Below are 113,863 nucleotides of genomic sequence, written 5' to 3'. Positions count from 1 at the left end.
GCCACGAATGCTGATGGACGACGCCCCCGCAGCGGCGATCTCACCCGGCGCATCCCCCATGCCGCGAACCGGGTGGTCGAGCTGGTGCACACCATCCAGTTGCCGGTGGTGTGCACGGTGCGCGGCTGGGCAGCCGGCCTCGGCTGCAACCTCGCTCTGGCAGCCGACTTCGCCGTCGCAGCGGAGGATGCGGTGTTCTGGGAGCCGTTCATCGGCCGCGGCTTCAGCCCCGACTCGGGTTCGACCTGGCTGCTGCCGCGGCTCGTCGGATTGGCGCGGGCACGACGAATGCTGCTGCTCGGCGAGAAGGTCAGCGGCACCGAGGCATTCGAGTGGGGGCTGATCCACCGCGCGGTCGCAGAGACGGAAGTCGATGCCGCGAGCGACGAACTCCTCGACCGGCTGGCGTCCGGCCCGACCGTGGCCATCGGGCTGGCCAAGCAGGCAATCCAGTACGGCCAGCACGCCACATTGCCGCAGGCCATGAACCAGGAGCTGTACGGATTGGAGCTGTCCTGCCGCACCGCGGATTTCAAAGAAGGCCTGGCGGCGTTCCGTGACAAGCGCCCGCCGGAATTCCAAGGGCGCTGACGATAGGAACCGCAATTGTCCACCAATTTCGCTGACATCACCTACGAGGTCGACGGGCACAAGGCCACGATCACGTTGAACCGGCCCAACGCGCTGAACGCGCTGAGCCCCCACATGATCACCGAACTACGCACCGCCTACGAAGACGCCGAGAACGACGACGACGTCTGGATCGTCATCGTTACGGGCACCGGCAGGGCGTTCTGCACGGGCGCCGACGTCGGCGAGATCCCCGAGGACGGCCGGGTGATCTACGAACGCCCCTATCTGTCCACTTACGACCAATGGGAGGCGCCGCAGGAGGGCACGCCGCCGTTCCGGCGGATGGCCAAGCCGGTCATCACCGCGGTCAACGGATTGTGCTGCGGCGCAGGGCTGGACTGGATCACCACCGGAGACATCGCGATCGCTTCGGACCGGGCGACGTTCTTCGACCCGCACGTGAGCATTGGGCTGGTGGCCGCCCGCGAGATGGTCCGGCTGGCCCGGGTGTTGCCCCGCAACATCGCGCTGAGAATGGCGCTGATGGGCAAACACGAACGGATGAGCGCGCAGCGGGCCTACGAGCTTGGCATGATCAGCGAAGTGGTAGAGCACGAGCGGCTGCTCGAACGCGCACACGAGATCGCCGACATCGTGAACTCGAATGCCCCGCTGGCCGTTCGTGGCACCCGCCTGACGATCCACAAGACACTGGATCTGCCGCTGCACGAGGCCGAAATCCTCGCCGAGACGTTTCGCGAGCGCGTTGTGCGCACCGAGGACGCTCTCGAGGGACCGAAGGCCTTCATGGAGAAGCGTCTCCCGAACTGGCAGTGCCGATGACGAAGCCGATGACGACGTTCGAAACGCTCCTGCTCCACGTCGACGCCACCGACCGGGTCGCGACCATCACGCTGAACCGCCCCGACTCACTCAACGCGTTCAATCGCACGATGTGCGAGGAGATGTCGCGTGCATGGGGCCTGGTCAAGGCCGACGAATCCGTCAACGCGGTGGTGCTTCGCGCCGCTGGCGAGCGGGCGTTCAGCGTCGGGCTGGACATCAAGACGCCGTACGGCCAGCCCGACAACGTCTGGAACCACGAGGATCCCGGCGAGCACCTCAGCCCGAAATGGCAGAAGATGTGGAAGCCGGTGGTGTGCGCGGTGCAGGGCATGTGCACGGCCGGTGCGTTCTACTTCGTCAACGAGGCAGACGTGGTGATCTGCTCCGAGGACGCCACGTTCTTCGACTCCCACGTCAGCGCCGGCCTGGTCTGCGCGCTGGAGCCGATCGGGCTGATGCGTCGGGTCGGTCTGGCCGAGACACTGCGGATCGCGCTGATGGGCAACGAGGAGCGCGTGAGCGCGCACACCGCGCAGCAGATCGGGTTGGTGACCGAAGTGGTGCCCGGCGACCGGCTGTGGGCGCGCGCGCACGAGATCGCCGCGACCATTGCCGCCAAACCGCCTTCTGCGACGCAGGGCACGGTCAAGGCGATCTGGGAGTCGCTGGACAAGCCCTACCGCGCCGCGATGGAGCAGAACTTGATCTACACCAGGCTGGGAAACCCGTTGGGGCAAGCCGAACTGGCCGCCCAACCAGCGCCACCTCGACCCTCTCCGAGAATCCGCTGATGAGCGAACACCGGCTCAGCGAGCGTATCCGCGACGTCATCGGCATCCGCCCGCAGGCATCGGCGATCGAATACGACGGCGAGTGGATCACCTGGGGCCAGGTGGGCAGCCTCGCCGGTCAGATCGAAGCGGTCGGCGTGCGCGGCGGTCGGATCGGGATGCTGTTGCGCAACAGCCCGGCCCATGTCGCGAGCTTCCTTGGCGTGTTACTGGCCGGCGGAACCGTCGTCGTCGTCAACCCGTCGCGCGGTGACGACCGCATCACGGCCGACATCGCGGAGTTGAAGCTTCCACTGGTGATCGGCGAGCGCGACGACCTGACCCGGTTTGTGCCCGCCGGCACCGGCACCGTGGCGATCTCCTCGGTCGCCGAACCTATCGAGACGTCGGATGCCGTCGCCCTTCCGCCGGGCCAATCCGACGTCGCAGTCCAAATGCTCACCAGCGGCACCACCGGGCCTCCGAAGCGGGTCGACCTCACCTATGACATGTTGGCGCACAGCGTGTTCGCCGATTCACCGACGCCGACCGAACTGCGACGCGGCGTGGCGATCGTCAATGCGCCGCTGGTGCACATCGGCGGCGTGTTCCGCGTCCTCCAGTGTGTCTGTGAAGGCCGGCCGTTCGCGCTACTCGACCGCTTCGAACTGGACCGCTGGGCCGATGCGGTGCGCCGGCACCGGCCGCGGACGGTGTCCCTGGTGCCTGCGGCGCTGCGCACCGTACTGCACTCGGAGCTGACCCGCGACGACCTCGCCAGCATCCGCGCGGTCACATCGGGAACCGCGCCGCTGTCCGCCGAGGACGCCGACGCGTTCACCGAAAAGTTCGGCATACCGGTCCTGACATCGTACGCCGCAACCGAATTCGGTGGCGGCGTCGCCGGCTGGACGTTGCCGGACTACCAGCGGTACTGGCAGGCCAAGCGGGGCAGCGTCGGCCGGGCCAGCCTGGGCGCGCAACTGCGGGTCGTCGACGAACGCGGTGATCCGCTCGGTCCGGATGAGCCGGGCCTGCTGGAGGTCAAACCCGGGCAGTTGGGGCCGGACGCGAACTGGATGCGCACCACGGACATGGCGCGCATCGATGCCGACGGCTTCCTGTGGATTCTGGGGCGTGCCGACCAGGCGATCATCCGGGGCGGCTTCAAGATCATGCCCGACGACGTGCGCACCGCGTTGGAGAGCCATCCCGCGGTGCACAGCGCCGCCGTGGTGGGCAGGCCCGATGATCGTCTCGGTGAAACACCGGTGGCGATGGTGGAACTGCGAGAGCCGGTCGACGCCACGATGCTCGAGGAGTTCCTGCGAACACGGCTGGCGCGCTACGAGATTCCCACCGATATAGCAATCGTCGAGCAGATGCCCCGTACACCGTCGGGCAAGCCCGACCTCAGCGAGGTGCGCCGGTACTTCGCCGATTCCGTCGACCATGCGTGAGCACACCGTCGGCGCGGTGCTGAGCGCCCAGACGGATGCGCGCGGCGACCATCCCTTGTTGATCTGTGACGCAGAGCGGTTGAGCTACGCCGACGCCGAACGGCGCTCGGCCCGACTGGCCCGCGGCTTGATCGCGCTCGGCGCAGGCAAGGGCACACACATCGGCGTGCTGTATCCGAACGGCCCGGCGTTCGTCGTCGCGATGCTGGCCGCCGCGCGCATCGGCGCCGTGGTGATCCCCGTCTCGACGTTCGCGACCGCGACCGAGATGCGACAGCAGCTCGACCACGCCGACGTCGAACTTCTGTTGGCCGCTTCGTCTTACCGCTCACACGACTACCGCCGGCGGCTGGCCGGTATACGGCTTCCGCTGCTGCGTCACGTGCTCATCGACTGGGAACCGACGGCGTTGGCCGACGCCGAACTCCTGACCGCTCTCGAGGGCGACGTCGAACCCTCCGACGTGCTTGCGATCGTGTACACGTCGGGATCGACCAGCACGCCGAAGGGTGCGGTGCACACGCACGCCGGCCTACTCGCCCACCAGGTGGTCCTCAACGACATCCGCGGACTGACCTCTGAAGAGAAGTTGTTCAGCAACTCGCCGTTCTTCTGGATCGGCGGCTTCGCGTTCTCGGTGCTCGCCACGTTGCTGGCCGGTGCAACGCTGTTGTGTTCCAACGCCGTCGACGCGGGCGAGACACTCGATCTGCTGGAGGCCGAGAAGCCGACGATGACCAACGGCTTCGTTGCGGGCATCGCCCACCTGGCCCGGCATCCGAGCCTGCCGAGCCGCGACCTGTCGTCGATGCGGCGTGGCAACCTGTACCCGATCATGGCCCCCTACGTGCGTCCCGCCGACCCCGAGTTGCGTCACACGATGCTCGGCATGACGGAAGCCGGCAGTGTCATCCTGGCCAGCGCCGACGAAGCCGACCAGCCCGAGCATCGCCGCGGGTCCTTTGGCCGGCCGGTGGCCGGATTCGACGTCAAGGTCATCGATCCCGACACGGTGCAGCCCGTCGGCGTCGGCGAGGTCGGCGAACTATGCGCCCGCGGACCGTTCATGATGCAGCGGTACTACAAGCGCAGCCGCGAGGAGTGTTTCGACGTCGACGGGTGGTTTCACACCGGCGACCTTGTCCGCACGGACATCGACGGCTTCTTCTACTTCGTCGGGCGGCGCGGCACGATGATCAAGACGGCGGGCGCCAATGTCGCGCCCGCGGAGGTGGAGCGGGCGATCGCGAAGGTCACCGGCGGCACCGTCGCACACGTGGTCGGTCTGCCCGACGCGGAACGCGGCCAACTCGTCGCCGCCGTCATCGCGCTGGAAGACGGCGACACATTCGACGAGACAACTTGTCGCGAGCGCCTGAAGAGCGAGCTGTCGGCCTACAAGATTCCCCGGCGGTTCGCCGCCGTGCCGGCCTCCCGTATTCCCGTGCTGTCCAGCGGAAAGATCAACCTGTCGAAGCTGATCGAGGTGCTCGATGCGTGAAACCGTCGACGCGTTGGTGCGATTACGCGCCGCCGAGGACAGCGCAAAGCCGATGGTGATCGATCCCTCGACGCGCATCACCTACTCCGAATTGGAGTCCAGTAGCAGGCAATTAGCGGCCGCGTTCGTGGCCGCCGGTGTCGGCAAGGGCACCCGGGTCGGCTTGATCATGCCCAACTGTGCCGAGTGGGTGCGGAACGCGGTCGCGCTGACCCGTATCGGCGCTGTTCTCGTGCCGCTGAGCACACTGCTGCAAGCCCCGGAACTGGTCGCTCAGCTTCGTATGGCGTCGGTGCAGTTCCTCGTGACGGTCGAGGAGTTCCGCGGCCACCGCTACCTCGACGACCTTTCCGCCGAACGGGGCAACCTTCCTGCGCTGCGCGAAGTTTGGCGCGCCGGCCGACTCCCGGCAGGCGGCTCGGCACCGGTCGACGAGATTGCCGCTGCCGTCACCCCCAGCGACACGCTGGCGATCATGTTCACCTCGGGCAGCAGCGGCCCACCCAAGGGCGTGATCCATTCACACGGAAACGCTTTGGGCGCGGTGCGGGCGGGGCTGACGGCGCGGTGCATTGACGCCGACACCCGGCTGTATCTGCCGATGCCGTTCTTCTGGGTCGGCGGATTCGGCAGCGGAATCCTCTCGGCGTTGCTGGCGGGCGCCACACTGGTCACCGAGGAGATTCCCCGGCCGGAGACCACGCTGCGCCTCGTCGAACGCGAACGCGTCACGTTGTTTCGCGGCTGGCCCGACCAGGCGGAGGCACTGGCACGCCAATCCGCCTCTGTCGGAGCCGATCTGTCCTCGCTGCGGCCCGGAAGCCTGCCGGCGCTGCTACCGCCAGAGCAGCGTGGCGAACCGGGCGCACGGGCGAACCTGTTCGGCATGACCGAGTCATTCGGCCCGCATTGCGGCTATCCGGCCGACACCGACATGCCCAGGTCGGCTTGGGGCAGTTGCGGAAAACCGTTCGACGGCATGGAGATTCGGATCGTCGACCCCGACACCGGTGAACCGGTCCCGGGCGGCTCGATCGGCATGATCCAGATCCGGGGACCGCACCTCATGCGCGGAATCTGCCGGCGCAGCAGAGAAGAGGTCTTCACTCCCGACGGCTACTACCCCACCGGCGACCTCGGCCACCTGGACGACGACGGCTTCCTGTTCTACCACGGCCGGTGCGACGACATGTTCAAGGTCAGCGGCGCCACCGTGTACCCCAGCGAGGTCGAACAGGCGCTGCGCAGCGTCGACGGCGTGCAGCAGGCATTCGTCACCGACGTGGACGGCGCCGTCGGCGCCGTTGTGATCTCCGGGCGTCCCGTCGACGAGTTGCGGGCGGAGGCCCGAAAGCGGTTGAGCGCCTTCAAGGTCCCGACGGTGTGGCATGTCACCGACTCGGACGACGCCATCCCACGCAAGGCTACGGGCAAGGTCGATGTACGCGCGCTGCGGGCGTTACTGGACGAGCTTGGTGAGACGCGAAGCTAGCTGACCACGCCCCGCTCGGTGAGGTGGTCGATCAACGGCTTCGCGCCGGCGGCCAGGTGTTCCGACATCGCCGCGCGGGCAAGGTCTTCGTCGTGGCAGGCGAGTGCCTTGAGCAGCCGCCGGTGATGCTCGTTCGACTTCTCCGGCCAACCGGTTATCACGGGAAACACCGATTCGGGTGCGTACCGGGTGATCTGGGACATCAGCTGCGCGAGCTTCGGTGAGTCGGCCGCGACGTTGATCGCGCGGTGGAACTCGTGGTTGAGCCGGACGGCCTGCTCGTCGTCGCCGGCGGCGTACGCCCCCTCGAGATCGGATTGAATTCGCTCGAGCTCCCGCAACTGCTCGTCGGTGATGTTGACCGCGGCCCGCGCGGCGAGTTCACCACCGATGTGCGCCTGCACATTCGACACGTCGGTGAGATCGCGGCCCGTCACCGGCAGCACGACGAACCCGCGGCGCGGCTGCTGCGCGAGCAGACCCTCGGCCTTCAGCTCGAACAGCGCCTCGCGCACCGGGGTGACGCTGATGCCCAGTTCCGCCGCCAGCTGATCGAGTCGCACATACTCACCGGCAGCATAGGTGCCATCAAAGATGCGCTTTCGCACGAACCGCGCGACATCCTCGGCCAGTTGCGGCCGAAACGTGAAATCCGAGGCCGACACCGTCACACCTGGTAGTCCGCGAGCAGCCGCTTGCTGATGATGTTCTTCTGGATCTCGCTGGTGCCCTCGCCGATCAACAGGAACGGCGCATCGCGCATCAACCGCTCGATCTCGTACTCCTTGGAGTAGCCGTAGCCGCCGTGAATGCGAAAGCTCTGCTGGGTGACCTCCGTACAGAACTCGCTCGCAAGGTACTTCGCCATTCCGGCCGCGACGTCGTTGCGTTCACCGGAGTCCTTCAGCCGCGCGGCATTGACCATCATCAGGTGGGCAGCCTCGACTTTGGTTGCCATCTCCGCCAATTGGAACGCGATGGCCTGATGCTCGGCGATCGGCTTGCCGAATGTCTGCCGCTGCTGGGCGTAGCGCACGGCGAGCTCGAAGGCGCGGATACCCACGCCGCAAGCCCGCGCCGACACGTTGACCCGGCCCACCTCGATACCGTCCATCATCTGGAAGAACCCCTGGCCGGGCGCCTCACCGAGCACGTCGTCGCCTTGGGCCACATAGCCGTCGAAGAGCAACTCGGTGGTGTCGATGCCCTTGTACCCGAGCTTGTCGAGCTTGCCGGGGATCGTCAACCCGGGCACGACTTCCCCGTAGCCGACCGGCTTTTCGACGAGGAAAGCGGTCAGGTTCCGATGCGGCTTGTCGGCGCCCTCGTCGGTGCGCACCAGCACCGCGATCAACGTCGACGTGCCGCCGTTGGTCAGCCACATCTTCTGCCCGTCGATGCGGTAGGTGCCGTCGGCGTTGCGGATCGCTCGGGTGCGGATCGCGGCGACATCGGAACCCAGTTCGGGTTCCGACATCGAGAACGCCCCACGGGTCTCGCCGGTCGCCATCCGCGGCAGGTAGCGCTGCTTCTGCGCCTCGGTGCCGTGCTGGCGCAGCATGTAGGCGACGATGAAATGGGTGTTGAGCACCCCGGAGATGCTCATCCAGCCGCGGGCAAGCTCTTCCACACACAGCGCATAGGTCAACAGCGATTCCCCGAGCCCGCCGTACTCCTCGGGAATCATCAAGCCGAACAGACCCATCTCCCGCATCTGGTCGACGATCGCCTGCGGATAGGTGTCGGTCTTCTCGAACTCCGGCGCGTTCGGGATGATCTCCTTCTCGACGAACTGGCGCACCGTAGCGAGGATTTCTGTCTGCACTTCGGTGAGCCCCACGGTCTGAGCGAGTTTCGTCATGCGCCGACCCTTTCGAACACCGCGGCCAACCCCTGACCCCCGCCGATGCACATGGTTTCCAATCCGTAGCGGGCGCCGCGCCTGGTCAACTCGCGCGCCAGCGTCGCCAGCATTCGCCCGCCCGTCGCGCCGACCGGGTGCCCGAGCGAGATGCCCGAGCCGTGGACGTTCGTGCGGTCCCGGTCGGCCGCGCCGAAGTTCCACTCCCGCATCACAGCGAGCGCCTGCGCGGCGAACGCCTCGTTCAACTCGATCAGATCCATGTCGGCGAGCGTCAGTCCGGCCTTGGACAGCGCCACCTCCGTGGCGGGCACCGGTCCGATGCCCATCACGTTCGGGGCCACCCCGGCCGACGCCCATGACACCAGGCGGACCAGCGGGGTCAGCCCCAGCTGGTCGGCTTTCTCCGGGGAGGTCACCACGCACATCGACGCGGCGTCGTTTTGGCCGCTCGCATTGCCTGCGGTGACGGTCGCCTCCGGATCCTCACGGCCCAGAACGGGTTTCAGCTTCGCCAGCGACTCGACCGAGGTGTCCGGACGCGGATGCTCGTCGGTGTCGATCAGCTCCTCCCCCTGGCGGCTGCGCACGGCGACCGGCACGATCTCCTCGGCCAGGATGCCGTCCATCTGGGCGGCCACCGCGCGCTGATGAGACGTCACTGCGAGCTCGTCCTGCTCCTGTCGCGAGATGCCGTACTGACGGCGCAGGTTCTCCGCGGTCTCGAGCATGCCGCCGGGCACCGGATAGTGCCGGCCGCCGGCGGTGGTGCGTCCGCGTGCCAGCGAGTCGTGCAGCATGACGCCGCCGCGTGCCGGACCCCAGCGGATGTCGGTCGAGTAAAACGTCACATTGCTCATGCTCTCCGCGCCGCCGGCGACCACAACGTCGTTGTCGCCGAACGCAACCTGCAAGCAGGCCTGGATGACGGCCTGCAGGCCCGAGCCGCACCGCCGGTCGACCTGCATGCCGGGAACGGTCACCGGCAGGCCCGCGTCCAGGGCCACCACACGCCCGATCGCGGGCGCCTCGCTGCTCGGATAGCAATGCCCGAGAATGACGTCTTCGACTGCGGCAGGATCGATTCCGGTCCGGTCGAGCAGACCCTTGAGCGCCGCGACGCCGAGTTCGACGGCCGTCAGCGACTTGAACATGCCGCCGTAGCGGCCGATCGGGGTGCGTACCGGCTCGCAGATGACCGCGTCGCGCATCAGATGTGCCTTCCGCCGGTGACCTCGAGGACGGTGCCGGTCATGTACGACGACAAGTCGCTGGCCAAGAACAGCGCGACCTTCGCCACCTCGTCCGGTTCGCCCGCGCGGCCCATCGGCACCTCCGCGAGCTTCTGATCCCAGATGTGTTGCGGCATGGCCTCAGTCATCGCCGACCGGATCAGTCCGGGCTGGATCGCGTTGACCCGCACGCCGAGATGCGCCAGTTCCTTGGCGGCCGCTTTCGTCATGCCGACGATGCCGGCCTTGGCCGCCGAGTAGTTGGTCTGCCCGACGAGACCGACCTTGCCCGAGATCGACGACATGTTGACGATCGCGCCACGCTTGTTCTCGCGCATGATCGCCGCGGCCGCCTTCAACCCATTCCATGTGCCCTTCAAGTGCACGGCGATGACCTGATCGAACTGGTCCTCGGTCATCTTGCGAAGTGTCGCGTCGCGGGTGATTCCGGCGTTGTTCACCATGATGTCGAGACCACCGAACCGCTCCACCGCCGCGGCGACGAGTGCCGAGACGTCGTCGGCCTTGGTCACATCGCTGCGCACCGCCAGCGCCACCTGATCGCCCCCGAGTCGCTTGGCCGCCTCCTCCGTCGCACCCAGGTCGAGGTCGCCCAGCACCACGCGGGCGCCCTCGGCGATGAACCGCTCCGCGATGGCATAGCCGAGGCCCTGCGCACCGCCGGTGACGACGGCCGTCTGTCCCGTCAACAACGACACCTAGCTCACCCTTCTTGTCACTCGGAGCCCATCGAGGGCGCCATCGGTCCAACATCATATTTCATATATGATCGCGCCGATCCGGGGTACCGAACGTTGAAGAAGTAGAAGGAGCACCAGGCGATGACGACGTCCGAGGTCAGCGACGAGGACTTCCAGGAGATCCTGGCGCAGACTCGTCACTTCATCCGGACCGCGGTGATCCCGCGGGAACAGGAGATCCTGACCAGCGACCGGGTGCCCGACGACCTGCGCGAGCAGGTCAAGAAGATGGGACTGTTCGGCTACGCGATCCCTCAGGAGTGGGGCGGTCTGGGGCTGAACCTGTCGCAGGACGTCGAACTGGCGATGGAACTCGGTTACACCTCACTGGCCCTGCGGTCGATGTTCGGCACCAACAACGGCATCGCCGGGCAGGTCCTCGTCGGGTTCGGCACCGATGAACAGAAAGCGCGATGGCTCGAGTCGATGGCGACCGGCGACGTCGTCGCGTCGTTCGCGCTGACCGAACCCGGCGCCGGCTCCAACCCGGCCGGTCTGCGCACCAAAGCCGTTCAGCACGAAGCTGATTGGGTGATCACCGGGCAGAAGCGGTTCATCACCAACGCGCCGATGGCCGACCTGTTCGTCGTGTTCGCGCGCACGCGCCCGGCCGACGCGGACGGCGCCGGAATCGCGGTGTTCCTGGTGCCCGCCGACAGCGCGGGGGTCCACGTCGGTGTCAAGGACGCGAAGATGGGTCAGGAAGGGGCGTGGACGGCCGACGTCAGCTTCGACGACGTGCGCGTGCCGGCCGAGGCCCTCGTCGGCGGCAGCGAGGACATCGGCTACCGCGCCGCGATGATCTCGTTGGCACGCGGGCGGGTGCACATCGCCGCGCTGGCCGTCGGGGCCGCACAGCGTGCGCTCGACGAGTCGGTGGCCTACGCCGCCACCGCGACACAGGGCGGTATCCCGATCGGCGACTTCCAACTGGTACAGGCGATGCTCGCCGACCAGCAGACCGGCGTACTGGCCGGCCGCGCACTTGTCCGCGACACCGCACGGAAGTGGGTCACCGGCGAGGACCGCCGATTGGCCCCGTCGGCGGCGAAGCTGTTCTGCACCGAAATGGTCGGCGAGGTAGCCGATCTCGCCGTCCAGATCCACGGTGGCAGCGGCTACATGCGCGAGGTTCCCGTCGAGCGCATATATCGCGACGTCCGACTGCTGCGGCTCTACGAGGGCACCAGTGAGATCCAACGGCTCATCATCGGGTCGAACCTCGTCAAGTCCGCACAGCGGGAGAACACATGACCGCCCAAAGGCTCTCCGGCAGAGTGGCTTTCATCACCGGCGCGGCCCGGGGCCAGGGGCGCGCACACGCCGTGCGGATGGCCAGTGAGGGCGCCGACGTCATCGCGGTCGACATCGCCGGGAAGCTGCCCGCCTGCGTGCCTTACGACCCTGCGACGCCGGAGGACCTCGCCGAGACCGTCCGACTGGTCGAGGCCACCGGGCGCCAAATCCTGACCTCCGTCGTCGACGTCCGCGACATCGATGGCCTGCGCGACGCGGTCGACGAGGGCGTCGCAAGGTTCGGGCGACTCGACGTCATCGTCGCCAATGCCGGGGTGTCGGCCCCGCAGACGTGGGATGCCATCTCACCCGAAGATTTTCGAGATGTCATGGACATCAACGTGACCGGCACGTGGAACACCGTGATGGCCGGAGCGCAGAAGATCATCGACGGCGGCAGGGGCGGCTCGATCATCCTGATCAGTTCGGCCGCCGGCATCAAGATGCAGCCGTTCATGGTGCACTACACCGCCAGCAAGCACGCCGTCACCGGGATGGCGCGGGCGTTCGCAGCCGAGCTGGGCCGTTACTCGGTGCGGGTCAACAGCGTCCACCCGGGAGCGGTCAACACGCTGATGGGCAGTGGCGACATGATCGGGTCGCTGGGTCGCGCGATCGAAACCTATCCGCAACTGGCGCAGATGATCACGCCCTTCTTACCCACATGGGCGGCCGAGCCAGAAGACATCGCCGACGCGGTCTGCTGGCTGGCCAGCGACGAGTCGAAAAACGTGACCGCTGCGGCGATCTCGATCGATCAGGGCATGACGCAGTACTGATCGCCTGCGTTGATCAGCGGATGAAGCGGACGATCGATTCCGCGACGGCGGCGGGCTTCTCCGACCCGTCGATCTCCACCGTGGTGGTCATGGTCGACTGCACCGCGCCGTCGAGCTGGTCGATCTTCGTCAGCTCCGCCCGGGCGCGGATCTTGGCGCCGACCTTCACCGGCGTGATGAAGCGAACCTTGTTGTAGCCGTAGTTGATCGCCATCGCGACGTTGCCGACCGTGTACAGCTGGTGCGAGAAGTGCGGCAGCAGCGACAACGTCAGCAAGCCGTGTGCAATCGTCCCGCCGAACGGACCGTTCGCGGCCTTCTCCGGGTCGACGTGGATCCACTGGTGGTCCTCGGTCGCATCGGCGAACAGGTTGACGCGATCCTGGGTGACTTCGAGCCACTCCGTTGGGCCGAGCTGGCTGCCCTCGGCCGCGATGAACTCGTCGAGGTCGCTGAACTTCTTCACTGGTTCTCCTTCGTACGGGCTAGAAGGTCCGGATTAAAATACGACGGTCTGGTTGCCGAATCGGATGATCCGGTCCTCACAGTGCCACAGCACCGCTCGGGACAGCACGACGCGTTCCACATCCGAGCCCAGGCGCACCAGATCGTCGACGCCGTGCCGGTGGTCCACCCGCACCACGTCCTGTTCGATGATCGGTCCCTCGTCGAGATCCTCGGTCACGTAGTGCGCCGTCGCGCCGACGAGCTTCACCCCGCGCTCCTTGGCCCGCCGATAGGGAGCAGCGCCGATGAATGCCGGCAGAAACGAGTGGTGGATGTTGATCAGCGGGCACCCGACTTCTGCGATGAACCGCGGGGTGAGGATCTGCATGTAACGCGCCAGCACCACGAGATCGACGTTGCCGCGCAACAAGTCGAGTTGGCGGTTCTCGGCCTCCTCGCGGATGTGCTTGGTCGCGGGCACATGAATGAACGGCACCGAGAACGGCCGCACCTGCTCGGCGAGGTCCGGATGGTTCGCGATCACCATCGCCACGGACATATCGAGCTCACCGCGACGGTTGCGCCACAGCAGATCCAACAGGCAGTGGTCTTCCTTCGAGGCCATGATCGCCACCCGTTTCGGTTTGGCCGCCTCGGTGAGCCGAAAGTCCATTCCGAACGGTTCGGCCACCTGCGCGGTGAAGTCACGTTCGAGATCGTCGCGGGCGGCGGTCAGGCCGGGCAGGTGAAAGATCGTGCGCTGCATGAAGGTTCCGCCCGACTGCTCGGTCGCGTGCTGGTCGAGCGAGACGATGTTGGCCCCCGCGTCGGCGAGGAACGCGCTGACGGCCGCAACGAGACCGGGTCGGTCCGCGCAGCGCAGCAGCAGCCGCCCCACATCCTTGACCGATACCGCGCCCGCCCCCGGACTCGGATACTCTCCCGCCACCCGTAACAGGGTGTCATCTGAGGACAGCGCGCGTGGTGAAACACCACGTCGGCACTACCGCGACGTCCGCGTGCAAGGCCGGACGCTCAGCAGAACCGTCATTCACTTGAGTCACCCCCACATCGGACAACTTAGTCAACTAGGTTTACTGTGTAGAGCGTCAGACAGACAGGGGACGACGATGGATCTCAAGTGGTCGGCGGCCGATACGGCGTTTCGTGACGAGGTGCGCAGCTTCCTCGACGAGAAGTTGACGCCGGAGCTGCGCCGCGCCGGTCGCCTCATGACCAGCGTGTACGCCGACCACGACGCGAGCATGCAGTGGCAACAGATCCTGCACGAACGCGGATGGGCCGCACCGGCCTGGCCGGTCGAGTACGGCGGCTGCGACTGGAGCCTGACCCAGCACTACATCTTCAGCCGGGAGTCCACCCTCGCGGGTGCGCCCTCGCTGTCGCCGATGGGCATCCGGATGGTGGCCCACGCCCTGATCAAGTTCGGGACGGACGCCCAGAAAGACTTCTTCCTGCCCCGCATCCTCACCGGTGAGGTGTTCTTCTGCCAGGGCTATTCCGAACCGGAGGCGGGCTCCGATCTGGCGGCGCTGTCGATGGCGGCGGTCATCGACGAATCGGCTGGTGACCTCATTTGCACCGGCAGCAAGATCTGGACGACGCACGCCCGCGAAGCGAACTGGATGTTCGCGCTGGTGCGGACGTCGAGAACGCAGAAGAAACAGCAGGGCATCACGTTCGTGCTCATCGACATGGCCACCCCGGGCATCGAGATCCGCCCCCTGGTGATGACATCCGGCGAGGAAGTGCAGAACCAGGTCTTCTTCGACGAGGTGCGCGTGCCCAAGGCCAACGTGCTCGGCGAGATCGACGACGGGTGGACCGTCGCGAAATACCTTTTGGAGTTCGAGCGTGGCGGTGGTGCGTCCTCACCGGCACTGCAGGTGATGGCCCAGGAGATCGCCACGGTGGCGTCCGGCGAGCCCGGACCGGGCGGCGGCCGACTGATCGACGACCCCGCCTTCACCCGCAAGCTGGCCGACGCGCGGATACGCACCGAGGTTCTCGAAATCCTCGAGTACCGCGTGCTCGCGGCGGTGGCGCAGGGCAAGAATCCCGGCGCGGCCTCGTCGATGCTCAAGGTGCTGGCGACCGAGTTGAGCCAGGCGATCACCGAGCTCGCCATGGAGGCCGCGGGCCCTCGCGGCCGGGTATACCAGCCACATGCCACCTGCCCCGGCGGGCCGATCGCCGAGTTCGAGCCGCCGTCGGACGGTTATCTGAGCGGCGAGCCCTGGCAGGCCGTCGCGCCGTTACGTTATTTCAACGATCGCGCGGGCTCGATCTACGCCGGCAGCAACGAGATTCAGCGCAACATTCTGGCCAAGTCCGCTCTCGGACTGTGATGGGGCATGAGATGGACTTCAACCTGAGCAAGGAACAGGAACTGCTGCGCGACGGCTTGAGCAAGTTCCTCGCGAGCCGATACGACCTCGAGAGCAGCCGTGCGGCGGCCAAGTCGGGTGCCGGTTGGCAGCCCGAGATCTGGGCCGGCTTCGCCACGGAGCTCGGCATCCTCGGCGCGGCGCTGCCCGAGGACGTCGGCGGAATCGGGGGCGGCCCGGTCGAGGTGATGGTCATCGCCGAAGCCCTCGGGCATGCGTTGGTGGTCGAGCCGTACGTCGACACGGCGGTGGTGGCCGGCGGTCTGCTGCATCGCGCCGGCGGTGAGCTGGCCTCGACGCTGCTGGAGCGGATCGTCGACGGAACGGCCATCGTTGCGCTCGCGGCGACCGAGGAGGCCTCCGGGCACAACTGGGCGGAGGTGGCAACCAGAGCGGAACGGGACGGCGACGAGTGGGTGCTGCGGGGGTCGAAGATCGTCGCCGCCAGCGCGCCCCTGGCCACCCATCTGTTGATCACCGCGCGCACCGCCAACGGAATCTCGCTGTTCGCAGTGGATCTCGAATCGGCGGGAGACGCGATCGAGCCTCACCATTACCGGACGATCGACGATCGCCGGGCGTCGGACCTCACCTTCGACGGCCTGCGGCTTCCGGGCAACGCGCTGCTCGGCGCGGAAGGACGGGCGTGGCCGTCGCTGGAGCAGGCACGTGACGAGGGCGCCGCCGCGGTGTGCTCAGAAGCGGTCGGATGTATGCGGAAAGTGCTGGCCGACACCGTCGAGTACGCCAAGCAACGCCAGCAGTTCGGCCAGCCGATCGGCAGCTTCCAGGCGCTGCAGCATCGCATGGTCGACATGTACATGGAGCTCGAGCAGGCAGTGTCGGCCGCTTACCTGGCCGTACTCAACCTCGAGGCCGAGCCCGATGTTCGGGCACGCGCGGTGTCGGCGGCCAAGGCGACCGTCGGGCGGGCCGCACGGTTCATCGGGCAGCAGTCCGTTCAGCTGCACGGCGGGATGGGCATGACCGAAGAACTCGCGATCGGTCATTACTTCAAACGGCTCACCGCGCTCCAGTACGAATTCGGCACCACCGACTATCACCTCACGCGTTACGCGCAACTGACCCGCTCATAGCGTTCGCGGGAGTTGATGCGGCTAGGCGCGCGCAACGGCTTCAGCGGCGCGCCGTAATCAAAGACCGGGACCAAAGCCCCTGTTGACGGGGGCGGCTCGCGACGTAACGTCGAACCAGTACCGCGGGGTCGCGAAGGAGGCCACCATGACTGACGGTCCGACCGGAATTCTCGTTGGTGTCGACGGCTCGCCCGATTCGGAAGCCGCGATCCGATGGGCCACCCACGAAGCCCTCATGCGCGACCAGCCGATCCGGCTGTTACACGCGATCACCCCGGTCGTGGTGACGTGGCCCGTGGCATATCTGGAAACGAGCTACGTCGATGCGATGGAAGCGAACGGACGCGACGTTCTCGACCAGGCGCAGAAGGTCGTGCAGGCGGCGGCTGGTGACAACGCGCCGCCGACCATCGAAACGCAAGTGGTGCACGCCGCGGCGCCACCGGCACTTGTCGACGCCTCGCGCGACGCATACATGACCGTGTCGGGCAGCCGGGGCCTCGGCGCCATCGGCCGGGTCTTTCTCGGATCGGTCAGCAGTGGCCTGTTGCATCACGGACATGGTCCGGTGGTGATCCTGGGTGGCTCAACCGCCCGGACCGGCGATCACACCTCTCCCGTGTTGCTCGGGGTCGACGGGTCGCCGTCCTCGGAGGAAGCCACAGCGCTGGCCTTCGACGCGGCATCAAGGCGCGGTGTCGGGCTCGTCGCCCTGCACGCGTGGAGCGATGCCGGCTTCCCCGCCATCGAAAGCGACTGGGAACGCTACGAGGGCGAAGGCCATCGCATCCTCGCCGAACGCCTTGCGGGCTGGCAGGAACGGTATCCGGACGTGCAGGTGCAGCGCCGGATCGTCGGCGACGACCCCGCACGCCGGCTCGTCGAGTCGTCAGAGCAGGCGCAACTCGTCGTCATCGGCAGCCGCGGCCGCGGCGGATTCGCGAGCCTTGTGCTCGGCTCCGTGGCAGCCAAGGTGGCACAGGCCGCCAAGGCGCCGGTGATCGTCGTCCGGCCGCGGTGACGCCCTGGTTCACAGCCTCGCGTCAAGCGTTGAGCTGGAGTTCGACATAGGCGGTGACGACGTCGGTCAGCGCCCTTAACTCCCGGCCGACGTCGACCGGTTCCTCGACCGCCATCTTGGCCACCATCGCACCCATCAACGTGGTCCAGATGAGATTGCCCACCGCGTCGGCGTGCCTCTTGTCGAGGCCCTCGCCGACGAAGCGGCCGAGCCGGGTCAGCGTGGAGAACAACTCGACCAGATGACGCTGGTCCACGTCGGCGCGACCGGTCCGGGTCGCGATCAGGATCTCCAGCGCCGCAATCGATGTCGGGCTCAGGAACGCGTCGGCGACGGCGTTGATCACCAGTTCGGTGCGCGCACGCCCGGAGTGCTCGCCGAGTTTCGCTTGGACGTCATGCAGACAAGACGTCAGTTGGCCGAAACCCTCGTCGACGACGGCCATCAACAAGCCGTCGCGATCACCGAAGTGGTACTGGATCACGCCCCACGTCACACCTGCGCGTTCGGTGATGTGTTTGGCGCTCGCCGCGCCGAAGCCCTCTTCGAGGATGCAGCGGACCGTCTCGTCGATGACCATTGCGCGCGTTCGTTCCGCGCGTACCTGCTTGCCGTTCGCCGGACGGCGCGGCGCGACGTTGGCGCCCTGGGGCATGCGCTATCTCTTGAATCGTCCGGCGAACCCGCGCAGCGGCAGGTCGGCGCTGGTGATCAGCCCCGGCGGTGCTGCGACCACCGACCGGATCGCATGCAGCGCAGGCATTCCCGTGACCGTCATGCCGATGGAGGCGAAGGCCTCGGGGTTGGACAGGTCCACACCGGGCTTCGGGAAGATCATGTGCTTGTTGTACACGCACGGATCGCCCTTGATCTGGGTGATGTAGCAACCCTTGATGTCCCAGTGCGGATCGGTGTGCGGTGTCATCTGCCATTCGAGATGGGTCTCCACCCTCGGCACGCCGTCGACCATGCCCTGGTACTTGATGTAGTTGCCGCCCAACGACCCCTTCGGCAGCTGGTACCAGCCGAGGTCGACATCCTTTGTGCAGGCGCCTAATTCGTAGCTGAACTTGACCTCGTCGAGGCGCAGGTCGAAGCAGTCGGCCATCATCAGCACGCTGTCGGCGAAGACGCGGGTGTACTTCTCCAGCTTCGCGGGGATCTCGGGGTCGTCCACGGGTTGGCCGTAGCCGACCTCGATCCAGGTGTCCTTCGAATGGTGACACGACACGTCGACCGACTCGATGGTTGTGACGTTCTCGATCTCGGCCACGTCGGCCGAACACACCACGCCGAGAATCTGGTTCAGCCCAGGATTCATGCCGGTGCCGTAGAACGTCGAACCGCCTCTGCGGCAGGCCTCGTCGAGTAACTGGGACACGGGTTTGCCCGACGGATGCGGATGGTTGGTGTCGCGGTGCCAACCGGTGATCCAGTCCGCCGTCGTGACGATGTTGATCCCCGCCTCGAGAACCCTGACGTAGAGGTCTTCGTCCGGAAAGACGCCGTGAAACGTCAGCACATCGGGTTTGGCGGCGATGATCTCCTCGACGGTCCCGGTGGCGGTCACGCCGACCGGGCCGATGCCCACGATGTCGCCGGCGTCACGACCGATTTTCTCGTGCGTGTAGCAGTGCAGCCCGACGAGCTCGAGATCCGGATGCTCGCCGATCCGCTTGATCATCTCGGTCCCGAGGTTTCCTGTCGCGACCTGAAATACACGTATCGGTCGTGCGGGCGGTGTGGTCATTCGGCTCGGCCTTTCTCGGACTTCGTTGTCGGACGGGAGAATTCGAGGTCCGCATCTTTCTCGCTCCTCGCGTGCGCAGCGCCGTTACCGCCGCGGCCGTCGGGATAGAACTGTGCCGCCCACTTGCGCAGCGCGGTGAAGCCCTCGTACTCGGCAGTCGCGAGTGCGGGCGGGTCGGAGTAGCGCTGGTGCGACCAGATGTGCACGTCCTGGGTGAACTGGCGAATGACTTCAGCACCGAAGTCGGCGGCCTTGGCCTCGGCCCGTTGATCGTCGCGACCGGGGGTACGGCCGATGTACACCATGAAGCGGACGTCGGACGTGCGGTCGTCGACGGGCGTGATCGCCGAGATCGTGCGGTTGTCCACCATCCCCCAGCTTTTCGTCACGGCGATGCCGAGCCCACCGTTGATGGCCTCCACGCCGCTTCTCACGTCCTCGATCGACTGGGTGTCGTCACCTTCGAAGGTGATCGTGAAATCGACATACGACCAGGGGTCGGCGAAATCGTGGCGGGTGAACACCGGGATGATCGGCGTCTTGTGCACGAACTTGAAGTGCGCGAAATCGACGCCGTTCTCGAGCACGTACTGCGGGTGCAGTTCGAGTCGCTCACGGTGCAGGGTCATCGGAGGGTAGTAGTCAGCGGCACTGCTGCCGTCGTTGAAACCGGCGAAGACGTCCGGCGCGTCGAAGTAGGGCTCGCGGCCGTCGACGTCGTGCCAGATATAGATCGAGTCGTTGCGTTCGGCGACGGGATAGCTGCGGATACGACGGCCGCGGTTCGGGCGGTCCTGATACGGGATGCAGACGTTGCGGCCGTCCTTGTTCCACTGCCAGCCGTGGAACGGGCATTCGATGACTTCGCCCTCCACGTGTCCGCCGTAACCCAGGTGGGCGCCGAGATGTTCGCAGTACGCGTCCATGACGACCGCTTCGCCGGATGTCGTCCGCCAGCCGACCATCTCGCGGTCGAAATAGGTCATCCGTCGGACGTCGCCGGGCTTGATATCGGCCGACCACGCCACTTGGAACCATCCGGTCGGCTTCATCGACAGGGGTGGCTTGGCCATCGATGTCCTTTCCCGGCTGCGCCGACGTTCGGGTGCGATCGGGACAAATCATAGAGCACTCAATGTAAATATCGCCAGGGCGATTTCGTCCGGGCGTCGGCGTGACCCCAGAATGACTTCGTGGCCAACCGAATCCAGGCGCTCCTCGGCGTCGACTTTCCCGTCGTGCAGGCGCCGATGACCTACATCGCACGCGCCGAACTCGCTGCGGCGGTCTCGGAGGCCGGCGGCCTCGGCATGGTCGAGACGCTGACCGACGGAGGGCGCGCGGATCTGGTCAAGGTGCGCGACCTCACCGACAAGCCCGTGGCCGCCAACCTGATGATCCAGGGCTGGAAGGCCGATCCGTCGATCGTCGACACGCTTGCCGCGGCCGGGGTGAGGCATGTCTTCACCTCGGCGGGCGATCCGGCGTTGTTCACCGAACGCCTGCACGACGCCGGGATGACGGTCGTCCATGTCGTCGGTTCACTCAAGGGCGCTCGGAAGGCCGCCGATGCCGGCGTCGACGCGTTGGTGGTCGAGGGCGTCGAAGGCGGCGGATTCAAATCGTTGCTCGGTGCATCGACCATGGTGTTGCTTCCCCTGGTCGCCGAGAACGTCGACCTGCCGATCATCGCGGCGGGCGGAATGTGCGACGCGCGATCGGCCGCGGCCGCGCTGGTGCTCGGCGCCGAGGGCGTCCAGATGGGGACGAGGATGCTGGCCAGTATCGAATCCGCCGTGCACGCGAACTTCAAGGATGCGATCGTCACCGCCGACGACGCCGGGACGGTGCTGCTCGACCTTCCGGGCAACCCGACGATGCGGGTGTTGCGCACGGGGCTGGCCGCGCGGGTCGCGGCCCACGACCCGAACGCCCGACTGTTGAACAAGATCACCGAGTTGTACTTCGACGGCGATATGGACGCCAGCGTTGCCAACACCGGTCAGGTCTCATCGCGAATCCGCGACCTGTTGCCGGTCGAGGAGATAGTGCGGCGGACGTGGACCGAGATCGAAGCCGCGTTGGCGGCCGCAGGTTCGCGGGCCTAGGCGACGGGTTCGAGCGGGCGCTTCGACCGCGACGCGTCCGGACACACGGCGCGCTTGGTTCGCGGTCCCCGGGCGCGCTGGCGCAGAGCGACAAGTGTCCCCGAGCGGACGACGCCGAGCGGACCGGGCCCGGCGAACCGCGCGATACCCGAGGCGCGCAGCGCCAGACCTGCTTTGGCTTGCCGGTAGCCCACGCGTACGCCCGCCGCGGCGATCACGAGCAAGGCGCCGACGCCCGGCAACGCGACCGCCGCCAGCGCCGTCAGTGACGCCGGAACGAGGACCGCTTCGATGACGTGCTCGAAGATCGACTGCGCACCCGATGGGGCGCCGGTCGTCAGCGGCACAGTGCCCGAAACCGACAGCGGTTCGCTGAGACCGGTGGCGGCCACCGTCCCCAGCGCCGGTTGCGGGGCCATGGTGCCGAACAGCGAGGTGCTCGGTGCGGGAGCCACCGCTTGCGGTACCTGCCCCGGACGCGGTCCGAACAGCGGCGCGTCGGCCGGGGTGTGCGCGCGGACCGGGTTGAGCGCGCCGCTGCTCCCGATCAGCGGTCGGTCCGGAAGATTTCCGGAGGGCATCCCCAACATGGCCACGAAATCACTGGGCACCCGGGTGATCGCACCGGCCACCGTCGTCAGCATCTCCTGCACAGATGCGATGGCATCCGTGATCGGCGTCTTCGACGTCTGTAGCGCGCTGAGCGTTCCGGGTACCGAGTTCAGCACGTCGGCAAACGTGTTGACCATGTTGGTGACCGGGCCGAACGGCTGGGAAAGGGGCGCCGACTGCCCGACCGGCGGGGCCGGGGGTGCCGTCGGGGCCACGGACGGATTCGCGGCCGGTGTCGTCGCCGCGGCTGGGACCGATGACGAGTCATCCGCCGCGTCGTCCGCGGCCACTGTCGGCACCGGAGCCTCGGTGCTCGGCGCCGCCGCAGTGGTCTCCTCCACGTCGACTGACGTGGTGGGCTCCGGATCGGTCGAGAGTGGCTCGAGGTTTTCGTCGGTCTCGGTGCCTTCTTGCTCATCGTCGACGCCGGCGGAGGTGGTGGTCTGATCCTCAGACGATCCGCTCTGCCCGGTCGTGGAGAGCCGCGTGGTGGAGTTTGTGGTCTTTGTGGTCGAGTTGGAGTTGCTCAGCGTTCCGCCCGGATCGGACTTCGACTCGGCGTTCGTCGCGCTTGCGGCGCCTCCGGCAGTTCCACTGGATGCGCCGGCAGTTCCACTGGACGCGCCGGCGCCCTGGCTGGATCCCGCGCCACCGCCGCCCGCGCCGTCACCCGAATCGGAGTCCGCAGCGGCGATCGCGCCGCCGACGCTGAAAAACAGCCCGGCAGCGAGTACGCAGACACCCGCCGTAATGCGCAAAGGTGACGTAGGAATGGCCGCCTCCGTCCAAAAAGAGCCCTCGTACGGAGGGTCTCGAAGGAGATTGTCGCATAAAAGCGGCTCAGCAATACAGAGTTAACAATGAGCTAGGCGAACGGCTCGGTGATCAAGTTTGCCCGCTGCGCGAACCGCACGGAACTGTCGTCGTTCTAAGCGGACAGTACAAACAGCCCGACCGCTGTCGCGCGCTGACAGACTGTCGAGGAATCGATGACGCCGTGTCGTCGTCGCTGTGTCAGGTCCAGGCGTTCAGCAGCCCGGTTATGCGGGCCGCATACTCGCGTGAAGATGAAGGAGCCGAGCATGCCAGATTACGACTACGAAGAAATGAAGCGGGAAGCCGAACAGCACATTCGGTTCGAGAAAGATCGCAAGAACCGGATCGCGTACATCACCTTCAATCGCCCGGAGGCTCAGAACTCGACCACGATGGGCATGCGCCAGCTCTACGCCGACATGATCCACAAATGCAATGTCGACGACGATGTCAAGGTCGTGGTAATTCGCGGCGAAGGCGAGGATTTCGGCAGCGGCGGAGACCTCCCCGAGCAACGCGACATGTTGGAAAACCCCGGCATGCCCCTGCTGCACGAACTCGCGATCAACGACGACGATGTCAAGTACCCGCCAGGCGGCTCCTACCGATACCTGTCGACGGTGACCGACTTCTACGCCAAGGCACGCGCGGGCAACCGACCGCTACAGGAGCTCCGCAAGATCAGCATCATCGAGGCGAAGGGGTACTGCTACGGCTGGCACTTCTATCAGGCGGGCGACGCTGATCTGGTGATCTCTTCCGACGACGCGCTGTTCGGCCATCCGGCCTTCCGCTACGTCGGCTGGGGACCGCGGCTGTGGTGGTGGGCCGAGACGATGGGCCTGCGCAAGTTCTCCGAGATGCTGTTCACGGGTCGGCCGTTCAGCGCGCAGGAGATGTATGACTGCGGCTTTCTCAACAGCGTCGTGCCCAGGGACAGGCTCGAAGCCGAAACCGAGAAGTACGCGTTGGCCTGCTCGAAGTCCCGCCCGACCGACACCGTCGCGGTGCAGAAGACCTTCCTGGAGCTCTACAAGCAGCACAAGGGCGAGTACTTCGGCAGCCTGCTGACCGGCATGGTCGAGGGCATGTTGCCGCTCATCCAGAACGATCAGCAAAACGACGTCGACCTCACCGAGGGCACCTTCGAAAAGGGGCTCAACAACGTGGTCAAGGACAACGACCAGAACTACCCGCCCGAGTGGCGGCTGAGCCGGTCCGGACGCAACAAGCCCTGAACACGGCCATCGGTTCTCCCGGCCGCCGATTGTCGGGTTGACGCCCGGTCCTGTCGCTCGGAGCGTCGGACAACCCAACACTCGCCACTTGTTCAGGGCACCGCGGGGCGTGACGATGGTGCGATGCCCGGCGCCCGCGTCCTCGTCCTGGGTTCGGGCTTCGCGGGCCTGTGGGCGGCGCTGGCAGCGGCGCGGCGACTCGACGAACTCGGAGCCACTGGGGTCGACGTCACCGTCGTCAGCCCGCAGCCGTATCACGACATCCGGGTACGCAACTACGAGGCGGACCTGAGCGAGTGCCGGCTCCCGCTGTCCGATTTGTTGGATCCCGTGGGAGTCGGTCACATCGCGGCCGAGGTGGTCGGAATTGATGCGTCGACCGCGACGGTGAGCACCGCCGACGGTGCTGCCCTCGGTTATGACCGCGTGGTGTTGGCGACCGGCAGCCGCGTCGTCAAGCCCGACATTCCCGGGTTGGCCCGGTTCGGGTTCGACGTCGACACTTACGACGCGGCAGCACGGCTGCAGAGCCATATCCGCGGTCTCCGACCGGAGGATGCCGCATCGGCGACCGCCGTCGTCGTCGGCGCCGGCCTCACCGGCATCGAAACCGCCAGCGAGTTGCCCGCGATGCTGACCGCTGCCATCGGCTCCGGGGTGAGGCCGCGGGTGCTCCTCGTCGATCACAACCCGCGCGTCGGGTCGGATATGGGCGACTCGGCCCGGCCGGTGATCGAAAAGGCGTTAGCGGACAACGAGATTGAAGCGCTAACCGGGGTTCGCGTCTTCGAGGTCGGACCGCGAAGCGTCACGCTGTCGACGGGTGAAGTGGTCGAAGCGGCCACGGTGATCTGGTGCGCCGGGATGCGGGCCAATCCGCTGACCGGACAATTGGGCGTGGCGCGCGACCGGTTCGGACGGCTGCCGGTAGACGACTATCTGGGGGTCGTGGGCGTCGGCGGTGTGTTCGCTGCAGGCGACGTCGCCGCAGCGCGCATGGATGACGAGCACATGTCGGTGATGTCGTGTCAGCACGGCAGGCCGATGGGTCGCTATGCGGGGTACAACGTGATCAGCGACCTGTTGGGCGAACCGATGTTGGCGCTTCGGATTCCCTGGTATGTCACGGTTCTCGATCTTGGGCCGGCGGGCGCGGTGTACACGGAGGGCTGGGACCGCCGGGTGGTCAGCACCGGCGCCGCGGCGAAGGCGACCAAGCGAATCATCAACGGCGAGCGCATCTATCCCCCGCTGAGCGGTGACCGTGACGCGCTGCTTGCTGCAGCGGCGCCGGAGTTGCAGTCGGCGCCGGCCTATGAGCAGTGACTATTTGCCGGTGCGCTCGCGGTGTTTGCAGCCCGGCCAACAGCATGGGCGGCGCTTGCCTTCTTCGAGTTCTTCCTGGGTGCGACGGATGCGCCGCTCGCGCGTCTTGTCTTGCTTGGCGTCCTCGACCCAGCAGATGAACTCGTTGCGCGCCAGCGGCGTGATGTCGTTCCACGCGGCGAGCGCGGTGTCGTTGCCGAGCAATGCCTTACGCAGATCCGCCGGCAGTTCGTGCACCACGCCGCCGGAAACTCGCGAGCTACCCATGGGGGCAGGATAACGAGCCACGAGGGCACCCTTGCGCGGCGCCCGGCTATGAGCGCTTCGCACCCGCCTCGTCAACGCTGGTGGAGGCGTTACGCACTCTCATGTCGAGCGCCCAGGAGCGATCCCACTGGTCCACCACAACGACTTCTTCAACCGGCTTTCGCCGTACTTTGTGATGGCTCCCGCGCGGCCACCCAGCTGTGACCAGCGTGGCGATTCGCCACTCTTCGGGAATGCCGACCAGCGCGCGTAGTTCCGACTCACAGGACTCGTGCCACAGGGTGACTGCCGCACCGAGGCCGACCGCTCGGGCGGCAAGTAAGAAATTCTGCACCGCGGGAAAGATGGAGGCGCCCTGCTGAAGGTCGCCCGTCCCCTGTTGTGGCTTGATGCAGAACAGGATGCACACCGGAGCGTCGCCGCCGACACGGGTGTGTTCCCATACAGCTCGCAAGCCCCGCGATTTGGGGTCCGCAGCATCTTCCGACGGGACTTCGAGCTTGTAGAAGGCAACCATCGCCTCCCATGCCCGGCGTGCGCCTTCGGATACTGCCGCGCGTGTTTCGGGTGATCTCAGGACGACGAACCGCCAGGGTTGCTGATTCGCGCCAGAAGGCGCCCACGTCGCCGCGGTCAAGCAGCGCTGCAGCACCGCGTCGTCCACTGGGTCCTGCCGGTATCTGCGTACAGACGACGCGCTCGCCATCACTGTCCAGAGGTCGGATGCCGTCATACGGGCGCTACTTTGTCGGCGGTTCGCCGAAGCACGCCTTGCCACGTTCCGCCGCGCACCGGTCCGGTGACCAACGGCAGGTCGAGTGTTGACAGCGCCCCCGGAGGTGCGGCAAGCACGGCGGGGATGGCATTGAGTTCGCGCATCACCGTCGCATAAGTCAAGCCGCGCATGTTGTTTCCGCGACCGTGCATCTCAATGTCGATCGTGTAGGTGGGCAGACCGTCGACGATGACGCGGTATCCCCCATGTGGGGACGGATGTCGCGGCCAGTCCGGCGCCGAACCTTCGCCCATCCGGGTGATGTGCTCGAGTACCACGCGTTCTTCGCTCTCCACCATGCCCGCCAGTTTGAACCGCATCCCGCCCATCGTGCCGGGCTCGATCCATCCCGAGGCGACCTCGTAACGCTCCGTGGCCAGCCACTTCTCGATGGTCGTCTCGACGCGATCGAGCGGCAGGCCGACGCCGTCGGCCACCAGATGCACGGTCGGCGCCCACAACGCCGCGAGCCGCTCGGTGTCGAAAAGCGGGGCGCTATGGTTCGGCGGATGGCCGAAACCCATGAAGTCGAACATGATGTCCGGCTGATTGATCGGACCGTAGTCGAGGATCTCGAGCATGGTGATCGTGTCGACGCGGCTGCTGAATCCGGTCATGGTCAGCGCGATGACGTCGTTCGCCCACCCGGGGTCGACGCCGCTGTTGAAGAAGCTGGTGCGGCCTTCCTCGCACGCTGACGCAATGAGGTCGGCCGTCTCCTTGTCGGCCGCGGGCGGATAGCACATCGGCACCAGCGACGTGGTGACCACGTTCTTCCCGGCTCGTAGGCACCGTGCGATGTCGTGCGCCGCTTCGCGATAGCGGTAGTCCCCCGAAGCAAAATAGGCCACGACGTCCGCGTCGAGCGCCAATGCAGCCTCGATGTCCCGGCTCGCCACGACGCCGGTATCGGGCATCCCGCAGAGTGCGCCGGCGTCCTTGCCGTCCTTGGCCTCGGCGTGCACGACGACGCCCACCAAGTCGAGTCCGGGATGCGCGATCAGCGCCCGTAGCGCGCCTACACCGACTTGACCGGGACCCCAAAGGATGACCCTCGGGTTACGTTGGCTGTCTGTCATGCACACCCTTCCCAGGCTGAGCCTCGAAGTGTGAGAACATACCTTCTCACCTACCGATAACACCATTACCACAGAGCGCGACGATGGAGGAGCCGATGACCGATTACCAGTTCTTGAAGTGGGAGACGTTCGACGACGGCCAGATCGTGCGGATCTCGCTGAACCGTCCGGAACAGCGCAACGCCCAGAACCGCGGCATGCTGGTCGAACTCGACGAGGCCTTCGCCAGAGCCGAAGCCGACGACACCGTCCGCGTCGTCATCCTCGCCGGCGAAGGGCCGATGTTCTCCTCCGGCCACGACATCGGCTCCAAACAGGCCCGCGCGGAGTTCACCCCCGGCCCAGGCCAGCACCCGACCGCGGCCATCAACGGTGGCACCCGGGAGGGTGCGGAGAAGATCATGCTGCAGGAATGGCATTACTTCTTCCAGAACAACCTGCGCTGGCGCAACCTGCGCAAGATCACGATCGCGCAGGTGCATGGCGACGTGTTCTCGGCGGGCCTGATGCTGATCTGGGCGTGCGACCTGATCGTCGGAAGTGAGGAGGTGCGCTTCGCCGACGTGGTCGGGACCCGGCTGGGGATGTGCGGCATGGAGTATTTCGGCCATCCGTGGGAGTTCGGTCCGCGTCGCACCAAGGAGCTGATGCTCACCGGCGACGCGATCGACATCGAGGAGGCCTACCGGCTTGGAATGGTGAGCAAGATCTTCAAGCGCGAAGAGTTGGCCGACCGCACACTCGAGATGGCTCGGCGCATCGCCACGGTCCCGACCATGGCGGCCCTACTCATCAAGGAATCGGTGAACCAGTCCGTGGACAACATGGGCTTCTACAACGCGCTGCAGTCCTGCTTCACACTGCACCAGCTGAACCATTCGCACTGGGTCGGGGTGCGCGACGACAAGCGCGCCACCGCCGGCGAGGAGCAGGGCGTGCCGAACTGGCGAACCGCTCCCCCGATCGCGCTGTCGGTCAAAGACCAGGTGCGCGCCGACGCGTGACAACCAGCCCGCCGTCGATCGCGGGTTACCGTCACACATTCGGGCGCGCAGGCGTGCATCACCCCCACAGTCACCGAAGGAAGGTCGGTTCAGCCGGCGACCGCTCCGTAGCGGGCATCCGCGACGCGGTCCAGCGCGACCGCCGGCTCGCCGTACACCATGGCCCAGCCTCGGACCCGGCGGTAGTACAGCTGGATGTCGCCTTCCATTCCGAAGCCGTAGCCACCGTGGATGTGCAGGCTGCGATGCGTGGCATCGCGCGCGGTCTCATAGGCGAATGCGAATGCCATTGCGGCCAATTCGGTCACGCGGTGCGGTTCGTCCGCGAAGGCGCATGCCGCCTTGAAGGCCAGCAGCCGCGCACCGTCGACCGCCGTGGCGGTGTCCGCCAGTGGATGTGACACAGCCTGGAAGGCGCCGATCGGAGTGCCGAACGCGTGCCGCTGTTTTGCATAGTCGACGCCCATTTCGACGGCCTTGCCGGCGGCACCCACCAGCGCCACGGCGGTCAGGGTGAGCCACAGGTCGATGGCGCCGGAGAACACGCGGCGGGCGGCCTCACCCTCGGCGAGGACCGTGGCGTCGTTGTGAATCGCCACGTCCGCCAGCGGTAACGACCCGAAGTTCTCGACACGATTGCGGTGCCGGGTCGCAACGGTGACGAGACGGCCGCCGACCAGCGCCACCACCGCATCGGCCACAGCCCCACCAGGTGCCAGGCCCAACACCCCGCCGTCGTAAACCCGTGGGGCGAAGCTGACGAGCTTGTCGCCCGACATCGCCTCCCGCACCAGCTCGCCAGCACCGCAGGCAGCCAGCACCCTAGCGGCGACTTGGGTCTCGATGACGGGAGCCGATGCGACCGCCCGACCGTATTGCTCGGCGATCAAAGCGAGCTCCAGCTCGGAAGCTCCCCAGCCGCCATCGCTTTCGGCCACGGCCATCTCGATGGCACCGGCCTCCACCAGCGCCTCCCACAACTTCGGGTCAAATCCCAGGGGCTCGGCGGCCCGCACCCGCTCAGATGTCGACTCGCGGGAGTACATCGCCGCGAAGGAATCGACCAGCTGCCGCTGCTCGCCCAACAGGCTCAGGTCCACCGCAGGTCCCCTCACATGCGAATATGGCTACTCTCAGTTTTGAGAGTAGCATTACCGCTCACGCCGACCGGCCGGCCCGTTCAGACAGATTGGTTCCTGCTCATGCACTTTCAGTCCGACACCGCGACCGAGGCCTTCCGCGAGAGCGTGCGCAGGCATCTCGACGAGGTACTGACTGCCGACTTCGAGGAGCGGATCTACCGCAGCGGCGTCGCGCACGACGACGACTTCGCCAAAGGTCTCGTCGAAAAGGGCTACTTCGCACCGAGTTGGCCCGCCGAGTTCGGCGGGCAGGACCGAAACGTGTGGGAAGAACAGGCACTGAACGAGGAACTTATGCGCTCGGATGCGCCCGTATACCTGTCCGAGACCACTCGCATGGTGGCGTCGATCATCCGGGAGATCGGCACACCTGCGATGAAGGAGCGCATCCTGCCGGGCGCCCTGGCCGGCGACATCACGATCGCGCTCGGCTTCACCGAACCGGAATGCGGATCGGACGTCGCCGCGGCCGCCACCAGGGCGGTGCGTGAGGGTGACGGTTGGGTCATCAACGGCTCCAAGATGTTCACCACGAACGGCCACATCGCCGACTATGTCTTCCTGCTCGCCCGTACGAGTCCCGACAAGCCGAAACACAAGGGGCTCACGATGTTTCTCGTACCGACCCGCTCCGAAGGCTTCGAAGCGCAAGCGGTGCGGACATTGTCCGGCGAACGCACGAACATCACGTTCTACAGCGATGTGCGCGTCGGCGACGAGTGGCGGATAGGCGATGTCGATGGCGGTTGGCAGGTGCTGGGGCTGTCGCTGCAAGACGAGCATGCGTCTGGATGGGGACCCCATATCGCCCGGCTTCTTGAACACGCCGAGGCATGGGCGTCGACGGCCGGGTCAGCCGACGGATCGCTCCCGATCACGAAATCCGATGTGCGACGGCGGATCGCACGTGTCGCGATGGAGCTGGAGGTGTCGATGCTGCTACAGCGGCGTTGCGTGTGGATGACCGACAATGGCCAAGCTCCAGTCGCCGAGGGGCCGATGTCGAAGGTGTTCTCCACCGAGTCGCTCGTGCGCGCCAGCCAGGACATCGTCGAACTCGTCGGCCCCGATGCGATGCGGTCTTACTTGGAGCCGACGGCGCCGGAGCGCGGCCGCTTCGAACACCTGCTGCGCTTCTCACTGGGCACCACGATCTATGCGGGCACCAGCGAGGTGCAACGCACCATCATCGCGCAGCGCGGCCTCGGCCTACCCCGTTAGATCCTTGGGCTTACGCGCGGCCCGCTTGCGCGGTGCGGCCTTGGCGGCGATGGCCTTCCTGGGGCTGCTTGCGGGCGGGGTCAGAGCTTGCAGGCACCATGCCCACAGCTGGTCCTCCGACAATTGGGCACCCTTGACGCCCAGGTGGAACACGCCGATCTGCGCGAGCGCGATGAGCGTCGAGTTCAACAGCGTGGTCAACTGCGCGGGAGTCATGTCCTTGCGGACCAGGCCGGCGCGAGAACACGATGTCAAAATCTTGGTCAACAGCTTCTGGTGCGGCTCCCAGATCTTCGCGAAGTCGGCGGGCCGTTCGATTTCCAAGCTGAGGTTGTAGATCGTCATGACGCGGCCACCGACCTTTTCCGAGGACTCGGCGCGAGACAGGAACCCCCGGCAGAACGCTTCGAGCTGTGCCATCGGTCCGTCGGCGGCGGCCGCTGAGACCTCGTGCCGGATGCCCTCGATGAACTGGCTGGTCGCGTTCTCGTAAAGCGCCAACAACAGTTCTTCCTTCCCCGCGAAATGCTGGTAGAAGGCACGCAGGCTCAGATTCGAGCGATCGATGAGCGTCTGGATCGTGAAGTCGGCGCGACCGGATTCCTCGACCAGTTCGAGCGCCGTGGCCAAAAACCTCGAGCTGCGAGCGAGCGCACGCGCCCGTGCTTGGCTGAGTCGCCGCTCGATGGTTCGTTCTTGCCAGCTGCTCGGCATCTCGAAGTCGGTATCGACGTCGACGAGTTCCAGCTCGGCGTCTGAGTCGCGGGCGGTGCGCTTCTTAGCAGTCATGATGTCTTGAGAATACTCGTTCCCAGCTTGATCTCCGTCATCTACCGACACGTGCATGTTGCCGTGGGCCCGCGGCGGCGCCGTCAGCACCAACCCGACCGGCGATGCAATCGCATCCCAACCCGCCGGCAGGACTCCATGCGGTACTGTGAAAACACTGATTCTCGATTGCGGAAACGTTTGTTTCGCGATTGGGTCGCAAGCCGTTCCCGAAGGAGTGCAGTGTTGAGCACAGACATCCTGATCGTCTCCCCGGACGACCACCTGGTCGAGCCCGCCGACCTGTGGACCAGCCGGTTACCCGAGCGCTACAGGGACACCGGACCGCGGATCGTCCGACACCGTGGACGGATGGATCCGACGGTCACCTCCGACGTCGCGTTCATCGAGGACGAGGAGGGCCGCGACGCCGACATCTGGCACTACGAGGATTCGATCATCCCGATCCCACTCATCAGCGCCGCTGCCGGATACGACCTCGACGAGCTCACCACCGATCCGATCACCTACGACGAGATGCGGCCGGGCTGCTACCGCCCTGCGGACCGGCTCGCGGACATGGACATCGCCGGTATCGGGGCGTCGGCCTGCTTCCCAAACACCCTGGTCCGGTTCTGCGGCCAGCGCTTCCTGTACGCCAGGGACAAGGACCTCGCCCTGCTCTGTGTGCAGGCCTACAACGACTTCCAGATCGACGAGTGGGGCGGCAGCTCGGACGGCCGGCTCATTCCGCTCGGCATCATTCCGCTCTGGGATGTCGAACTGGCCGTCAAGGAGGTCGAACGGGTTGCCGCCAAGGGCATGCCCGCCGTGTGCTTCTCGGAACTGCCGGCCCGGCTGGACCTGCCGTCCATCCACAGCGGCTATTGGGACCCGTTCTTCGCCGCCTGCGAGCGCAACGACGTCGGCATCATGCTGCACATCGGGTCGAGTTCGTCGCTGACGAAGTCCTCACCCGACTCCCCGCACGTCGTCACCAGCGCCCTGATGGCGGTCAACTGCACAATCGCCCTTGTCGACTGGCTGTTCTCGGCGAAGCTCAAGCAGTTCCCCAAGCTCAAGATCGCATTCGCCGAGGCGCAGGCGGGTTGGATCCCCTACTACCTGCAGCGCGTTGACGAGGTGTGGGAGGACCGGAGGGCGTGGGGCGGCATCCACCCGTTGCTGACCGAACCGCCGAGCACCCAAGTGCCCGGTCGGGTGTGGTTCTCGACGTTCGGTGACCCGGTCGCATTCCGCATCCTCGATCTCGTCGGCGAGGACCAGCTCATGTTCGAGACCGACTACCCGCACAACGACACCAACTGGCCGCACAGCATGGACGTCGCCAACAAGGCCACCGAGGGGCTGGACGAAGAGACCAAGCGGAAGGTGTTGTCCACCAACGCGAAGAACTTCTTCGGGCTCGCCTAATTTTTCCGCGAGCAGACGCAAATTTCCCATTTCTGCGGCGTGTCTGAGCCACTTTGCGTCTGCTCGCGCAGTTATCGCGCCTTCCAGTCGGGCTTGCGCTTCTCCAGGAATGCGCGCGGGCCCTCGATGGCGTCCTTGGTGAGCGCCACCTTCATTCGGTAGTTCTCGGCGAGAAGTTCGGCCTCGTAGATCGGTAGCGTCAGGCCCTTGCGCACAGCCATTCGCGAACCCCGCACCGCAAGGGGCGCATTGGAGTTCACGGTCTCGGCGATCTGCCAGGCTCGGTCCATCAGCGTGTCATGGGGCACCACTTCGGTGAACACGCCGAGGTCGTATGCGCGCTGCGCGTCGAGCTTTTCGTGCTTACCCATCAGAATCAACCGCATCGCCACGGGCAGCGGCAGGATGCGGGCGAGCCTGACCCCTTCACGCCCGGAGGTGACGCCGATGCTGACATGCGGGTCCATCAGCGTCGCGCGTTCGGACGCGATGGTGATGTCGGCGGTCGTGACCAAATCCATACCCGCCCCGCACGCGATGCCGTTGACCGCACAGATGATCGGCTTGGTCATCTGCAGCCAGGGTGGCGTCGCCTCCTGAGGTGCGTCCCATTGCCGCATCGAGCTGAGGACCGGCTCGCCCTGGTTGTCGATTCCAGGCGCGTTCTCCATATCGTGGTCGGCCGCCTTGTTGACGTCCGCCCCGACGCACAGTGCACGGCCGGAACCCGTCACGATGACGGTCCAGATGTCCTCTGAGCGTTCGATTTCGGCGTATACCTCGGCCAACTCGGCGATCATCTCGTCGTTGATCGCGTTGAGCACCTCGGGCCGGTTCAGGGTCACACAGGCGGTGTGCCCGGCTACCTCGAAGGTGATGGTGTCGTAGTTCGTCATCTCACTCCACTGCTGCGGCGTCGCGGGCGGTCGGGCGGATGCCCAGGATCTCGTGGAAGCGGTCGCAGTAGCGCGGCCACACTTCCGGATTGAGCAGCCGGGGCGGCATCCGCCCGGCGAAGATGTCTTGCCACTGCGTGGCGGTGGCAACCGCGATATCGCGAGCCGCTTCGACGGTGATGCCCGCGACATGCGGCGTGGCGACCACGTTGTCGAGCCGTAACAGCGGGTTGTCCTGCCGCGGCGGCTCCTCGTGGAACACGTCGAGTCCCGCTCCGCCGATCTCGCCGCTTACCAGGGCGTCGTAGAGTGCCGCTTCGTCGTGCACTGGGCCGCGTGCGGTCGTGATGAAGTATGCCGACGGCTTCATCGCGGAGAACTGCTTGGCCCCGAACAGGCCTCGCGTCTCGGCGGTCAACGGACAGGTGACCTGTACGAAGTCCGACCGTTCGACCAGTTCGGCAAGTCCGACCAGGGCCGCTCCCCTTCCGCGGGCCGTCGCTTCGTCGACATACGGATCGAAGGCCAGCACCTCCAAGCCGAACGGGGTGCACAACTGGATGAGCCGACCACCGATGGCGCCCAGCCCGACGACACCGAGCGTCTTGCCCAGCAGTTGGCTGCCGCGCAGCGCCAACCGGTCACCGAGCTGACCGTTGCGCAGCGCCCGGTCGGCCGCGGTGATCTTCTTGGCCAGGTCGAGCATCAAGCCCAGCGCGTGTTCGGCCACCGCCTCGGCACCGGGGCCGGAGTTGTTGCACACCGCGATCCCGGCGCGCGTGCACGCCTCGACGTCGATCACGTCGTAGCCGGCACCCGCCGAGCACACAGCGAGTAGCTGTCGGCAACGGTCCACCAGCGCCCGTCCGACCAGCCACCGCGCACCGTCCGCGATTGCGGCGACGTCGGTTCGGGTGGCGACCTGATACCCGTGGGCGGATTCCAGTGCCGCCCAACTTTGTTCATCGGGCGCGTCGAGATCGAGTTTGACGACCTCGACGTCACCGCCCGCCAAGATGTCCCCGGCGACCGGATCGGTCCATCTCTCGTAGACCAGCCGCGGCCGGGTCGTCATCGGTTGATTTTGGGTTTCGCCTGAGCCGCTTTGAACATGTCGGCCAGCGCGGGGTCCACGTTCTTGTAGTCGTTACGTGCGATCGTGCCGTCGCGCCCTGGTACGGGGTCGTAGCCCAGCCGCAGGTCCTTGTTCTCCATGTGGAAGTACTCCCGCCCGATGGGCAGGCGGCGGTCCTCGCGCGGCACTTCCATCCACGCCCGCAGGAAGCAACGTGCCTTCTTCGGATCGGTGCTGCTGACGAAGTCCGACCGCGAGTGGCACATCGCGAAGTTGTTGGCGACGGCCGCTTCACCGGATTCCAGCCTGAACTCGACCTGCTGTTCGACGAGGATGTTGCGCAGCAACTCGATGGCCTCGTTCTGTTCCGGGGTGAACTCGCGACCGAGTGTGTGCATCGCGGGCAGGACGCTGCTGTACGTGAAGTTGATGCAGATCCGACCGTCGATCTGGGAGAACACCGGTACGTCGTACGGGGTCACGTCCGGTTGATCGTCGGGTTGCTCGCTGCGCCGGTGATGCGGAAAGCCCTGATAGAGCACCGGGAGCAAATCGGGCCGCTCGTTGAGAAGCCGGTTGTGCGCGGCAGGCCCACTAGCGAACTGGCTCTCGCCACCGTCGGCGGCGGGGTACACGCAGAGCAGCGACAGGATGTCCGCCGCGTCGTTGTGCATCGCGAGCTCGGCCCTCGACTTCGTGCCGCGGGCGGGCTGGACTCCGTTGGGTAGCACCTCCTCCTGGACGCGCACCATGCGATGGCCGAAGGAGTTGTTCGACACGAGGTAGCCGAGGTGGGTGCAGAACGCCCAGTAGATGCGCTCGAGCTCCTCGATGGAGTGCTGCTCGACCGGGAATCCGCGCACGCACGCCAGGCCCTTACCGAACATCAGGTCCCTATACAGCCGGGCGAGGTCGCCGTCCAGGTCCGGATGCCGGGCATCTTCTGGCGTGATGTCGTCACGGTCTTTGTGCGCGGTCTTGGCCAGGATGGATTCCAGCGCGGCCACATTGCGCGACGACAGGTCGAAGGCAAAGTCCTCCTTGCTCGTGAAGTCGGCGCCGGTCCATGCCATCGGGTCGGTGACTTGCTCGGTGTAGATCGCAGTGGGCATCCGTCCTCCTGTTGTCGTGACGAGGCTTTCGGTTATCGGCGCGCCGTGCGACTTTCGAGCCCACGCAAAGCGTGTGCGCGGGCAGTGGCGGCCTCGGTCATCATCCCGACGTCGGTTCCCGCCGAGATGAATCTCAGACCCAGCCCTGCAAAGCGTTCCAGCAGGTCAAGGGACTTGATTCCAGCCACTCCCAGCGCCACACCATGTGCACGACAGGCCGCTGCGACCGAGTGTACTGCACGGTGGAAATGCTCATTCTCATATTGCCCGTGGATACCCATTTCCGCGGTGAGGTCGCTGGGCCCCAACAGGATCATGTCCACACCGTCGACGGCCGCGATCTGGTCGCACACCTCGACCGCGGCGGGGGTCTCGATCATCACCGCCACCACCGTGTGGCGCTCGACTTCGGCGATGAGTTCGGCGGCCGGGCGCGGCGCATATCCGCTCACCGCGTTGGGCCCGGAGATCGACCGGTGGCCGACGGGCGGGAACCGCGCGGCATCGACAACGGCCGCCGCCTCTTCAGCCGAGTTCACGTGTGGCACAAACACTCCCACCGCACCCGCGTCGAGGACGCGGGCGATGACGCTGCGGTCGTGCGACGGCACCCGCACGAGGCCGGGGATGCCTGCGCCGAGCGCGGCTACACACAACATTTCCGCCGTCTCGAGTGAGCATGAGGTGTGCTCCAGGTCGACATAGACGGCGTCGTATCCACAGGCCGCCGCGACCGCCGGGACGTCGGGCGTGCGCGCATTCTGCAGTGCGAGACACAACACCAGGCGCTCGCCACGCAATGCATCTCGTAGCGGTCCCGGCACCCACCCACGGTAACCGACTGAGAACGAGGATTCCACCATGTCGTTAACGCCGTTATCGTTGTGGTAACCATTACGTATGTCCGAAAACCGGGTCGCGGTCGTCGGTGCCGCGCTGTCCGATTGCGGGCGGGTGCCCGACAAGACGGCGATGGCGCTGATGGCACAGGCCGCACGACGCGCCGTGGCAGACGCCGGCCTGACGAAGGACGACATCGACGGCTTCGGCGGTCACGGGACGTTGTTGCCGCCCATCGAGGTCAGCGAGTACCTGGGCTTGCGACCGACCTGGGTCGACGCCACCAACGTCGGCGGATCGTCATGGGAGGTGATGGCGCGGCACGCCGCGGCGGCGATCGCGGCGGGCGAGATCGACGTGGCACTGCTCACGTACGGGTCGACCGCACGCTCCGATGTCAAGCGCCGGGTGCGGGCCTCGGCGGCGGCGCTGAGCACGGGCGGTGCCATGCAGTTCGAAGCGCCTTACGGCGCCACGCTGATCGCCAAGTACGCCATGGCGGCCAGGCGCCACATGATCGAGTACGGAACGACCGAAGATCAACTGGCCGAGGTCGCGGTTGCGGCGCACGAGTGGGCGGCCATGAACGAGTACGCCTTTGAGCGCGAGCGGATCACTACCGCCGACGTCGCGGCGGCGCCGATGCTCGCCGACCCGTTCACGTCGAAGCACGTGTGTCTGCGTACCGACGGGGGCGGCGCGGTGGTGCTCGCCAGTGAGCGGGTGGCGAAGGACTGCGCCGAGGAACCGGTCTGGATCCTCGGCGCTGCCGACGCGGCGTCGCACGTGAGCATGAGCGAGTGGCCCGACTTCACGACATCGCCGGCGGCACAGTCTGGTCCACGCGCGTTCGGACAAGCAGGGGTCACCCCGGCCGACATCGACGTGTGTCAGCTCTACGATTCGTTCACCTCGACGGTGCTGCTCGCGGTGGAGGACCTCGGGTTCTGCGTCAAAGGCGAGGGCGGTCCCTTCATCGGCTCCGGCGCGTTGCGCCCGGGTGGTGCACTGCCCACCAACACCGACGGCGGTGGCCTGGCCTCGTGTCACCCGGGTATGCGCGGAATGTTCTTGATGGTCGAGGCCGTTCGGCAACTGCGCGGTGAATGCGGCGAAAGACAGGTCGACGGTGCCCGCCTGGCGTGTGTGCACGCGATGGGCGGCTTCTTCAGCCACAGCGCGACAATGATTCTCGGGAGGCAGTGATGGTATCGCCCAGCGGTCCGGACCGACCGACCATCGACACCGACAGCGAAACATGGTGGGCGGCGGTCCAGGACCGCGCGCTGATGATCAACCGGTGCGGCGCCTGCGGCCGAAACTCCCTGTACGTCCGCCCATTCTGTCCGCATTGCTGGAGTGAGGACGTACGGCTTGTGCCCGCGAGCGGCCGGTCGCGCCTCTACACGTGGAGCGTGATCCACCAGAACGCGGCGCCCTTCGATGCGCGGCTGCCCTACACCGTCGCCATGGTCGACCTCGAGGAAGGCCCGCGGCTGATGACGCAGCTCGCCGACTGTCCGGTCGACCGCCTGTGCGCCGGAATGGAACTCGAGATCGACTTCCGCGAGAGCGACGACGGTTTCGTCGTACCGGTCTTCCGGCCGATCACCTGACTCGATCTTCCGCGAGGCGGTCGGCAAGGATTCGCGGTCGTCCCTCTGATAGCGCCTCGAGCGTGTTGCGTTGCACCTTGCCGTTGGCGTTGAGCGGCAGGGGCTCGTCCCAGAACACCAATTCCTCGGGCAGCTTGTATTTCGGCAGCCCCACCCCGACCAGCGCGCCGGCCACATCGGCGAGCGACAACTCGACGCCGTCGTGCAGAACCATGGCCACCGCGAGCCGTTCGCCGGTGGTCGCGTCGGCGACGGAGTATGCCGCGCATTCACGCACACCGGGTATTGCGGCCACCGCCTCCTCGACCTCCGCCGTCGGAATCTTCATGCCGTTGCGGATGACGATGTCTTTGAGCCGTCCGACGATGCGGACCCGATTCTCGCTGACCTCGGCCACGTCGCCGGTTCGGAACCAGTCCCCGTCGAACGCGGTGGCGTCGTCCTCGGTGTCCGTGTAGCCGAGAAACGCGTGCGGGCCCTTGATGCAGCATTCGGACGGGTCGCCCACGGACCCGACGCGGACGTCGACATCGTCCAGTGCCACACCGTCATCGGCGTGCCGGACCGCCCGGCTCTCGGTGCGCAGACCCGACGTGCTGACCGGTACCTCCGACGATCCGTACGCGCGCATCACGATGATGCCGAAGTCGTCCTCCACCCGTTCCACGACGCGACGGTCGAGCATCGTGCCGCCGAGGTACACCGCCTTCAACGGCACCGGCTCTTCCTGTGCGAGCGCCTCATCGAGCAGCCGGTCGAGCAGCCGGTCCGGCCCGCCGTACCACGTCGCCCCGGCGGACAGCAGCAGCTCGCATGTGGCCGCGGGGTCCCAGCGGTCCTCGAGCACCACGGGTGCGGCGAGCATCGGCCCGATGAACAACGCCTGCAGCACACCGGTCACCGAGGCGAGGGGACTGATGAGGAGGATCCGGTCGTCGGCGCCGAGGCCGGCCGCGGTGATGTAGTTGGCCGAGGCTTTGGCCAGGGTGCTCAGCGAGTGGATGACACCTTTGGGCCGCGACGTGGTGCCTGAGGTGTAGAGGACGAAGGACGGCTCGTCGGCGGGCCGCGTCGGCCGACTGGGCGCCGGCGGGCCCGAGGCACGGGCGATGTCGATCCATCGGCATGCGCCACGCAGCGCCGGTTCGCCTGCGGGAGCCCAGCCGGGGGCCACCCCGTACTCGGCGCCGGCCCGCGCGATGATGTCGGCGACCTGCGCCGGCCCGGCGCTGCGCGGCACGAGCAGAACCACCGCGTCGACCCGGGTGGCGGCGTGTACCGCAACGACCGAGCCGATGTCGTTGCCGACCACGACGACTACCGGCGTCGCCGCGCCGACCCCCGCGTCCAGGAGTGCCCGCGACGCGCGGTCGACCCGTTCATCGAGGTCTGCGTAGGTCAGCTCGCCGGCGCGGGTGACGAGGGCCTGCCGCGTCGGATACCGCTCGGCGGTGGGGCGTACGACGTCGAGCGGCTGGTCCGACCAGAAACCGGCGGCCCGGTACCCCGACCGCAGTCCGTCCGCTCGCTGCCGCGCGTTGTGCAGCAGCGCGGGAGCGCCACTCATGGTGTCCTCCGATGCAAATACTGATTCTCGATCACGTAAATGTAACCTCTCAGCCATGGTGCGAATGACTTTCGATGATCAGGTAGCCGTCGTCACGGGTGCGGGCGGAGGTCTTGGCCGCTGTCACGCACTCGAACTCGCCCGCCGGGGCGCCCGCGTTGTGGTCAACGACCTCGGCAGCGCGGTGGACGGAAGTGGTGCTTCGATCTCGGCCGCACAGGCCGTGGTGGACGAGATCACCGCCGCCGGTGGTACGGCCATCGCCAACGGTGACTCCGTCGCGAGCGAGGAGGGCGGCGCCGCGATCGTCTCCGCGGCGATGGATGCCTTCGGCCGACTCGACATCCTCGTCAACAACGCAGGCATTCTGCGCGACGCGGCGTTCAAGAACATGACCGCCGAGCAGGTCGACGCGGTGTTATCGGTCCACCTGGCAGGGGCCTTCAACGTGACTCGTGCCGCGTGGCCCATCATGCGCGAGCAGAACTACGGACGCATCGTCCAAACCACCTCTGGCACAGGCCTGTTCGGCAACTTCGGGCAGGCCAACTACGGCGCCGCCAAGATGGGTCTGGTCGGTATGATGCACGTCCTGGCCATCGAGGGGGCACGAAACGGCATTGCCATCAACGCCGTCGCACCGATCGCACGCACCCGGATGACCGAGGACATCATGGGCGAAGCGGGCAAGGCGATGGACCCGGAGCTGGTCACACCGGTGGTCGTCTACTTGTCCCACCGTGACTGCGACCGCACCGCGCACATCTACTCGGTGGGCGCGGGCAAGGTGTCGCGGGTGTTCATCGGCGTCACCAAGGGGATTGAGAACCGCTCACTCACAGCGGAATCCGTCGCCGAGGCGATCGACGAGATCGATGACAGCTCGACGTTCACGATTCGCGGCGGACCTGTCAACGGCTGACGGTCAGCGGCCGTGGAAGTTCGGTGGGCGACGCTCGGCGAACGACTTCAGGCCCTCCTGCAGATCGGCGGTCCGCGATATCACCTCCTGCGCCCAGGCCTCCTGCTCGAAGGCGCGGTCGCGGCCGGATTCCGACGACACGGACAGCAGTCGCTTGGTCAGCGCCAGCATGACGGTGGGGCCCGCCGCCAGACGCCCGGCCAGTTCTTCGGCGGCGGCGTCGGTTTCGTCCGGCGCCACAACGCGGTTGACGAGGCTGAGTCGCTCACAGGTCGCGGCGTCGACGGGTTCGCCGAGCATCAGCAGTTCGGTGGCCTTACGCAGTCCCACGATCCTGGTCAGCAGGTGTATCGCACCCGAATCAGGCAGGATGCCGCGATGCACGAACGCCTCCACCAGCTTCGCCTCCGTGGACATGACGACGAGATCGCAGGCCAGCACCAGGCTGGCGCCGGCACCCGCGGCCGCACCCTTGACCGCCGCGACGACCGGCTTGTCGCAATCGAGCACCGCGCAAACCAGTCGTTGCCAGCCCTTCTGCAGCATCCTCGCGATGTCACCGGGCCTCTTGTCGGAGGCAGGCTGCGCCGAATGCGGTCCCAATCCGGCACCCGAGCAAAAGTGCCGATCCCCGGTCGCTCGCAACAACACGGCCCGCACGGACGGATCGTCGCTCGAGGTCTCGAACGCATCCGTCAGCGCGTCACGCGCTAACGGAGACAACGAGTTTCCGACATCGGGCCGGTCGATCGTGATCCGGCAGACACCATCTGTTCCGACGTCGACCCGGATCCCTGGCTGCTCATCGACCAACTCGCTCACCCCTGCGTTAACGACGTTTCCGTTTTTCGGGTATCTTAATTTCCGCCGACGTCCCCAGCCACGATATGGCCGAACTGAGGAGGCGATGCGTGACAAAGTCCTCGGCGACGGGCCAGATCACCGATGAAGGCCTAGCCAGGTTGCGCGCCAGCATCGGCATCGCCATCCCGCATACCCAACCCCCGCATTACCGACGGCCCAACGAGGACACCTTCCGTCATGTCGCGGAGAGCTACGGTGACGCCAACCCGCTGTGGTCGGATCCCGAGTACGCGACGAAATCGGTGTGGGGTGAGCCGATCGCTCCGCCCGCGCTGGTCGGCGGCGACACCCTGATCGGTGAGGACGAGGTCACCGGGCTTTCCGAGGAGGACCGCGCCGCGACAAAGGGCGATCCGCTACGCGGTGTTCACGCCTTCTACGCCTCGTCGTCGCGGGAGTGGTGGGCGCCGCTGCGCGCCAACCGTCGGGTCTTCCGGCGCAATGCCCTTGTCGCCGCGTTGGACAAGAGCAGCGACTTCGCCGGCCGCGCCGTGCACGAATGGTCGGCGCAGGTATTCCGTGACGACGAGGGCACCATCCTCGGCGGCCAGTACCGGAACATGATCCGCACCGAACGCAGCAAGGCCAGGGGTCGCAAGAAGTACGAGTCGGTGGACCTCAAGACGTGGACGGCTGACGAGATCGCCGAGATCGACGAGCGGTACGCCCGCGAGGCGCCCCGGGGCGCCGAGCCGCGCTGGTGGGAGGGAGTGGCCGAGGGCGACGAGATGGGCTCGCTCACCAAGGGTCCGCTGACCGTCACCGACATGGTGTGCTGGCATGTGGGCATGGGCACCGGCATGTACGGTGTGCGGCCGCTGAGGTTGGCGTGGCGCAATCGTCAACGTATCCCGCGGTTCTACACGCCCAACGAGCACGGGGTTCCGGACGTACAGCAGCGTGTGCACTGGGAGCCGAGCGCGGCGCGAAATGCCGGCAACCCGACGACGTTCGACTACGGCCGCATGCGGGAAACGTGGCTCATCCACCTGTGCACCGACTGGATGGGCGACGACGCCTGGCTGTGGAAGCTCGACTGCGAGTTCCGGTTGTTCAACTACGTCGGCGACCTGCACACGATCACGGGCGTCCTCACCCGCAAGTACCTGGCCGAGGGAGACCGGCCGGCGGTCGACGTGGACCTCGCGGCGACCAATCACCGCGGCGAGGTCACCGCGCCGGGCCACGCCACGATCCTGCTGCCCAGCAGGGAGCACGGTCCCGTCCGCCTGCCCGATCCGCCGGGCGGCGCGACGAACCTGACCGATCTGCTGGCGGCCGTGTCGGCCCAGTTCGGGGAGCGATGAGCTACCGAAGGCGAGCGCGAGTGAGGATCGCAGCGCAGCGAGGACCGGAGCGAGCGGGAGCCGAGGCATGAGCTACGAGAGCGTTTCCGGGCTACGGGCCGAGCAGCAGGGCCCGGTCCTGTGCCTCACGCTGGACCGCGCCAACCGACGCAACGCCGTCAACGACACCATGCTCGACGCGATGGTCGGACATCTCGCTGCCGCCGGCACCGACGAATCGGTTCGGGTCATCCGCATCGATGCCGAAGGACCTGACTTCTGCGCGGGTTCCGATCTGATCGCCAACAACGCGCGCTCGGAACGCAAACCGCGCGTGGGCAGCACCCAGCGTCGGCTGCCCAACAAGGCCAACAGGCTGATTCCACTGCTGCTCGAGACCCAGGTTCCCGTTGTCGCGGTGGTCCGCGGCTGGGCGGCCGGCCTGGGTTTCCACGTCGCGATGGCGTCGGACTTCTGCATCGCGGCAGAGGACGCCCGGTTCTGGGAACCGTTCATGGCGCGCGGCTTCACACCCGACAGCGGCGCGGCCTGGCTGCTGCCGCGGCTCGTCGGCATGGTCCGCGCCCGCCGACTGCTGATGTTGGGCGAAGAGCTGTCCGGAACCACGGCCGCCGAGTGGGACATCATCCATGGCGCCCATCCCGACATTGAACTCGACGCTGCCGCAGAAGAACTCGTCGACCGGCTGGCCGCTGCACCGACGGTGGCCCTCGGCCTCACCAAGTGGCTGCTACAGAGCGGCAACGGCCTGGATCTCGACCGTCATCTGCAGAACGAGGCGATGGCGCTCGAACTGTCCAGCCGCAGCGAGGATTTCAAGGAAGGCTTGGCGGCCTTTCGAGACAAGCGTGACGCAGAATTCCAAGGCCGCTGAAGACGACGATGACCCAGCTTCCGATCAATTCAGAGACCGCCGCCGCCGACGCCGTCAACATGGTCCGGGACTGGGTAGAGACCGAGGTACCTGCCAGTTGGCGGGCGGCCGCGGCCGAGGGGCCCGCCGCGTTGAGGTCCGTGCGCACGCCACAGGACTACCGCGACTGGTATCCGACCTTCGCCCGCTCGGGCCTGGTGGCGCCGACCTGGCTCCCCGAACACGGCGGCCTCGGCATCGGAAACGACGTCGCGCGCGCGATCGAGGGCGTGCTCGCACCGCTGCGGTTCACCCGGCTCAATCCGCTGGGGCTCAACAACGCCGCCGCAGCGTTGTTCAGCCACGGAACCGAAGACCAGCGGCGACGCTTCCTGCCGCCCATCGTCAGCAACGAGGAGAAGTGGTGTCAGCTCTTCAGCGAGCCCGGCGCGGGGTCCGACCTCGCGTCGCTGGCGACCCAGGCGGTGCGCGACGGGGACCAATGGGTGGTGTCCGGGCAAAAGGTGTGGACCACCTGGGCCGACGAGGCGGATTTCGCGATCCTGCTCGCCCGTACCGATCCCGATCAACCGAAACACAAGGGCATCACGTACTTCCTGCTCGACATGCACCAACCCGGCGTCGAAGTGCGGCCGCTGCGTCAGATCACCGGTGAGGCGGAGTTCAACGAGGTGTTCCTCGACGGCGCCCGGGTGCTCGATGCACACCGGGTCGGGGACATCAACGACGGCTGGCGGGTCAGCGCGTCGACGCTGTCGAGTGAACGCCAGATGGTGTCGGGATCGGGCTCCGGCGGCATGGGCCGCCTCGGCGGCTCCAGCGCGGAACGTTTGATCACACTCGCTCGGGAGACCGGGCGGTGGGACGACCCCGTCGTGCGCAACAAGATCATGCGGCTCTGGGCGCAGGAGCAAATCCGCGGCTGGACCAACGCGCGTGTGCGCGCGGCCCTTTCGGCAGGTCAATCACCCGGTGCGGCGTCCTCGATCGGCAAGGTCCATCAGGCCACCCTCAACCAGCAGATCCAGGACCTCATGGTGGACCTGCTGGGTACCGCCGCGCTGGCCTGGCCGGCCTCCGACGATCCGGACGCCCTGCCCCGCGAGGTACAGGGAATGATGCGCAGTCTGGCCAACGGCACCGAGGGCGGCACCACCGACATCAACAAGAACATCCTGGGCGAACGAGTGCTCGGGCTGCCGAAAGAGCCGGACCCGTGGAAGGGCAAGCCCTGGAAGGAGATTCCGCACTCTTGAGCGGCTACGAGCGACTGATCGTCGAGAAATCCGACGGCGTCGGGTGGCTCATCCTGAATCGCGCCGATGCCGGCAATGCATTCGATGCCCTCATGCTCGATGAGCTCGAGACCGCGTGGGCCCAGTTGGACGCCGACCCCGACGTGCACGTCATCGTCAACACCGCCAACGGCAAGGCGTTCTGCACCGGCATGGACGTGGTGCAGGTCGCCAGGGACAAACAGGCCATGCGCAAACATTCGCGCCGCACCCGGGACGCCGAACTGAAGATCTCGTCCTGGCACTGCGACGTGTGGAAGCCGGTGATCGCGGCCGTGAACGGGGTGTGCGCGGGCGGCGGTCTGCATCTGATCGCGGACGCCGACATCGTCATCGCGGCCCAGGAGGCGTCGTTCGTCGACCCGCACGTGTCGGTGGGACAGGCGGTCGCGTATGAGGCGATCACCCTGTTGCGCAGATCGCCGATGGAGACCATCACCCGAATGACGCTGAGCGGCAGAAGTGAACGGATTTCCGCCGAGCGCGCATACGAGTTGGGCATCGTCTCGGAGGTGGTGGCGGCCGACGAGCTGCGGGCGACGGCCGGGCGGCTCGCCGCTGCGATCGCGACCAACTCGCCCACCGCGATGCGGGCCACCAAGAAGGCGTTGTGGCATTCCCTGGAGGTCGGCCTGTCCGATGCCAGAACCGCGGCCACCGCGGAGATCTGGCGATTGCGTGATCACCCCGACCATGCCGAAGGAGTGCGGGCATGGCGTGAGAAGCGTCCAGCACGCTGGCAACCGCTTGACCCGGTGGAGGTTTCGTGACCTATCAGCGGTTGATTGTCGAGCGGCGCGGTCCGGTCGGCTGGATCATCAACAACCGGCCCGACCGGCTCAACGCGTACGACCAGATGATGCGCGAAGAGTTTCCCAAGGCATGGGCGGAACTGGACGCCGACCCCGATGTGCGCGTGATCGTGCACACCGGCAACGGCAGGGCGTTTCAGGTGGGCGCCGACGTCGAGGATCTCGACGGCGAAGGCGTGCAGCAGTTTCAGGAAACCATGCGCACGCTGGATCTCAAGTTGACGGGTTGGCACTGCAATGTCGGTAAGCCCGTCATCACCGCGGTCAACGGGGTGTGCGCGGGCGGTGGGCTGCACTGGGTCGCCGACGCCGACATCGTCATCGCGTCGTCCGACGCCACGTTCGTTGACCCGCACGTCTCCATCGGTCAGGTGAGCGCATTGGAGACGATCGCGCTGATGCGAAAGATGTCCGCCGAGGCGGTGTTACGAATGGCGCTCGTCGGCAGCCACGAACGCCTCAGCGCCCAACGGGCGTACCAGCTGGGCATGATCAGCCAAATCGTCGACCCGCCCGACAAGCTGCGCGACGTCGCACAGGAACTGGCCGAGAAGATCGCCAGGAACTCGCCGGCCGCGATGCGAGCCACCAAACGCGCACTGTGGGGCGCGCTGGAGCACGGCCTGACCGACGCGTGCCGCGAGGGTGCCAAACACCTGACATCGATGTGGGGCCATCCTGACCAGAACGAGGGCCCGCAGGCGTTCGCCGACAAGCGGACTCCCGATTGGCAACCGCTGGAGGCGGACTCGTGAGTCTTGCCGAGCTACTGGCCGACCTTCCCGACACCGCCGTGCACACGCTGGCGATCGACGTGTCACGTGAGGACCTGGCCGCGAGTGCGGACCGCCTTGCCGCGGTACTGGCCGACGCCGGCCTCGCGACCGGCCAAGTGGTCGCGGCGATGCTGCCCAACGACGCCACCACCGTCGCGGCGCTGTTCGGGACCTGGCGTGCCGGTGGTGTCTACACACCGCTCAACCCGAGGGCGGCCGATGCTGAGGTTGCCTCCCAGCTCGAAACCCTCAAACCGGTCGCTTTGATCACGACGCCCGAACTCGCCCACCGGTTCTCGGGATTCGACCTGCCCGTCGTCTCCGGATCGGAACTGGGGTGGACGCTTGCTCCGGCGACCGGCAGGACCGGCGAGCCCCGGCAGTACGACTCGGACGTCGCGCTGCTGCAGTTCACCTCGGGAACCACCGGACCCCCGAAGCCGGTGCCGCTGCGGCACACCACCGTGCTCGACCTGATCGACCGGCTGTTGGCCAAACTGCGAGGGCGGAAGACTGGCGCAGCGCAGAAGAAAATGGCGCCTATGCCCAACCTGGTGCCACTGTCGCTGTCCCTGTGGGCGGGCATCTACCAGGTGCTGTTCGCCTTCCGCGCGGGCTCGGGCGTCGTACTGATGGACCGGTTCTCGCCGGCGGACTTCGCGGCGCTGGTCAAGCGCCACCAGCTGCGCTCCACGGTGTTGCCGCCTGCGGCGTTGACGATGGTCCTGCACGACGAGTCGGTCATGGACTTGTCGCCGCTGAAGATCGTCCGCTCCATCACCGCTCCCCTGTCCCCCGTACAGGCCGCCCGGTTCCGCGACAAGTTCGGTGTGCTCGTGCTGAATTCGTACGGCCAAACGGAACTCGGCGGTGAGGTGGTCGGCTGGTCGGCGGCCGATGCCCGCGCATGGGGCGAGACGAAACTCGGCTCGGTCGGACGTCCGCTGCCGGGCATCGACGTCATGATCGCCGACGACGAGGTGATGGTCCGCACACCGACGACCGCGGCCCGCAAGATCGACCCCGCGTTCGTCGACAGGCTGACCGACGACGGCTGGTTCCACACCGGCGACCTCGGCTGGTTCGACGAGGATGGGTTTCTGTGGCTCGACGGCCGCGTGTCGGACATGATCAACCGGGGCGGGCTCAAGGTGTTCCCCGGCACCGTCGAGGAGGTGCTGCTGGCGGCCGACGGGGTACGAGAAGCCGCGGTGGTGGGCGTCCCGGACGAGCGCCTCGGCGAAGTGCCGTGGGCCTTCGTCGTACGTGTCGACGATGCGCGCAGCGAGGACGACCTGATCGCCTGGTGCCGGGAACGGCTGACGCCCTATCGCGTTCCGGTGCGTGTGGTGTTCGTCGAGCGGCTCCCGCGCAACGACGTCGGCAAGGTTCTCAAACGCGAACTCGCTGCGCTGGCCGACGCATAGGCACCGGCTCTCCGGCGAGCAGCCACGAGCGCTCAGTTGTGTACGCCGGCATCGGCGTGTCGCGTACAAGCTTGCGCGCTCGCCGCGGTCGTGGCGATCCATGGCCCCTGGAACCTTCGCGCGGATGCACAATCGGAAATGCTGCTTCTCACTTCATGAGGTCACTGCAGATGAGCCCCGACCCAGCAGTTCCAATGCGAGAATGTATCCTCTCGTTTTAGGATAGCGTCGTTGCCATCCCGTCGTGGCACGTCCTTGCCGGAGAGGAATTGACGATGACCGAGCCCAAGGCGTTCGAGGTGTGGGATGCCGACAACCACATGTACGAGACCATCGACGCCTACACCCGCTATCTGCCTGAGAAGTACTCGGAGGCGTTGAAGTTCGTCGATGTCAAGGGACGAAAGAAGCTACAGATCCTCGGTGTCATCACCGAGACGATTCCGAACCCGACCTACGAGGTGATCCCCACTCCCGGCGCGTGGGCCGACTACTTCCGTGGCATAAACCCAGAAGGTAAGACGCTGCGGGAGCTGGCCGAGCCCATCCGCTGTCCCGACGAGTTCCGCCGCCCCGACCTGCGTCTGGCGTTGATGGACCGGCAGGGCGTCGACGGCGCCGTGATGTTCCCGACCACTGCCGGCATGCTCGAGGAGCGCACGAAGTCCGACACCGAACTCACCCACGCGGTCACCCACGCATTCAACCGGTGGCTGCTCGAGGACTGGACGTTCAACTACCAGAACCGGATCTTTCCCGTGCCCGCCATCTCGCTCAACGATCCCGCACTGGGTGTCAAGGAGCTCGAATGGTGCCTGGAGAACGGCGCCAGGACGGTCCTGATCCGTCCCGCACCAGTTCCGCGCGAAGACGGCACGTCGCGTTCGGCGGCACTGCCGGAATTCGACGACTTCTGGCGGCTGGTCGAGTCTTCGGGCATCTCGGTGCAGATGCACAATTCGGACTCCGGCTATGAGCGCTACGTCGACGATTGGGAGGACGCAGCGGAGTTCAACGGATTCGCGCTGAGCAAACTGCGGGGTTTCATCTACGAGGAGAGCCGCAATATCTTCGATACCCTCGCTGCGTTCATCGCTCACGGAGTGTTCGAGCGCTTTCCCGGGGTGCGCATCGGCGTGATCGAAAACGGCGGCTCGTGGGCGCACCGTTTGTTGGACGTCTTCGACCGTGTGTACCACAAGCGGCCGTACGACTTCAGCGAACATCCCAGCGATGTCTTCCGCAGGCACGTCTGGGTCAACCCGTTCCATGAGGAAGACATGTCGCACCTCATCGACATCCTTGGCGCCGACCGTGTGATGTTCGGTTCGGACTACCCGCACCCAGAGGGCCTCGCCGAGCCGGCGGATTTCGTCAAGGAGCTCCAGAACCTGCCCGAGGACACCACCGCGCGAATTATGGGTGGAAATCTCAAGGAGCTCATCGGCGTTTGAGTCGCGAGCGCACGGTTGTTCGCATCCTGTCTCGCAGTTTGCGTACAACAAGCGTGCGCCCGCGGTCAAGAAAACCGGGCACGCAACTCGTTCTTCAGAACCTTGCCGGTGAGGTTGCGCGGCAGCGCCTCCACCAGTTGCAGGCTCTCCGGCGACTTGTGTCTACTCAACCCCCAGGCTAGGCAGTGCTCGGCGAGCATGGGCAGCGTCACCGCGGTGCCGGGTTCGGCCACCACGACCGCGCACACCCGTTCGCCGGTGCGTGGATCCGGCACCCCGATGACCGCGACGTCGGCCACCGCGGGATGGGTGGCCAACACTCCCTCGATCTCCAGCGCCGAGATGTTCTCCGCGTTGCGGATGATTGCGTCTTTGATTCGCCCGGTCACGACGACGTTGCCGCGGGCGTCGACGCGGCCCCGGTCACCGCTTCGGAACCAGCCGTCGGCGTCGAATGCGTCGGCGTTCAAGGCCTCGTCGACGTAGCCGAGGAAACACTGCGGCCCCTTGAGTCGCAACTCGCCCTCCTCGCCCGCGCCGACCTCCCGCTCAGACTCGTCGACAACCCGCACCGACACCCCCGGCACCGGGCGGCCGACCGTGTGATCGAGCACCTCCGGCGCCTCGTCCGGGCGTGGCGAGGTGGCCACCGGGAACTCGGTGAGCCCCCAGGAGTTCGCGATACCGGCAACCGAAAGCGTCTCGCGGACTTGACGTCCCAGCTCGGCAGTGATTGGTGCTCCGCCTCCGACGCAGCCACGCAGGTTCGGGAAGAGCGGCTCACTGCCGTGTTCGCGTTGCGCGGCCATGTAGGCGACGAAGAATGGCGTGGCTGTGCCGAGCAGCGTGGGCCGGTGCGCGGCGATGGCCAGCGGCCCCGACACCGGATCGAACGCGTCGAACAACACCAGTCGCATACCGGTCAACAGGCTGGCCGCCAGCATTGCGGCCCCGCCGATGTGCGACACCGGGAACGGAATCGGGTTGACATCGCTACTGGAGGCGCCCACCATGCCGACCACGCCCGCCGATCCGGCGATCACGGATCGGTCGCAGTGCCGCACGCCTTTCGGCGCTGCGGTGGTACCCGACGAGTAGTAGACCCAACGCGGCAGAGTTCCCGACGTCGGCGACGCTGGCAGTGTCGCCGGGTCCCCTGCGGGAAGGCGTAACCCGTCGGTGAGCGGTGCTTCGTGGTTGACGACCACCACCGTCATCGGCTGCTTGTCCGCAAGATCGTTGGCCAGCGCGACATGGTCGAAACCACGCCACCTGCCCGGTACGACGATGACGTCCGTGCCGAGTTGCGCTGTGGCGAAACCGACTTCATGCTCGCGCCAGATCGGCAGGATCGGATTCTGGACCGCGCCGAGGCGGGCCAGCGCGACCATCACCACCATCGTCTCCAAAGTGGTCGGCAGTTGCCACGACACCACCACCCCGTCGGCGACACCGCGTTCGGCCAGCGCGGCGGCCGTGCGCTCCGCCGCGTCCCGCAACTGAGCGCACGTAAGATGGCGCCCGAAGTCGTCGACGAGCACGACGCGATCGGGGTGGTCCTGGGCCGCCGTGTCGACCAGACCCCAATAGGTTTTGGACATCAACTGCTCGGCAGCATCATCCGCCGCTTGGCGAGGATGTTGCGCATCATCTCAGAGCTTCCACCGGAGATGGTGTACGCGCGGGACCACAACCAGCATTCGCGTAATCGCTCCTCGGCCTGCTCAACCGTCGGGTCTACCGACCCGTCCGTGCACACCGTAGCCGCAAGCTGGGCACCGTAGGCGGAAACCCGGTGATAGGTCTCGGCGAAACTCAGTTTGGCGATCGAGCCGTCGCCGGGCTGCTCCGCGCCGGCCATCAGCCGTTCGACGTGGTCGTCGATGAACGCCTTCGCCACCTCAACCTCGACCGCGAGTTCGGCGATGCTCTGCCGGATGTCGTTGTGCGTCAGCGCGGGTGCGCCGTCCACCAGCCCATGACGGGCGAGCACGACGAGGTCGTCGATCAGCAGCTCCAGCAGGATGACGTTGCCGCCGATGCCGAAGCGTTCGAAGTCCAGGCCCGTCATGATGATCGACCAGCCCTGGCCGACCTCACCGATGAGGTTGTCGGCGTCGACCTGCACCCCGGTCATGAACACCTCGTTGACCTCGATGGCGTCGCCGACGGTCCGGATCGGGCGGACTTCGACGCCGGGCGCGGACAGCGGAATGCCAAAGACCGAGAGGCCGTGATGCCGCGACGACGCCGGATCGGTGCGGATCAGCGCCAAACCCATGTCCGCCCAGTGCCCGTCGGTGATCCAGGTCTTCTGGCCGTCGATGACCCACGTACCGTCGTCCTGCTGCATCCCGCGGCTGCGTATGCCGGCGATGTCGCTGCCAGCGTCGGGTTCGCTGAGCAGCTGGCACCACACGTGCTCGCTGCGCCGGATCGGTGGCAGCAGCCGGCGCTTCTGCTCGTCGGACCCGAAGTGCAGCAACACGTGTGCGGCCAGGTTGACCTGGTCGACCGGGCGTGGTGCACGGGCCCTAAGGATCTCCTCGCTGACGATCCGGTCATGGAGCGGATGGTGATCGGCGCGTCCGCCGTATTCGACGGGCCAGTCCGCTCCCACGAATCCGGCGTCGAACAGCCCGGCGAACCATGCCCGCAACTGAGCTTCCTGCTCGGCGTTCTCGGGTGCGCGATGTCCTTCCCGCGCCTCGATGGGTGGCGCATGCTCGGCGATATGCGTGCGCACCCGGCTCCTGAAGTCGACCAGCGCCGAATCGCTCGGTCGGTTCCCGTACCCACTCACCAGCCGGACACCTCCGCGAACAGCGCCCGACTCGACCGGACGGTGCCGATCAGATGGCCGTTGGTGAAGACCCGGCGCAATTCGTAGTGCAGTGGATACTCCCAGGTGAAACCGATACCGCCGGACAGCTGCATGCATTCGTCCACCGCCGCAGTGGCTTTCGCCGCGACGAAGGCGTGTGCGGCCGTCGTGAGTGCGGTCGCACCGTCGTCGGCGGCGGCGATCGCGCGGGCCGCCTTCATCACGATGGCGCGGGCCTTGGCCTCGAGGACGAGGAGGTCGACGAGGCGATGTTGGATCGCTTGAAATCCAGCGACCGGCCGGCCGAACGCGATGCGCTCCTTCAGATAGGCCGTCAGCCGCTCGAGCGTCATGGACACCGCGCCGACTGAATCGGCGGCGATGAGCAGCCGGGCCACCCCGAGCAACTGGTCACTCCGTTCCGCTGATCCGATCAGCGTGCTCGGCGCCCCGGCGAGGGCGACGCGCCACACCGGCCTGGTGACGTCAAGGAGATCGTCGTCCAACCGGGTCCGTCGGCCATCGAGGTCCGCTATAATGTGGATTCCGTTGCGCCCCACGGTGACTAATACATCGACCTCGTCGCCGCGGATGACGCGCGCGGAGTCGTCGGCGATGGTAAAGCCAGCGGTCGCCGTGCCGGCCATCAGACGGGGCAGCCAGCCGTCCCGCACCTCGTCGGGGGCGGCGGCGATCGCCGCGGCGGCCAATGTGGTGCCGAACCATGCGGACCTGTCCTGCGCGCGCCCGAGTTCCTCTGCCACGACGCATGTTTCGACCGGCCGCCACCCGACGCCGCCCATCGACTCGTCGACCAGCAGTGCGGTCCAGTCCATCGCCGCGAGGTCTTCGACGGATTCCTTGTCTCCGCGTTCGGAGAGGAAGTCCCGCGCGGACGCCCGCAGCAGGTCGAGGTCGACGTCCTCATCCGACATCAGACGGTTAGCTCCGGGATAGCAGCTGATCGGCGTTGTCGCGCATGATCCGCTTCTTGGCCGCGTCGTCGAGCGGGTCGAGCAGCTTGAGGAAATCGGCGGGTTCGGCCAGTCCCTCGGCGTGCGGGTAATCCGATCCCATCACCAGTACGTCGTCGTACCCGAGGCTGCTGACGATGCCCGGGATGTCGTCTTCGGGGTACGGCACGACCCGGACGTGCTGCCGGAAGATCGCCGACGGCCGCTCGGTCAGCTTGCCTCCGATCCACGGGCCGTTGCGGCCCATACCGCGGCTCTTGTCCATGTGCTTGACGAAAAACGGTACCCATTCGGCGCCGTGTTCGGCGACCAGTACGTTGAGCTTCGGGAAGCGGCCGAACAGGTTGTCGAAGACCAACGCCGATAGCGTGTCCTCGATCGGCCGCTGACCGTAGATGTTCATCCACTGCCACGCCGACATGTGCCACGACGCGGGGTCAGGGTTGTGTCCCCACGCAGGTGAGATTGCGTTGAAATACCAAAACGGCATGATGTGGTACACCAGCACGCAGCCGGCCTCCTGCAGCCGCGCGTAGACCGGGTCGAAATACGGATCCCCCGGTGACCGCCCGTAGGCGGGGCCGGTCGGCAGCATCACGAACTTGGCGCCCGCCGCGATGATCGCTTCCGTCTCCGCGACCGCGGAATCGAGGTCGCGCAAAGACAACAATGCGGTCGCGTAGATCCGGCCCTCGAAGTCGAAGCCCCACTCGTCGTCGATCCAGCGGTTGAACGAGCGCAGGTTGGCGTACAGCGCCGGGGTGTCGTCGACGTAGTGTTCGGCGGCCAGCGCCATGCCACTTGGATAGATGACCATCCGCTCGACATTCTGCTTGGCCATCACCGCGAGCCGCGCCGAACGTTCGATGTACTCCGGCTGCATGGGCTGCGGCTCGTAGGATTCCTCGGGATTGCCCGAGCCCATCTGGCGCAGCATCTCCTTCAGGGAGCCGGGGCGGTACGCCACGTCCAGGCCGAGCCCGCCCTCGCTGTTGAACGTCGCGACGCGGTGACCGGCAAGGATCACCTCCACGCCGTCGGCGCCCCGCACAGTCGTGATGGCGCGGTCCTTGAACTCGCTGGGTAGGTACCGGGTGAAAGCGTCACGCGTCTCATAGCAGTGCGTGTCGCAGTCGAAGATGCCGTAATCCAAGGTCGTCACCGGGCCGCTCCTCTGTGCGAGAATGAATATTCTCTCTTTCAGGAAAAGATACTATCCTTCATCGGTAATGCCTATCCCAGGTTATCTCGATTGCATGCGATCGCTGTCGGACCGGTCACCTCTGAAAGGGGACGCCGCGCCCGTGCGTGAGGAAAACATGTCTGCACCAATGGTATTCATGGCATGCGACGGGGGCGGACTTCGTGTCCGCGGCTGAGGCGGTCGATCACGGCGACCTGCGTGACGTCGCCCGGGATTTCCTCGCCGCCCGGTCTCCGATCAGCGCCGTGCGCTCCGCGATGGATTCTCCGGGGGGGTATGACGACCAAATCTGGCGCGCGCTGTCCGTTGACCTCGGCCTGGCCGCGATCGCCGTGCCCGAACAGTTCGAGGGCGCCGGCGCGGGTCTGCCGGAGTTGGCGGTCGTCTTCGAGGAGATGGGCGCGACGCTGCTGTGTTCACCGTTCTTCGCCACGGTCGCCCTGGCGATCCCGACACTGCTCGGCAGCGGCGACGCCGCCGCGATGCGCGAGTACTTGCCCGCGCTCGTCGGCGGTGCGAGTACCGCCACCGTGATCTTCAACGGCACCCTCGACGCCTGGGACCCCGACGCGGTGACACTGACCGCGCGTAGAGACGGCACCGGCTATCGACTCGACGGTGGCGCCGATCGCGTGATTGATGGACACACCGCGAAACTGATTCTCGCCGTGGCGAACACGGAGGCCGGCACGTCGCTGTTCGCGGTCGATGCGGACGCCGACGGGCTAGGCCGCGAGCCGCTGGCGACACTCGACCGTACGCGCAAGGTCGCCAGGCTGAGCTTCGACGGCGTGACCGCCAGGCTGATCGGCGCCGACGGTGGCGCCGCGGCCGGACTGGAGCGGGCATATCGCGATGCCGTCATTGCGCTCGTCGCCGAACAGCTCGGGGCCGCGCAGCGATGCCTCGACATGGCGGTGAACTACGCGAAGGAACGGATCCAGTTCGGCCGCGCCATCGGCAGCTTCCAAGCCGTCAAACACCGCTGCGCGGACATGCTGGTCCTGGTGGAGGGCGCTCGATCCGCCGTACGGCATGCCGCCGGTCTGCCCGACGGCGCGGAGCAGGCCGTGGCGGCCTCGGTGGCCAAGATGGTGTGCTCGGAGGCGTTCCTGCAGGTTGCGCTGGACAACATGCGCATCCACGGCGGCATCGGATTCACCTGGGAGCACGACGCCCACCTCTACGTCCGTCGCGCGAAGGCCACCCAGTTGATTTTCGGCACTCCCGACTATCACGCCCAGCGCCTGGCGACCCTCGTCAGCACCTGAAAGGACAACCGTGACCGTTTCGTTCTCACTCGAACTACCCACCCAGCGGGTTGAGGCCGTAGACGAGTTCGTCTCCGCCACAGCGATAGCGGAGATCGCCCGCGCCGCCGAGGCCACCGGATTCGCCGCTGTGCACGTCACCGACCACCCGGCGCCAGACGCGAAGTGGCTCGACCACGGCGGACATCATGCCCTCGACCCGTTTGTCGCGTTGTCGTTCGCGGCAGCGGCCACCACCGACGTGAAGTTGTTGACCAACGTATATATCGCCGCCTATCGCAACCCCTTCCTGGGTGCGAAGTCGATACAGAGCCTCGCCGTCCTGTCCGGTGGCAGGCTCATTCTCGGTACTGCCGCTGGCTACTTGAAGCCCGAATTCAGAGCGTTGGGAGTCGATTTCGATACCCGCGGCGCGCTGCTCGACGAGGCGCTCGACGTGCTGAGCAAGGTGCTGACCGGAGAGGACGTCGCTTACGAGGGCACGTCGTTCAACGCGCGCGGGGTCCGGATGCGGCCACTGCCTGCGACTCCCCTGCCGGTGTGGGTCGGCGGAAACAGCAAGCCCGCGGTGCGGCGCGCGGCGTCGCGTGCCCAGGGCTGGGCGCCGTTCAACACGTTCGGCTACGCCGCGGCGTCACGAACCGCGGAGATCTCCACGCTCGAGGAACTGGAGTCCGCGATCGCATGGGCCAAGAAATACGCGGCCGAGATCGGCCGCACGGAACCGTTGGACATCTGTTTCTCCGTCGGCAACCTGCTCGATGACAGCAGGTCCACCGACGAACGGCACGCCACGATCGCGAAGCTGGAAGCTATGGGCGTGACGTGGCTGACAATAGCCCCCGACGGCGGCAACCGGTCCGAAGTCATTGATCGCGCGCGTGCTTTCGCCGAGGAGTTCATCTCATGAGGGAGTCGGCGGCGAACCCGTCGACACCGATGCGCCGATGCGCGAACAGCCAACGGCCGTCGATGGGCACCAGGGCGTCGCGATAGCGGCCCCAGTGGTCGAGTCCGATGTCGGTGTGCACAGCGAAATAGCTGCTGACTTCGACACGGTCGCGGGCAACGTGCCCGAAACGGATGCTCGACACGTGGTGGCGGACGTAAGACGGAGCCGGGCGGGCGGTGTCGGACCCCCTGGCCATCGCGGCACCGAGGCCCCTTTCGATCGCGGCTGGGCCCGTCAGCGGTTCGGCACCGCCACTGAACTCCAGGACGCCGTCGGCGGCGAAGCACTTCGCCAGCGCGTGGAGATCAAACCGATCGGTGGCAGCGGTGTAGTCGGATAGCGTCTGCCGAACCGACTCTCGGACTTCGAGCTCCCAGCTGTCCATTTGGCCTCCGTGTAAACATAAGTTGCCGATACACGATAACGTGTGTTCTCATGCCGCAACCACGCCTGCTCGACCTTCTCAACCCCGCCACCACCGCGCTGGTCACCCAGGAGTGCCAGGGCGGCGTGATCGGCCCGCAAGCCGGCCTGCCGATGCTCGCAGAAGAGGCGCGCCGAGAGGCGATTCCGAATATCGCCACCCTGCTCGACGCCGCCCGCGCGGCCGGCGTCACGGTGGTGCACTGCCTCATCGAGAAGCGCCCCGACAACCGCGGCTCGAACACCAACGCCCGGCTGTTCATGGCGGGCAAGTCCTTCGCCGCCGACTTGACGCCCGGGAGTCCCGGCGCATCCCTGCTGCCCGAACTCGGCCAGGCCCCCAGCGACATCGTCCTGACCCGCCTGCACGGCGTCGGCCCCATGACCGGCACCGACCTCGACTCGGTGCTGCGCAACCTGACCATCAGCACGATTGTGGGAGTGGGTGTTTCGGTCAACATCGCCATTACGAACTTCGTGATGGATGCCGTCAATCGCAGCTATCAGTTCGTGCTGCCCCGCGATGCGGTGGCCGGCTATCCACGCGAGTACGCGGAGTCTGTCATCGACAACACGTTGGCCCTGCTTGCGACAGTGACCACGACCGACGAGGTGGTCAAAGCCTGGAAAGGGCTCGCCGGCGCCCAACCCTGATATGGATGTTGCCCGAGCTTGGTGATAACGTCATTCTCACAAACCGCAAACGGTCATATTCGCTGCGCTGAGGAGGTCGGCTCCATGTCCACCCGGTCCTTGCCGTACCCGGTCTTCGACATCGACAACCACATGTACGAGACGACGGACGCCCTCACGAAGTACCTGCCCAAGCAGCACCGGGGCAAGGTCGGCTACGTGGAGGTGAACGGCAGGCCGAAGCTGGTCGTCAAGGACCACATCAGCCATATGATCCCGAACCCGACGTTCGAGCGGGTCGCCCGGCCGGGCAGCGCCGAGGACTACTTCCTCGGCAACAACCCCGAGGGGCTGAACTTCCGCGAGTTCGTCGGTGAGCCGATGGACGTCATCCCCGCCTTCCAGAGTCCGGCGCCCCGGCTGGAACTGATGGACGAGCTCGGCATCGACCAGTGCGTCATGTATCCGACGCTCGCCAGTCTGATCGAGGAGCGCACCACCGACGACGTGGTCCTCACCCACGCCATCATCCACGCGCTCAACGAGTGGATGCACGAGCACTGGACGTTCAACTACCAGGACCGCATCTTCGCCACGCCGGTGATCTGTCTGCCGCTGGTCGACGAGGCCATCAAGGAGTTCCGCTGGTGCCTCGAGCGCGGCATGAAGACGTTCCTGGTCCGCCCCGCCCCCGTGCCGAGTCGGTTCGGCGGCTCGCGCTCGATGGGCCTGCCGGAGTTCGATCCGTTTTGGCAGGAGGTCGTCGACGCCGGCATCCCCGTGACGTTCCACGCCGCCGACAGCGGTTACCAGAAGCACCTCATGGAGTGGGAGGGCGGCGACGAGTACCTGTCGTTCAAGCCCAGCGCGCTGCGCGAGGTGGTGATGGGCTTCCGGGCGATGGAGGACACGCTGGCCGCCCTGATCTGCCACGGTGCACTCTCCCGCTTCCCCGATCTCAAGATCCTCGTGGTGGAGAACGGCAGCGGCTGGGTGCGAAACCTGCTGCGGCTGTTGGACAAGGCCTACCGGACCATGCCCAAGGAGTTCGACGAGCACCCCGTCGAGATCTTCAAGCGCAACGTCTACATCCACCCGTTCCTCGAGGACGACATCCAGGGCATCATCGACATCATGGGCGAGGACCACGTGATGTTCGGCTCGGACTTCCCCCACCCCGAGGGCATCGGCGACCCGCTGAGCTTCGTCGACCGGCTCGAGGGCCTGTCCGACTCCACGAAGGCGAAGATCATGGGCGGCAACGCGATCGAGCAGTTAGGACTCAACAGGGTTCCGGCATGACGCAGACGCTGCCGAAGGAGTACCAGGGCGTCGCGGGATTCGCGACGCACGTCGGCGAGCACCTGGGCTACAGCGGATGGCACCAGGTCACCCAGAAGGAAATCGACCTGTTCGCCGAGGCGACGGGCGATCACCAGTGGATCCACGTCGATGCTGAGAAGGCCGCAAAAGGGCCCTACGGCAAAACAATCGCCCACGGCTATCTCACGCTGTCGCTCGTGCCCATTCTCGTGCAACAGATCTACAAGGTGACGGGCTTGTCGATGCAGGTGAACTACGGTGTCGACAAGCTGCGGTTCCCGGCGCCCGTTCCGGTCGACTCACGCATCCGCGCAGGTGCTGAGCTTATCGAGGTGGAGCGCACCGACAAGGGCGCCAGGGCCACGGTGCGGGTGACCGTGGAGGTCGAAGGATCGGACCGACCCGCCTGTGTGGTCGACACCATAGCCGCGATGGTCGGCTGACCACTCTCCTCGCGGGACGCGCCCGTTAGTTCGGAACGAGGGTGAACGGCATCTCGATGAAGAGCGGACGGTTGACGCCGCAGGCGCCGCTGGGCCCGGTAGCGGTGTCCCAACCGACGTACTTCCCTGAGGAATTGGGGTCTTCGTAGAACTTGAAGATCTGTTTGCCAGGCGGCGTGGTGCCGTCGGGGCATCGTACCCAGTTGTCGAGAACGCGAGTCACGAACCACATTCGGCTGATGTAGACGATCTCGGCCGACCACCCGTGGTCGGAGGTGACTGTTCCTGTGCAGTCGTATGCGCCGGTACACGACGAGGCGATTGTCCAGGTACTCACCACAGTCGCTTCGGCCCTACGGGTCTCATTGCTCTTGGCCCAGAAACCGTCGGATGTTGCGATATAAGTTCCGTTGAGTGCCGGGTTCACAGAAGCCGATACCGGCGGAGTCGCCACGTTGCCTGCGACGGTCGCGATCAGCACGACCGTCACGGCTTGAATCCTCCTGAGGCTCATGGTGATACCGCAGGCGGCGCCATCACGAGGTCCTTCCAGCTGGTCGGCGTGTGCGCCGTCACCAAGCTCGACTGCTGGTGCATGGTCCCGTCCGGCGCCATGTAGCGACCAGTGCGGGGATCATAAGTGGCGACCGCGACCGGCAGCGGTGAAAGATGTCCGCTTGACGAGGAACTCGGTGCTGCGGGCACGGCGCCGCCACCGCCTGCGACGGGCGGAGCAGCGGGTGGCGCCGGCGCTCCGGAGGCGGGCGGCGGCGGAGCTCCCGGCGCCGGCGGGGCTCCCGGCGCCATTGGGGTGCCCTCGACGGGTGCGTAGATGTGGGCGTCCAGGTCAACGCGGTCATCCGGTGGTACACCCTGGGCGATGAGGTTCGGATCCATGGGAGCCGGGCCGAGCGCATGCTGCCGCATCGCCAGCGGTTCGTAGGGCTTGTCGCTATCGCAGATCTCCACTGTCGGCGCGCGCTTTCCCGGATGCGCCATGCAGGGTAGATTTCTCGCGCCGCGCACCAGGATGGGTGAGTCTTGCGGAAGCTTGCAGTACAACCCCTCCGGGGTGTCGACGGTGGTGGTGTCTGCCGGTGAACGCCATTGCGACGGCGGCAGGAACCCCACCGTGCACGACGGCGGATCGCTCATCTGGATTCGAAAGTTGCCCAGCGGGAGGCCCGTCGCATTGTTGTGGGGAGCGATGGCCTGCAGATCGGCGAAGAACGGCGGCACCAATACCAGCAGCTGTTCCAGTGAAGGCAGGTAGGTGACCCCGACCTGGCCGAGGCTGGACAGGTTCGCCAGTAGTACCGGCAGAGTTGGTCTGACACTGTCCAATAGCTGCGAAACTTCCTGCAGCGCACTCGGTGTCGACTCCAGTATGGTGCGAATCTGCGGGTCGTTCTTCACGAGCTGTTCGGTGACGTTGGCCAGGCTGTGCGTCCAGGTGCGGGTGTCCTGTTGCGATTCGACCTGACCTTCAAGAAGTGGTCGGCTGTCGTCGATCAGGCTGCGAAGCTGACCGGCAACACCGCGACTGTCGGCTGCGATCGTCGCCGAGGAGTCCACGAGTGACCCTAGGTCGAAGCCCGCGTCGTTGAGGCCCTTGGCTGATTCGTCGAGCAGGACGGCGATCTTGTCCTGTGGAATGCTGGCGAGCAGGGCACTCGCGCTGTCGAGCATGGGTCCGACGGGCTGCGGAACTTCGGTGTCGCTCACCGAGATGATCGAGCCGTCGTGCAGGTACGGTGGTGAAGCGCTGCGCGGTTTGAGGTCGACATACTGCTCCCCGATCGCCGAAACGCTCCGGACCGCTGCGACGAGATCGCTGGGGATCTTGGGAGACGTCTGTAGCGACAGCGTCGCCCGAGCACCTGTCGCCGTCAGTTCCACGTTTGTGACCTTGCCGACCTGCACACCTCGGTACGTCACGTTGGCAAGCCGGTAAAGACCTCCGCCGCGCGGCAATTCGACGGTGACGCTGATGCGCCCGATTCCGAGCAGAGTTGGGGCCTGCAGATACGTCACCACCATCATCGCCACACCCACCACCGACGCGATCGTGAAGATGACCAACTGTGCGCGTACAAGACGTGTCAGCATCAGCGTCCTCCGCTGGAGGGAACCGCGGCGTCGGCTGGGGGCGGCTCGCCGGGTGCCGGTGCGGGTTCCGGCGCGGTCGGGTCTGCCGCCGGTGCCGGCGGCGGAGATGCGAGCGGCGCGTTCAGCGGATTGGCGTAAAACGCGTCATAGCCGGGGTCCCCCGGGGCCGGTACCAACAATGCATGTGGATCGCCCCACCGCGTGCCCGAGAGCAGCGTGCGCTTGAGCCGGGGCACTGTCAGGTCGAAAACCGCGAACAGGTTCATGTAGTCACCGCGGATTCCGCGGTCGATGAGGTTCTGCCCGAAGGGCATGACCGGCAAGAAAGCCAACGCGGTATCAATATCGGGACCAACGTCGGCAAGCGCTCGTACAGTGGGCTCGAGGTTCGACAAGGTGGCGACCAGATCGGTCTGCGTGTCGTTGACCACGCCCACCGTGGTCTGGCTGAACGCGCGCAAGCGGTCCAATGCCGTGGTGAACTGCGGGCGTTGGGCAACCAACACATCCAACGCCGGCGGGATCTCGTCAAGGGCCTGTCGTACGACATCCCGTTGGGCGACCAGGGCTCCGGAAAGCCGGTCGAGGGCCTCGATGGACGCGATGACGTCGGCGCGCTGGTCGTCGAACACCCCGATGAACCTGTCCAACCGCGTCAGCAAGTTCCTGGCTTCGGGTACCCGCCCGCGCAAAGCCGCGTTGAAGCTGTGGATGATGTCGCCGATCTGCCCAAGACCGCCTGAGTTGACCACCGTCGACAAAGTCGACAACGTTCGCTCTGTCGAGGGGAACGCCGACGCCTGCGACATCGGGATGGTCGCGCCGGGAAGCAGCCGCCCCTGAGGGGCTTGACCCAGCGGGGGATCCAACGCGACATGCATCGACCCGAGCAGACTGGTCTGGCCCACTCGCGCCTGCACATTGGCGGGAATCTGCACTTCAGGGCGTACCGACACCTCGACGTCGGCGTGCCACCCCTTGACCCTCATCTTCGCGACACTGCCGACAACGACATCATCGACCATCACCGGTGAATTCTGCTCCAAGGTACCTACATTGGAGATCTCGACATGGTAGATCGCAGCGTCAGGGCCCCGTCCGGCCGCTCCGGGCAGCGGCAGCGAGTTGAGGCCCTGAAAACCGCACGCCGTCGCGGTCAGCATCACGCACAGCAGCGCGGCGGCTTTGCGCGTCGTTGCACCGACTTTCATCAGGATGTCCCTTCACGTGCTGGCTGTTCAGCTGGGAGTGGCGCAGCGGCAGATGATTGCGGCGCGGGTGGCAGCAACAGGTCCGGCAATCCTGTCGCGGCCGTGGGGGCCGGAGGTGGCGGCGGCCCGTAACCGGGTGACGGCGGAACGTCACCCACACCGGTGTAGGCGGATACGGCGGGCGGTGTTTCGGGTGGCCCCGGCGGTGCGCCCGAACCACCCGGTGCGAGCGCGGGATCGGTATAGACGAAGTCTTCCGGCGGCGGGATGGATGCCAGCAGCGGGTTGAAGGGAAACGGAAGGTAGTTGAAGTTCATCAGCCGCAGCGCCGGCCCCAGATACTGGGCACACAGTTTCGCCGTCTCGGATGCGGTGGTGTTCTCGATGGCGCCGATCGCCCCACATAGGAACTGGACCGGGCTGCTGATGTTCGACAGCGTGAAGATGCCGGTGGCTCCCCCGTCACGGGGATCGAACATGTTGAGCGTGTTGGCAATCGCCGTCGGCGCGACGTGAAGAATCTGCTCGAGATCCTTCTGATGGTCGACCACGTTCTGAGTCACGTTGGCCAGTCGCTGAACCTGTTCGGCGGTCTGGGTGCGCGTCGTCCTGACGAAACGCTCTACCTCGCCCACAACTTCAGACACGTTGGTCAGCGCAGCGTCGAGGTCCGATTTACTTCCGTCGAGCACACTGGTCAAAGTCGCCAGTCGGCCTTGGAATTCGACGATTTGCGTGCTGCTGTCCCGCAATGCGGTGATGAAGGTATGCAGGTTCTTGACGATCTCGACGATGTTGCCGCTTCCGTCGGCCAGGATGCGCCCGACGCCCGACAGTTGCGCCAGCGTTTGACGCAACTTGTCGCCGTTGCCTGCCATCGCGTTGGCCGCGCTGTCGATGAACCGGCCTGTGGCCGTGTCGGATCTCCCGCTGTTAGGGCCCAATTCCGTTGCCAGCCGGGTGAGTTGCGTCTTGACCTCGTCCCACTCGACGGGCACGGCGGTCCTACCGAGTGGAATCTGGGCGCCATCGGCCATCTGCGGTCCGGTGTCTCGATAGGCCGGTGTCAGCTGTACGTACCGGGCCGAAATGAGATTCTGCGCGACGATGACCGCCTTTGCGTCGGCGGGAATGGGCACGCCTCGATCCACGTCCATGGTCACGCGGGCGAAGGTGGCCTGCGGGTCGATCGACGTGATGGTGCCGACTTTGACACCGGCGACGCGTACCTGGTCACCGGGGTAAATCGCAGTCGCAGAAGCGAAATCGGCGGTAATGCTCTTCGGGGCGAAGAGAGCCCGATTGATCAGGAAAGTGGTCGCGGCGATCAATGCTATCGCCAGCAAGCCGGCCGTAGCGGCAGTCAACGTCCTGCGACTCATCGGCCCCCCTGCTGCTGCACTTCCGGAATGCCGTTGTATGGGAAGGGGATCTCAGCCCGTGGACCGGCATTGTCTGGCGGTTGGCCGGCGTTGGTTCCTCGGCGGAAACCGAATGCGTAATCCAGGAAGGGTTGCAGAATCGAGCCTTGCGTGAGGTTCGGGATGTATCCGACGTAATAGGGACCATTGGCGACCAGTTCGCTCAGTCCGCTCTGGAACTTCGCCAGACCGGGAATGGCTTTGGCGATGTTGTCACGGTTCTTCTCCAACATCGCCGTGACGGAGTTGATATTCTCCAGCGTCGGGGCCAGCTCCTTCTCATTGTCGGCGACGATGGCTGACACTTGCTGTGCGAGAGCTGATGTCGCGGCCAGCAGATCCACGATGGCGCGCCGACGCTCGACGAGTACACCGGTCAGGTCGTTGGCGTTGAGGATCAACGTGTTGATTTCGTTACTGCGCTGGGAAAGGATGCCTGTGACGTCGGCAGCGTGCTTGAGCAGCTCGGCCACTGTTTCGTTGCGGCTGTTCAGCGACGCCGACAATCGGGTCAGCCCGTCGAATGTGGGTTTCAGTTGTGGCGCGATCTGGTCGATCGTGGCGGACAGGACATCAAGTGACTGGTTGAGCGACTGCGTGTCGGTGGCTGCGGCATTGGTGGTGAGATCGCCGACAGCGTCGGCAAGTGAGTAAGGCGAAGACGTTCGCGATTCCGGTATGCGATCCAGTGATGACATCGTGCCCGAGCCGGCGGACTTCAGCGTCAACACTCGCTCGCCGAGTAGGGTTCCGGTGCGGATGTGGACAGTCGTCTGCGATCCGAGTTCGACGGTGCTGTCGACGGTGAACGTGACGACCGCCAGGCCACGGTCGAGCGACACATCGGAGACACTGCCGACTTTGAAGCCGGCGATCTTAACGTCATTGCCGGGTACCAGGCCGCCGGCTTCGGTGAACAATGCCTGGTATCGGATAGCAGTGGCCCAGGCAACCAACCTCTCAGGCTGCAGGCCGACCGCGATGATCAGAACAATCAGTACGGCACCGATGAAACCGGAGCGGATCAGCCTTCGGCCGCGATACCTGTTCATGGGTTTTCCGCGCACCTCCCGGTGTCCTGCTTGATCCACGGAAAGACCGCAGTGCGACCCTGCAGATCGGTCACGCGCCAGGTGACGCCACACAGGTAATAATTGAAAAAGCTTCCGTAAGCGCCCATCCTGGCGAGCTTGCGGTAGTTCTCGGGCGACTTCTGCAGCACACCGTCGATGAGATCCTTTTTCTCATCCAGCGCCGGCGCGAGACGGTTGAGCTGGTCCACCGTCCCGGCCAGCGGACCCCGCACCTGTCCCAACAGCCCGGCCAGCGACGCTGTCCCGTTGCTCAGCGCGACTATCGCGTCACCGATCGGCTCCCGCTCTGCCGACAACTCACCGACCAGGCGCCTCAGTTTCTCGATGGCGCCGGAGAACTTTTCGCCGTCGGCGGCGAGAGTGGCCATCGCGCCGTTGAGGTTATCGATCAACTGCTCGACCACCTGGCTGTTGTCGGCGAGCGCATTGGTGAACGACGAAGTCCGCGACAACAGCGATTCGACCGTCCCACCTTGACCCTGCATGATCTGAATCAGTGCGGTCGTCAACTCGTTGACATCTTGGGGATCGAGACCTTGCACGACAGGCTTGAGCCCGTTGAGCAGAACATCTAGGTCCAGCGCGGGCATGGTGCGCTCGGCGGGGATCTGCGAACCGGCGGGCAATATTCGGGTGTCCCCCGGGCTGTCGACGAGTTCCAGGTAGCGGTCCCCCACGAGATTGAGGTAACGGACTGCCGCGCGAGTGCCAGTCGTCAACACCACGTCACGGTTCACGTCGAAGTCGACCAGCACCGACTTGTCGGGACGCAGCGCAACGCGGCTGACCGCGCCAACCCGGATGCCGGCGACCCGTACAGAGTCGCCCTCGGCGAGGTCAGACACATCCGCGAAGATCGCCGAGTATTCGTCGTTCGATCCGCCCCGGTACTGGCCGAAGACAGCCACCAGCGCGGCCGTGAGCACCAGCATGACCGTCGCGAACGCCCCGAACTTCATTGCGGTGGGCCATATCCGGTTCATCCGGGCATACCGATCTGGGCAGTGTTGCGCGGTGGGCCGTCAGGTGGTCGGCCCAACAACCATTCCTTGATACCGGCGGCATTGAGCGCGATCCCCTCGTTGCCGTACTCGTAGGGGTTGGTGCCGACGTCGGCAACGACGTAGGGCGGCCTCGTCTCGTAGGGCACGCGCGGCAGGCCGAGACACTGCGGTCCACCCGTCGCCGCGACTTTCGGCAGATCGGACGGGTATCGGTACGGATCAGCACCCCACACCAGGCTGGCCATGACCTCGGCGCCGGGAACCCGTGCAGGCGGCACCTGCGCAAGCTCCACCGCTCCGGCGAGCGCGCAGTAGAGGGCCTGGTTGTATTCGCTTGTCAGCGCCGTCACGGGCGCCAGTAGGTGCAGTACGTCGGCCAATGGACGGTGGTTTGTCGTCAGCACATCGTTACCGATCTCGCTGAAGCCAATGACACTGACCAAGAGCGCGTCGAGGTCCTGTTGCTCGTCGACAATGGTTCGGCTGATCGCCGTTGCATCCGCGGTGACGCTAAGCAAGTCGGGGGCGGCATCGGCGTAGGTGTTGAGCACATTCGGTGCGACGGCCAGGTCATGGCTCAGGGTTTGCAGGCTCGGTTCCAGCGCGGCCAACGTGGCGTCCAGATCGCTGATGACCTGGCCCACCTTCTCTCCGCGACCGACGAAACCAGACGACAATGCACTCAGTGTCTGATTGAGATCCTCCGGCCTGATGGTCGACAACAAAGAGGTGAGCTGCTCGAAGACCGTGTTTAGCTCGACAGTGACGTGGTCTCCCTCGATGACTTGACCTGCGTGAAGTGGCACCGACGACGGGTCCGGCGGCGATGTGAGCTGTACGAACTTTGCACCGAACACCGTCGATGACGCGACGTCGACCTTCACATTGGACGGAATCAGATGCAGTTGAGAGGGATCCATCGCCAAGTGCAGCGCCGCTACACCGTCGGACAATTGCTCGATCGTGGCGACGGATCCGACCTGGATGTCGTTCATCTTCACCTTGGCATCCGGATTCATCACCAGTCCGGCCCTGTCTGAAATGACCGTCACGGGAACGGTTTCCGTTAACGATCCGCGGAACAGACCAACTGCCAATGCCACGATTGCGAAGAGTCCCACGCCGGTCATCAACCCCGTCAAGGGCCGTATGTACCCGCGGATGTCGAAGTGGTGCCCCGCGCGACCCCCGACCGGTGTCGTAGACCCTGAGACCACCAGACGAGGGAGCGCGCTGTGGTCGATGTTGCCCGTCAACTTCCCCCTTTAGCCTGACGAGTCGACAGTGCCTGCCTCGGGGCTTGCGTATCCACCGATGGCAGTAGGAACTGAGCGCCCCACCGCAGGCTGAAACGGCGGAACCTTACTGCCATCGACAACATCGGCCCATCGTATGCAAATATGCGCTCTCTGAATAGAGAGGGCTATTATCGAGTTCTGTAAATCCTTGTTTCCGGCCTGGCAGCTACGCGACTGTTCCTCTAAACGCGGTAGTTCAAAGGCTTTGGTGACAGGACATATTCGAGCCGTCATCAGCCCCGGCACGCCCTTCACCCCCTCCCGCGTTGAACGCCCGGTGAGGCCGACATCGGCCCAAGTACACCCTCGCCAGACGCACCGTACCCGTCGTAATTGCAGATTGTCTACACTTTCGTGTCGGCGACTGCGCAACAAGGTGGGGTCTACCATCTGTTCTGCACGGCCTGGCCCGACCGCAACTGGAAGGTTGGGCCGACAACGGATGAGAGAGCCGCACACATGCAATCTCCGCTCGGGCGTCGCAGCAGTGGCGAGCTGGTAGCCGATCACCTGCGTCGACAAATCATCACCGGTGAGCTGCGGCCCGGTCAGCGACTCACCCAGGAAGACATCGCCGCACAGCTAGGAACCAGCCGGGTTCCGGTGCGCGAAGCGCTGGTCATCCTCGAGCAGGAGGGCTGGGTGAAGATGGAGATGCATCGGGGTGGATTTGTACTGCCGATCCAGACGTCGGTCGCCGACAACGCCGAGGTCTGGGATTTGGTGTTCGGTCTGGTGGCACGTCGCGCGGTGGAGAGGCTGACCCCGGAATTCGATTCTGCACTCGCCGGTATCGCCGCCGACCTCACCGCAGCCGAGGATCCTCAGGAGATCTCCGCACTCTGCGAGCACTATCTCGACGTCCTGTTCGAGGCTGCCAGCGCACCCGCGGTCGCGCGCACTGTACGGCGAACACGCGCAACGTCGATTGACACCATCTTCGGGATCGTCCCCAATACCATCGAAATCAGCCGCAAAGGCACATTGGCGGTTATCGCCGGGATTCGTGCCCGCGACAGCGCGCGCGCCAACTCCGCGCACGCCGCCATGCAGAAGAAATGTCTGGCACTGCTGATGAAGGCCTTCAAGGACCGCGCACAGTGATACCGGTCGGATCGTTCCCCGTCGCAGGGATTCTCATCGCTGCCGGGAACTGCGCGCGAGTGTGAAAACCGAGTTCGCCGCGTCGAGCAGTTCAGGTGTCATCATGCTGCCGGTGTATTCGACCCAGCACCAGCTTCGCACCGGCTGCTCACCCAGAGAGTTGCTCGTCAATGGGCCGAAGACATGCAAAGGAGAGCCGCTGGATTCGAACGAGAACGAATACGCGTCAGCTCCGATGGTCACGTCGAGCGCGGTCATCTTGCCGGCGCCGTTGAAGGTTGGTTTTGCGACGATTTCCTTGTGCGCCGTGGTGACGGCGTCTTTCAACTGATAGCCCGGTCCGAAGGATGCACCGTCTCGTCCTTGCCAAAAGCTCCCGCCGCCAAGCTGTCCGTCGGCGAACTCGTGCAACCACGACACCCACATGCCCTGAAGGTGACGCACGATCGGCAGCTCCGTGTAGATCTTGCCCGGTGGCCCGTAGGCGAAGTCCTGGTGCGCGTAGCCCGACACCTCGGCACCCGCGATCTTGCCCGTCACATACATCAGCTCGTGGCGGTAGTAGACATCGTCGGCGATGCCGTGCTGCACGGGCACATGGGTGAGCACTATGTCACTTACGGTCCGCCCGTGGAGTTCCCATCGGTTGCTCGCGTCATACCAGTGAAATCCGTCGGCGTCGCGTTCGACTCGTCCACTCGAATACAGCATCTGCACGCTGTTGCCGTTGTCCCTGTACTGCATGGGTTCGAACCAGTCGAGCGTCGAGTACTCGGGGAACAGGTGGGGCGCGTCGACGTCAAGCCGCTTGTGCAGCGACCGGAAACCACACACCGGTGACACGACATGCGTCATCCCGGTGAGGAAATCCTCGCATCCCCGCACCCCCCAGTAACCGGTGCCTGATGCATCGCTGACGACTGCTCCGATCCAGATGCCAGCGAGACCCAAGCCAGGTCCGGGTACCCATTCGCGTCGGTAGTGGTCCATCGTCGGCGCTAGTCGGATGACTTCGAAATCGACTTGATCAACCATTCAAATCCCCTCTGTCAGAGCGATAATCGGCACCGCAGGATGCGGAACGCCTCTTCGACGCGCGCAATGTGTAGACAATCTGCAATCATCACTGACAATACGCCGGAGACACGGCCGTGGCGCCGCTTCGGGGACTGAGGCATGTCAGTCGAGATTCTTCGTTCTCGGCGGTCGTGCTGCGCGACCACCGACAAGATCTGCAAACACCGGCTACGCGTTCAGCAGCCGTTCACCGATCACGCGTTGTGCACGCAGCGTTGTCAGCTCGTCGCCGGACAGCCCCAACGCACGCAGCACCTCTTCGTTGTGTTGACCCAGAGTCGGCGACGGCAAGCGGTGGTGCCGCGACGGGCCCGGCGAGATACGGAACGGCCAACCGGGGAAGCGCTGTCGTCCAGCAATCCGGTGATCGAGGTCTTCGTAAAATCCCCGCGCCTCGAGTTGGTCGACGTTGTACATCCCATCGCTGGTCATCAGTCGCTGCGCGGGTACGCCGTTTCCGAGCAACGCCTCGGCGACCTCCTCTGCTGAGCGCGCGTCAGCGTATTCCGCGATCACCTCGTCGAATTCGTCGTGATGCTGCAACCGTGCGCTCGCCGAAACGAACCGCGGGTCATCACGCAGTTCGGGACGACCGATGACCTCGGTCACGGCGGCCCAGTCGGTGTCGTCTCGCACCGAGACGGCGACCCAATCGTCGTCGCCCTGCGCGCGGTAGACGCCTTGTGCGTAGTGACGGTGCCGGTTGCCCTCACGTTCGAGCACGCGTTTGGTCATCGAATACTCGATGACCGGTTCGGCCGTGACCGCGGCTCCGACCTCTATCTGCGCCACCTCGATCAGCTGGCCCTCACCGGTCCGGCGTCGGTGTTCGAGCGCGGCGAGCAACGCCACCGTGGCGTGCACGCCGGCAATCGGATCGGCCGGCCCCTGCAGATTGCACGGCGGCCCGTCGGGATACCCGGTGACCGCCGACATCCCGGCCAGCTGTTCGATGTTCAAGGCCCAGCCGACGTAATCCCGCCACGGTCCCTCCAAGCCGAAGCCGGGCATGCGGACCATGACAACCCCCGGGTTGATCTTCACCAGCGAGTCGTAGTCCAAGCCGAATTGTTCGACCACCCGTGGCGAGAAGTTCTCGATCACCACGTCGGCATCGGCCGCCAGCCGCAGTGCCAGCTCCCGTCCGGCGTCGGTGCTGATGTCGAGGGTGATGTCGCGCTTGTTGAGGTTCGTGCCCTGCCACAGCGGACCGATCTCGTACCACTCGTCGCTATTGCGCAGCAGCGAACCCGAGTACCGATGCCCGTCGGGACGCTGGATCGACTCGACCTTGACGACGTCGGCGCCGAACGCGCCGAGGTAGCACGTGAGATACGCGCCGGCCCAGAATGTGCTGAGGTCAAAGACTTTCAGGCCAGCGAACGGGCTCCCGGCCTCGCCGACATCCGCCGCGGCACGCTCCCCGCGGGTCTCCCACTGCACCCGATCAACCGCACCGAGGAGTGGCGCCGGACGCGGCGCAAGCACCGGCGTCTTCGACAACCGGAACGGCGCACCCGGCCTGCGGAACCGCGCCCCCTCGGGCCCGCCGTCGACGAAGAAGCCGCGATCGCGGTACTGCGGGCAGTCCAGGATCGACGATCCGTCGTTGATCGGGGCGGCCGGAATCCGCATGGCCTGACTCAACTCGACCAGGTCGGCGACCGCCATCGAGTCCAGCCAGGGCTGAGCCTTCGCAAAGAACTCGTCGCGTTCCGGACCGCCCAGCATGATGGCGAGTTGGTGTTCGCCGAATTCGGGGAGCCCGACCATCGCACAGACATCCAACCAGTGCTGCCCGGTCAGGCAGTTGATACCGATCCAGCCGTCGGCGGCCCGGACGATGCCGAGCATCGGAGCCGCCTTCGAATTGGTCGGCAGGCCCATGCTTTTCAGCCGCTCGGCCATCAGCATCGGATACGGCAGCGTACTCAACAGCGATTCGAATGCCGAGACATCGGCTTCGACGACGCGATCCCGTTCGGCGTTCGCGACGCGCAGGGCGGTGAGCGCCGCGAGCGCCGCGTATCCCCCGACGATGTACTCGGGTATCCGTGCTCCGGCCTGCACCGGTGCTCGGCCGAACTCCCGGGTGTTGACCCATCCCGACGCCGCCTGAAGCGTCAGCGACGTCGACGGCTGCTCACGTCGGGGACCTTCCTGACCGTAGTCGGAGACCCTGACGACGACGAGGTCGGGGTTGATCCGTTGCAGGGCCTCGTGGTCTAGTCCCCAGTCGAACCGCTCGGCCGAACCAGCGGGCAGATCCTCGACCAGTAGGTCAGCCCCGGCGATCAGTTCGTGGACTTGTTCGATGCCGGCAGTGGTGCGGAAATCCAGTGTCAGACCGTGTTTTCCGGCGTTGAGGTACTCGAACAACCCGCCGTGCTCCTGCGAACCCTCGCGAAACGGCCCCCACGCGCGCAGCGGATCGCCCGTCGGCGGCTCGATCTTGACCACCTCTGCGCCCAGATCCACGAGGAGTTTGGTGCAGTACGGCGCCGCGATGTCGCTCCCCAGTTCGACGACCCGCAGTCCGGCCAAGGCTTCGCTCACGCCGGGACCCCGATCGCCTTGGGCTCCATGTAGGAACGCAATCCCATCACCCCACCCTCGCGACCGATGCCGCTCTGTTTGAAGCCGCCGAAGGGGGCGTCGCCGGGGATGGTGCCGTTGATCGAGACCTGGCCGGTTCTGATGCGCCGTGCGATGCCGACGGCGCGTTCGACATCGGTGCCCCAGACCGCACCGCCGAGCCCGTAGGCCGAGTTGTTCGCGACCGCCACGGCCTCGTCGTCGCCGTCATAGCGCAGAACGGTCAATACGGGCCCGAACACCTCCTCCTGCGCGATGTACGAATCGGGGCTCGTGTCGGTCAAGATCGTCGGCTCGAAATAGAATCCTCCCGAGCGCTTTTCGGGGCGGCCGCCGCCCGTCACCACCTTCGCGCCATCAGATTCGGCGTGCCGGACGAAACCCTCGACCCGCTCCAGATGCTGTCGGCTGATCAACGGGCCCATCGTCACCCCGTCGTCAGTGGGATTGCCGACCGTCACGGCGCGAGCTAGGTCGGCGAGCCGGGACACGACCTCGTCGTGCAGTTCGGTGGGCACCACGAGCCGACTGTTGAGGATGCAAGCCTGACCCGCGTGCATCGTGCACCCTTCGAACAACAGCCGCTCGAGCAGTTCATCGGTCAGCTCGACATCGTCGAGCAGCACGCAGGCCGACTTGCCGCCGCATTCCAGCAGGATTCGCTTCATCGTCCCCGCCGCCCCGGCCATCACGTCGCGGCCCACCGACGAGCTGCCGGTGAAGCTCACCATGTCCACGCGGGGATCGAGGGTCAGGGCCTTGCTGGCTTCGATCCCGGTGGGAGTGACGACGTTGACGACGCCCGGCGGAATCTCGGTCTCCTCCTCGATGATTCGCGCAAGGGCCAATCCGGCCAGAGGCGTGAGCGGCGAGGGCTTCAGCACGAGCGTGTTGCCTGCGGCCAGCGCCGCTCCCACCTTCATCACGTTGAGGGTGTGCGGAAAGTTCCAGGGCGTCATGACCGCGACGACGCCGAGGGGCTCGTACCGCAACAGCGTCGTCCCTGCCGCGCCCCACGCGTCCATGGGGGCCTCGGCCGGCTCGAGCGCGAGCTCGGCGGCGTGCCCCGCCATGAACGCGGGCCCGTCGACGTGGATGAGCCGCTCGTTTGCTGTACATCCCCATTCCGCCTGCGCAAGCGCGTAGATCTCATCACCGTGTGTGAGTAGCGCATCGCTCAACTGCTGCAGGCACCGGGACCGCTCCTCCGGCGACGCCGTCGCCCATGGCCCGGTGTCGAACGCGGTTCGCGCGGCGGCGATCGCCTGTTCGACCTGCGCCACCCCGGTGTCCGGCGCGGACGCAATGACCTCCTCGGTGGCTGGGTCGATCACGTCGTATCGGCCGCTGTCCGGCGCCACCCAACGGCCGTTGATGAAGAGGTCATAGCTGTCGACGAGGGTGGACGCGGCCATCAGATCACTGGACCTTCCTGATTGTCCGACTGGGGACGCACCGACCCTCCCACAGGCGCAAGCTGTCCGACATTTATGACTTGTGTGTACACCCGCTGATGCATCGCGTCAACGGATGACCGTCGTTTCCTGCGTCGACGCTGATTGACACGCCTGTCTTTCGTGCGGTAGACACAGACCTACCGGACATTACACAGATATATGTCTGATGGACGATGCATTGAGGAGAGCCGCGTTGCCCACCGAATCCACGTCCCGACCCACCTCCACGCATCCGCTGCACTCCCCGGATTTCTACGCGGGCGATCCCTACCCGGCGTATCGAGAACTGCGTGAGACAACTCCGGTGGTATGGAACGACGTCACAAACTTCTGGGCGCTGACCAAGTACGAGGACGTTCGCTTCGTTTCTGGTCACCCGATGTTGTTCTCGTCAATGCACGGCATCACCATTCCGGATCCCAGCCAGCCTGAGCCCGTTCAGGAAGGCAACCTGATCTTCACGGATCCGCCTCGACACCGGCAGCTGCGCAAGCTCATCAACTCCGGGTTCACCCGCCGTCAAGTGTCGTTGCTGGAACCCACGATCCGGCGGATCGTCGACGGCATAGTCAACGGCATCGACCCGTCCCGCGAGTACGAGTTCGCCGAAGAGATCGCAGCGCCACTGCCCACCCGGATGATCGCCGAAATGCTCGGCGCAGCACCCGAAGACTGGGAGAAGTTCCGTACCTGGTCCGATGCGGCCGTCGGCACCGCGGATCCCGACATCGAGCTGGATCACCTGGTGGCGCTCGGTGAGCTGTACGAATACTTCACCAAGCTGATCGAAGCTCGCCGCTCCGGCGAGGTCTCCGGGCAAGACGATCTGCTGAGCATTCTGGCCGCCGCCGAAGTTGACGGGGAACGTCTCACCGACGCCGATCTACTGAATTTCTCGTTCCTGCTTCTGGTCGCGGGCAACGAAACCACTCGTAACCTCATTGCGCTCGGCACGGTGGCGCTGCTGGATCATCCGGACCAGTTCGCGGCGCTTCATTCCGATCCGTCGCTGTTGACGTGCGCTGTCGAGGAGATGCTGCGATTCACGAGCCCGGTGACGCACATGGCGCGAAGAGCCACCGCCGATGTCGACATCCGCGGACAGAAGATCAAGGCCGGCGACACGGTGGTCATGCTGTACGGCTCGGCGAACCGGGATGAGGAGATCTTCGGTCCGACCGGTGAGGAGTTCGACATCACCCGAAACCCGAACCCGCACATCGCTTTCGGTGCCGGTGAACACGCGTGTCTCGGTGCCCAATTGGCACGGCTCGAAGCCAGGGTCATGTTCGAGGTTCTCCTCGGCAGCTACCCGAGCATCGAGCTGACCGGCGACGTGACCCGGCTGCGCGCCACAATGGTGCCGGGCGTCAAACGCATGCCGGTGCGACTGGGAGCGAGCTCCTGATGGATTTTGATTACACCCCGGAGCAGGAGCGACTTCGGACGGAATTCCGGGACCGGCTGGAGGCGGTGATGACCCCCGAGCGGCGCGCTGCCGTCACAGGCCTTACGGAGGGCGGCGCCGCGATAACCGAGTGCCGGCGGGCGCTCGGCGAAGCCGGCCTCCTCGGCGTCGCGTGGCCGGTGGAGTACGGCGGGCGTGGACTGACCGCGCTCGAACAGTACATCTTCGCCGAGGAAGCACGGCGGGTGCACGCACCACTGCCGTTTGTCACGCTCAACACCGTCGGCCCCACCCTCATCCAGTACGGCACCGAGGAACAAAAGCAGAAGTTCCTTCCCGCCATCCTCAGGGGCGAGGTCGACTTCGCGATCGGATATTCCGAACCCGGCGCGGGCAGCGACCTCGCCTCACTGAGAACCAGCGCGGTGCGCGACGGCGACGACTTCGTGATCAACGGCTCCAAGATGTTCACCAGCGGTGCCGAATTCGCCGACTACATCTGGCTGGCGGCGCGGACGGACCCAGAAGCCAAGAAGCACAGGGGCATCACGGTGTTCATCGTGCCGACCGACTCCCCCGGCTTCGCGTGGAAACCGATTCACACCATGCCGGGCGTGTCGACCTACTATACGTTCTACGACGACGTGCGCATACCCGAGAGCGCGATGGTGCTCGGTGAAAACCAGGGCTGGAAGCTGGTCACCAATCAGCTGAATCTGGAGCGCGCCGCGCTGGGCAACCTCGGCGCGCTGGAACCGTTGTTCGCCAAGACGTTGGAATGGGCCAGAGCCACACCGCTCGACGACGGCCGCGTGATCGACCAGCCGTGGGTCCAACAAGCCCTCGCGCGTGTCGAGGCTCAGGTCGCGGCCTACCGGCTCCTCAACCTCCGGGTCAACACCAACATGGGCTCTGGTGCACTCGGCATGGGAGAGGCCTCTGCTGCAAAAGTTTTCGGCACCGAACTCACCCAGCAGGTGGCCCGCGAACTGCTCGATGTCGTCGGGCAGGCCGGCACCCGAAAAGGCTCCACGGCGCCGCTGAAGGGCGAACTCGAGAGTGCCTATCGATTTGCCGTCATCAACACCTTCGGTGGCGGCGCCAACGAACTGCAGCGCGACATAATCGCCATGGCCGGACTCGGGATGCCGCGTGCACCCCGCGACATGCGAGCGTCCTGAAAGGAATCAGCAGTGACCGACACAGCCAAAGACGAACTGCGCGAGCGCCTCGACGCGTTGATCGGCACGCCCACCGACGGCGTCGGGAAGCCCGTGCACGCCCCGGATCCGGTGAATGCCGCGATGATCCGGCACTGGGCGTACGCCCTGGGCGACATGAACCCGGCCTACCTGGACCCCGAGTTCGCGAAGAACTCCCGCTACGGCGACATCGTGTCACCGCCGGTGATGCTTCAGAGTTGGACGATGCCTCCGCCGAAGCTCGCCGGCATCCATGAGCGCGGCGGAGTGCCGATCGAGATGAAGGGCGACAATCCCCTGCAGTTCCTCTCCGACGCGGGCTACACCGGCATCATCGCGACGAACTCCGAATTCGAGATCGAGCGCTATCCCCGTGTCGGAGACGAGATCACCTCCGAGACCGTGTTCGATTCGATCTCCGATGAGAAGAAGACGGCGATGGGCAACGGCTTCTTCGTCACGTGGGTCACCACGTACCGCGACCAGAACGGCGACGTCATCGGACGCCAGTGGTTCCGCACCCTGCGATTCAAGACGGGAAACTGATGGCCAGCAGGCTCGCTCCCTCGATCAGTCCAGACACGGAGTTCTTCTGGTCGGGACTGAAGGACAACGAGCTTCGTATCCAGCGCTGCACGGACTGCAAGACGTTGCGGGTTCCGCCGCGGCCCATGTGCGGGAACTGCCAATCGCTGAACTGGGACTACGTCGTGTCGACGGGGCACGGCACGGTCTACAGCTTCGTGATGCCGAAGTACCCGCCGCTGCCGTTCATCGAGTATCCGTACGTCGTCGCGCTGATCGAGCTCGACGAGGGTGTGCGCATCGTGTCGAACCTGTGCGGCGTAGAACCCGAGGCGATCGAGGTCGGGATGGCCGTCGAGGTCTTCTACGAGACCTTCGAGGCCCTTCCCAGCGGGGACGAGCTCGTGCTGCACCAATTTCGGCCGGCGCGCTGAGCAAGGGATCGAGAATGGATTTCACCTTCAGCGACGAGCAGGAGACGGTCGCCAAGGTCGCCCGCCAGCTCTTCGAGCATCGTGCGACACCCGAGCGCCTTACCGAACTCGAATCGGGCGACATACGATATGACCCGGCGTTGTGGGCCGAGTTGGCGTCGTCTGACCTGCTGGGCATCGCGCTTCCGGAAGCGGTCGGCGGCGCCGGCGGCGGGTTCCTCGAGCTGGGTGTGCTGCTCAGCGAGGTCGGATACAGCGTCGCGCCGGTCCCGGTGTATGCGACACTCGCGCTGGGTGCCGATAGCATTGCCCGCCACGGTGATTCGGAGTTGCAGCAGCGGTTCCTGCCCGGCGTGGTCGCCGGTAGCACGCTGTTGACCGCGGCGCTGGCCGAGCCACAGAACTCCGATCCGAGCGCGCCGAGAACCACCGCGCGCGCCGACGGTGACGTCTGGCGACTCACCGGCAGCAAGGAGCTGGTACCCGCCGCGCAATTGGCTGCGGCCATTGTTGTCTCGGCCGCAACCGATAACGGGCCCGGTCTGTTCGTCGTCGAAACGGGTGGCGACGGAATAAATATGGCGCCGGTGACGACGACCAACGGCGAACCCTTCGCGGACATCGACCTGCGGGACGCCGCTGGGTGGCGGCTCACCGAACACGATGATGCAGACATCGTGAACGCGCTCTACACCAGAGCGGTGGCCGCTCTGAGCGCAATGCAGATCGGCGTCGCCGAACGTGCGCTGAAACTGGCCGCGTCCTATACCAGCGAACGCGAGCAGTTCGGGCGCCCCATCGGGTCGTTCCAGGCCGTTCAGCAGCGCCTGGCCGATGCCTTCATCGACACCGAGGCGATCCGCTGGACCACCTGGCATGCGGCCTGGCTGATCGCCGAAGGAAGACCGGCCGAGCGGGAAGCGGCGATCGCCAAGTTCTGGGCCGCCGAGGCGGGCGCACGCGTCACCGCGTCCGCCCAACAGGTACACGGCGGCATGGGCATCGACGTCACCTATCCCCTGTTCCGATACTTCCTGTGGGCCAAGCAGATTGAACTCGCGCTCGGATCGGCGTCACAACAGCTCGCCAGGCTCGGCAACGCATACGCGGAAGGACTGAATCAATGACCTCTACCCTGAACCGCACCACCACGCTGGCGTGGAACGACATCAACGTCGGCGACGAGGTGACGACGATGGACGTTACCGTCACCACCACGCTGATCGTTGCGGGCGCCATTGCGTCCCGCGACTACATGCCGGTGCACCACGACCGCGACTTCGCCAATTCCCAGGGCTCCAAGGACATCTTCCTCAACATCCTGACGACCAATGGGTTGTGCGTTAAGTTCCTGCACGACTGGGCCGGACCCGAGGCGATGGTCAAGAAGCTTTCCATCAGACTCGGGGTGCCCGCCTATCCGAACGACGCATTGCGGTTCGAGGGCAGCGTCACCGACAAGTCCGCCGCGGACGGCGAAGGTCTGGTCGAGGTCACCTTCAGGGGCACCAACAGCCTCGGCGATCACGTCAAGGGCACTGCGGTGCTCAGCCTGCTCGACGGGGTCGATGCATGACGAACGACGGCATTGGCGGCAAGGCCGCGCTCGTCGGCATCGGCCAGACCGAGTTCTCGAAGGAATCGGGCCGGACCGAGATGCAGTTGGCCTGTGAGGCGGTCAAGGCGGCCATCGAGGATGCGGGCCTGCGCCCCAAGGACATCGATGGCATGGTGACCTTCACCGTCGACGAGAACGAGGAGATCGAGGTCGCCCGCAACGTCGGCATCGAGAACCTCACCTTCTTCACCCGGGTTCCGCACGGGGGAGGCGCTGCCGCGGGCACCGTGATGCAGGCCGCCATGGCGGTCGCGACGGGCGCCGCCGAGGTGGTCGTCTGCTATCGGGCGTTCAACGAGCGCTCCGGATTCCGGTTCGGCGGCGCCGGGCGCCAACCCGGAGTGACCCCACTGTGGATGGCGCCGTATGCACCCTTCGCGTTGATGACGCCCGCGGCGTGGGTCGCACTGCACGCGCAGCGGTACATGTCGACCTACGGCGTCACCAACGCGGACTTCGGCAAGATCTCCGTCATCGACCGCAAGCATGCGGCGAAGAATCCAGACGCCTGGTTCTACCAGAAGCCAATAACCCTTGAGCAGCACCAGGAGTCACGCTGGATCATCGAACCGGTGCTACGCCTGCTCGACTGCTGTCAGGAGAGCGACGGCGGGGTCGCGATGGTGGTTACGAGCGTCGAACGGGCCCGCGACCTATCCAGCCCGCCCGTGGTGATCACCGCGGCCGCACAGGGCGCAGCATACGACGGTGAGGTGATGACCAGTTACTACCGCGAGGACATCACCGGACTGCCCGAGATGGGTGTCGTCGGCAGCAAGTTGTGGCGTGATTCCGGGCTGAAACCGAAAGACATCTCGACCGCATTCCTCTACGACCACTTCACACCGTTCGTGTTCACTCAACTCGAGGAACTCGGATTCTGCGGGCGGGGAGAGGCCAAGGACTTCGTCTCGGTCGATGAGCTTTCGCTAGGTGGGCGGATGCCGATCAACACCAACGGCGGGCTGCTCGGCGAGGCCTACATCCACGGGATGAACGGCATCACCGAAGGCGTCCGCCAGGTCCGAGGCACGTCGTACAACCAGGTCGACGACGTCGAGCATGTCCTGGTGACGTCGGGCACCGGCGTTCCGACCAGCGGCCTCATCCTGTCCCCCGACCGCTGAGCGGTTACTGTCGTGCGGTGGGATTTGATGTGACGCAGTCGGTGGCGGTCGACACCCGGGATGTCATCATCTCGGCGGCTTTCGCGTGCTTCCGGACCCGCGGGCTGGCCAAGACGACCATCGTCGACATCGCGCGCGCGGCCGAGGTGTCGCGCAGCACGTTCTATGAGTACTTCCGGGACAAGGAGACGATCGTCGAAGCGTGCGCGGAGGCGGCGTCGCAGCGGTTCTACCGCAACATGGCCAAAGCCATCGATCGGCACGGCGGCAGCACCTTGGAAGGCCGGCTGGTACGCGCCGCGGTTTTCGTCGCGCAAGCGCGTCGGGTCGTCGAACCGGAAGCGTACTTCGACCAGGACGAAGTCAACCTGATGATGACGAAGAACGCGGCAACCTTATTGAAGGAGTGCGCGGACTTCCTTGCCCCCTATGTGAACGCGGCCAGGCTGACCGGGGAAGTCCGCGCCGACCTGGACGTTCCCTCGGCCACCGAGTGGTTCGCCCGAATGTTGTTCTCGCTGTTCACGACTCCGTCCCCGACCATCGACATGCGCGACGACGACTCCGTGGCGAACTTCGTACGGGCGTATGTGGTGAACGGCTTCGTCGACGGCAACCCACGGCGGCGGTAGCGCTCATGATTTCGGCAATGACGCGCACCCTCGCGCAGCCCAGTGACAATGCGTATTCTCATTAACTTGATACCGTGATTATCGGGAGGGTCCAGGTGAAACTCACTGCGGCATCGGCGGCGCAGGCGCCGCGGCAGGCGAACCGGGGCCGCGGGACGCCCTACAAACTGGTGGTGCTCGCACCCGACACCGTGGGCGCGGTATCGGCAGCCGGCGGACTCGTCGTCGACGTGCTGCGCGCGGGCTGGCAAGTCGAGATGTACCTGGAGGCGGAGTCCGATGCCCGGGCGCTGCAAATACTCGGTGTCGACGGCCAAATCCTGCCGCCCAGTTTCGATTTCGGCCTGCAATGGCCGGATGTGATCGTGTTCGCCGCGCCGATGTACGACCGGCATCGCGGGGTGCGGCGCTTGATCGCCGATGCCACCCGGCGCCACGGTGCCGACGTGGCAGCATGGGGCGGAACGTGGCCGACTGCAGCCACTTCGGCAGCCGACATCGACCACCGGCTCAGCTGCGCCGCGCGGGCGTTCAAATACCACGCGATGAAGGCGGTGGACGCGGCGGCGCCTCCCTCGCCCGTCGAGCAATTCCACGGCGGATTTCACCGCCTCGCCGTCGCTCCGGGCTGACGGTCTGAAGAGGCGCCTCAGCCCTTCCTACGGACCGGGACGTTGGAATAGCCGCAGACGTTCGACATCGCCACACGCCGAAGGCCGTCGCGGTCGACCTCGTACTCGGGAATGAGGTCGAGCAGCGCGTCGAGCGCGATGCGGCTTTCCATCCGCGCCAGCGCGGCGCCGAGACAGCTGTGGATGCCGTAGCCGAAGGCGAGGTTGAACCCCATCTTGCGTTCGCGATCGACGTCCAGTCGGTCGGGATCCTCGAACATCCGCTCGTCACGGGTCGCCGACCCGGTGACAAGCAGCACCGCGGCGCCCTCGGGAATGGTGCTGCCGTAGTAGGTGACATGCCGTGTCGCGGTGCGGACCTGATACTGCGACGGCGCTTCGTATCGCAACAGTTCCTCGATTGCGGCTGGAATCTTGCTGCGGTCCTCGCGGAGCTTGCGCCACTGGTCGGGGAAGTCGGCGAACGCGACCATCGCATTGCCCACAAGTTTGGTGACCGTTTCCGCGCCGGCACCCCCGAGCATCGTCGCGAAGCCTGTGATATCGACATCGGTGAGCTTCTCCACCACGCCGTCACGCTCGATCTCGGTTTCGATGAGCCGGCTGATCATGTCGTCCTGTGGCGCTACCCGGCGCTGCTGTACGAGGTCGTAATAGTAGAGGCCGGTATTCATCGAGGCCTCGTATCCCTCTTTGGGAACGGCGATCTCGCCGGGACGGCGTTCGAGCAGGAGATCCAGCCAGCGCCTGATCTGGTCCCGATCCTCCTTGGGAACCCCGAGCATGGTTGTGATGACCTCGTTCGGAAACAGTGCCGAGAAGTCGGCGACGACATCGAAAGACTTCGGGTTCAGCGCTTCAATGCGCTCGTAGACCTTCTCGCGCACCATGTCTTCCAAGCCGGCGATTGCTCGCGGGGTGAAGACGTTGCTCACCAGTCGACGCATCTTCTGGTGCTCTGGCGGATCCATCGAGATGATCACCTTGGGCACCGGGATCGCGTCGTCGTGGGCCTTGACCATGTCCAGCGTGGCGCCCTTGGCCGACGAGAAGGTTTCGTGATCCTTCGTCGCGGGCGCCACGTCGTCGTAGCGCGTCAGCGCCCAGAAGTCCCACTTCGCGTTGTAGTAGACGGGCGCCTCGTTGCGCAGGCGACGATAGGTGTCGTACGCGCCGTCGAAGAAATCCTGTGAGAACGGATCGAATTCGACGGGTCCGTTGTCCACCTCCGGCGGCGCCGCGCTCACAGGATAGCCCCCGACTCCTTGAGTTCTTCGATGGTGTCCCAATCGATTCCGGCGTCCATCAGGACTTCCTCGGTGTGCTGGCCATGCTCCGGCGCTCCGGGCGGAATCACCGACTCCTCGTCGAACTGAACGGGATTGGTAGGCAGGGCGAACGGTACGCCGTTGACGGTTTCGGTATGCGCGACATATCCGTTCGCCGTGACGGCGGGATCCTCGCAGAGTTCGCCCGGCGTCTGCACGATTCCCCACGCACCGGACAGCGCGCCCAGCGTCGTGCGCCACTCGGCCAACGTGCGCTTGGCGAACGCTTCGTCGAGCAACGCGATCAAGGCGACCCGATTCTCGTAGCGCGACGCGGGACCGGCGAATCGCGGATCGTCGACCAGTTCGGGCAGACCGATCACCCGCATCGCCTCGGCGTAGAACTTGTCGAGTTGCAGCATCATCAGCTGGACGTAGCGACCATCTTTGGTGCGGTACGTGCCCACCAATGGGTTGGGCGCGTCCGCGTGGCTGAACTTGGGAATGGCACTGCCACCGTGGATTTGGCTCACCGCGACATCGGGGCTGAGATTCCAGGCGGCAAGCCCGAGCAGCGACACGTCGACGACCGATCCCTTACCGGTCGTCGCCTTCTTGTACAGCGCGGCCGCGATTCCACCGGCGATCGTCATACCGCCGAGCAGATCCCCGAACGCCGGACGGGAACGGACAAGCTCATCGCGTTCTTCCGTCAGGACGGTGGCGATGCCGCCGCGCGCCCAGTAGGACACCCCGTCGTATCCCGGCTTGTCCGCGTCCGGCCCTTTGGGACCGTGGCCGGAACCGCGGACGTACACGATGTTCGGATTCGCAGCCCGGATGTCGTCGACGTCGATGCCGAACTTCTTCCGGCGGTCCGGCAGATAACTGGTCAGGAACACATCACAGGTCTTGGCCAGCTCGTGAACCACGTCGCGACCGCCCGACGTGCTCAGGTCCACGCCGATCGACTTCTTGCCCCGGTTGGGGATCTCGATCATGTAGTTGACCGATCCACCACCCTCGTCGACGATGCCCATGGTGACGAGGCCGCGCTGCGGATCGCCACCGGTGCGCGGTTCCACTTTGATCACCTCGGCGCCCCACTCGGCGAGGACCGCGCCGGCCGAGGGCACGAATGTCCATGCGGCAACCTCGAGCACCCGAACCCCGCTGAGCACCTTGTCGACGGTAATGATGTCCTCCTACAAGCGTTAACGAGCATTCACGGAATTTGAGAATTGCACTATCGAATCGGTTTGTAAACGCGCTACGGGAGCCGGGACAGCCGTGCGGTGACGGCTGGGTCTCCCCTGTCCCAAAATGCCCGCCAGGTCGGCATCCGATGCGGCATCGCCGCGCGCAGGGGCACGTCGGTCGGCCACCGGATGAACTCCGGTCCGGGACGCTCGGTCACGTCCACGGAGTACCACGGATGCTCGCGTCGCTTGACGAAGTACCAACGGCCGTCGCGTCGCTCGTAGACGTCGTCGTACCGCATCGTGATGACGTACCAGCCGTCGCCGTCCTCATGCTCGGCCCGGCAGTAGATCGACCCGGTCGCGTGGTCGGCGTCGACGAAATCGACTATGTGCCCGCAGATCAAATGGATGCTGCGGTAAAACCTGCGCAGCACCCCGTCGTACCACCGCTTGAGGGCCTCCCTGCCGCTGCCCTCCGTCCCGGCCTCGACGTCGTCGACGAACAGCGCGACCAGGGCGTCGAGATCGCGCGCATCCAGGGCCATGGCGTAGCGGCTGGGCAACTGGGCGATCTCGAAGCTGGATTCCAGCCGATCGAGTCGGTCCGCCGGCGACATGGCTGCAGTGTAGTGGCCCAGGCGCAGCGCCGAGAACCGGTATTCTCGTTTTTCGGCAAGGGTGGCTATCCTGTGGAGGCCAGCCCCTTCGAGAGGACCTCTCAGTCGTGCCCTTCCCGACCGTCACGCCCACGATCCCAGCCCTCGTCAGGTCGTCTGCGGCGCAGTTCGGGGACAAGCCGTTCCTGATCGCCGACGGTCAGGTGCTGAGCTACACCGACCTCGATCTGAGGTCGGCACGGTTGGCAACGGCACTGTTGGCCGAAGGCATCGGCAAGGGCGATCACGTCGGGATCCTGATGCCCAACGGTGTCGAATGGGCGATCGCCTGGTTCGCCATGACGCGCATCGGCGCAGTCGCGGTGCCGCTGAACACCTTCTACAAGGCCTCAGAGCTGGCGTGGACCGCTCGCCACGCCGATCTGCGCGCGATCCTCGCCCGATCGGGCTTTCGCGGCCACGACTTCCTCGACCGCCTCGAGGATGCGCTACCGGGGCTGGCCGACCAGAACACCCCCGGCAGGCTCACCGTCCGCCGAGCGCCGTATCTGCGCACGATCGCGGTGTGGGGACAGTGCGACCGCCCCTGGGCGACGGCCCCTCCCTCCGACCTCGGAGCGGGATACGACGCCGAATTCCTCGTCGACGTCGAATCCTGCGTGACTCCGGCCGACGACGTGATGATCATCTACACCTCGGGCAGCACCGGTGACCCGAAAGGCCCCGTGCACACGCACGGCACGCTCGTACGCCACACCTACAACCTGACCTTCCCCTACGGCGTCACGAACGACACGGTGATGTTCACCTCGATGCCGTTCTTCTGGGTCGGCGGCCTGATCACGGGCCTCCACGCGGTGATCCACCACGGCGCGACGCTGATCACCCAGCCCGCCTTCGACGCCGCCGAGGCGCTCGAGTTGATCGAGCGCCATCACGCCACGATCACGTTGGGTTGGCCACAACAAGGTAAGTCGCTGGCCGAACACCCCGATTTCACGAAGCGCGACCTCGGTTCGGTGCAGCGCACCAGCATGCCCGCGATGGTGCCGCCCGAACGCCGGCCGCAGGGCCCGAATGCGCTGGGGATGACCGAACTGTGCGGCAATCACATCGGCGTCGACCCATATCCCGCGCAGCCCGCCGATCGCCGCGAGACGGGCGGCCACTCGATCGAGGGGTTGTCTCATCTGCTGGTCGATCCCGCGACGGGCGAACCCGTCCCTCCGGGCACCGACGGCGAGATCTGGGTGCGCGGCTACTCGCTGATGCAGCGGCTGTACAAACGCGAGCGCGAGGACGTCTTCACGCCCGACGGCTACTACCGAACCGGCGACTGCGGAGTGCAGTACGACGACGGCTGGATCACGTTCACCGGCCGATTGGGTGATCTGATCAAAACGGGCGGCGGGACGAATGTCACCCCGGGCGAGGTGGAACTGGCACTCGCTGGTTGCGACGGCGTCCTCGAGGCGTACGTCGTCGGTGTCGAGGACGGGCAGAACGAAACGATCGTGGCCGCGGCGGTGGTGCCTCGCGGTGATACGCACCTGGATCCCGATGAATTGAGAACCGAAATCCGCAGCCGCCTGTCGGCATACAAAGTGCCCAAGTTCATTTGGATCACGCCGAAGGACGCGCTGCCTTTCACCGCCACGGGCAAAGTCAAGAAGTCCGACCTCGCCGAGCAGCTGAGCGACCTCCTGTCAGACGGCGCCTAGCCGCCGGATCGCCGGGTGACGACCGAGGGTCCCGCCAGTGGGTCGGCGATCACACCCGCCGGCGCCGCGACGACAGCGGGTATCGCGTTGACCGCCGCCATCGCGGTGGCCGCGACGCCGGGGTTAACCCGGTCGGTGGCCGACTGCTCCATATACAATTCGAGGCTCATGCTCGGAGAGCCGTTGACACGGAACACCATTCCACCTTGGCCTGCACGGGATGGCTTCGGCCAATGTTCGGGCCATGGCGTGGCGCTCACCGTAGCGAAGTACTGCACGGCTACGACGGGCTGGCCGCCGACGATTCCGGCGAGTTGCCATCGATGCGCGCAGATCGTCCCCCGCGGTATCACCCCGATCGCCGTCTCCAAATCGGTTGGTGCAAGGGGCGTCTCCCAGTCCAGTTCTATTCCGTCGAGGTCGAGTCCGAGGATGTCGGCGACATAGCGCACCACGGTGCCCCAGTCCTTGTCCACCTTTCCCGACGCGATGCGGATCGGCACGTGGCCGTCTGGCTTGCCGAATCCCATCGACTCATGCAGGACGTCCCAGATCGGATATGACTTGTCCAAGTCGAGCGCGTACTCGTCCATTCGATAGGAGTCCACGCGCCCCGCCCCCGCGAGTAGGGCCGTGGGAATGTTCAGGCTGATGAATCCGGGCTCACTGCCGGTGGCATAGAACGTCGAATTACCGGACGCCGCCGCGCTTTCCAAAGCTGCACGCCACTGCGCGGGAGCCGCCGCCGGATAGACCATCGGAATCGTGGAGATCGTCACGACATTGATGCCCGCCTCGAGGTATTCGGCGATATCGGCGATCGCCTCCTCCTCGCGCCGGACGGCGGTCGCACAGTAGGCCACACAGTCGGGTTTCAGCGCCAGGACTGCCGCGACGTCATCCGTCGCGGCAATACCGGTATACGCCCCACCGCACAGTTGGCCAGCGTCCACGCCGGCCTTCTCCGGCGTCGAGACCCTCACCCCGACGAGGTCGAGCGCGGGGTCATCGATGATCGCGCGCAACGCCTCGCGCCCCGTCAGCCCAGTTCCGACGTGGACGACGCGGTGGCGTCTTTCGCGTTCATACTTCATCGGTAGAACGGCCCTTTCTTTCCGGCGTCTTCCAGATGCCCGTAGGGGTCGTAGAGGTTCACATTCGGGAACGGGTTCTGATCGAAGGCCGGCCGGGACAGACCCGCTTCACGCAGCCCGGCGAGCACGGCCAACGGCACCGCGAACGACACCAGGCCCACCGTCATGGATATCAGCAGCTGCCGGGTCAGCATCACCTTCGGTCGGCCCCGCCGTGCGGGCAACCGTCGCGCGATGCGGTTGATCAGAACCAGTTCGCCGCTCTCGTCACGCACACACATCACCGCGACCATGCCGAAGATGAGGGCGTCGTAGACCGCCATGATCAGCGGGAAGTGGATGTGGCCGATCTGCAATACCGGCCCGACGGCTTCGGTGTAGAAGAAGATTCCGGCCCGCATCCAGGTGAACTGGACGACCCCGTTGATGGGGACGGCGATGATCGTCGCGCCGATGAATACCCGGATCAACCGGTGTGATGCCAACCAACCGACGCGCCGCATCAGTGGGTCGAGTAGCCAGTCGTGCAGCTTCAGGAAGCCGAGCCCGTTGAGCAGATAGTAGGCCGCGTAACCACCCAGGAATGCCAGTGCCGGTTCGAGGTTCGGCGAGATGTTGACGTAACGCCACGAGAACGGAAAGTGCAGCATGCGCGGATCGAAGATCGCGAACGTCGCCCAATTGGCGAGGGGGTCCAGCGCACCGGTAATCAGGCCGGCGAACGCGATGATGACCGCCCAATGCACCTTGCGTTGCCGCCAGGACAGCCATCCCAACACGCCGATCAGACCGATCGCCATCGGGATCGAACTGATGGACACGGCCAGCGGCCAGTTGTCGAAGCCGAGGAACGGCGGGTACGGAGCAGGGCCGGGATCCGGGTTGCTCCTCGTCGGGTCGCCGTGCAGGCCAGACTGAATGGTCGCGATGGTCACGAACGCGAAAACCAGATAGGCGGTGAAGAACAGGCACCATCCGATCCTGGCGGGCCACGGCGAGAACCTGGCGTCGTCGGGTGAAGTAGCGCGGGAAATCTGGTCGTTGTCAACGGTATTCGTCATCTCACACGCTCACCGGCAGGGCCGCCCAGCCTCTGACGCTGGAGGTGTGCGCACGCTTGGCCGCCGTGTAGTCGACTTCCCAGTCCGGCCATCGGGTGAGCACTTCCTCGAGCGCCACGCGCGCCTGCATCCGTGCGAGGGCGGCGCCGAGGCAGAAGTGAATGCCGTGCCCGAAGGACAGGTGGGTGGCCTGCCGATGGATGTCGAACCGGTCGGCGTCGGGGTACTGCCGCTCGTCGCGGTTAGCAGATCCGTTGAGCAGCAGCAACACCGAGCCTTCCGCGACCCTCTGGCCGTAATGTTCGACATCACGAGCCACGTAGCGAGCCTGTACGGGTGAGGGCGCCTCGTAGCGCAACACCTCCTCGATCGCGCCCGGGATGAGGCTGAAATCCGCCGCCAGTTCGCGGCGCTGCTCCGAGTGGTCGGACAGGAGTTGCCCGGCGAAACCGATCAACCGAGTGGTGGTTTCGTTGCCCGCTCCGACGACGGTGCCCGTGTAGGTCAGCACCTCGCCGCGGGTGAGCCGTCGCCGGGTGCCGTCTGGTTCCTCGACCTCGGCGTTGACCAGGTCCGTCATCAGATCGTCCGAGGGATGGTCGTAACGCCAGTCGATGAACTCCTCGAGCATCGAGCCGGTGCGGGTAAGCGTGTCGTCGGCCACCTCGACGGGCCCGCCGTCCTTGAGCTCAAGCATCCGGTCGGTGTTCTGGCGGATTGCGACCTGCCTGTCCTCCGGTATGCCGAGCAAGTAGCCGATGGTGCGCATCGGCATCCATGCGCCGAGATCGGCGATGAAGTCGAATCTGTCGGCGTCCGCGAGCGGTTCCAGTGCGCGCCGACAGAACTCTCTGGCCAGGGGTTCGATGGCGGCCATGCGACGCGGTGTGAACACTCCCGAGAGCAGCCGCCGGTGCAGATCGTGGATCGGTGGGTCTTCGAAGAGGATGATGCCTGGCGGTACGTCGACGCCGTTGAGGACGAACTCGATCGTGGTGCCCTTGCCGGATCGATAGTCCTTCCAGTTCACCAACTCGCGGGCGACATCGGTGTGCCTGCTCAACGCGTAGAAGCCGTACTTGTCGTTGTGGTAGAGCGGCGCCTCATCACGCAGTTGCTTCCACACGGGGTAGGGATCGTCATCGATGTCGAAGTCGAACGGGTCGTAATAAGGACCAACCTTCACCCTGTATGTCACAGCACGAGAATAGGCGTTGCCGATCGCCGTGAAGAGACTTTTCCGGATCGGATATCCATTCGCTCTGGTCGCACGGGACCCCACCGCTCAAACCCACGCCACGAGAATGTAGATTCTCATATGCGAGAGTGACGCCGAAGTGGCGTACCTGGAAGCGAAGGAGGCGGCACATGACGAGTTCCGCCCCTCGCAGCTTCGTCTTCGCCGTCGAGTTTCGGATCGCCGAATCCGAGCGTGTGGGACCGGTACTCGCACAGCACGAGGAAAGCCTGCGCGATCTCGGCGCACAGTACGCCTTCGTCTACGAATCGATCGTCGAGGCAGGGAACGTGCTGGTCGTCATCGGTGTCCGCACTGAGCAACCGCTACTGCACCTTCTCCGCTCGCCGTACTTCTTCGAATGGTTCGACGCCGTGGGTGTCGAAGACCTTCCAGCCGTGTTCGCAGGTGAGACCGTAGAGCGGTTCGACCTCGGCGAATCTCCGACGCCGGGAACCGAGGTGGTGGTGGCGGCCGTCGCCCGAGTCGGGGACGTCGAGGTCTTCTTGACTCGGGTGCGGGGATCGCTCGACGATTTCGCTCGGTCGGGGATTCGTCGAACGCTCGTCTACCGCGCCTTCGACACTCCTCATGAGGTGCTGTTCCTTCAACAGCTCGCGAGCGCGCGCACCGCGATGCAGTGGGTCGCGCGCTCGGACATCGCTTCGGAGTGGCTTGCCTCCGCCGGTGTCGGCGCCTATCCGCCCGTTTTCGTCGGACGGTTCGTCCATGCGATGCGACTGGCCGAGACGGCCGGGACGGATCTGCACTGATGTACGTGTGCCTGTGTCACGGCGTCACGATCGAAACGGTCTCCGCTGCCGTCGCCGCCGGCGCCACGACCTCGCGGCAGGTGTCCGAGGCGTGCGGCGCAGGTTCAGAATGCGGCAGGTGCCGGCGCACGATTCGCGCGATCGTCGAATCTCATTCAGCAACAACGAAATCAGGTAGAGGAAGCAGACTATGAGCGATCGGCACTCCAATATCGAGGGCTCGCGGATGCTCGTGATCGGGGCATCCTCGGGCATCGGTCACGCGCTGGCACGGGCCGCCCGCGCCAGAGGCGCCAACGTCGCGCTCGCGGCCAGGCGCGTGGAGCTGCTGTCCATCTGGCCGAGCAGCTCGACGGTTCCGCCCAGGAGCTCGACGTCTCCGACCCGCACGCGATCGAGCGGGTCATCGACGATGTGGCCGGGCGGTTCGGCCAGCTCGACGCCGTCGTATTCACCAGCGCCGTCGTGCCGTTCGCGCTGATCGAAGAGACCGACGTCACGACGTGGTTGCACGCGTACGCCGTCAACGCCGTCGGCGCGTCCCACGTACTGCGCGCCGCGCTCCCCCACCTTGCCGATGACGCGGTCGTGCTGGTGGCATCGAGCCATGAAGTCGGGAGGCCACGCGCCGGTGTCGCGGCCTATCACGCGAGCAAGGCCGCGCTGGACGAGATCCTGCGGTCGTGGCGGGCCGAACATCCAGAGTTGGCCGTCATCCGGGTCAGTGTCGGCCCCACGGAGGGCACCGAGATTCTGCGCGGCGCGGACCGCGACCTCCTGGCCGACCTGTACAGGGCGTGGGTGCAGGAAGGCCAGATTCCGGCAGAGATGTCCGCCGTCAACGACGTCGCGAACGCAATGCTGTCGTTGATCGCCATGTCGCGCGCGAACCCCACGGTCGTCAGCGACATCGTGCATCTGGCGCCCCGAATGAGCAAAAGATAGAAGGGATTACTCAGTGGATCTGGGCTTCGAGGGTGCGACCGCTGTCGTCACCGGCGGCAGCAAAGGGATGGGACTGGCGATCGCCGAAACGCTTGGCGCCGAGGGTGCATCGGTGGCGATCATGGCGCGTGGACAGCAGGGGCTGGATGCCGCGGCCGAACGGATTCGCGCCGCCGGTGCGCCCGAGGTGCTCGCCCTGAGCGTCGACATGTCCGACGCCGCCTCGATCGCGGCGGGATACGCCACAGTGAACGAGGCCTGGGGCCGGCTCAACGCGTTGGTGCACACGGTCGGACCGGGTGCGGGCACCTTCGAGGAACTCGACGACCACGACTGGCGGGCCGCGTTCGACCTGGGCACCATGGCCGCGGTCCGGTCGGTGCGCGCGGCACTGCCGATTCTGCGCGCCGCCGACTGGGCCCGCATCGTCACCTTGTCCGCGCACTCGATTCAACGCCAGAGTCCGCGGCTCGTCGCCTACACCGCCACCAAGGCCGCGCTATCGAGCTTCACCAAGAATCTCTCGAAGAGCCTTGGGCCCGAAGGCATCCTCGTCAACTGCGTATGCCCGGGCACGATAGTGACCGCCAGCTTCACCGAGATACTCAAGGATGTGTTGGCCGCCGACGGGCTGGACTCGGCGCATCCGCATGACGTGATGACGTGGGTGGAGCGGACCTACGGCCATCCCTGTGACATCGGTCGGGCCGGCCTGCCCGAGGAGATCGCCTCGGCGACCGCGTATCTGGCGTCGCGCCGCAACGGCTACGTCACCGGAGCCACGCTCAATGTCGATGGCGGCTCGGACTTCATCTGACGGTCGTCAGCTGTTCCTCGACATCTCCTCGGCTGCGGTGTCGGCCCACTGCGCTTGGTGACGGCCCATCGTCATGGCACCGTTCCATCCGCCGTCGGTCCACAGCACCTCGCCGCCGACATAACTGAACCGCGGGCTACCGAGGCAGACCAGGGGCCAGGCCTGTTCCTCCGCAGTCGAATACCGCCCGACAGGACCGACGGCCTGATCGACGGTTTCCTTACCCATCAAGTCCTGGAACGCTGGCATCATCGCCGTCTCGGTGGGGCCCGGGTTGATGCAGTTGACCCGGATGCCACGGCGGCCGAGTTCGGGATACCACCAGCCTACCCACGCGTCGATGATGTACTTGGAGTACGCGTAGCCGCTCCACGACCACTTCTTCTCGTTGGCCGTCAGCCACTCGACGGCAGCCTCGAACCCCCTGGTCTCGAGCAGGCCGGTGATGACCTTGATGTGGTCTTGCCAGCCGATCGCGGCCGACGACGAGATGACGCTGATGGCCGACCCCTCGGGCATTTTCGGCACCAGACTCTCGGAAAGGTGACGAGCGCCGACGAAGTTCACCAGGATCGTGTCCCATTCGCTGAACGGCGGACCGGGCAGCCCCGCACAGCTGAACAACCCGTCGACCGGGCCGTCGATGGACGCCGCGACCTGGTCGATGCTGGCGCGGTCCCGCAGGTCGATCTCGAGCGCGCGGGCGACGGGAACAGTGGTCGGTTTGATATCGAGTGCGGTGACCGTCGCACCGAGGTCGACGAGGATCTGCGCGGTCGCCTGTCCCATACCCGACGCCGCCCCTGTCACGACGACCGACTTGCCCTGGTACCCCAGCACATCTTCCATGGCACACTCCCGTCGAGAATTTTGTTTGCCGGTATTTGAGAACAAACGTTATCACCGGTGATGCCATGGAATAGTGATGGTCATGACCGCCAGCACCCGCCGGTTGCGGATCATCCAGTGGGCCACCGGGGCCGTCGGCACCGAAATGGTCACCGCCATCCTCTATCACCGCCCTGACCTCGAGTTGGTCGGCGCTCGCGTGTACTCCGAGGCCAAGAACGGGGTTGACGTCGGAACGCTCGTCAACAGGGCGCCGATCGGCGTCGCCGCCACCACCGACGTCGCAGCGATCCATGCGCTCGACGCCGATCTCGTGTTGTACGCACCGTCGTTCACCGACCTCGACGATGTCTGCGCTCTCCTCGAGAGCGGCAAGAACGTGGCGACGCCGTCGTTCTTGTTCCATCCACGCCGCATTCCGGAGGCCGACCGGGAAAGGTTGACGGCGGCGTGCATGAAGGGCAACAGCACCATTCATGGCAGCGGGCTCAACCCGGGCAATCTGTCCGGCGTGCTGCCTCTCGCGCTGTCGGGGATGAGCCGCACGATCGAGCGGGTGACCCTGCAGGAGAGGGCCGACTGGACGCTGTGGGAGAGCACCGAGATCACCTTCGACGGAATGTGGTTCGGCCGGCCGGTCGATGAGGTGACGCCCACGGCCAACGCCTACCTGGCATTCCTGACGAAGCTGTTCGTCGAGCAGACCTGGTTCCTCTCCGACACCTTGAACGCGGACATCGACGACGTCTCGGTGACCCTGGAGACCGTGCCGGCGAGCAAGGACCTGCAGATCTTCGACCACGTGGTTCGGCAGGGCACGACGGCGGGACAGCGCTGGAACTTCGTCGGCCATCGCGACGGGGTGCCGCTGATCGAATTCGAGACGCTCTGGACCGTCGGTGGTGAGTATCCCGACCACTGGCCCAAGCCGTCGGACGGTTGGACGTTGACCATCGAGGGCGATCCGTCCATGCGTACACATTTCTTTCCGCTGGCCAGCTTCTCGCGCGAGGCGTCGATCGAGGAACATGTGCGCGCCGGCCTCATCACGGTGGCGATGCAGGTCGTCAACGCCATCCCGGCCGTCTGCGCCGCGCCCGCCGGCTTCGCGACCATGGCGGATCTGCCGTTGATCCGCAGCCATACCGGCTTCGGAAACGTCACGTAGCCGTGCGGTTCGTCCAGTGCGCAACAAACGGCGCAATGGCGGACAGGTCGTAGAGTCCGGGTTTGGCCGCGACGACGACAGGTATCGCATTGATCGCATGCATCGCGGTGGCCAGGCAGCCCTGCTCGGCGTGATCCTGGTCGTGAGAACCGATTTCGAGGTGGACCCGCAGGTTCGGCTCGCCTTCGAAGGTGACCTCGTACCCGATCTCGCTCGGCCAGTCCGGGGCGAGGTCGTCGGCCATGCGGGTGAGATGCTCAACCGACATCGTGGTCTCACCGCAGTCGACGACGACACCGAATCGCACGGCGCCGACCGTGCCTACCGGGATCTCGCCCGCCGCGACGGTCAAGGCGCGCGGTGTCGTCACGACCTCGCGAAACCCTTGCACCGAACGGAGCTTCAGTCCAAGCGCCTCGGCGAGCACGGTCGCGCTGCCGATCCACGCGCTCGCCGCATACTCCGTATTGCTCAGGAGCGGCGTGGTGTCGTCGGGCGCATGCCCGAAGCCCATGGCGTTGAAGATCAGATCGTGACTGGCGTACGTCGAGTAGTTGAGCACCTCGCGGACACTGATGCGGCTCGTCCGCTGCGTCAGCCGCGACAGCAGCGGCGCCAGCGTCTCCCCCACGAAACCGGGGTACAGACCCAGCCCGAGGAACGATGATTTCCCTGCCGTGCAGGCACTTTCGATGCCTTCGGCAAGCGATTCGTGCAGTGAGCGTGGATGGATGAACCTGCTGCCGGTCGCGACCACATTCTTACCCGATGCGAGCAGGTCGCAGACGTCGGCAAAGCAACCGGGTGTGTCGGTTTCCACCTTGCCCATGTAGAGCACCACGTCCGCGTCGGTGTTGATGATCTCGTCGCGATCAGCTGTGGCGCGCAGCCCGGTCTCGCCCAGCCCACACAGGGTGCCCGCGTCCACGCCGGCCTTCGCGTCGTCGTAGACGCGCACGCCCACCAGTTCGAGATCGCGGCGCCCGATGACGTGGCGCAGCGACATCATGCCGGTGACGCCGGTCGCCCACTGAATCACCCGTGTCATGTCAACGCGTCCTCAGTCCCACACCACGTCGAGGCGTGGCGGCGACCGGAACATGGAGCCGGTGATGTACGGCCGCGGCGCATCGGGGTCGAGACGCAGACCGGGCAACTCGTCGAACAGGGCGTTGAAAATCTTGGTGGTTTCGAGGCGAGCCAGATGCATGCCCAGGCAGACGTGGGCGCCATGGGCGAATCCGATGTGCGGCTTGCGTTCCCGGAAGATGTCGAACTTCTCCGGTTCAGTCCACCGCGTTTCGTCGTGGTTGGCGCTGCCGAGACTGAGCATCATCGTCGCGCCCTCGGGGACCTGGACGCCGCCGATCTCGGTGTCACGGGTGACCTCCCGCATGAAGTTGAGCAGCGGGGTTTCCCACCGGATGCCCTCCTCGATGGCCTGCGGCAGCAGGCTACGGTCGTTGCGCACGACATCGAGCTGATCGGGGTGGGTGAGCAGCGCATACGCCAGACTGGCGGTCGAGCGTGACGTGGTTTCTGCACCAGCGGGCAGCAGATTTCGCATGAAGCCGTAGATCTGCTCGTCGGACATCTTCACGCCGTTGATCTCCGCACCCGCGAGGATGGACACCATGTCGTCCTTTGGCGTTTGGCGCTTCTCGGCGAGAATCCCGACGAAGTACTCCTTCATCGTCGCCGACGCCCGCATCGCGCAATCCATGTCGCCGCGGAAGCCCAGCAGGTCGATCGCGAGCCGATGGAAGTGCAGCACATCGGAATCGGGCAGGCCGAGCAGAGCGGCGATCACCCGCACCGGAATCGGCATGAACACCGCATCGACGAGATCCGCCCGCTTGGCGTCCTTGATTTTCGCGATGGTCCGATCCACCAGCGGGCCAACCAATTCGGTATCCCACCGCTTCATCGACGAGCGCGCGAACGCGAACTCGTGCAGCTTGCGGTAGACCGCGTGTTCGGGGTCCTGCATCTCGAGGATCGTCGGGCCCTGCAGTGGCCGGACGACGTCTTCGTAGCAGCGCGTGCTGAAGGTGATGTTGTCGGTGAAAATCGCCTTGACGGTGTCGAACGTGTACGCCGTGAAGGTCGGTGGCCCGTCGCCGGAATTGCCGACCATGCCCGCCTCCGGCCATCCCGCATGCACCGGCGCCTGCGCGCGCAGTTCCTTGAGCAACGGATACGGCGAGGCATCACCGTCGGCGCCCATGCCTTCGTTGAACTTGTCCTGCGCGTCGCGAATGCTCTGCTCGAGTTCCTCGACGCTCGCCGGCTCGAACATGTGACGACTCCTCACCGCTGGTCGGCCGGTATCAACATACACCCTGGTGGTTGCCACCTCCATACTGTAGGTTGGGCCGAAATCGGGCAATGCCCATCGCGAAAATTCAACCGGGAGCGTTCGATTGGCAACTCGAGTCGTGCAATGGGCAACCGGAGCGGTCGGTCGCGCCGCGCTGGCCGAACTCATCGAAAATCCGGATTTCCAGCTGGTCGGCGTCCTGGTGTACGACCCGGCAAAGGCGGACCAGGACGCCGGAGCGCTGTGCGGTCTGCCGCCGACGACCGGGGTGCTCGCCACCGCGGACAAGGAGAAGATCTTCGCGTTGGGCGCCGACGTCGTCGTCCATGCCGCCAGCAAGGCCCATGCCGTCGACACCAACGCCGAGGACATCTGCCGACTCCTCGCGTCGGGCACCAACGTCATCACCACGACGTCCTACAACCACCTGCCCACCTACGGCGCCGAGACCGAAGCGGCATTCGTGGCGGCCTGCCGCGACGGGCAGTCGCGCTTCCACGCGGCCGGCGAGAATCCGGGATTCATGTTTGAACGCTTGGTGGCGACGGTGACGGGGCTGAGCAAGACGATCGACCGGATCGACCTCTACGAGGCCACCGATGTGTCGGCCGTCGACAGCCTTCCAATGCTCGTCGATCTCATGGGCATGGGCCGACCGCCCGAAGACGTCGGCATCGACTCACCCATCATCAAGAAGCTCGACATGGCATACCGCCAGGCACTCAACGCGACTGCCGATGTTCTCGGTATCACGCTGTCGCATGTCGAGGTGTCGGTCGACGCCACCACGCTGCCGCACGATATCGAGGTGCTCGCCGGAACGATTCACGCGGGAACGGTGGTGGGACAGCGGTTCTCGTGGGTCGGTCACTGGTCGGATCGGCCGCTGCTCGCGATTCACGAGGAATGGGTGCTCACCCGCGACCTGCCGCAGTGGGGACTCAAGCCGCTGGCTCCCGGAGAGAAGTCGCCGTTGATCCGCGCCGTCATCAAAGGCGTGCCCAGCTTCGAGCTTGCACTCGATGTCGGATGGGACGGACAGGCACCCACCGGGCAGCATGCACAGCCGGGACACCTGATGATCGCGATGGGCGCCGTCCGGGCGATCCCCTACGTGTTGGCCCAGCCGCCGGGAATCGTCACCGCGCCCGTGTTCGGGGCGATCCAGTTGGCGTTATCGTAAACCCGCCCGTCACTTTCACTCCCCTGGTCACAGCGATCGACGCTTTGTCGGCAGTCTCTCGAACTTCGTCTACGAAAGGTTGATCGGTGTGACTCTGCGGGCGGCCGAGATTCAGCGCGCCGCCGAGTCAGCGCGCGGCAACGGCGCCAACCGCGCGTGCGATGTTGTCGCTCGGCGCCGCATGGAAGACGTGTCCGCTGCCGTCCGGTAGCACCCGACGCGCGATCAGGTAATCCGATCCGAGCCAGCCCTGCCTGATGTAGCGGCCGAACCGCAGGAACGTGCCTGGCGCGCCGCTCGCCGCCGGGACGAGCTTCACCTGCTCTATACCGTCCTTGACACCCGCGCCGGTCAACGGCCGCGCCGCCCCCAGACCCCGTGCGATCACGGTCGCCACGTCGTGGCAGAGCCCGGGCATCGAGTTCGTCGGTCGACGACCGAAGCGTGTCTCGAACCGGTCCAGGAAGGCCTGGCCGACGAGGTTGCGCTCGTCGTAGCTGTCCAACCCGATCCAACCGCGCAGTTGCCGCATCCATTCGGCGTTGATGTGCGCCATCTCGAAGGCGGTGGTGGTGTAGCGCGGCGTGTCCCAGCCGGCGGCCAGCAGTGCGTCCGAGAAACCCCACAATCCGTGACCGAAACCGACGTGCACGACTGCGTCGGGTTCGGCCGCGCGCAGTTCGGCAACCACCCCAGCCTTGTCGGCTTCGACCTGTGGAATGGCCACAACGGTCACGACCTTCAAACCCGCAGCAGAGTAGACCTTTTCGGCGAAGGCGAGATACTCCTTGCCGATCAGCGATTCTTCATAGGCGATGGCGAGCCGCGACCTTCCGTCACCGAGCAACACCGCGGCCAGCATCACCGGCTCCTCGGGCATCGACCCGTTGTTGAGGGCGAACGTCCACTCGCCCAAGGCACCCTCCGACCCCGACAGGATGATGTTGGGAACCTTGGCCACCCGGTTGGCATGCGCGGTCAGCGGCACGGCATTGTCAGAGATGTACGGACCGAAGATCGCCAGGCAGCCTTCGGCGACCAACTCGTCGTATCCGCGTTCGACGGCGTGGTACGTGCCGTTGGGCAGGCCGACGACGTGGCGCTGCACCACCTCGATCGGCCGGTCGACAACGCCGGCCGCGACCGCTTCGTCGAAAACCAGCCGCAGTGTGTCCAGCGTGTCGTCATCGGTTCCGGTTCTGGTCGGATAGTCGTTGAGCAAGCCGACTTTCAGCGGAGCCACCGAACCAAACGCGCGGGCACGTTCGTCTGCCATACCTGCAACATACAAGATGAATGTTGCTAGCATGCACAACATGGCCAGACGTGGCGGGACGGACTCCGAGCGGCGGGCACGCGGCGACCAGACCCGACGCGAACTCATCGACGCCGGCCGCGCCTTATTCGTGGAGCAGGGGTACTTCAACACCAGCATCGGCGACCTGGTCACCACCTCGGGCGTCGGCACCCGCGGCGCCTTCTATCACCACTTCAAAGACAAGGCCGAGCTTTTCCGAGCGGTGTTCGTGGAGGTGGAGCGCGATCTCACATTGCGATCGTTGGCCTCCCCGCCATCCGGTACCGACTCGTGGGAGCGGCTCTGCGCGGGACTGCACGGCTTCCTCGAGTCGGCACTCGAGCCCGAGGTACAACGCATCATGCTGCTCGACGGCCCCGTCGTGCTCGGCTGGCAGGCCTTGCGCGCGATACAGGAGGGCAACAGCATCGCGCTGATCAACGAGATGGTCCGCAATGCCATCGCAGAAGGCGTCATCGACGATCTGCCAGTGACCGAGTTGACACACATGCTGGTCGCAGCACTCGAGGAGGGCGCGATCCTGGTGGCGCATGCCAGAAGTCCGGCCAGGGCGCGTGCGAGAGCGGCGAAGATCCTCGACCGGCTCCTGCTCAGCTTCGCCACCGAGCCACGAAAAGTACTGAAGCGATAGCGCTTTGACTAGCCTAGGTTGGCCACGCCATGCGGAAACGTAGATTTTCATTATCCGACTATCGTTCTTCTCTCAACCTGATAATGTGTCTTCGCCCTCATCTCAAGGAGATCTGATGCCAGCCGCCCCGCCACAGCGAGTAGCCGTTGTCGGAGCGTCCGCGGGCCTGGGTCGCTGCATCGGAATGGGGCTGGCAAAAAGAGGAGCGCGCGTTGCCTTCCTGGCAAGACGCCATGATCGCCTGGTCAACGCGGCGAAGGAAGCGGGCAACGGCGCGGCAGCCGTCGCATGCGACGTCACCGACAGAGACGCCTGCCAGCGGGCCATGGCAGAGGTCGTGGAGAACTTCGGCGGCCTGGATGCACTCGTCTACACCACCGGTGTCGGCGTCCTCGCGCCACTCACCGAGGTGACCGCCGAACAGTGGGCAAACCTGTTCGCCACCAACGTCACCGGCGCCTCACTCATCACCGCGGCGGCGGCACCCCATCTCGCCGCAGCCGCCGGTTCGGCGGTCTACCTTTCGTCGTTGAGCGCGTCGTACTCTGCGCCGTGGCCGTTGCTCGGTGCCTACGCGGTGTCCAAGGCGGCACTGGACAAGCTCGTCGAGGCCTGGCGCATCGAGCATCCCAACATCGGCTTCACCAGGCTGGCGGTCGGTGACTGCTTCGGCGGTGAAGGTGACTCCCAGACAGAGTTCAACAAGACCTGGGATCCCCAGGCGATGGAAAACGCCATCCGGTACTGGATGGAGCATGGCTACATGCAGGGCGGCCTCGTCGAAGCCGAGCATCTCGTCGAGACGGTGCACTCCGTACTCGCGTGCGGGAACAGCAGTTTCATTCCCCATCTGACATTGGCTCCTCGACCGTCGGGCGCGGTGGCCGAACTTCGACAGTGGTGAGGGAATCTCGGTGACACACGAATCGCGCATGCTCATCGACGGCAAGCTCGTCGAATCCGAAACGGGCCGCCAGTTCGACAACATCAATCCGGCCACCGAGGAAGTGCTCGGCCGCACCGTCGACGGCACCCGCGCCGACATGGAGCGTGCCGTGGCAGCGGCGCGTCGGGCGTTCGACGAGACCGATTGGTCACGCAACGGCGAGGCCAGGGCTGCGGGGCTCCGTCAACTGCAAGCGGCATTGGAGGCCGAGCGCGAGGAGATCCGCAGCGAGCTCATCGCGGAGGCCGGCTGCCCGCTGCTGAGCACTTTCGGGCCCCAACTCGACGTGCCGCTCAAGGAGGCGCTGACGTGGCCGACGGACATGATCAGCCAATTCGCCTGGAAGAGACCGCTTCCAGACAAGGATGCGTTCGGCATGGGGGCCCTCGCCACCCGCGAAGTGTGGAAGGAACCCGTCGGTGTCGTAGGCGTCGTCACGCCGTGGAACTTCCCGTTCGAGATCATCCTCAACAAGATCGGCCCGATTCTCGCCATGGGCAACACGATGGTGCTCAAGCCCGCACCCGACACCCCGTGGAACGCCACCCGCATCGGCCGGATCATCGCCGAACAGACCGACATTCCGCCAGGGGTGATCAACATCGTCACCTCCTCGGACCATCTGGTCGGCGAGGTCCTGTCGACCTCTCCCCTGGTGGACATGGTCGCGTTCACCGGGTCGACCGCGACCGGGCGGCGGATCATGAAGGCCGCCGCCGAAACTGTGAAGCCGACGTTCCTGGAACTCGGTGGTAAGTCGGTATACCTGGTGCTCGACGACGACGGTGATATCAGCGCCTCGATCGGCGGCAGCGCGTTCATCTCGATGCACGCCGGGCAGGGCTGTGCCATGCCGACCCGCCTGCTGGTGCCGAACTCCCGCTACGCCGAGGCGGTCGAGATCGTCAAGGTCGCGATGGAGAAGAACAAGTACGGCGATCCCACCGATCCATCCGTGCTGCAAGGTCCGCAGGTGTCGAAACGCCAGCAGGACCGGGTGATGGGTTACATCGAGAAGGGCAAACAGGAAGGTGCCCGGCTGGTCACCGGCGGCAATGTTCCCAAGCACCTTCCCAAGGGCTTCTTCGTCGAGCCAACGGTTTTCGCCGATGTCGACAACCGGATGGCGATCGCCCAGGAGGAGATCTTCGGCCCGGTGTTGTCCGTCATCGGGTTCGACGACGACGACGATGCGGTGCGCATCGCCAACGACTCCGTCTACGGCTTGTCGGGCGTGGTGTTCGCCAACGACCTCGACCGGGCCAAGTCCGTCGCAAGTCGGATCCGCACCGGGACCCTGGGGATCAACGGTGGTCTCTGGTACGGCGCCGACGCCCCGTTCGGCGGCTACAAGCAGTCAGGCATCGGAAGGCAGTGCGGCATCGAAGGCCTGGAGATCTTCACTGAAACCAAGTCCGTTGCCTGGCCGAGGGAGTCGTAGATGAAATCAAGAGCCGCGGTGTTGCGCGGAGTGGGCATCGATTGGGAAGTCACCGACGTCGAACTGGATCCGCCGCGCGCGGGCGAGGTGCTGGTCAAGATGGCTTACGCCGGCATCTGCCACTCCGACGAACACTTCTACACCGGGGACAGCGTGCCGAGTCCCGAGATGGAGGAGCTGATGCGGGCCTCCGGCGTGCCGGTGCCCGAATGGTTTCCGATGCTCGGCGGGCACGAGGGATCGGGCGTCGTCGAGGATGTCGGACCGGAGGTGAAGACACTCAAACCCGGTGACCATGTGGCGATCTCGTTCCTGCCGGCGTGCGGAAACTGCCGCTGGTGCGCCAGCGGATACACCTACCTGTGCGATGTCGGCGCCAACCTCTACAGCAAGGCCATGACCACCGACGGCACCTGTAGGCGCCATCTGGGCGACGAGGACCTGATGGCCATGATGCAGGTCGGCACCTTCTCCGAGTACGTGGTCGCGTCCGAGCGGTCCCTGGTCAAGATCCACGACTGGATCCCGCTGGAGGCCGCTTCACTCGTGTCCTGCGGAGTGACAACAGGTTTCGGCTCCGGATCCGTGGCCGCGGGCACCGCACCCGGTGACACCGTCGTCGTCATTGGCGTAGGCGGAATCGGCATGAACGCCGTACAGGGCGCGAAGGTGGCCGGCGCGAAGCACATCGTGGCCGTCGACCCCAACGAGTTCAAACGCGAGATCGCACCCACCTTCGGCGCCACGCACACCGCCGTCGACGCGGGCGCCGCGCTGGATCTCGTCAAAGAGATCACGTGGGGCGTCATGGCCGACCGTGTCGTGCTGACACCCGGTGTGGTGCCACCCGACCTGGTGATGATGGCAATGATGCTGCTTCGCAAGGGCGGCACGTGCGTACTCACTGGCATGGCGAAGATCAGCGACATGATGGTCCCGCTGATCCTGCCCGACATGGTCAGTTCCTGTAAGACCCTGAAAGGCGTGCTCTACGGCGAGATGAACCCCCGCGACGCCATGCCGAAACTGTTGTCGATGTACGAAGCGGGCACCATCAAGCTCGACGAACTGGTCACCCAGATGTACAAGCTCGACGACATCAACGATGCGATGAGAGACCTTCGGGCCGGCAAGAATGTCCGTGGCGTAATCGCCTTCGAGTGAGTGCGCCTCGGTGTCCGCGGCAGGTCCACATGGGCAGGCCCCGATATATGCTTTCTGACCTGCAATTTCTGAGTGGAGCTAAGGGGACTCGAACCCCTGACCCCCACACTGCCAGTGTGGTGCGCTACCAGCTGCGCCATAGCCCCTGAAGTCGTGCCCATCGAAGTTACACCACCTGCGGGAAGCGCTCAAAATCGCTGGTTACGGCACTTCTCCGCCCGCCTCGGGTCCCAGCGCGCGGGCGGGCGTGTGCACAGCAGGCCGACCCCGCGTCTCAGGCGCGAACATCCATCCCACCGCCGCGACCATGAGGATCGCCCCGCTGACCACGAAAGCCCAGCCGAACGACGCGTGCTCGGCGATCTGGCCGACAACCAGCGATCCGATGATCGACCCGAGGTCGGCCATCATCTGGAAGGTCGCGACCGCGGTCCCGCCGCGCGCCTTGTTCCCGACGATGTCGGCCACCGCGGCCTGCTGCGGGGAGACGAAGATGCCCGTCGCCGCACCCGTCACATACGCCGCAACGAGGAAGATCGGCAGAGATGACGTGAAGCCCACCAGGATCGTCGACACCGCGGACACGGTGAGCCCGACGATCAGCAGCTTGCGGCGGCCGATCCGGTCCGACAGATACCCGCTCGGGATCACCACCGAGACGTTGCCGATCGCGAACGTCGCCAGCGCCAGGCCCGCGGCACCCGCGCCATAGCCGAGGCCCTCGACCACGAACAGCGGCACCAGCGCAATGCGCAACCCGAACGCCGCCCAACCCGTGCTGAAGTTCGAGAACAATGCCGCGCGGTACGCACGGTGGCGAAGCACCCGCCGGACCGATACCGCCCGATCCGTCGGCTCCTCGGCCGCCACGATCGTGCTCCCCCGCAGGCTGACGAACACCACGCCCGCCGCAACCAGCAGCGCCGCCCCGTAGATCACGAACGGGGCCGCCAGGCCGAAACCGGCGGTGAGGCTGCCCAGCACCGGGCCGCCGACCGAACCGACGAGGAACCCACTGGAGAACAGTCCGGCGACCCGGCCGCGCGCGTCCGACGGCGAGATCCGGATCATCAAGCCCAGCGACGACACCGTGAACATCGCCGAGCCCAGGCCGCCGATCGAGCGGAACGCCAGCAGCTGCCAGTACGTCTGCGCGAATGCGCACGCCGCGGTGGACAGCGCGACGATCAGCAGGCCGCTGATGTACACGCGACGCTCCCCCAGGCGCTGCACCAGCAGCCCGGCCGGCGGCGCGGCGATCAACCGCATCAGCGCGAACGCCGTGATGACGAACGTCGCGGCGCTGATGCTCACCCCGAAGTGGCGGGCGTACTGCGGCAGAACCGGCGCCACCACGCCGTAGCCCAACGCGACCACCACGTTCGCCCCGACCAGCAGCCAGACCTCTCGCGGCAGCTTCGGCGTGGACGCCGTCTCACAGGCGCTCTCGGAGGTCACCCAATGACCTTATTGACCACCTCACGCGCCGCTTCCTGGACCTCCGCCAGATGCTCTGGACCCTTGAACGACTCGGCGTAGATCTTGTACACGTCCTCGGTGCCCGACGGCCGCGCCGCGAACCATGCGTTCTCCGTTGTCACTTTCAGCCCGCCCAACGGCGCGCCGTTGCCCGGCGCCGTCGTCAGCTTCGCGGTGATCGGCTCGCCCGCCAGTTCGGTCGCCGAAACCTGCTCGGCTGAGAGCTTGGCCAGCCGCGCCTTCTGTTCCCGGTCGGCGGGCGCATCGACGCGGGCATAGGTTGGCGCGCCGTACTTCTCGGCCAGCGCCGTGTAGCGCTGCGATGGCGTCTCCCCCGTCACGGCCAGTATCTCCGAGGCCAGCAGCGCCAAGATGATGCCGTCCTTGTCGGTGGTCCACACGGACCCGTCGTGCCGCAGGAACGACGCGCCCGCACTCTCCTCACCGCCGAAACCGATTGTGCCGTCGAGCAATCCGTCGACGAACCACTTGAAGCCGACCGGCACCTCGACGAGTTTGCGTCCCAGCCCGGCGACCACCCGGTCGATGATCGACGAGCTGACGACGGTCTTGCCGACAGCGGTCGACGCCGGCCACGACGGCCGGTGCGAGTAGAGATAGTCGATCGCCACCGCGAGATAGTGGTTGGGATTGAGCAGGCCCCCGTCGGGGGTGACGATGCCGTGGCGGTCGGAGTCGGCGTCGTTTCCGGTGGCGATCTGGTAGGTGTCGGGGTTGGCGCTGATCGCCCCAAGCAGGCTGGCCATCGCATTCGGTGAGCTGCAGTCCATCCGGATCTTGCCGTCGGTGTCCAGCGTCATGAACCGCCATGTCGCGTCGACGAGCGGGTTGACCACCGTCAGTTCGAGGTTGTGGCGTTCGGCGATCGCGGCCCAGTAGTCGACGCTGGCGCCACCCAGCGGATCCGCGCCGATGCGGATGCCCTCGGCGCTGATCGCGTGCACGTCGACGACGTTGGACAGGTCGGCGACGTAGGCGTCGAGGTAGTCGTGGCGCTGGGCGGTCTGCATCGCGCGGCCCAGCGGCATCCGCTTGATGTCTTTGAGCCCGCCCTGTAGCAGCTCGTTGGCCCGTCGGGCGATCGCACCGGTGGCATCGGTGTCGGCGGGCCCGCCGTGGGGCGGGTTGTACTTGAAGCCACCGTCGCGCGGAGGGTTGTGCGAGGGCGTGACGACGATCCCGTCGGCAAGATCGCCGTCACGGCCCTGGTTGAACGTCAGGATCGCGTGGCTGACTGCCGGAGTCGGCGTGTATCGGTCTGCCGAATCGATCATCGCCACAACGTCGTTGGCGGCCAGCACCTCCAACGCGGAAGCCCAGGCCGGCTCCGAGAGGGCATGGGTGTCGCGGCCGATGAACAGCGGTCCGGTGGTGCCCTGCGCGGCGCGATATTCGACGATGGCCTGCGTGGTGGCCAGGATGTGCGCCTCGTTGAACGCTGCGTCGAGGCTCGAGCCGCGGTGTCCGGACGTGCCGAACACCACTTGCTGATCGACGTTGTCGGGGTCGGGTTCGCGGGTGTAGTACGCGGTCACCACCTGGGCGACGTCGATGAGGTCCTCGGGCTGCGCCGGCTGTCCGGCGCGGGGGTTGGCCGCCATGCACTCGATTGTCCTCCACCGCGGGACGCGACGTGTGATGAGCTGCCCGACCATACTGACCCTTGTGCGTGGTTACGACGGCCGTGAACTCCTGGCTGTGTTCGTCGGCGGCGCGCTGGGCACCGTCGCGCGCGCGGCGATCGAGACGCTCGTCGCGCCGGAACCCGGGCACTGGCCATGGCCCACCTTCGCGGTCAACATCGTCGGCGCGTTCGTGTTGGGATACGTGGCCACCCGGCTGCCCGAGGACAGTTACCGCCGCCCGTTGCTGGGTACCGGGCTGTGCGGGGGACTGACCACGTTCTCCACCATGCAGGTCGAAATGCTCAGGATGATCGAGCGCGAGCATTTCGGGTTGGCGGTCGGCTACGCCGCCGCCAGCGTCATCGCGGGCCTGGGCGTGGCCTGGTTGGGTTCGAGATGGGCACGGCGATGACCGTCGCGGTGTGGCTGGGCGTCGCGGTCCTCGGCGGGGTCGGGGCGGTGTTGCGCTTCGTCGTGGACCGCGCGGTGGCGCGCCGCCTGACTGGGGTCTTTCCGTCCGGAATCTTCGTCGTCAACATCTCGGGCGCGCTGGTCCTCGGCTTGCTCGCCGGCCTCGACCTCGGGCCCGATATCGCATTGCTGGCCGGCGTCGGACTCGTCGGCGCCTACACCACGTTCTCGACCTGGATGCTGCAGACCCTCGAGCTTGGCTTGGAACGCCGGGGCGGTCTCGCGGTGGCCAACATTCTCGTGAGCCTCGCGCTGGGCCTGGCGGCGGCCGCGGCGGGCTGGTGGATCGGCGGCCGGCTGTGAAAACGCCCACGGGACTGCAGGGTAAGCCTAGCCTTACCTGAGTCGACGTAGTACCGTCGCTGGCCGTGAACCCGTCTACTCCAGAAGCCGTCAGCGTCGCGCTCGCCGAGATCCTGCGCGACGACATGAACGTCGATGTTCGACGAGTCACCCGTGACTCCCGGCTGATCGACGACGTCGGTCTCGACTCGGTCGCGTTCGCGGTCGGGATGGTGGCGATCGAGGATCGGCTGGGGGTTGCGCTGAGCGAAGAGGACCTGCTCAGCTGCGACACCGTCGGCGATCTGGAAGCGGCCATCCTGGCCAAAGCGGTTGCGGCACCGACAAACTCGTGACCGAACTCGCAGCGGCCCTCTCGACGGCGATGTCGGGGGCGTCGACCACCCTGTCGGTGCTCGATGCCGAAACCGGTAAGTGGGCGCAGCATTCCTGGTCAGAGGTGCACGCGCGGGCCGAGAACATCGCGGAACGGATCACCACCGACGAAGCCGCAGCGGTCGGGCTGATCGGTGATCCCACAGTCGAGTTCATCGCGGCCATCCCGGGCGCGTTCTTCGCCGGTGCCGGGTTGTCGATCCTTCCCGGACCCATCCGCCGCGCCGACCCCGAGCAGTGGGCGCAGACCACTCTGGACCGGTTCCGCTCCATCGGCGTGACGACCGCGTTCAGCCACGGCCCCGAGTTGCAGCTGTTGCGCAAGCACGCCGACTCGATCGCGGTCCACGATCTCGCCGAGGCCGGTCACCCACGTCGTTCGACGACGTTCCGCGGTCCCGACAGTGCGGACGTCGCGATCCTGCAAGGCACCGCCGGGTCGACGGGAACACCTCGCACGGCGATGATCTCGCCGGCCGCGTCGCTGGCCAACCTGCGCGGGCTGGTCGCCCGGGTCAACGTCGACGACCGATGCCGCCTGCACAGTTGGTTGCCGATCTACCACGACATGGGGCTGGCGTTCCTCCTGACGGCCACGCTTGGCCAGGCGGACCTCTGGCAAGCGCCCACCTCCGCCTTCGCCGCGTCACCATTCAACTGGCTCCAATGGCTCACCGAGAGTCAAGCGACGATGACCGCCGCGCCGAATATGGCGTTCAACCTGATCGGCAAGTACGCGGGAAGCCTGAAGGGTTTCGATCTGAGCAACCTCGGCTTCACGCTCAACGGCGGCGAGCCCGTCGACTGCATCGGCTATCAGCGTTTCGCCGACGAGATGACCCGCTTCGGCTTCAACCCGTCTTCTCTGGCTCCGTCGTACGGTCTGGCCGAATCCACATGCGCGGTCAGTGTTCCCGAGCCGTTCTCCGGGCTTTGCGTCGATGACGTCACGGTCAGCGCCGAGGCGGGTGAGTCCACCCGAAGCTTCGCGGTGCTCGGGCACGCGATTCCCGGTATGGAGATCCGCATCAACGCCGACGTGGCGCACACCACCGAAGTAACCGGTCGCGAGGTCGGTGAGGTCGAGGTCCGTGGCACATCGCTGATGACGGGGTACGTCGGTGAAGCCCCACTCGACCGGCACGCGTGGCTACCGACCGGGGATCTCGGCTACCTCACCGACGACGGGCTGGTCGTCTGCGGCCGCGCCAAGGAGCTCATCACGGTCGCGGGGCGCAACGTGTTCCCCACCGAGATCGAGCGCATCGCCGGGGAGATCGACGGGATCCGTGATGGTTGCGTCGTGGCCGTGGGCACCGGTGAGACGTCGGCGCGGCCCGGTCTGGTGATCGCCGCGGAGTTCAAGGGTGACGACGAGCCCGCCGCACGCAGCGCGGTCGTGGCGCGGGTCGCGTCGCACTGCGGCGTGGTTCCCGCCGACGTGGTGTTCCTCAAACCCGGTGCGCTGCCCCGCACCTCGTCGGGCAAGCTGCGCCGGCTCGAAGTCAAACGCACCCTGGAGGGAGCAAGCCGATGACGGCCACCGCCGAAGCGCCCGGCGCACCGCCGGCCGAGGACTATCGCGAGCTGCTCGAACGCGTCTTCGACGACCGGGTCACCGCGTGGACAGCGGAAGCCGAAGAGACGGAACGCTTTCCGCGTAAGCTCATCGAATACCTCGGCGAGTCCGGCATCTTTTCCGCCAAGTGGCCGCCGGGGCAGCAGCAGTCCGACGTCGCGAAGGTCATCGAATTGGCCAGAAAGCTGGGGCTATTGGGCTCGGCGGGTATCGGCGTCGGAGTGGGCCTGCATGACTCGGCGATCGCGATCCTGCGCCGCTTCGGCAAATCGGATTACCTGAAGGAGATCGCCGAGCAGGCCATCCGCGGCGAGGCGGTGCTGTGCATCGGCGCCTCCGAGCAGTCCGGCGGGTCCGACCTGCAGATCGTCGGAACCGAAGTCCGCTCCGTGCGTGACGGTTTCGAGGTCAAGGGCATCAAGAAGTTCGTCTCGCTCTCCCCCATCGCCGACCACGTCATGTGCGTGGCCCGTAGCGTCGACCACGACCCGGACAGCAAGCACGGCAGCGTGGTCGTGATCGCAGTTCCCCTGGCGCAGTGCGAGGTTCAAACCCCGTACCGCAAAGTCGGTGCCGGCCCGCTCGACACCGCAGCCGTGCACATCGACACCTGGGTGCCCGCCGATGCCCTGGTGGCCCGGCCGGGAATCGGGCTGGCCGCGATTTCCTGGGGTCTCGCGCAGGAGCGGATGTCGGTGGCTGGTCTGATCTCGACCTCGGCCCAACGCGTCATCGGTATCACGTTGGCGCGCATGATGGCTCGGCGCCAGTTCGGCCACTCGCTGTACGAACACCAGGCCCTCCGGATGCGGATGGCCGACCTACAGGCGCGCGTCGACATGCTGCGCTACGCCCTCGACGGCATCGCCGCGACCGGGAAGCTGGACCTGCGCACCGCCGCGGCCATGAAGGTCAACGCGGCCCGCCTCGGTGAAGAGGTGATGAACGAGTGCATGCACATCTTCGGCGGCTCCGGCTATCTCGTCGACGAAACCCCGTTGGGCCGATGGTGGCGCGACATGAAACTGGCCCGCGTCGGCGGTGGCACTGACGAGGTGCTGTGGGAGTTGGTGGCCGCCGGTATGAAGCCCGACCACGACGGGTACGCCGAGTTCAACCAGCTGCCCTGATCTCGGTCGACCAGAAGCCGGCGGAGCGCAAGCCTGCTGAGCAGACGCAAACTGCCCCATTTTCACGGGTTTTCAGGGCACTTTGCGTCTGCTCGCGCTAAAAAGGCTCGCGCTAAGAACTGCGCGGCAGTGCATAGAGCGCCATGCGGCGGTTCGACATGTCGTGCTCGCCGAGAAATTCGCAGCCGGCGTACTCGCACACATCGCGGGCGCCCTTGTTCCGATGGTCGGGATCGAACATGATTCGCCGGCACTGCGGGTCGAGCTCGAAGATGTTGGCGGTCAACCGCGGCAACAGGATCGGCGCGATACCGCGATTGACGAACCGCATGTCGGCGATCGCCGCGTGCAGTCCGATGTCGTGCGGGTCGGCGTCATAGCGCGGCGCGATCGAATCCTTGGCGGCGCGGTACAGCTCGATGTAGGCGAACGGCTGGCCGCGGAAACTGCCGATCAGCGGCCTGGAGTACTCGCCGGCCAGCTGCGCGCTCAAGTACCGGTGCCAGCGCTCGGGCGGCCAGTCGTACTCCCACGCCTCCACCAGATGCGGACGGTTCATCCACTCCGAGACCATCTCCGCGTCCGCGTCCGCATCGGCGACCCTGATGAAGTAGGGATCGGCGAGGACCGGTGTCGGCGGCGCCGCGACCTCCCGCACCGCATCGGAAATGTTCGTCAGTTCCCGCGGAAGAACGGGCGCGGGTGCGTCGTCAATCTCGGTCATCGCCCGTCGAGCCTACCGGACCGAGTAAGGCAAGACTTACCTTCCTCGTCATTCTTGGTCGCCGGCGTGCGGCCGTCAGCCGAACAAGTCGTCGAGGGCACGCTGTTCGAGTTCGGTCCACCGGTGCACCCGTCGACGGACCTCGGAGACGGCATCCTCGTCGAGGTGCTCGGCCGCCTCCGGCGTGATGCGGCAGATGTCCATGGGCCCGCCGACACTGGGCGAGGACGCGTCGAGGGCGTCGAGGACGCGCAACGCGGCCACGACGCCGTAGTTGACATCGCGTTCGGCCATGCCGAAGTGCGCCAGCAGCGCGTGGGCCTGCTGGGCCATCGGAGATCCGCTACCCACAGCGTGGAACCCGATCTCTTCGTAGTGCCCGATCAGACCGTGCGGATCGATGTCGATGATGAACGGCTCGCCGCCCGCGTAGCCGGCTGCGAGGACGTAGGTCGCCGGAGTGGCGCCGGGTTTGCCCGCCGGCACGTCGGCGATGAAAGTTCGATAGTGGTGCTCGAGCACGGGCAGGACCCGCTGTTGGAGGGCATGGCCGACGTCGGGCGCCTCCATGATCGCGTCCGGTTCATTGTCGAAGATCTGCTCGAGGTCGTAGAGCACGGCGCGCGATCCGCTGCCGCCCCACGCGGCGCGTCCGCCGAGCGGATGCAGCTTCTGGGCCGGATAACTCAGCCCCCGCACGGGGTCGGTGATCTGCGAGTCGGAGGCCATCACCAGCCCGTCCGCGCAGCGCAGGGCCAGAACGACGGTCATCGCGAGATTTCCGGAGGCATTGACCGATCGTCTCACGCCGCCCGCGAGAGCAGCGTGCGTAAGACGGCGGCTTGGCTTTGCTCGACGTTGCGGGTGGCGGTCACCAGCACCACCGGTCCTTGGCGGAGGAGCGCACGTAGCTCGGCCAGTGCCGCAGCGCCCTCCTCGGTGTCCAGTTCGGCGGCGTAGCGGGCGGCGAACTCGTCGAACCGTTCCGGCTGATGCGAATACCAGCGCCGCAGTTCGGCCGACGGGGCGACCGCCGGCAGCCATCGGCCGATTCGGGCATCGCCTTTGCGAAATCCCCGCGGCCACAACCGGTCCACGAGCACCCGCGTGCCCTCGCCGCTGGGCTGGTCGTAGACCCGGGCGATCTCGATGTTTGGGCGCTCACCCATACGGTGGGATGGTAGGTGCATGCCGGTGGACCGAATTGCGGATTTGCAGCGGTGGCAGGACTCCGGGGCCATCTGGGAGGTCCGCGCCCGGCGGGAGAACAGCGTGACGGTCGCACTGTTGCGCTGCGACGGAGGCGAAGAGGTCGACGTGTTCACCTCCGATGACCCCCGCCTGCTCGCGTTCATCGGCCAGCGCCGCAGCAGTGAGGAGTGATCTCATCGAGCGCGGTCGGCGGCGCGGACTAGATCGGCGAAGGCGGTGATCGCGGCGTCGATGCCGTCGAGATCCTCGGTCGCGACCAGGTCCAGCAGCAGGCCGCGCACAACGGCCAGGCCGAGGCGCATCATTGCGGGCGCGCGGTTCGGCTGCTCCGAGAGCCAGTCGTCGACCGCACCCGGCAACATCCGGGCGAACGGTTGCTCGCCCTGCACGCCGCGGGCATAGCACTCGAAGAAGAGCCGCTCGAACGAGCGCAGGTCCGGCCGCCGCAGATTCGCCCACATCGCCTCGATGGCGTCTGCGGGCGCCGCCGGCAGTTCCCGCATCAGCGCCCTCTGGCGTCGCTCGACCTCACCGACGATCGCCACAAGCAGTTCGTCACGCGAGACGAAATGGTGCAGCAGCATGCGGTGACTGGTACCGACCGCCCCGGCGAGATCGCGAAGCGACCGACCGCCGATTCCGCGGACCGCGACCTCGGTCACCAGCGCGTCGAGGAGTTCCCGGCGACGCTCGAGGTCAGCCTGTCGGGCCATCGAGCCGATGCAGATGCTCGCACCGCGCTTTCAGGCCGGCGCCCTCGAGATCGAGGTAGCGCCTCGTCATCGAGCGCATCAGTCGCCCGACCACCGCTCCGACCGGACCGCGCTGTTCGAGCCGTTGGTGGACGCGGGTCCGTGTTCCGGAGTCGGCGAGGACTTGGTGCTGCGCCACGGTCAGCCCGCCGGGTGAGCGTTGCACCCACGTCCACGACTCGCCGGGCGAGACCTCGGTGACGGCCCAGACAAGCTTCGGCATGCGTGGTTGTTTGATCTCGAACCGGTTGCCCACGAGCAACTCTGGACTGTCAAGCGCCACCAGGCGGGTCACCGAGGCGGTCCACTCCGGCCAGCGCTCGACGTCACTGAACACCTTCCAGACGGCATCGGCCGGCGCGTTGATCTCAACCGTGGCATCCGTAATCATGTACCAAATGGTACATGCCGCGCCCGCAGATTCCATGATTTTGCGTGCCATTCCGTCGCGACGGCCATGGGCGCGCGCTCGCGAACGTCTTCCCGTGGGCACATGCGGCAAGATTGCCTCGACATGACGA

Annotated in this window: 112 protein-coding genes, 1 tRNA gene and 1 pseudogene (2 of these 114 running past the window's edge); 60 read left to right on the top strand and 54 right to left on the bottom strand. The window is 65.9% G+C overall.

Going from position 1 to position 113,863, the window contains the following annotated elements; all coding sequences use genetic code 11:
• The 6 genes in view from AU185_RS17200 to AU185_RS17175 are tightly spaced (at most 15 nt apart) and all read left to right on the top strand, a layout consistent with a single transcriptional unit that may run on beyond the window.
• Positions 1-591, top strand: the 3' portion of a protein-coding gene (locus AU185_RS17200; RefSeq protein WP_059100892.1) for an enoyl-CoA hydratase/isomerase family protein. 216 nt of this gene lie to the left of the window's left edge; only the last 591 of its 807 coding nucleotides appear in the window; its start codon lies off the left edge, out of view; its stop codon occupies positions 589-591.
• A 15-nt stretch (positions 592-606) separates the two neighbouring features.
• The gene (locus tag AU185_RS17195) at positions 607-1,416 is read left to right on the top strand and encodes an enoyl-CoA hydratase/isomerase family protein (protein ID WP_059100893.1); all 810 of its coding nucleotides are present in this window, start codon (positions 607-609) and stop codon (positions 1,414-1,416) included.
• Positions 1,413-2,210: an enoyl-CoA hydratase/isomerase family protein gene (locus tag AU185_RS17190; RefSeq protein ID WP_502687783.1), complete on the top strand. Its 798-nt coding sequence runs from the start codon at positions 1,413-1,415 to the stop codon at positions 2,208-2,210. Before AU185_RS17195 ends, AU185_RS17190 begins: the two co-directional genes overlap by 4 nt.
• On the top strand, positions 2,210-3,649 hold the full coding sequence (locus AU185_RS17185; RefSeq protein WP_059100894.1) for a class I adenylate-forming enzyme family protein: 1,440 nt from the start codon (positions 2,210-2,212) through the stop codon (positions 3,647-3,649). The genes AU185_RS17190 and AU185_RS17185 overlap by 1 nt, the downstream gene beginning before the upstream one ends.
• A complete protein-coding gene (locus tag AU185_RS17180) occupies positions 3,642-5,150 on the top strand; it encodes a class I adenylate-forming enzyme family protein (protein WP_059100895.1) in 1,509 nt (502 codons plus the stop codon). Before AU185_RS17185 ends, AU185_RS17180 begins: the two co-directional genes overlap by 8 nt.
• The gene (locus tag AU185_RS17175) at positions 5,143-6,642 is read left to right on the top strand and encodes a class I adenylate-forming enzyme family protein (protein ID WP_059100896.1); all 1,500 of its coding nucleotides are present in this window, start codon (positions 5,143-5,145) and stop codon (positions 6,640-6,642) included. The genes AU185_RS17180 and AU185_RS17175 overlap by 8 nt, the downstream gene beginning before the upstream one ends.
• Here the strand turns inward: AU185_RS17175 and AU185_RS17170 are convergent.
• The 4 genes from AU185_RS17170 to fabG are packed head-to-tail and all read right to left on the bottom strand — an operon-like array spanning position 6,639 to position 10,454.
• The gene (locus AU185_RS17170) at positions 6,639-7,307 is read right to left on the bottom strand and encodes a GntR family transcriptional regulator (protein ID WP_059101131.1); all 669 of its coding nucleotides are present in this window, start codon (positions 7,305-7,307) and stop codon (positions 6,639-6,641) included. The genes AU185_RS17175 and AU185_RS17170 overlap by 4 nt on opposite strands.
• Positions 7,308-7,309: 2 nt before the next feature.
• Entirely contained in the window at positions 7,310-8,503 is a 1,194-nt protein-coding gene (locus AU185_RS17165) for an acyl-CoA dehydrogenase family protein (RefSeq protein WP_059100897.1), read from the bottom strand.
• On the bottom strand, positions 8,500-9,714 hold the full coding sequence (locus AU185_RS17160) for an acetyl-CoA C-acetyltransferase (RefSeq protein WP_059100898.1): 1,215 nt from the start codon (positions 9,712-9,714) through the stop codon (positions 8,500-8,502). The genes AU185_RS17165 and AU185_RS17160 overlap by 4 nt, the downstream gene beginning before the upstream one ends.
• On the bottom strand, positions 9,714-10,454 hold the full coding sequence (fabG, locus tag AU185_RS17155) for a 3-oxoacyl-ACP reductase FabG (RefSeq protein ID WP_059100899.1): 741 nt from the start codon (positions 10,452-10,454) through the stop codon (positions 9,714-9,716). Before fabG ends, AU185_RS17160 begins: the two co-directional genes overlap by 1 nt.
• 123 nt (positions 10,455-10,577) lie before the next feature.
• Here fabG and AU185_RS17150 point away from each other — a divergent pair, with 123 nt between their 5' ends.
• Entirely contained in the window at positions 10,578-11,750 is a 1,173-nt protein-coding gene (locus AU185_RS17150) for an acyl-CoA dehydrogenase family protein (protein ID WP_059100900.1), read from the top strand.
• Complete coding sequence (locus AU185_RS17145; protein ID WP_059100901.1) at positions 11,747-12,571, top strand: mycofactocin-coupled SDR family oxidoreductase; 825 nt, start codon at positions 11,747-11,749, stop codon at positions 12,569-12,571. The genes AU185_RS17150 and AU185_RS17145 overlap by 4 nt, the downstream gene beginning before the upstream one ends.
• Positions 12,572-12,584: 13 nt before the next feature.
• On the opposite strand, the gene AU185_RS17140 is transcribed toward AU185_RS17145, so the two are convergent.
• Together AU185_RS17140 and purU are read right to left on the bottom strand one after the other, a co-directional pair.
• Positions 12,585-13,037, bottom strand: coding sequence for a MaoC family dehydratase (locus AU185_RS17140; protein ID WP_059100902.1), 453 nt, complete (start codon positions 13,035-13,037; stop codon positions 12,585-12,587).
• 33 nt (positions 13,038-13,070) lie between these two features.
• Entirely contained in the window at positions 13,071-13,976 is a 906-nt protein-coding gene (gene purU, locus AU185_RS17135; RefSeq protein ID WP_286143182.1) for a formyltetrahydrofolate deformylase, read from the bottom strand.
• A 172-nt stretch (positions 13,977-14,148) separates the two neighbouring features.
• On the opposite strand from purU, the gene AU185_RS17130 reads away from it, so the two are divergent.
• The 3 genes from AU185_RS17130 (at position 14,149) to AU185_RS17120 (ending at position 17,544) form a co-directional block, all read left to right on the top strand.
• Positions 14,149-15,387, top strand: a complete 1,239-nt coding sequence (locus AU185_RS17130) for an acyl-CoA dehydrogenase family protein (protein WP_059100904.1) — start codon at positions 14,149-14,151, stop codon at positions 15,385-15,387.
• Positions 15,388-15,398: 11 nt separating this feature from the next.
• Positions 15,399-16,523 (top strand): acyl-CoA dehydrogenase family protein, encoded by a 1,125-nt coding sequence (locus tag AU185_RS17125; protein ID WP_059100905.1) that lies wholly within the window; start codon positions 15,399-15,401, stop codon positions 16,521-16,523.
• 145 nt (positions 16,524-16,668) lie between these two features.
• The gene (locus tag AU185_RS17120; RefSeq protein WP_059100906.1) at positions 16,669-17,544 is read left to right on the top strand and encodes a universal stress protein; all 876 of its coding nucleotides are present in this window, start codon (positions 16,669-16,671) and stop codon (positions 17,542-17,544) included.
• 22 nt (positions 17,545-17,566) lie between these two features.
• On the opposite strand, the gene AU185_RS17115 is transcribed toward AU185_RS17120, so the two are convergent.
• From AU185_RS17115 to AU185_RS17105, 3 genes are read right to left on the bottom strand one after another with little or no spacing between them, the layout of a single operon-like run.
• On the bottom strand, positions 17,567-18,199 hold the full coding sequence (locus tag AU185_RS17115) for a TetR/AcrR family transcriptional regulator (protein WP_059100907.1): 633 nt from the start codon (positions 18,197-18,199) through the stop codon (positions 17,567-17,569).
• Positions 18,200-18,202: 3 nt separating this feature from the next.
• Entirely contained in the window at positions 18,203-19,294 is a 1,092-nt protein-coding gene (locus AU185_RS17110; protein ID WP_059100908.1) for an NAD(P)H-dependent amine dehydrogenase family protein, read from the bottom strand.
• Entirely contained in the window at positions 19,291-20,367 is a 1,077-nt protein-coding gene (locus tag AU185_RS17105) for a Rieske 2Fe-2S domain-containing protein (protein WP_059100909.1), read from the bottom strand. The genes AU185_RS17110 and AU185_RS17105 overlap by 4 nt, the downstream gene beginning before the upstream one ends.
• 120 nt (positions 20,368-20,487) lie before the next feature.
• On the opposite strand from AU185_RS17105, the gene AU185_RS17100 reads away from it, so the two are divergent.
• Positions 20,488-21,402, top strand: coding sequence for an NAD(P)H-dependent flavin oxidoreductase (locus tag AU185_RS17100; protein ID WP_059100910.1), 915 nt, complete (start codon positions 20,488-20,490; stop codon positions 21,400-21,402).
• On the opposite strand, the gene AU185_RS17095 is transcribed toward AU185_RS17100, so the two are convergent.
• Positions 21,399-22,772, bottom strand: coding sequence for a hypothetical protein (locus AU185_RS17095; protein WP_059100911.1), 1,374 nt, complete (start codon positions 22,770-22,772; stop codon positions 21,399-21,401). The two genes, AU185_RS17100 and AU185_RS17095, sit on opposite strands and share 4 nt — an antisense overlap.
• Positions 22,773-23,096: 324 nt before the next feature.
• On the opposite strand from AU185_RS17095, the gene AU185_RS17090 reads away from it, so the two are divergent.
• Positions 23,097-24,068 carry an enoyl-CoA hydratase/isomerase family protein gene (locus AU185_RS17090; RefSeq protein WP_059101132.1) on the top strand — a complete coding sequence of 324 codons (972 nt, stop codon included), beginning with the start codon at positions 23,097-23,099 and terminating at the stop codon, positions 24,066-24,068.
• Positions 24,069-24,191: 123 nt separating this feature from the next.
• The gene (locus AU185_RS17085; protein WP_059100912.1) at positions 24,192-25,394 is read left to right on the top strand and encodes an NAD(P)/FAD-dependent oxidoreductase; all 1,203 of its coding nucleotides are present in this window, start codon (positions 24,192-24,194) and stop codon (positions 25,392-25,394) included.
• On the opposite strand, the gene AU185_RS17080 is transcribed toward AU185_RS17085, so the two are convergent.
• From AU185_RS17080 to AU185_RS17070, 3 genes are read right to left on the bottom strand one after another with little or no spacing between them, the layout of a single operon-like run.
• The gene (locus AU185_RS17080) at positions 25,395-25,661 is read right to left on the bottom strand and encodes a YdeI/OmpD-associated family protein (protein WP_059100913.1); all 267 of its coding nucleotides are present in this window, start codon (positions 25,659-25,661) and stop codon (positions 25,395-25,397) included.
• A 46-nt stretch (positions 25,662-25,707) separates the two neighbouring features.
• Entirely contained in the window at positions 25,708-26,394 is a 687-nt protein-coding gene (locus tag AU185_RS17075; RefSeq protein WP_059100914.1) for a nitroreductase family protein, read from the bottom strand.
• On the bottom strand, positions 26,391-27,515 hold the full coding sequence (locus AU185_RS17070; RefSeq protein WP_059100915.1) for an NAD(P)H-dependent amine dehydrogenase family protein: 1,125 nt from the start codon (positions 27,513-27,515) through the stop codon (positions 26,391-26,393). Before AU185_RS17070 ends, AU185_RS17075 begins: the two co-directional genes overlap by 4 nt.
• 95 nt (positions 27,516-27,610) lie before the next feature.
• Between AU185_RS17070 and AU185_RS17065 the strand changes: the two genes are divergently transcribed.
• Positions 27,611-28,519, top strand: a complete 909-nt coding sequence (locus AU185_RS17065; protein ID WP_059101133.1) for an enoyl-CoA hydratase — start codon at positions 27,611-27,613, stop codon at positions 28,517-28,519.
• An 89-nt stretch (positions 28,520-28,608) separates the two neighbouring features.
• Here AU185_RS17065 and AU185_RS17060 read toward each other — a convergent pair whose 3' ends face one another.
• Complete coding sequence (locus tag AU185_RS17060; RefSeq protein WP_059100916.1) at positions 28,609-29,619, bottom strand: acyl-CoA dehydrogenase family protein; 1,011 nt, start codon at positions 29,617-29,619, stop codon at positions 28,609-28,611.
• A 102-nt stretch (positions 29,620-29,721) separates the two neighbouring features.
• Between AU185_RS17060 and AU185_RS17055 the strand changes: the two genes are divergently transcribed.
• Positions 29,722-30,882 carry an acyl-CoA dehydrogenase family protein gene (locus AU185_RS17055; protein WP_059100917.1) on the top strand — a complete coding sequence of 387 codons (1,161 nt, stop codon included), beginning with the start codon at positions 29,722-29,724 and terminating at the stop codon, positions 30,880-30,882.
• On the opposite strand, the gene AU185_RS17050 is transcribed toward AU185_RS17055, so the two are convergent.
• On the bottom strand, positions 30,871-31,671 hold the full coding sequence (locus tag AU185_RS17050) for a TetR/AcrR family transcriptional regulator (protein ID WP_059101134.1): 801 nt from the start codon (positions 31,669-31,671) through the stop codon (positions 30,871-30,873). The two genes, AU185_RS17055 and AU185_RS17050, sit on opposite strands and share 12 nt — an antisense overlap.
• Before the next feature lie 225 nt (positions 31,672-31,896).
• Between AU185_RS17050 and AU185_RS17045 the strand changes: the two genes are divergently transcribed.
• Positions 31,897-33,084: an amidohydrolase family protein gene (locus AU185_RS17045; RefSeq protein ID WP_059101135.1), complete on the top strand. Its 1,188-nt coding sequence runs from the start codon at positions 31,897-31,899 to the stop codon at positions 33,082-33,084.
• 71 nt (positions 33,085-33,155) lie between these two features.
• Here AU185_RS17045 and AU185_RS17040 read toward each other — a convergent pair whose 3' ends face one another.
• From AU185_RS17040 to AU185_RS17025, 4 genes are read right to left on the bottom strand one after another with little or no spacing between them, the layout of a single operon-like run.
• Positions 33,156-33,980: an enoyl-CoA hydratase/isomerase family protein gene (locus tag AU185_RS17040; protein WP_059100918.1), complete on the bottom strand. Its 825-nt coding sequence runs from the start codon at positions 33,978-33,980 to the stop codon at positions 33,156-33,158.
• 1 nt (position 33,981) lies between these two features.
• Complete coding sequence (locus AU185_RS17035) at positions 33,982-35,055, bottom strand: hydroxyacid dehydrogenase (RefSeq protein ID WP_059100919.1); 1,074 nt, start codon at positions 35,053-35,055, stop codon at positions 33,982-33,984.
• Positions 35,052-36,167, bottom strand: a complete 1,116-nt coding sequence (locus AU185_RS17030; protein WP_059100920.1) for a TauD/TfdA family dioxygenase — start codon at positions 36,165-36,167, stop codon at positions 35,052-35,054. The genes AU185_RS17035 and AU185_RS17030 overlap by 4 nt, the downstream gene beginning before the upstream one ends.
• Before the next feature lie 32 nt (positions 36,168-36,199).
• Positions 36,200-37,030: an HpcH/HpaI aldolase family protein gene (locus AU185_RS17025; RefSeq protein ID WP_172800327.1), complete on the bottom strand. Its 831-nt coding sequence runs from the start codon at positions 37,028-37,030 to the stop codon at positions 36,200-36,202.
• Between the two features lie 37 nt (positions 37,031-37,067).
• Here AU185_RS17025 and AU185_RS17020 point away from each other — a divergent pair, with 37 nt between their 5' ends.
• Entirely contained in the window at positions 37,068-38,213 is a 1,146-nt protein-coding gene (locus AU185_RS17020) for an acetyl-CoA acetyltransferase (protein WP_059100921.1), read from the top strand.
• Positions 38,213-38,623 (top strand): Zn-ribbon domain-containing OB-fold protein, encoded by a 411-nt coding sequence (locus AU185_RS17015; protein ID WP_059100922.1) that lies wholly within the window; start codon positions 38,213-38,215, stop codon positions 38,621-38,623. Before AU185_RS17020 ends, AU185_RS17015 begins: the two co-directional genes overlap by 1 nt.
• On the opposite strand, the gene AU185_RS17010 is transcribed toward AU185_RS17015, so the two are convergent.
• Positions 38,616-40,139 (bottom strand): class I adenylate-forming enzyme family protein, encoded by a 1,524-nt coding sequence (locus AU185_RS17010; protein WP_172800399.1) that lies wholly within the window; start codon positions 40,137-40,139, stop codon positions 38,616-38,618. The genes AU185_RS17015 and AU185_RS17010 overlap by 8 nt on opposite strands.
• A 106-nt stretch (positions 40,140-40,245) precedes the next feature.
• On the opposite strand from AU185_RS17010, the gene AU185_RS17005 reads away from it, so the two are divergent.
• The gene (locus AU185_RS17005; protein WP_059100924.1) at positions 40,246-41,112 is read left to right on the top strand and encodes an SDR family oxidoreductase; all 867 of its coding nucleotides are present in this window, start codon (positions 40,246-40,248) and stop codon (positions 41,110-41,112) included.
• Between the two features lie 3 nt (positions 41,113-41,115).
• On the opposite strand, the gene AU185_RS17000 is transcribed toward AU185_RS17005, so the two are convergent.
• Positions 41,116-41,925 (bottom strand): enoyl-CoA hydratase/isomerase family protein, encoded by an 810-nt coding sequence (locus tag AU185_RS17000; RefSeq protein WP_502687785.1) that lies wholly within the window; start codon positions 41,923-41,925, stop codon positions 41,116-41,118.
• A 98-nt stretch (positions 41,926-42,023) separates the two neighbouring features.
• Here AU185_RS17000 and AU185_RS16995 point away from each other — a divergent pair, with 98 nt between their 5' ends.
• The 7 genes from AU185_RS16995 (at position 42,024) to AU185_RS16965 (ending at position 49,921) form a co-directional block, all read left to right on the top strand.
• Positions 42,024-43,283 carry a hotdog family protein gene (locus AU185_RS16995; RefSeq protein WP_231740386.1) on the top strand — a complete coding sequence of 420 codons (1,260 nt, stop codon included), beginning with the start codon at positions 42,024-42,026 and terminating at the stop codon, positions 43,281-43,283.
• 67 nt (positions 43,284-43,350) lie between these two features.
• Positions 43,351-44,157, top strand: a complete 807-nt coding sequence (locus AU185_RS16990; RefSeq protein WP_059100927.1) for an enoyl-CoA hydratase/isomerase family protein — start codon at positions 43,351-43,353, stop codon at positions 44,155-44,157.
• A gap of 8 nt (positions 44,158-44,165) precedes the next feature.
• Positions 44,166-45,413, top strand: a complete 1,248-nt coding sequence (locus AU185_RS16985) for an acyl-CoA dehydrogenase family protein (RefSeq protein ID WP_059100928.1) — start codon at positions 44,166-44,168, stop codon at positions 45,411-45,413.
• On the top strand, positions 45,410-46,222 hold the full coding sequence (locus AU185_RS16980) for an enoyl-CoA hydratase/isomerase family protein (protein ID WP_059100929.1): 813 nt from the start codon (positions 45,410-45,412) through the stop codon (positions 46,220-46,222). The genes AU185_RS16985 and AU185_RS16980 overlap by 4 nt, the downstream gene beginning before the upstream one ends.
• A complete protein-coding gene (locus AU185_RS16975; protein WP_059100930.1) occupies positions 46,219-47,019 on the top strand; it encodes an enoyl-CoA hydratase/isomerase family protein in 801 nt (266 codons plus the stop codon). The genes AU185_RS16980 and AU185_RS16975 overlap by 4 nt, the downstream gene beginning before the upstream one ends.
• On the top strand, positions 47,016-48,467 hold the full coding sequence (locus AU185_RS16970; protein ID WP_059100931.1) for a class I adenylate-forming enzyme family protein: 1,452 nt from the start codon (positions 47,016-47,018) through the stop codon (positions 48,465-48,467). The genes AU185_RS16975 and AU185_RS16970 overlap by 4 nt, the downstream gene beginning before the upstream one ends.
• Positions 48,468-48,742: 275 nt before the next feature.
• Positions 48,743-49,921 (top strand): amidohydrolase family protein, encoded by a 1,179-nt coding sequence (locus AU185_RS16965; RefSeq protein WP_059100932.1) that lies wholly within the window; start codon positions 48,743-48,745, stop codon positions 49,919-49,921.
• A 65-nt stretch (positions 49,922-49,986) separates the two neighbouring features.
• Here AU185_RS16965 and AU185_RS16960 read toward each other — a convergent pair whose 3' ends face one another.
• The 4 genes from AU185_RS16960 to AU185_RS16945 are packed head-to-tail and all read right to left on the bottom strand — an operon-like array spanning position 49,987 to position 54,881.
• A complete protein-coding gene (locus AU185_RS16960) occupies positions 49,987-51,522 on the bottom strand; it encodes a class I adenylate-forming enzyme family protein (RefSeq protein ID WP_059100933.1) in 1,536 nt (511 codons plus the stop codon).
• Positions 51,522-52,724, bottom strand: a complete 1,203-nt coding sequence (locus tag AU185_RS16955; protein ID WP_059100934.1) for an acyl-CoA dehydrogenase family protein — start codon at positions 52,722-52,724, stop codon at positions 51,522-51,524. The genes AU185_RS16960 and AU185_RS16955 overlap by 1 nt, the downstream gene beginning before the upstream one ends.
• The gene (locus tag AU185_RS16950) at positions 52,721-53,680 is read right to left on the bottom strand and encodes an acyl-CoA dehydrogenase family protein (RefSeq protein ID WP_059100935.1); all 960 of its coding nucleotides are present in this window, start codon (positions 53,678-53,680) and stop codon (positions 52,721-52,723) included. The genes AU185_RS16955 and AU185_RS16950 overlap by 4 nt, the downstream gene beginning before the upstream one ends.
• A 7-nt stretch (positions 53,681-53,687) precedes the next feature.
• Positions 53,688-54,881, bottom strand: coding sequence for an amidohydrolase family protein (locus AU185_RS16945; protein ID WP_059100936.1), 1,194 nt, complete (start codon positions 54,879-54,881; stop codon positions 53,688-53,690).
• 203 nt (positions 54,882-55,084) lie between these two features.
• Between AU185_RS16945 and AU185_RS16940 the strand changes: the two genes are divergently transcribed.
• A complete protein-coding gene (locus tag AU185_RS16940) occupies positions 55,085-56,194 on the top strand; it encodes an acyl-CoA dehydrogenase family protein (protein ID WP_059100937.1) in 1,110 nt (369 codons plus the stop codon).
• A 10-nt stretch (positions 56,195-56,204) separates the two neighbouring features.
• Complete coding sequence (locus AU185_RS16935) at positions 56,205-57,104, top strand: TIGR03619 family F420-dependent LLM class oxidoreductase (RefSeq protein ID WP_059100938.1); 900 nt, start codon at positions 56,205-56,207, stop codon at positions 57,102-57,104.
• Here AU185_RS16935 and AU185_RS16930 read toward each other — a convergent pair.
• Positions 57,094-57,531: a nuclear transport factor 2 family protein gene (locus tag AU185_RS16930; RefSeq protein ID WP_059100939.1), complete on the bottom strand. Its 438-nt coding sequence runs from the start codon at positions 57,529-57,531 to the stop codon at positions 57,094-57,096. The genes AU185_RS16935 and AU185_RS16930 overlap by 11 nt on opposite strands.
• 50 nt (positions 57,532-57,581) lie before the next feature.
• Here AU185_RS16930 and AU185_RS16925 point away from each other — a divergent pair, with 50 nt between their 5' ends.
• The 3 genes from AU185_RS16925 to AU185_RS16915 all read left to right on the top strand — a co-directional run bounded on the left by AU185_RS16925 (position 57,582) and on the right by AU185_RS16915 (position 59,968).
• Complete coding sequence (locus AU185_RS16925; protein ID WP_059100940.1) at positions 57,582-58,223, top strand: cysteine hydrolase family protein; 642 nt, start codon at positions 57,582-57,584, stop codon at positions 58,221-58,223.
• An 84-nt stretch (positions 58,224-58,307) separates the two neighbouring features.
• Positions 58,308-59,504, top strand: coding sequence for an amidohydrolase family protein (locus AU185_RS16920; protein WP_059100941.1), 1,197 nt, complete (start codon positions 58,308-58,310; stop codon positions 59,502-59,504).
• A complete protein-coding gene (locus AU185_RS16915; RefSeq protein ID WP_059100942.1) occupies positions 59,501-59,968 on the top strand; it encodes a MaoC family dehydratase in 468 nt (155 codons plus the stop codon). Before AU185_RS16920 ends, AU185_RS16915 begins: the two co-directional genes overlap by 4 nt.
• A gap of 25 nt (positions 59,969-59,993) precedes the next feature.
• On the opposite strand, the gene AU185_RS16910 is transcribed toward AU185_RS16915, so the two are convergent.
• From AU185_RS16910 to AU185_RS16880, 7 genes are read right to left on the bottom strand one after another with little or no spacing between them, the layout of a single operon-like run.
• Positions 59,994-60,458 carry an Rv2253/PknI dimerization domain-containing protein gene (locus AU185_RS16910; protein WP_231740387.1) on the bottom strand — a complete coding sequence of 155 codons (465 nt, stop codon included), beginning with the start codon at positions 60,456-60,458 and terminating at the stop codon, positions 59,994-59,996.
• 20 nt (positions 60,459-60,478) lie between these two features.
• Positions 60,479-62,077 (bottom strand): MCE family protein, encoded by a 1,599-nt coding sequence (locus AU185_RS16905; protein WP_059100944.1) that lies wholly within the window; start codon positions 62,075-62,077, stop codon positions 60,479-60,481.
• Positions 62,077-63,288 carry an MCE family protein gene (locus AU185_RS16900; RefSeq protein ID WP_082683939.1) on the bottom strand — a complete coding sequence of 404 codons (1,212 nt, stop codon included), beginning with the start codon at positions 63,286-63,288 and terminating at the stop codon, positions 62,077-62,079. The genes AU185_RS16905 and AU185_RS16900 overlap by 1 nt, the downstream gene beginning before the upstream one ends.
• Positions 63,288-64,670, bottom strand: a complete 1,383-nt coding sequence (locus AU185_RS16895; RefSeq protein WP_059100945.1) for an MCE family protein — start codon at positions 64,668-64,670, stop codon at positions 63,288-63,290. The genes AU185_RS16900 and AU185_RS16895 overlap by 1 nt, the downstream gene beginning before the upstream one ends.
• Positions 64,667-65,761 carry an MCE family protein gene (locus AU185_RS16890; protein WP_059100946.1) on the bottom strand — a complete coding sequence of 365 codons (1,095 nt, stop codon included), beginning with the start codon at positions 65,759-65,761 and terminating at the stop codon, positions 64,667-64,669. Before AU185_RS16890 ends, AU185_RS16895 begins: the two co-directional genes overlap by 4 nt.
• Positions 65,758-66,786, bottom strand: a complete 1,029-nt coding sequence (locus AU185_RS16885) for an MCE family protein (RefSeq protein WP_059100947.1) — start codon at positions 66,784-66,786, stop codon at positions 65,758-65,760. The genes AU185_RS16890 and AU185_RS16885 overlap by 4 nt, the downstream gene beginning before the upstream one ends.
• Entirely contained in the window at positions 66,783-68,063 is a 1,281-nt protein-coding gene (locus tag AU185_RS16880) for an MCE family protein (protein WP_502687991.1), read from the bottom strand. Before AU185_RS16880 ends, AU185_RS16885 begins: the two co-directional genes overlap by 4 nt.
• A 375-nt stretch (positions 68,064-68,438) precedes the next feature.
• Here AU185_RS16880 and AU185_RS16875 point away from each other — a divergent pair, with 375 nt between their 5' ends.
• The gene (locus tag AU185_RS16875) at positions 68,439-69,209 is read left to right on the top strand and encodes a GntR family transcriptional regulator (RefSeq protein WP_172800397.1); all 771 of its coding nucleotides are present in this window, start codon (positions 68,439-68,441) and stop codon (positions 69,207-69,209) included.
• A gap of 33 nt (positions 69,210-69,242) precedes the next feature.
• Here AU185_RS16875 and AU185_RS16870 read toward each other — a convergent pair whose 3' ends face one another.
• The 3 genes from AU185_RS16870 to AU185_RS16860 form a co-directional block, all read right to left on the bottom strand.
• Positions 69,243-70,244 carry a hypothetical protein gene (locus AU185_RS16870; RefSeq protein WP_059100950.1) on the bottom strand — a complete coding sequence of 334 codons (1,002 nt, stop codon included), beginning with the start codon at positions 70,242-70,244 and terminating at the stop codon, positions 69,243-69,245.
• 210 nt (positions 70,245-70,454) lie between these two features.
• Positions 70,455-72,842: a CaiB/BaiF CoA transferase family protein gene (locus AU185_RS16865; RefSeq protein ID WP_059100951.1), complete on the bottom strand. Its 2,388-nt coding sequence runs from the start codon at positions 72,840-72,842 to the stop codon at positions 70,455-70,457.
• Positions 72,839-74,296: an aldehyde dehydrogenase family protein gene (locus AU185_RS16860; protein WP_059100952.1), complete on the bottom strand. Its 1,458-nt coding sequence runs from the start codon at positions 74,294-74,296 to the stop codon at positions 72,839-72,841. The genes AU185_RS16865 and AU185_RS16860 overlap by 4 nt, the downstream gene beginning before the upstream one ends.
• Positions 74,297-74,573: 277 nt before the next feature.
• Here AU185_RS16860 and AU185_RS16855 point away from each other — a divergent pair, with 277 nt between their 5' ends.
• The 9 genes from AU185_RS16855 to AU185_RS16815 all read left to right on the top strand — a co-directional run bounded on the left by AU185_RS16855 (position 74,574) and on the right by AU185_RS16815 (position 81,916).
• A complete protein-coding gene (locus AU185_RS16855; RefSeq protein ID WP_059101138.1) occupies positions 74,574-75,746 on the top strand; it encodes a cytochrome P450 in 1,173 nt (390 codons plus the stop codon).
• Complete coding sequence (locus AU185_RS16850) at positions 75,746-76,927, top strand: acyl-CoA dehydrogenase family protein (RefSeq protein ID WP_059100953.1); 1,182 nt, start codon at positions 75,746-75,748, stop codon at positions 76,925-76,927. Before AU185_RS16855 ends, AU185_RS16850 begins: the two co-directional genes overlap by 1 nt.
• Positions 76,928-76,939: 12 nt before the next feature.
• On the top strand, positions 76,940-77,494 hold the full coding sequence (locus tag AU185_RS16845) for an FAS1-like dehydratase domain-containing protein (protein WP_059100954.1): 555 nt from the start codon (positions 76,940-76,942) through the stop codon (positions 77,492-77,494).
• Positions 77,494-77,907 carry a Zn-ribbon domain-containing OB-fold protein gene (locus tag AU185_RS16840; RefSeq protein ID WP_059100955.1) on the top strand — a complete coding sequence of 138 codons (414 nt, stop codon included), beginning with the start codon at positions 77,494-77,496 and terminating at the stop codon, positions 77,905-77,907. Before AU185_RS16845 ends, AU185_RS16840 begins: the two co-directional genes overlap by 1 nt.
• 14 nt (positions 77,908-77,921) lie before the next feature.
• Positions 77,922-79,034 carry an acyl-CoA dehydrogenase family protein gene (locus tag AU185_RS16835; protein ID WP_059100956.1) on the top strand — a complete coding sequence of 371 codons (1,113 nt, stop codon included), beginning with the start codon at positions 77,922-77,924 and terminating at the stop codon, positions 79,032-79,034.
• Positions 79,031-79,483 carry a MaoC family dehydratase gene (locus AU185_RS16830; RefSeq protein ID WP_059100957.1) on the top strand — a complete coding sequence of 151 codons (453 nt, stop codon included), beginning with the start codon at positions 79,031-79,033 and terminating at the stop codon, positions 79,481-79,483. The genes AU185_RS16835 and AU185_RS16830 overlap by 4 nt, the downstream gene beginning before the upstream one ends.
• On the top strand, positions 79,480-80,652 hold the full coding sequence (locus AU185_RS16825; protein ID WP_059100958.1) for a lipid-transfer protein: 1,173 nt from the start codon (positions 79,480-79,482) through the stop codon (positions 80,650-80,652). The genes AU185_RS16830 and AU185_RS16825 overlap by 4 nt, the downstream gene beginning before the upstream one ends.
• 29 nt (positions 80,653-80,681) lie before the next feature.
• Complete coding sequence (locus AU185_RS16820; protein WP_059100959.1) at positions 80,682-81,284, top strand: TetR/AcrR family transcriptional regulator; 603 nt, start codon at positions 80,682-80,684, stop codon at positions 81,282-81,284.
• Positions 81,285-81,358: 74 nt separating this feature from the next.
• A complete protein-coding gene (locus AU185_RS16815; protein WP_156425559.1) occupies positions 81,359-81,916 on the top strand; it encodes a hypothetical protein in 558 nt (185 codons plus the stop codon).
• Between the two features lie 17 nt (positions 81,917-81,933).
• On the opposite strand, the gene AU185_RS16810 is transcribed toward AU185_RS16815, so the two are convergent.
• The 3 genes from AU185_RS16810 to AU185_RS16800 form a co-directional block, all read right to left on the bottom strand.
• Positions 81,934-83,163, bottom strand: coding sequence for a cytochrome P450 (locus tag AU185_RS16810; protein ID WP_059100961.1), 1,230 nt, complete (start codon positions 83,161-83,163; stop codon positions 81,934-81,936).
• The gene (locus tag AU185_RS16805) at positions 83,160-84,365 is read right to left on the bottom strand and encodes a CaiB/BaiF CoA transferase family protein (RefSeq protein ID WP_231740388.1); all 1,206 of its coding nucleotides are present in this window, start codon (positions 84,363-84,365) and stop codon (positions 83,160-83,162) included. The genes AU185_RS16810 and AU185_RS16805 overlap by 4 nt, the downstream gene beginning before the upstream one ends.
• Positions 84,366-84,454: 89 nt before the next feature.
• Positions 84,455-85,003, bottom strand: coding sequence for a nuclear transport factor 2 family protein (locus tag AU185_RS16800; protein WP_082683938.1), 549 nt, complete (start codon positions 85,001-85,003; stop codon positions 84,455-84,457).
• 107 nt (positions 85,004-85,110) lie between these two features.
• Here AU185_RS16800 and AU185_RS16795 point away from each other — a divergent pair, with 107 nt between their 5' ends.
• Positions 85,111-86,724: a class I adenylate-forming enzyme family protein gene (locus AU185_RS16795; RefSeq protein ID WP_059100963.1), complete on the top strand. Its 1,614-nt coding sequence runs from the start codon at positions 85,111-85,113 to the stop codon at positions 86,722-86,724.
• On the opposite strand, the gene AU185_RS16790 is transcribed toward AU185_RS16795, so the two are convergent.
• From AU185_RS16790 to AU185_RS16780, 3 genes are read right to left on the bottom strand one after another with little or no spacing between them, the layout of a single operon-like run.
• On the bottom strand, positions 86,721-87,818 hold the full coding sequence (locus tag AU185_RS16790; RefSeq protein WP_231740389.1) for a dihydrodipicolinate reductase: 1,098 nt from the start codon (positions 87,816-87,818) through the stop codon (positions 86,721-86,723). The two genes, AU185_RS16795 and AU185_RS16790, sit on opposite strands and share 4 nt — an antisense overlap.
• Positions 87,815-88,879: a spirocyclase AveC family protein gene (locus AU185_RS16785; protein ID WP_059100964.1), complete on the bottom strand. Its 1,065-nt coding sequence runs from the start codon at positions 88,877-88,879 to the stop codon at positions 87,815-87,817. The genes AU185_RS16790 and AU185_RS16785 overlap by 4 nt, the downstream gene beginning before the upstream one ends.
• 1 nt (position 88,880) lies before the next feature.
• The gene (locus AU185_RS16780) at positions 88,881-90,077 is read right to left on the bottom strand and encodes a cytochrome P450 (protein ID WP_156425557.1); all 1,197 of its coding nucleotides are present in this window, start codon (positions 90,075-90,077) and stop codon (positions 88,881-88,883) included.
• A gap of 170 nt (positions 90,078-90,247) precedes the next feature.
• On the opposite strand from AU185_RS16780, the gene AU185_RS16775 reads away from it, so the two are divergent.
• From AU185_RS16775 to AU185_RS16765, 4 genes and pseudogenes are all read left to right on the top strand, one after another.
• On the top strand, positions 90,248-90,889 hold the full coding sequence (locus tag AU185_RS16775) for a hypothetical protein (RefSeq protein WP_059100966.1): 642 nt from the start codon (positions 90,248-90,250) through the stop codon (positions 90,887-90,889).
• The gene (locus AU185_RS24795; RefSeq protein WP_082683937.1) at positions 90,889-91,083 is read left to right on the top strand and encodes a (2Fe-2S)-binding protein; all 195 of its coding nucleotides are present in this window, start codon (positions 90,889-90,891) and stop codon (positions 91,081-91,083) included. The genes AU185_RS16775 and AU185_RS24795 overlap by 1 nt, the downstream gene beginning before the upstream one ends.
• Positions 91,080-91,834 (top strand): annotated as a pseudogene (locus AU185_RS16770) (SDR family oxidoreductase). Before AU185_RS24795 ends, AU185_RS16770 begins: the two are co-directional and overlap by 4 nt.
• Before the next feature lie 13 nt (positions 91,835-91,847).
• Positions 91,848-92,651, top strand: coding sequence for an SDR family NAD(P)-dependent oxidoreductase (locus AU185_RS16765; RefSeq protein ID WP_059100967.1), 804 nt, complete (start codon positions 91,848-91,850; stop codon positions 92,649-92,651).
• A 6-nt stretch (positions 92,652-92,657) separates the two neighbouring features.
• Here the strand turns inward: AU185_RS16765 and AU185_RS16760 are convergent, their stop codons facing one another.
• On the bottom strand, positions 92,658-93,500 hold the full coding sequence (locus tag AU185_RS16760) for an SDR family oxidoreductase (protein ID WP_059100968.1): 843 nt from the start codon (positions 93,498-93,500) through the stop codon (positions 92,658-92,660).
• Positions 93,501-93,582: 82 nt separating this feature from the next.
• On the opposite strand from AU185_RS16760, the gene AU185_RS16755 reads away from it, so the two are divergent.
• Positions 93,583-94,668 carry an NAD(P)H-dependent amine dehydrogenase family protein gene (locus AU185_RS16755; protein WP_059101141.1) on the top strand — a complete coding sequence of 362 codons (1,086 nt, stop codon included), beginning with the start codon at positions 93,583-93,585 and terminating at the stop codon, positions 94,666-94,668.
• On the opposite strand, the gene AU185_RS16750 is transcribed toward AU185_RS16755, so the two are convergent.
• Both AU185_RS16750 and AU185_RS16745 read right to left on the bottom strand, forming a co-directional pair.
• Positions 94,661-95,716 carry an NAD(P)H-dependent amine dehydrogenase family protein gene (locus AU185_RS16750; RefSeq protein WP_059100969.1) on the bottom strand — a complete coding sequence of 352 codons (1,056 nt, stop codon included), beginning with the start codon at positions 95,714-95,716 and terminating at the stop codon, positions 94,661-94,663. The genes AU185_RS16755 and AU185_RS16750 overlap by 8 nt on opposite strands.
• A 12-nt stretch (positions 95,717-95,728) precedes the next feature.
• Positions 95,729-96,967: a cytochrome P450 gene (locus tag AU185_RS16745; protein WP_059100970.1), complete on the bottom strand. Its 1,239-nt coding sequence runs from the start codon at positions 96,965-96,967 to the stop codon at positions 95,729-95,731.
• A gap of 139 nt (positions 96,968-97,106) precedes the next feature.
• On the opposite strand from AU185_RS16745, the gene AU185_RS16740 reads away from it, so the two are divergent.
• Complete coding sequence (locus AU185_RS16740; protein WP_059100971.1) at positions 97,107-98,171, top strand: dihydrodipicolinate synthase; 1,065 nt, start codon at positions 97,107-97,109, stop codon at positions 98,169-98,171.
• A 127-nt stretch (positions 98,172-98,298) separates the two neighbouring features.
• On the opposite strand, the gene AU185_RS16735 is transcribed toward AU185_RS16740, so the two are convergent.
• Positions 98,299-99,447: an ABC transporter substrate-binding protein gene (locus AU185_RS16735; protein ID WP_059100972.1), complete on the bottom strand. Its 1,149-nt coding sequence runs from the start codon at positions 99,445-99,447 to the stop codon at positions 98,299-98,301.
• Positions 99,448-99,487: 40 nt separating this feature from the next.
• Between AU185_RS16735 and AU185_RS16730 the strand changes: the two genes are divergently transcribed.
• The 4 genes from AU185_RS16730 (at position 99,488) to AU185_RS16715 (ending at position 103,671) form a co-directional block, all read left to right on the top strand.
• Positions 99,488-100,120 (top strand): TetR/AcrR family transcriptional regulator, encoded by a 633-nt coding sequence (locus AU185_RS16730; protein WP_059101142.1) that lies wholly within the window; start codon positions 99,488-99,490, stop codon positions 100,118-100,120.
• 115 nt (positions 100,121-100,235) lie between these two features.
• Positions 100,236-101,024, top strand: coding sequence for an SDR family oxidoreductase (locus AU185_RS16725; RefSeq protein ID WP_059100973.1), 789 nt, complete (start codon positions 100,236-100,238; stop codon positions 101,022-101,024).
• A gap of 28 nt (positions 101,025-101,052) precedes the next feature.
• Positions 101,053-102,507, top strand: coding sequence for an aldehyde dehydrogenase family protein (locus AU185_RS16720; RefSeq protein WP_059101143.1), 1,455 nt, complete (start codon positions 101,053-101,055; stop codon positions 102,505-102,507).
• A complete protein-coding gene (locus AU185_RS16715) occupies positions 102,508-103,671 on the top strand; it encodes an NDMA-dependent alcohol dehydrogenase (RefSeq protein WP_059100974.1) in 1,164 nt (387 codons plus the stop codon).
• Positions 103,672-103,744: 73 nt separating this feature from the next.
• On the opposite strand, the gene AU185_RS16710 is transcribed toward AU185_RS16715, so the two are convergent.
• From AU185_RS16710 to pgm, 3 genes are all read right to left on the bottom strand, one after another.
• Positions 103,745-103,817, bottom strand: a tRNA-Ala gene (locus AU185_RS16710).
• Between the two features lie 55 nt (positions 103,818-103,872).
• The gene (locus tag AU185_RS16705) at positions 103,873-105,129 is read right to left on the bottom strand and encodes an MFS transporter (RefSeq protein ID WP_059100975.1); all 1,257 of its coding nucleotides are present in this window, start codon (positions 105,127-105,129) and stop codon (positions 103,873-103,875) included.
• Positions 105,126-106,772: a phosphoglucomutase (alpha-D-glucose-1,6-bisphosphate-dependent) gene (gene pgm, locus AU185_RS16700; protein ID WP_059100976.1), complete on the bottom strand. Its 1,647-nt coding sequence runs from the start codon at positions 106,770-106,772 to the stop codon at positions 105,126-105,128. Before pgm ends, AU185_RS16705 begins: the two co-directional genes overlap by 4 nt.
• A gap of 64 nt (positions 106,773-106,836) precedes the next feature.
• Here pgm and crcB (AU185_RS16695) point away from each other — a divergent pair, with 64 nt between their 5' ends.
• The 5 genes from crcB (AU185_RS16695) to mbtN all read left to right on the top strand — a co-directional run bounded on the left by crcB (AU185_RS16695) (position 106,837) and on the right by mbtN (position 110,654).
• Positions 106,837-107,208, top strand: coding sequence for a fluoride efflux transporter CrcB (crcB, locus tag AU185_RS16695; protein ID WP_156425556.1), 372 nt, complete (start codon positions 106,837-106,839; stop codon positions 107,206-107,208).
• Positions 107,193-107,570 (top strand): fluoride efflux transporter CrcB, encoded by a 378-nt coding sequence (crcB, locus tag AU185_RS16690; protein ID WP_059100978.1) that lies wholly within the window; start codon positions 107,193-107,195, stop codon positions 107,568-107,570. Before crcB (AU185_RS16695) ends, crcB (AU185_RS16690) begins: the two co-directional genes overlap by 16 nt.
• Before the next feature lie 65 nt (positions 107,571-107,635).
• On the top strand, positions 107,636-107,905 hold the full coding sequence (mbtL, locus tag AU185_RS16685) for a mycobactin biosynthesis acyl carrier protein MbtL (RefSeq protein ID WP_082683936.1): 270 nt from the start codon (positions 107,636-107,638) through the stop codon (positions 107,903-107,905).
• A complete protein-coding gene (gene mbtM / locus AU185_RS16680) occupies positions 107,902-109,482 on the top strand; it encodes a long-chain-fatty acid--ACP ligase MbtM (protein WP_082683935.1) in 1,581 nt (526 codons plus the stop codon). Before mbtL ends, mbtM begins: the two co-directional genes overlap by 4 nt.
• A complete protein-coding gene (mbtN, locus tag AU185_RS16675; protein WP_059100979.1) occupies positions 109,479-110,654 on the top strand; it encodes a mycobactin biosynthesis acyl-ACP dehydrogenase MbtN in 1,176 nt (391 codons plus the stop codon). Before mbtM ends, mbtN begins: the two co-directional genes overlap by 4 nt.
• 112 nt (positions 110,655-110,766) lie before the next feature.
• Here the strand turns inward: mbtN and AU185_RS16670 are convergent, their stop codons facing one another.
• The 3 genes from AU185_RS16670 to AU185_RS16660 form a co-directional block, all read right to left on the bottom strand.
• Positions 110,767-111,378 carry a GNAT family N-acetyltransferase gene (locus AU185_RS16670; RefSeq protein ID WP_059100980.1) on the bottom strand — a complete coding sequence of 204 codons (612 nt, stop codon included), beginning with the start codon at positions 111,376-111,378 and terminating at the stop codon, positions 110,767-110,769.
• A 75-nt stretch (positions 111,379-111,453) separates the two neighbouring features.
• A complete protein-coding gene (locus AU185_RS16665; protein WP_059100981.1) occupies positions 111,454-112,149 on the bottom strand; it encodes an Ntn hydrolase family protein in 696 nt (231 codons plus the stop codon).
• Positions 112,150-112,181: 32 nt separating this feature from the next.
• A complete protein-coding gene (locus AU185_RS16660; protein ID WP_059100982.1) occupies positions 112,182-112,547 on the bottom strand; it encodes a DUF488 domain-containing protein in 366 nt (121 codons plus the stop codon).
• Positions 112,548-112,566: 19 nt separating this feature from the next.
• Here AU185_RS16660 and AU185_RS16655 point away from each other — a divergent pair, with 19 nt between their 5' ends.
• Positions 112,567-112,761 carry a hypothetical protein gene (locus tag AU185_RS16655; RefSeq protein ID WP_059100983.1) on the top strand — a complete coding sequence of 65 codons (195 nt, stop codon included), beginning with the start codon at positions 112,567-112,569 and terminating at the stop codon, positions 112,759-112,761.
• A gap of 2 nt (positions 112,762-112,763) precedes the next feature.
• On the opposite strand, the gene AU185_RS16650 is transcribed toward AU185_RS16655, so the two are convergent.
• Entirely contained in the window at positions 112,764-113,303 is a 540-nt protein-coding gene (locus AU185_RS16650; RefSeq protein ID WP_059100984.1) for a TetR family transcriptional regulator, read from the bottom strand.
• A complete protein-coding gene (locus AU185_RS16645; RefSeq protein WP_059100985.1) occupies positions 113,287-113,733 on the bottom strand; it encodes an SRPBCC family protein in 447 nt (148 codons plus the stop codon). The genes AU185_RS16650 and AU185_RS16645 overlap by 17 nt, the downstream gene beginning before the upstream one ends.
• Before the next feature lie 123 nt (positions 113,734-113,856).
• On the opposite strand from AU185_RS16645, the gene AU185_RS16640 reads away from it, so the two are divergent.
• On the top strand, positions 113,857-113,863 hold the 5' end (the start) of the coding sequence (locus AU185_RS16640) for a TVP38/TMEM64 family protein (RefSeq protein ID WP_059100986.1). It continues 713 nt past the right edge of the window; the window shows 7 of its 720 coding nt (coding positions 1-7); its start codon is at positions 113,857-113,859; its stop codon lies off the right edge, out of view.

The organism is Mycobacterium sp. GA-0227b, assembly GCF_001499855.1.
GTDB lineage: Bacteria > Actinomycetota > Actinomycetes > Mycobacteriales > Mycobacteriaceae > Mycobacterium.
This window is presented reverse-complemented; position numbering and strand designations above follow the sequence as displayed.

Excerpts from the sequence above, each read along its gene's own strand:
- AU185_RS17105 (WP_059100909.1), bottom strand. The coding sequence starts at position 20,367 with ATGGCCAAGCCACCCCTGTCGATGAAGCCGACCGGATGGTTCCAAGTG.
- AU185_RS16660 (WP_059100982.1), bottom strand. The coding sequence starts at position 112,547 with ATGGGTGAGCGCCCAAACATCGAGATCGCCCGGGTCTACGACCAGCCC.
- AU185_RS16925 (WP_059100940.1), top strand. The coding sequence starts at position 57,582 with ATGCCGCAACCACGCCTGCTCGACCTTCTCAACCCCGCCACCACCGCG.
- AU185_RS17175 (WP_059100896.1), top strand. The coding sequence starts at position 5,143 with ATGCGTGAAACCGTCGACGCGTTGGTGCGATTACGCGCCGCCGAGGAC.
- AU185_RS16850 (WP_059100953.1), top strand. The coding sequence starts at position 75,746 with ATGGATTTTGATTACACCCCGGAGCAGGAGCGACTTCGGACGGAATTC.
- AU185_RS16730 (WP_059101142.1), top strand. The coding sequence starts at position 99,488 with ATGGCCAGACGTGGCGGGACGGACTCCGAGCGGCGGGCACGCGGCGAC.
- AU185_RS17130 (WP_059100904.1), top strand. The coding sequence starts at position 14,149 with ATGGATCTCAAGTGGTCGGCGGCCGATACGGCGTTTCGTGACGAGGTG.
- AU185_RS16870 (WP_059100950.1), bottom strand. The coding sequence starts at position 70,244 with ATGGTTGATCAAGTCGATTTCGAAGTCATCCGACTAGCGCCGACGATG.
- AU185_RS16800 (WP_082683938.1), bottom strand. The coding sequence starts at position 85,003 with ATGTCGCCGGCGGACCGACTCGATCGGCTGGAATCCAGCTTCGAGATC.
- AU185_RS17125 (WP_059100905.1), top strand. The coding sequence starts at position 15,399 with ATGGACTTCAACCTGAGCAAGGAACAGGAACTGCTGCGCGACGGCTTG.
- AU185_RS16745 (WP_059100970.1), bottom strand. The coding sequence starts at position 96,967 with ATGTTCGAGCCGGCGAGCGTCGAGGAACTCGAGCAGAGCATTCGCGAC.
- AU185_RS16895 (WP_059100945.1), bottom strand. The coding sequence starts at position 64,670 with ATGAGTCGCAGGACGTTGACTGCCGCTACGGCCGGCTTGCTGGCGATA.
- AU185_RS17080 (WP_059100913.1), bottom strand. The coding sequence starts at position 25,661 with ATGGGTAGCTCGCGAGTTTCCGGCGGCGTGGTGCACGAACTGCCGGCG.
- AU185_RS17180 (WP_059100895.1), top strand. The coding sequence starts at position 3,642 with ATGCGTGAGCACACCGTCGGCGCGGTGCTGAGCGCCCAGACGGATGCG.
- AU185_RS16905 (WP_059100944.1), bottom strand. The coding sequence starts at position 62,077 with ATGCTGACACGTCTTGTACGCGCACAGTTGGTCATCTTCACGATCGCG.
- AU185_RS17030 (WP_059100920.1), bottom strand. The coding sequence starts at position 36,167 with ATGCCCACTGCGATCTACACCGAGCAAGTCACCGACCCGATGGCATGG.
- AU185_RS17065 (WP_059101133.1), top strand. The coding sequence starts at position 27,611 with ATGACCGATTACCAGTTCTTGAAGTGGGAGACGTTCGACGACGGCCAG.
- AU185_RS16725 (WP_059100973.1), top strand. The coding sequence starts at position 100,236 with ATGCCAGCCGCCCCGCCACAGCGAGTAGCCGTTGTCGGAGCGTCCGCG.
- AU185_RS16990 (WP_059100927.1), top strand. The coding sequence starts at position 43,351 with ATGAGCTACGAGAGCGTTTCCGGGCTACGGGCCGAGCAGCAGGGCCCG.
- AU185_RS24795 (WP_082683937.1), top strand. The coding sequence starts at position 90,889 with ATGTACGTGTGCCTGTGTCACGGCGTCACGATCGAAACGGTCTCCGCT.
- AU185_RS17115 (WP_059100907.1), bottom strand. The coding sequence starts at position 18,199 with ATGCCCCAGGGCGCCAACGTCGCGCCGCGCCGTCCGGCGAACGGCAAG.
- AU185_RS17040 (WP_059100918.1), bottom strand. The coding sequence starts at position 33,980 with ATGACGAACTACGACACCATCACCTTCGAGGTAGCCGGGCACACCGCC.
- AU185_RS16900 (WP_082683939.1), bottom strand. The coding sequence starts at position 63,288 with ATGAAAGTCGGTGCAACGACGCGCAAAGCCGCCGCGCTGCTGTGCGTG.
- AU185_RS16650 (WP_059100984.1), bottom strand. The coding sequence starts at position 113,303 with ATGGCCCGACAGGCTGACCTCGAGCGTCGCCGGGAACTCCTCGACGCG.
- AU185_RS17035 (WP_059100919.1), bottom strand. The coding sequence starts at position 35,055 with ATGACGACCCGGCCGCGGCTGGTCTACGAGAGATGGACCGATCCGGTC.
- AU185_RS17110 (WP_059100908.1), bottom strand. The coding sequence starts at position 19,294 with ATGACCACACCGCCCGCACGACCGATACGTGTATTTCAGGTCGCGACA.
- AU185_RS17075 (WP_059100914.1), bottom strand. The coding sequence starts at position 26,394 with ATGACGGCATCCGACCTCTGGACAGTGATGGCGAGCGCGTCGTCTGTA.
- AU185_RS16720 (WP_059101143.1), top strand. The coding sequence starts at position 101,053 with ATGCTCATCGACGGCAAGCTCGTCGAATCCGAAACGGGCCGCCAGTTC.
- AU185_RS16735 (WP_059100972.1), bottom strand. The coding sequence starts at position 99,447 with ATGGCAGACGAACGTGCCCGCGCGTTTGGTTCGGTGGCTCCGCTGAAA.
- AU185_RS16920 (WP_059100941.1), top strand. The coding sequence starts at position 58,308 with ATGTCCACCCGGTCCTTGCCGTACCCGGTCTTCGACATCGACAACCAC.
- AU185_RS16915 (WP_059100942.1), top strand. The coding sequence starts at position 59,501 with ATGACGCAGACGCTGCCGAAGGAGTACCAGGGCGTCGCGGGATTCGCG.
- AU185_RS16885 (WP_059100947.1), bottom strand. The coding sequence starts at position 66,786 with ATGAACCGGATATGGCCCACCGCAATGAAGTTCGGGGCGTTCGCGACG.
- AU185_RS17145 (WP_059100901.1), top strand. The coding sequence starts at position 11,747 with ATGACCGCCCAAAGGCTCTCCGGCAGAGTGGCTTTCATCACCGGCGCG.
- AU185_RS16960 (WP_059100933.1), bottom strand. The coding sequence starts at position 51,522 with ATGTCCAAAACCTATTGGGGTCTGGTCGACACGGCGGCCCAGGACCAC.
- AU185_RS16790 (WP_231740389.1), bottom strand. The coding sequence starts at position 87,818 with ATGAAGTATGAACGCGAAAGACGCCACCGCGTCGTCCACGTCGGAACT.
- AU185_RS17005 (WP_059100924.1), top strand. The coding sequence starts at position 40,246 with ATGGTGCGAATGACTTTCGATGATCAGGTAGCCGTCGTCACGGGTGCG.
- mbtN (WP_059100979.1), top strand. The coding sequence starts at position 109,479 with ATGACGGCCACCGCCGAAGCGCCCGGCGCACCGCCGGCCGAGGACTAT.
- pgm (WP_059100976.1), bottom strand. The coding sequence starts at position 106,772 with ATGGCGGCCAACCCCCGCGCCGGACAGCCGGCGCAGCCCGAGGACCTC.
- AU185_RS16670 (WP_059100980.1), bottom strand. The coding sequence starts at position 111,378 with ATGACCGAGATTGACGACGCACCCGCGCCCGTTCTTCCGCGGGAACTG.
- AU185_RS16835 (WP_059100956.1), top strand. The coding sequence starts at position 77,922 with ATGGATTTCACCTTCAGCGACGAGCAGGAGACGGTCGCCAAGGTCGCC.
- AU185_RS16930 (WP_059100939.1), bottom strand. The coding sequence starts at position 57,531 with ATGGACAGCTGGGAGCTCGAAGTCCGAGAGTCGGTTCGGCAGACGCTA.
- AU185_RS17185 (WP_059100894.1), top strand. The coding sequence starts at position 2,210 with ATGAGCGAACACCGGCTCAGCGAGCGTATCCGCGACGTCATCGGCATC.
- AU185_RS16860 (WP_059100952.1), bottom strand. The coding sequence starts at position 74,296 with ATGGCCGCGTCCACCCTCGTCGACAGCTATGACCTCTTCATCAACGGC.
- AU185_RS17085 (WP_059100912.1), top strand. The coding sequence starts at position 24,192 with ATGCCCGGCGCCCGCGTCCTCGTCCTGGGTTCGGGCTTCGCGGGCCTG.
- AU185_RS17150 (WP_059100900.1), top strand. The coding sequence starts at position 10,578 with ATGACGACGTCCGAGGTCAGCGACGAGGACTTCCAGGAGATCCTGGCG.
- AU185_RS16825 (WP_059100958.1), top strand. The coding sequence starts at position 79,480 with ATGACGAACGACGGCATTGGCGGCAAGGCCGCGCTCGTCGGCATCGGC.
- AU185_RS16665 (WP_059100981.1), bottom strand. The coding sequence starts at position 112,149 with ATGACCGTCGTTCTGGCCCTGCGCTGCGCGGACGGGCTGGTGATGGCC.
- AU185_RS17070 (WP_059100915.1), bottom strand. The coding sequence starts at position 27,515 with ATGACAGACAGCCAACGTAACCCGAGGGTCATCCTTTGGGGTCCCGGT.
- AU185_RS16965 (WP_059100932.1), top strand. The coding sequence starts at position 48,743 with ATGACCGAGCCCAAGGCGTTCGAGGTGTGGGATGCCGACAACCACATG.
- AU185_RS17050 (WP_059101134.1), bottom strand. The coding sequence starts at position 31,671 with ATGACTGCTAAGAAGCGCACCGCCCGCGACTCAGACGCCGAGCTGGAA.
- AU185_RS16785 (WP_059100964.1), bottom strand. The coding sequence starts at position 88,879 with ATGACGAATACCGTTGACAACGACCAGATTTCCCGCGCTACTTCACCC.
- AU185_RS16830 (WP_059100957.1), top strand. The coding sequence starts at position 79,031 with ATGACCTCTACCCTGAACCGCACCACCACGCTGGCGTGGAACGACATC.
- AU185_RS17055 (WP_059100917.1), top strand. The coding sequence starts at position 29,722 with ATGCACTTTCAGTCCGACACCGCGACCGAGGCCTTCCGCGAGAGCGTG.
- AU185_RS16760 (WP_059100968.1), bottom strand. The coding sequence starts at position 93,500 with ATGGAAGATGTGCTGGGGTACCAGGGCAAGTCGGTCGTCGTGACAGGG.
- AU185_RS16890 (WP_059100946.1), bottom strand. The coding sequence starts at position 65,761 with ATGAACAGGTATCGCGGCCGAAGGCTGATCCGCTCCGGTTTCATCGGT.
- AU185_RS16655 (WP_059100983.1), top strand. The coding sequence starts at position 112,567 with ATGCCGGTGGACCGAATTGCGGATTTGCAGCGGTGGCAGGACTCCGGG.
- AU185_RS16950 (WP_059100935.1), bottom strand. The coding sequence starts at position 53,680 with ATGTCGGATGAGGACGTCGACCTCGACCTGCTGCGGGCGTCCGCGCGG.
- AU185_RS16985 (WP_059100928.1), top strand. The coding sequence starts at position 44,166 with ATGACCCAGCTTCCGATCAATTCAGAGACCGCCGCCGCCGACGCCGTC.
- AU185_RS17190 (WP_502687783.1), top strand. The coding sequence starts at position 1,413 with ATGACGAAGCCGATGACGACGTTCGAAACGCTCCTGCTCCACGTCGAC.
- AU185_RS16750 (WP_059100969.1), bottom strand. The coding sequence starts at position 95,716 with ATGACACGGGTGATTCAGTGGGCGACCGGCGTCACCGGCATGATGTCG.
- AU185_RS17020 (WP_059100921.1), top strand. The coding sequence starts at position 37,068 with ATGTCCGAAAACCGGGTCGCGGTCGTCGGTGCCGCGCTGTCCGATTGC.
- AU185_RS17025 (WP_172800327.1), bottom strand. The coding sequence starts at position 37,030 with ATGGTGGAATCCTCGTTCTCAGTCGGTTACCGTGGGTGGGTGCCGGGA.
- AU185_RS16715 (WP_059100974.1), top strand. The coding sequence starts at position 102,508 with ATGAAATCAAGAGCCGCGGTGTTGCGCGGAGTGGGCATCGATTGGGAA.
- AU185_RS16645 (WP_059100985.1), bottom strand. The coding sequence starts at position 113,733 with ATGATTACGGATGCCACGGTTGAGATCAACGCGCCGGCCGATGCCGTC.
- AU185_RS17160 (WP_059100898.1), bottom strand. The coding sequence starts at position 9,714 with ATGCGCGACGCGGTCATCTGCGAGCCGGTACGCACCCCGATCGGCCGC.
- AU185_RS17015 (WP_059100922.1), top strand. The coding sequence starts at position 38,213 with ATGGTATCGCCCAGCGGTCCGGACCGACCGACCATCGACACCGACAGC.
- AU185_RS16755 (WP_059101141.1), top strand. The coding sequence starts at position 93,583 with ATGACCGCCAGCACCCGCCGGTTGCGGATCATCCAGTGGGCCACCGGG.
- crcB (WP_059100978.1), top strand. The coding sequence starts at position 107,193 with ATGGGCACGGCGATGACCGTCGCGGTGTGGCTGGGCGTCGCGGTCCTC.
- AU185_RS17090 (WP_059101132.1), top strand. The coding sequence starts at position 23,097 with ATGCCAGATTACGACTACGAAGAAATGAAGCGGGAAGCCGAACAGCAC.
- AU185_RS17120 (WP_059100906.1), top strand. The coding sequence starts at position 16,669 with ATGACTGACGGTCCGACCGGAATTCTCGTTGGTGTCGACGGCTCGCCC.
- AU185_RS16840 (WP_059100955.1), top strand. The coding sequence starts at position 77,494 with ATGGCCAGCAGGCTCGCTCCCTCGATCAGTCCAGACACGGAGTTCTTC.
- AU185_RS17165 (WP_059100897.1), bottom strand. The coding sequence starts at position 8,503 with ATGACGAAACTCGCTCAGACCGTGGGGCTCACCGAAGTGCAGACAGAA.
- AU185_RS16775 (WP_059100966.1), top strand. The coding sequence starts at position 90,248 with ATGACGAGTTCCGCCCCTCGCAGCTTCGTCTTCGCCGTCGAGTTTCGG.